This is a genomic window from Luteitalea sp. TBR-22, from assembly GCF_016865485.1.
Classification (GTDB): Bacteria; Acidobacteriota; Vicinamibacteria; order Vicinamibacterales; family Vicinamibacteraceae; genus Luteitalea.
The window spans coordinates 1,680,589-1,795,931 of sequence record NZ_AP024452.1 but is presented as its reverse complement, the minus strand read 5'-3'; the positions used below and the strand labels follow the sequence as shown (position 1 = coordinate 1,795,931).

Here is a 115,343-nt window from a genome sequence, read left to right as displayed (position 1 = left end):
CAGGCCGGGGTACTCCGACGAGGCATGTGGCTTGCCCAGGAAGGTGTCCCAGCCGGAGAGATCGCGGCCGTTGAACAGCGGGGTCCAGTCCTCCCCGGGCGCCTGGTTTCGGGCACCTGGGCCCGGGACCACTCCGCATACGGACGTGATCGCACGTCCTGCCGCCTCGCCGCCAATGACGGCTGACGCGAGCACGGTCAGGGCGGCGCGGCGTCGCATGAGGTCCATCACAGTACACGACACCTGGCGGGCGCGGGCCTTGCAGCGCCTGCTCGCATGGTCAATGCGCCGCGCGTCGTCCTCATCGTCACCCTGTTGCTCGTCGCCAACACGGCGCTCGCGAGCCTGGGCCTGTTGCCCGGCGCGGTACAGCTGGTCAGCGGGCTGGGTCTCGTGCTTGTGCCGTGGATGGTCGTCGTCGTGTTGCGCGACACGTCGGTGACCATCAGGGATCTCGAGCCCGGGCAGGAGTGGGGGTATCAGGATGCGGGGCACGGCGTGCCCCGCCCTGCATCCGAAGCCACTTCCGACCTCACGCGGCCGCCTGCCGCCGGCGCGGGTCCGGACGGCGACGGGTGACTCGACCGGCGGTCAGCGGCGCGACGCCGTGGCCAGTTCCACAAGCTGATCGAGCGCGGCGTTCCAGCCCTGGTGAAAGCCCATGGCGGCGTGGGCATCGCGCGCCGCCGTGTCGGCGTGCATGGCACGTGCGATGTAGCGGGTCTGGTCATCCGGCAGCGGCTCGAGCAGCACCAGGCCCGTGAACAGGGGGACGCCAGGGGGCGCCGGCAGCGGGCGGAAGTCGGGCCCCAGCAGGCCCGTGAAGACGAGGCGCCGTTCCGGCACGATCTCGAGGAACGACCCGAGCAGTTCGTGCCGCTCGTGCCGCTCGCCGGCTGGCCCTTCCATGACGTTGAAGAAGCGCCCGCCCGGGCGCAGGTCGATCTCCGAGTGGGTCACGCGCCAGGGCCGCGGGCAGAACCACTGCTTGAGCGTCTCGGGATCGGTCCAGCCGCGCCACAGGTGGGAAGCGGATACGGGCACGACGCGCTCGATCTCGAGGTCGAGCGCCGGGTCGAAGACGAACGGGCGAGCCGATGGGGTCCGGGTCATTGCTGAGTCCTCGTGCATGTGTCGGGTGATCCGACATCCTGCCAGAGAGACGGCCCATGACGGCCGGAGTCATCGCTCGGACGACCGCTACCTCGACGCGTAGGGGCCGTGCGTCGCGGTGATGCGCATCGACTCGTCCGTGTCGTCGAGCGAATGGACGCGGTACGTGGCGCCGCCGCGGTCGACGCGAATCACGATGTGTCCGCGGGAAACCAGCACCCGGTCGAGCAGCGTGCCGATCACCAGCCGGTTGGCCGGGTGCACGCTCGTGGCGAGCACATCGCGATCGCCGGGATAGAGCTCCCGCGACAGCATGCGGTCGAGCACGTCGTGCCCGGGGTGATCGGCCGACCACACCTGCAGGATCCAGAAGCGCGGCTGCAGCGTGGACACCCAGGTCACGTTGGTCGAGTCACGATTGCCGTGGTGGTTCGCCGCCGCGACGTCGACGGGGCCGACCGCCCGTGCGACCGCACTCTCGATGTCGTGCCACTCCGGGGCGCCGAGCCGCGCCCGGCCCGGGATGTCGCCGCCCGTGTAGAAGTCGAACGGGCCGTAGCTGACGCGGATGCCGAGGCTCGACTCGTTCTCGTTGGGCCGCTGCGCCGGCGGCAGCGACGCCCAGTCAGCCGGAAAGCGCGCCCGCGACGCCGTGCCCTCCCCCGTCCAGACCTGGCCGTTCACGACGATGTTGCGGATGGAGAAGGTCGGATACGCGGTGCGGTCGCGCAGCAGCGTGATCTGGTCGGCGCGACCGGCCTCGAAGCGCTCCATGCGCGACGGCTCGGCTTTCGCGAAGGCGATGTACTTCTCCGCGGTGCCCTTCGCCGGGGCGGGGCCCACGCCGTCGGCGTAGTCGGGCCAGCCGCGATCGAGGAGCTTGCGGATCGGGACGTGCTGCGCGAGGGTGGGGATGCCGCCGATGTGGTCGTCGTGCAGGTGCGACACGAGCGCGTAGTCGATGCGCGGCTCACGGAACGGCGACAGGACCCGCGTGACGTAGCGGGCGATCCACTCGCCCGGGGGGCGAGACGTGTCGGGCACGACGGGGACGCCGCGTGGCGAGCCCGGCGGGAAGCCGCCGTCGCCGGCGTCGAACTGCAGCGAGGTGCCGTCGGGCAACACGAGCAGCGCGGCGTCGCCGCGGCCCGTGTTGATCACGTGGATGTCCAGGTTGCCCGGCTGCCACGGCGGGAGCGTCGCGGTCTGGGGCGCCTGCGCCTGCGAGCCCACGGCACACAGGACCGCCAGCACGGTGGCGGACGCGATGATCGAGGACGACCGCCCGGGGGCAGCGCGATGCGGGGACATGGCCGTTCATTCTAGCGGTCGGCCCCGCGTCTTCGCCCATCGCCCCACCACCGCGGACGTCCCGGCCGGCGTGCCGCGCCGCGCCCGGGGCGGGCGCCACCCGTCAGAGTGAGCGCGCCGGCAATGCCGAGGCTGGCTGACGCGCCGGGGCCGACTGCCGACTCGGCACCCCGGTGCCCCCCTGACCGCGCTGTGCCTCGCGCATGCCCGAGACGAACAACCAGATGGCGAACGCGCCCAGCAACACCCCGATCAGGTTGACCGGCGACAGCCGGTCGTTGCGCAGGTCGGGCGGGAGTTCGCGCATCGCGGGCGCGGCGTTCACGCGGGCCTGCGCGGCCAGCAGCGGCAACGCGGTGAGCAGGGTCACGAGCGCCCAGGCGCCGGGGAGCCGCTGCGCGAAGGTGAAGACGACGAAGGCGGCCGAGAGCAGGAGCGCCGAGTCCTTGATCTCGACGCCGCGGTCGCGGGCCCACTCGGTCATCCGGTCGAACAAGGGGAAACAGAACAACACGCCGAAGACGGCACGCGCCCAGGGCCAGATGTCTTCCTCGTCCTGCGCGGCCGCATGCCTCCACTGTTCGTAGAACCAGTACACCTGGTACAGGCCGAGCGTGCCCACGCACATCACCGCCAGCTTGCGGACGCCCACGTGGAACCAGGGCGAGACGGGCGGGGCGAGCGGCACGTCGCCAATCATATCGGCTTACGGCTTGCGGCTCGGGGTTCGAGGCTCAGGGCTCAGGACTCGGGGAAAGGATGGAAAGGGAAAGCCGAGGGCCCCTGGAGCGACGGCCACAGTAGACTCAGGGCCATGCTCGTTTCACGACGCACGGTCCTGCTGTCGGGCCTGGCTGGCGCGACGGCGGTGGCGCGGCGCTCGTCGGCCGCGGAGTCCTGGCTCGGACCGGTCACCCTGCTGCCGGCGCCGATCGCGGCACCGAGCGGCCAGCCACACCTGCACGCCTCGGCGGCCGGCACCATCCTCAGCTGGGTCGAGCGACGAGGCGCGACGGCCACCCTGAAGTTCGCCGAATTGGCCGACGGTCGCTGGGGTGAGGCCCGCGTCGTCGCGTCGGGCGAGGACTGGTTCGTCAACTGGGCCGACGTGCCGTCGGTGATTCGCCTCGACGCCACGCGCATGGCCGCGCACTGGCTGCAGCGCAGTGGTCCCGAGAAGTACGCCTACGACGTTCGCCTCTCGCACTCCATCGATGGCGGCCGCACGTGGTCGCCCTCGATCTCCCCGCACGACGACGGGACGAAGACCGAGCACGGGTTCGCGACGCTGTTCGTCGCCCCCGGGCAGGGCCTCGGCGCCGTCTGGCTCGATGGGCGGGCGACGCGGCCGGCGGCCGGGCACGACGGTCACGGCGCCGGAGGCGCGATGACGGTGCGCCATGCCGCCTACGACGGTGCCTGGCGGCGCGTCGCGGATGCGGCCATCGACCTGCGCGCGTGCGACTGCTGTCCCACCGCCGTCGCCGTCACGAGCGATGGCCCGGTCGTCGCCTTCCGCGACCGCAGTGAGAGCGAGGTGCGCGACATCGCGGTCGCCCGGCTCGAGCAGGGACGCTGGACGACGCCGACCGTCGTCGCGCCCGACGGCTGGACGGTTGCGGCGTGCCCCGTGAACGGCCCGCGCCTCGCCGCGTCGGGGCGTCGCGTCGCGCTGGCGTGGTTCACCGCCGTGGGCGACGCCGGGCATGCCTACGTGGCGTTCTCGTCCGACGCCGGCCGTACGTTCGGTCGGCGCGTCCGACTGGACGCCGGCACGTCGATGGGCCGCGTCGATCTCGCGCTGCTCGACGACGGGACGGCGGTGGCGACCTGGATCGAGATCGGCAACGAGGGCGCCGCGCTCATGGTGCGCACGGTGTCCCACGATGGGACGATGTCGCCTGCCGTGCGCGTGACCGCACTCGAGGGCTCGCGCACGAGCGGCTACCCGCGCATGACGCGCCACGGCGACGCGCTGGTGTTCGCCTGGACCGACGCCGGCGCGGAGCCGCCGGTGGTGCGAACGGCAACGGCGCGGTTCTCGCGCTAACCAAGGTCAGCCATTGAAGCCGCCGCGCGAGGCGCCGATGTGAGGGCAGGGACTGCCCAGGCATCCCCGCTCCTCCGCGATGCCCTACATCCACGACGCCATCGCCGTGCACTTCTTCCCGTACGGAGACCTCTGGAACGGCGTGGCCGTCGACCTGCCGGTCGTGGTCTTCGGCCTCACGCTCGACGACGTCCGCGAGCAACTCGGCGAGGCGTTGCTCGAGTACTTCGGCGCCGCGTGAGCCTGCGCCCCGGGGCCGGGCCTACTTCGCCTCCGGCGGATTGATCACCGCCTGGATCGCCGGGTCGTCGACGTTCTCTGGCGTGACGAGCACGACCCCGGTGTCCACGACCTTCGGCACGGCCTTCCCCTGCAGGTGCTCGACCATCGTCTTCACGCAGAGGTAGCCCATGTTGACCGGGTGCTGCGCGATGAAGCCATGCAGTTCGCCCCTCTTCAGCGGCTCGAGGAAGCTGGAGCTGTAATCGAAGCCGACGAAGGTCACCTTGCCGGCCTTCGCGACGTCCTGCAGCGCCAGCAGCATCCCCGCCGTCGCCGACTCGTTGGACGTGAAGATGCCGTCGAGGCGATCGCCGTACTGGTTGAGGAGGTTCTCGGACGCGCGCTTGGCCGTGTCGCGCGTCGCGCCGGCGTACTGGTCCGACGAGATCACCGTGACGCCGGGGTACTTCTCCTTCAGCGCGTCGAGGAAGCCCTGCTCGCGCTCCTCGGTGGCCGCCGAGCCTTCCTGGTAGCGCAGCATGAGCACGGTGCCCTTGCCGCCGAGCAGCGCGCCCATCCGCTCGCCGGCCAGGCGGCCGCCCTTGCCGTTGTCGGTGCTGACGTAGCTGATCGTCGGGTTCGGTGCCGCGAGGGCCGAGTCGAAGATGACCGTCGGGATGCCGACGCGGAACGCCTCTTCGACGGGTCGACGCAGGGCGCTCGAGTCGAGCGGCGACAGCACGATGCCCGACAGCCCCTGGCTGGTGAAGCCCTCGACCACCTGCACCTGCTGCTCGCGGTCGTCCTCGCGCAGCGGCCCCTTCCAGATGATCTCCACCGGCACGCCCGCCGCGGTGTACTCGGCGGCCGCCTTCTCGGCGCCGATGCGCACGCGCTTCCAGTGCTCGTGGGTGGAGCCCTTCGGGATGACGCCGATGCGATAGGGCGCGCCGGGCCGACTGCCGGCAGCGCGGTTGCCCCCCACCGCAGGGGACTCGCCCGAGCCGCAGCCGGCCGCGAGCACGGCCACCACCGCCACCCCGATCCATCTCGTCGTGGACATCATGTCGGGCATATCCTGCCATGGACGCCATGGACGATCGCGACGTGCGGGGCTACTGGAACGGCAACGCGGAGACCTGGACGCGGCTGGCCCGGGCCGGCTACGACGTCTACCGCGACGGCTTCAACACGCCGGCCTTCCTGGCGATGCTGCCGGACGTGGCGGGCGCCAGGGGCCTCGACCTCGGGTGCGGCGAGGGACACAACACGCGGTTGCTGGCCGCGCGCGGCGCCGTGATGACCGCCGTGGACCTGTCGGAGGCCTTCCTGCGTGACGCGCGAGTCGCCAACGCCGGGATCCCCGCGCCCATCGCCTACGTGCACGCGAGCGCCGCATCGCTCCCCTTCAGGGATGCCTCGTTCGACTTCGCCACGGCCTTCATGAGCCTGATGGACATGCCCGACGTGGAGCGAGTGATCGCCGAGACGGCGCGCGTGCTGCGGCCCGGCGGCTTCCTGCAGGCCTCGATCGAGCACCCCTGCTTCCTGACGCCGCACCGGCGCAAGGTGAAGGACGCCGAGGGTCGCACGGTGGCCATCGAGGTGGCCGGGTACTTCCAGCGACGCGACGGCGAGGTGAGCGAGTGGACCTTCGGCCAGGCGCCGCCCGAGATCCGGGCGGCCGTCCGGCCGTTCCGCATCCCGCAGTTCACGCGAACGCTCTCGGAGTGGCTGATGCTGTTCCTCGGGGCGGGCTGGCGGCTGGAGCAGGTCCAGGAACCACGCCCCGACGCCGACACGGTGCGCCGCATCCCCCGGCTGCACGACGCCACGCTGGTCGCCACCTTCCTGCACCTGCGGCTGCGCCGTCCTGCCTGATAGACTCGGCGGCAACTTTCGGACACCGGCGTCACGCACGCCACCCACGCAGGAGCTCCATGGACGCGACGGCGCACGCCACCTCGACGCTCACCGGCCTCGACTGGATCATGATCGCCCTCTACTTCGGCGTGCTCGGCGCCGTCGCCTGGAAGGTGGTCTCGAGCAGCAAGAACACCGCCGACGACTACTTCCTGGCCGGGCGAAACCTGAGCTGGTGGATCGTCGGCGCGTCGATCTTCGCCTCCAACATCGGATCGGAACACGTGGTGGGCCTGGCCGGTTCCGGCGCGGCCGACGGCGTCGCGATGGCGCACTACGAGCTGCACGCGTGGTGCCTGCTCGTGCTCGGCTGGGTGTTCGTGCCCTTCTACATGCGCTCGCAGGTGTTCACGATGCCGGAGTTCCTCGAGCGCCGGTTCTCGCCGGCGTCGCGGTACGTGCTGTCGATCGTCTCGCTGATCACGTTCGTCATCTCGAAGATCGCCGTCGGCATCTTCGCCGGCGGCGTGGTGTTCTCGACGCTGCTGCCGGAACTGCACCTGACGCTCGGAGCCACCGAGATCAGCAGCTTCTGGATCGGCTCGATCCTGGTCATCGTGCTCACGGGCCTGTACACGGCGCTGGGCGGCATGCGCGCGGTGGCCTACAACGACGCGGTGCAGGTGCTGGTGCTGATCTCCGGGTCGGCAGCGCTGACCTTCTACGGGCTCTATCAACTCGGCGGCTGGGGCGAGCTGCGGCGGATCGTCGGCCCGGAGATGTTCAACCTGTGGAAGCCGCTGATTCCGGCCGGCGTCGAGGGTACCTGGGCGCCGGTCATCGAGCGCGACGCCGCAGGACAGGTGACGCGGATGGCGTGGTACTTCAACGACAACTTCCCGTGGGCCGGCATGCTGTTCTGCGCGCCGATCATCGGCCTCTGGTACTGGTGCACCGATCAGTACATCGTGCAGCGCGCGCTCGGCGCCCCGAACCAGACCGAGGCGCGGCGCGGCAGCATCTTCGCGGCCTTCCTGAAGCTGTTCCCGGTGTACCTGTTCCTCATCCCCGGGCTGGTGGCCTTCGCGCTGTCCAAGAGCGGCAAGGTGCCGGGCCTCGAGGCGATCGCCACCGACCGGAACGTGGCGCAGGCGGCGTTCCCCATGATGGTGCAGCACCTGCTGCCCGCCGGCCTGCGCGGCCTGGTGGTCGCCGGCCTGCTGTCGGCGCTCATGGGCTCGCTCGCCGGCGTGTTCAACGCCTGCTCGACGCTGTTCACGGTGGACCTGTACTCCAAGATCAACCCGCACGCCTCGCAGGAGAAGATCGTCAGCATCGGCCGCACCGCGACCATCGTGATGGTGGTGATCGCGCTGGCGTGGCTGCCGGTGATCCAGGGCGCGCACGGCCTCTACAACTACCTGCAGGCGGTGCAGAGCTACCTGGCGCCGCCGGTCTTCGTCGTGTTCTTCCTGGGCGTGTTCTGGAAGCGCATGAACTGGCAGGGCTGCCTGTGGGCGATGATCGTCGGCTTCGCCATGGGGTTGCTCCGCATGGCGGTCGACACACCGGTGTCGCTGGGCATGGCCGGCTTCGAGCACGGCTATCCGGAGGGCTCGCTCCTCTGGATCGTCAACCGCACCTACTTCCAGTACTTCGGCGTGCTCATCACGCTGGTGTCGGCAGTGGTCGCCGTGGTGGTGAGCCTGGCCACGCCTCCGCCCGACTACGCGAGGATCGGCGGCCTGACGTATGCGACGGCGACCGACGCGGACCACGCCGAGACGCGCGACAGCTGGGACTGGCGCGACGTGGCCGGCTCGGCCTTCGTGCTGTCGGCGATCCTGGGCGCGTACCTGTACTTCCGCGGATAGCGACGATGCCCGGCGCCGCACCGCGGCGTCGGGCCCGACGGCCGTGACTCAGGGCCGCGGGCACGGGTCGCCGCGGCCCCCCTGCTTCCTCACCAGAAGGCCGGGCGCTCGGGCAGCCCGGCGGCGCAGGCCGTGCACGTCCGATGATCGTCGTTGACGTCCTGCAACGATCCGCACTCGCGGCAGCGGACCCAGATGCGATTCATGCGGGTGGCCTGCCACACGCTCGTCCACACCGCTGCCACGAACCGCTCGCCGAACAGCTCCTCCATCGCCACCGCGTGGTGCTTGCCGAGCGCCCGCCGCATCGCCCCCTCGTCTTCCCATGCGGTCACGGTGAAGCCGCGCAGCCCGGTGAAGCCGGTGACGATGGCGATGAAGCCGGGCTCCTGCAGGAAGTCGTCGACGTTCTGGCGGGAATGCGCCCGAATCCTGTCCTTCTCGCCCTGGTCGGCGGCCTCGATCCACGTGAGGGCGATGACCCCGGGCGGCCGGGGATTGCCCGAGGCGACCCGCATCGAATACCCGTAGCGCGCGCGCCCGACCGACTCGGGCTGCACGAGCGTGACCCATCCCAGTTGCTCGGCCAGGGCCGTCGGGTCGAAGTAGCGGCGCACCCTACGGAGGCCGGCGGCGTCGCCCTCGAGCACGTCCACGCCCTCGAGCCGCACCGTCCGCCCCGTCGCGGGCCCACCCTGCCATGTCCCGAGGTGCGTCCCCTCCATGACCCACTCGATCACGCCACGCGCACCGGCGACGACGGGGACGCGCGCGAACCGGGCATCGGGAAAGGCCCGCGCCAGCGCCTCGACGCTGTCGGGCACCGACGCCCGCCCGACGGCACCGCCGCTCACCGGATCCTCGAACGTGCCGTCCGCCGCGAGCAACGCCGCGGCCGCCGCTCCGTCCCGGGCATCCCATGCCGCGCCCCAGGCCTGCACGACCGACTCGATGGTCATGGGCGGGAGTATCGACAGGGACGCCGTGGCCGACAAGCACCGCCCCGGACAACAGTCATGTGCACGGCGTGCAATGCCTGATGATCGCGTTTCACAGTATTGACAGCGGTCGTGCGGCGCGCCATCGTCGGCCATGGACGCACGCGACCTGTCCCTCCTGCTGACGCTCGATGCCCTGCTGCAGGAGTCCAACGTGACCCGCGCGGCGCGCCGCCTCGGCCTGAGCACGCCGGCCGTCAGCCACGCCCTCGCGCGCCTCCGCGAGCGCCTCGCCGACGACCTGCTGGTGCGGACGGGGCGGTCGATGCGCCTCACGCCGAGGGGCGAGGAACTGCGGCCGCTCGTCCGGAACCTGGTGGAAGACGCCAACCGCGTGCTGACCACCTCGCAGCCCTTCCAACCGCGCACGCTGGCGCGGACCTTCACCATCACGGCCACCGATCACGCGCTGCTGGTGTTCTCGCCGATCGTCGACGGCATCGTCCGCGCCGAGGCGCCCGGGGTGACGCTCCGCTACCTTCCCAGCATCGTCGACGACTGGGTGCTGCTGCGCGACGGCACGGTCGACCTCTCGGTATGCCTGCCTGGCGCATTTCCGCCGGAGTTCCGGCTGTCGCCGCTGCTCACCGAGCGCTTCGTGTGCGTCGGCCGCGCCGGACACCCGGCATTGGCTCGTCGGCTCACGCTCGAGGCCTGGCTGGCACTGGACCACGTGGTGGTCGCGCCACTCGGACGACAGAGCGTCGTCGACCAGGTGCTCGCCGAGCGTGGTCACGAGCGTCGCATCCGCCTCGTCGTGCCCTATTTCGCCGCGGCGCTGCACCTGGTGGCGGCGTCCGACGACGTGTTGACGGTGTCGGCATCGGCCGTCGAGGCGGTGCGGGCACGTCTCCCGCTCGATGTCGTGGAGGCCCCCGTCGCGTTGCCGACGTATCCCGTGAGCCTGCTCTGGCACCCACGCCTCGACAACGAGCCGGCCAACGCCTGGCTTCGCGACGTATTCACGCGCGCCGCCGCGGCGGTGCGCGAGGCCTCGCGGCGGCCCCGTCGCGGGCCTCGGGCGGCGCGCTGAGGATTTCATCTGGTGCAATCGTGAAGTGCGCCGAGATGTCTTGATGCAATGAATGGGGACTCCTACCGTGGAGGCATCAATCTCGCCTGCTTCCCTGGAGTCCACCGATGAGTGCCAACGCCAACGTCACCACCCCTCAGCGCCGGAAGAAGGTGCTGATGGTCGTCGCCAACCCTGCCACCTCGCCCACCACCGGGTGGCCCGTCGGCTTCTGGTGGGCCGAGCTCACGCACCCGTACTGGGAGTTCACCGAAGCGGGCTACGAGGTGGAGATCCGCAGCGCCGATGGTGGGCCGCTGCAGGCCGACGGCTTCAGCGACCCCGAGGACACCAGCGGCTACGCGGCTGCCGACATCCTGAGCCTCGGCTTCAAGAAGAGCCCGGCGCACGCCGCGCTCCTGCAGGACACCCGCAGCGTGGCCGACGTGGACGTCGCGGCCTACGACGCGGTGTTCTTCGTCGGCGGGCAGTCGCCGATGGTGACCTTCCGCGGCAACACGGCGCTGCAGTCGCTCGTCGCGCGTTTCTTCGAGGCCGGCAAGGTGACCGCCCTGGTGTGCCACGCCACCTGCCTGCTCCTCGAGACCCGACTGTCCAGTGGCGATCTCCTGGTGGCCGGACGCACGTGGACCGGCTTTGCCACCAGCGAGGAACAGTTCGCCGACGCCTTCGTCGGCCAGCGCATCCAGCCCTTCTGGATCGAGGACGAGGCGCGGGCCATTGCCGGCACCAACTTCGTCGTCGATCAACGCTTCCGCCCGTTCGCCGTGCGCGACGGGTTGCTGGTCACCGGCCAGCAGCAGTTCTCCGGTGCTGCCGCCGCACGGCTGGTCGTCGAGGCACTGGGGCGATGAGGATCGCCTGCATCGGGCACGGGCACGTCGGTGGCGCGCTGGCCGCCAGCCTCGCCGACCTCGGGCACGAGGTGACGATCGCGGCCGCGTCGAGCGACGACGACCGCCTGCGGGCGCTGGCCTCGCGCGCGGCCGTCAGGGTGGCACCGCCGGCCGACGCACTCCGTTCGGCCGACGTGGTGTTCCTGGCCACGCCGTTCGGCGCCCTCGACGACGTGGCGGCGACGATGGGCGACGCCCTGTCCGGCAAGGTGCTCGTCGACTGCACCAATCCCGTCGGCCCCGGGCTGCAGCACGGTCTGCGGAGCGAGCGCTCGGGATCGGAAGCCGTGCAAGCCGCCTTGCCACGCACGCGCGTCGTCAAGGCGTTCAGCGTGTACGGCTACGAGAACTTCGTCCGACGCGAGGCCACCCGCGGCGTCAGGCCGATGATGCCGATCTGTGGGGACGATGCCGCGAGCAAGGCCCTGGTGGCTGGCCTGGCCACCGAGTTGGGCTGGGAGGCGGTGGACGTAGGGGGCCTGGCGCAGGCGCTGCACCTCGAGCACATGACCCTGCTGTGGGTGCGGATGGTGCGCGTCGGCGGCGCCGACCCGCGCCTGGTGTGGGCGGCGCTGCGCGGCTGACCCGTCGGCCGGCGGCGCGCTGCCGATACCGGCCAGAACCCGGCCAGGGCGCCGGCCCGGAGGACGGGCCGGCGTCGATGCCTGATCGAGAGCCAGGGGCATAAATCCGACCAGCGCAGTCTCTTTTTTCTTGACGGACTGTTTCGGTCGGACTTAGAGTCGGTTTCGTAAATGAGACTTGTCTCACTTTCGTGAACCTCCTCAGACTCTGGCTCTAACGTGCTTATCAAGAAGCAGTTGCGAGCGATGCCCCGGCTCGCGGTCGCCCTCCTCGCCCTGTTGGTCCTGCCCGCTGCCATCTCAGCAGACCCTCTCCAGGCAGGCCAGGCTCCTGCTCCCGATGGGACCGTCCATGGCCGCGTCGTCGACACCAGCGGCGGCGCCATCGTCGGCGCGAAGGTGGAGATCGTGGCAGAACGCACCGGCGCCACGGTGAGCGGCGTCACCGACCAGGACGGCGCCTACACGCTGCCTGTCGCCGCCGGCGGGCGCATTGTCCGGGTCTCGGCCGAGGGCTTCGACGACGCCTCGCGGCGCATCGCAGTCGGGGCCGGCGTCACGCTGCAGGCCGACTTCACGCTGCGGGTGGCTGGCATCCAGGAGACGGTCAGCGTGGGTGGCGCGGCGCCCTCGTACGCGGTCCCCGAAGTGTCGTCGGCGACGCGCACGCCGACCCCGCTGCGCGACATCCCGCAGGCGGTGAGCGTCGTGTCGCGCACGCTCATCGCCGAGCAGCGCATGACGAGCATGGCCGACGTCGCACGCTACATGCCCGGCGTCGGGTTCGCGCAGGGCGAAGGCAACCGCGACACGCCCGTGTTGCGCGGCAACAGCACGACGGCCGACTTCTTCGTCGACGGCGTGCGCGACGACGTGCAGTACTTCCGCGACGTCTACAACGTCGACCGCGTGGAAGCCCTCAAGGGACCCAACGCGATGATCTTCGGGCGCGGCGGTGGCGGCGGCGTCATCAACCGCGTGACGCGCCAGGCCGAGTGGGGGCAGGAGCAGGAGGTCTCGGTGCAGCTCGGCTCGTGGGACAACCGCCGCCTGTCGGCCGACGTCGGGCGTGGGCTCTCGGACACCGTCGCCGTGCGCGCAACGGCGATGTACGAGGACAGCGAGTCCTACCGCGACGGCGTGAGCCTCGAGCGCTTCGGCATCAATCCAACGGTGGCGTTCCGCCTCAGCCCGGCGACCACGGTGCGCGCCGGCTACGAGTTCTTCAGCGACACGCGGACGGCCGACCGTGGGATCTCGTCGTGGCAGGGCCGTCCCGTCGACACGGCCCCGTCGACGTTCTTCGGCGACCCGAGCCGCAGCACGTCCGACGCGACGGTGCACCTGGCGTCGGCGGTCATAGAGCATCGCCTGCGTCCTGCCGTGCTGCTGCGCAGCCGCACCACCTTCGGCGCTTACGACAAGTTCTACGCCAACGTCTTCCCGGGCGCGGTGAACGCAGCCGGGACGACCGTCGCGCTGTCGGCGTACGACAACGCGACGACGCGCCAGAACGTGTTCAACCAGACCGACGCGGTGATCACGGCGCGCACCGGGCGCCTGCGACACACGATTCTCGCGGGGGCGGAGTTCGGACGGCAGGATACCGACAATCTCCGGCGCACCGGCTACTTCACGTCGATCGGCGCCAACGTGACCAGCGTCCAGGCGCCGCTCGCCTCCCCCACCACGTCGCTGCCCATCGAGTTCCGGCAGAGCGCCACCGACGCCGACAACACCGGCGTGACGACGATCGCCGCGGCCTTTGCGCAGGATCAGGTCGCGTTCTCGGACCAGCTCAGCGCGGTGGTCGGCCTGCGGGTGGACAGCTTCCGCGTGCGGGCCACCAATCTCCGCTCGAACCAGGAATTCCGCAGCGACGACGGGCTCGTCTCGCCTCGCCTCGGGCTCGTCTACAAGCCGATCCAGCCGCTGTCGGTCTACGGCAGCTACAGCCTCACCTACCTGCCGCGCGCCGGCGAGCAACTGGCGTCGCTGTCGATCAGCAACCAGGCGCTCGATCCGGAGGAGTTCCGCAACTACGAGGTCGGCGCGAAGTGGGACCTGACCCGCCGCCTGTCGTTCACCACGGCGGTGTACCGGCTCGATCGCGGCAACGTGGCCGTGCCGGACCCGCTCGATCCGACGCAGTCCATCCTCGTCGACGCGCAGCGGAGCCGCGGCGTCGAGGTCGAGGTGAACGGGTACCTGACGCGGGCCTGGAGCGTGGCCGGTGGGTACGCCTGGCAACAGGGCGAGATCACGCGCTCGATCTCGGCCACCGCGCAGGCCGGCGCCTCGCTCGCCCACCTGCCGCGACACTCGATCTCGCTGTGGAACAGGGTGACGCTCACCAGCCGGCTGTCGGCAGCCCTCGGCGTGCTGTACCGCGACGACATGTACGCCGGCACGGACAACACGGTGGTGCTCCCGTCATGGACACGCGTCGACGCGGCAGTGTTCTACGACCTGACGCGCGCGGTCCGGCTGCAGGCCAATCTCGAGAACCTCACCAACGAGCGCTACGCGATCAGTGCCCACAACAACACGAACATCACGCCGGGCAGTCCTCGCGCGCTGCGCGTCGCGCTGACCACGCGCTTCTAGCGCCGCCCGGGCACGAACGTCGGCCATGGACAAGGGCGGCCGGGACGAGAGGATGATGGAAGGAAGGACTCGTCCCGGCCGCACGTGCATGGCGCCATGCTGGAACGTTGGACGCGCGGATCGTGACGGGACTGTGACGCGACCGTGTCGATTCGGCGCAGCAGGGACGCGTCCGGGTCGGACGCGGCCCCGCGGACCGGCGAGGGTCAGGGTGCCGGACGAGGCGTCGCGGTGACGCTCGGCGGGAGGATGGGATAGACCACCCGCGGCTGCTCGCCCGTGAGGCTCTCGAGGAAGGCCACCACGGCGTCGGCCTCCCGATCCGAGAGCGTGGCGCCCAGCTGCGACGTGCCCATCACCCTCACGGCCTCGCGCAGGTCCCAGGCCCTCCCGGTGTGGAAGTAGGGCGCCGTCAGCGTGACGTTGCGCAGCGTCGGCGTCCGGAACACGAAGGCGTCGCTCTGCTGCCCGGTCACGGCGAGGCGACCCTTGTCGCCGGGCGGAAGCAGGTGGGCGGGTGGCTTCTGCACCTGCCCGAACGGCGCGTATCGACCACCGCCGACGTTCACGCCGTTGTGGCACATCACGCAGCCCTTGTTCACGAAGAGCCCGAGTCCTTCCTTCTGCACGGCCGACAGCGCGCTGGCGTTGCCCCGCAGGTACTTGTCGAACGGCGCATTCGGCGTGATCAGGGTGGCCTCGAACACGGCGATGGCCTTCTGCGCGTTGGCCAGCGACACGGGCTGCGCCTGGCCGGGGAACGCGTCGCGGAACGCCGCGACGTAGCCGGGGATGGAGGACAACTGCGCGAGCACGTCCTTGGGCGCCGAGGCCATCTCCACCGGGTTGCGCATCGGTCCGCCGGCCTGCTCCTCGAGGTCGGCCGCACGGCCGTCCCAGAATTGCGCCATGTTGAACACGGCGTTGAGCGTCGTCGGTGCGTTGCGCCCGCCGCGTTGCCACTTGTGCCCGATGGAGGTCTCGCCGCCGTCCACGCCGCCCATGCCGACCACGTGGCACGAGTTGCAGCTGATGGCGTGGCTGGCCGAGAGGCGTGGATCGAAGTAGAGCTTCTTGCCGAGTTCCACCTTGGCAGGCGTCGCGGCATTGCCGGGCAGGGCCGGCGGCGTCAACGGGATGGGCGAGAAGATCTTCTGCGCCTGTGCCATCTGCGGGTCCTGCGCGACGAGGGGCGTCACGAGGCAAGCGGAGAGGAGCAGGGTGAGTCCGGAGAGCGTTCGCAGGCCTCTCATGGGGACAGTCCTCTTCTGGCCGGCGGGGGTTCGCCAGCGCCCGCGAGAGGACCGGGGACGCGATGGCCTGCCGCGGGTGGAGAAAGGCCCCGGCTGCCGTCGCCATTGTAGCGCCGCTGAGCGGCGGCGGCGGCCCTTTCAGGGCTCCGGGGCGTAAATGCACCCGGCGTCGCAGGTCTCCTTGACGACGACCCGGGACAGCGACGGCAACTGCGGCCTCACGCGCTCCCAGATCCACCGTGCGACGTGTTCGCTCGTGGGGTTGTGGAGGCCCGCGACGTCGTTCAGGAAGCGGTGATCGAGCGCTTCGTGGCAGGGCGCCCACGCCGTGTCGATGTCGTAGTAGTCGATCAGCCAGCCCTTCGCCTCGTCCATCGGACCCGAGCAGTGCAGTTGCACCACGAACGAGTGGCCATGGAGGCGGGCGCACTTGTGGCCCTCGGGCAGGCCGGTGAGGCGGTGGGCGGCCTCGAAACGATATTCGCGGAAGACGTGGAACATGGGGCCTCTCGGAGGGGTCCGGGCACCGGCCACCGGGGAGCAGTCGAGAGCATGACGGCTTCCGAGCGGCCGAGTAAAGTCCGGGCTCGCCCGCACCGACACGCCCCGTCAGGAGGTGACTGATGCCACCACGCGGAGTGAAGAGCGCGAAGCGGACCCGTCAGTACGAGCACATCAAGGAGTCGGAGCAGGAGCGCGGCGTCAGCGAGGCCCGCGCCGAGGAAATCGCGGCGCGGACCGTCAACAAGCAACGGCGCGAGGCGGGCGAGACGAAGGCGCCGGCGAGGAAGACCGCAGGGCGCTCGGCGTCCACGCGCCCGGCCAAGCGGACCGCGAAGAAGGCGACCAGGCGCGCGTCGAAGAAGCGCTGACCGCACGCCCGGTGTCGGGTCAGATCTGCGAGTACGGCCGCGGCACGAGGAAACGCGCCGTGTTCTTCGACGTGTTGTCCTTGTACTGCGGCTTGTCCTTCATGGCGACCCAGCGCGGGTCCGGCCCGAACTTCTTCCAGGCGTCGAGGTGCGTCTTGAGGTCGGGCCCCGACGTGAAGTACCGCAGGTGCGGCAGGTTGGGCCCGGCGATCCCCTGACCGAAGAACACCGGTCCCATGCCCAGCGAGTGCATCACCTCGATCTCGCCGTCGTTGAACATCTCCATCTTCGACAGCGCGCGCTCCTCGCTGTGGCTCTCGTAGTCGCGCATCTCGAACACGCGCGTCGGCACCCGCGAGGTCGCATGCGCCGGCATCGTCATCGTCGGCTGCCCCGCGAACGCGAGGTAGAGCCACGTGTCGATGCGGTCGAAGGCGGGCGTGGCCTTGGGCACCTGCAGGTAGGTCGCGCCGGCCTTCACGACCGACGGATCGGTGTTGATGGCCGTGCTCACCCGCACGAACGAGTCGAGGGTGCGGTGCCGGATCAGCACCCACACGGGCGTGTCGGCCTTCGGCGTGCCGGTCTGCGCCTGCTTGTCGACGTCGATCTCGGTGAACACCCCGACCGGGCCGACCTTCTGCGACGCCAGGGCGGGCAGGAACGCCTTCTCGAGGTAGCCGTCGAGGAGGTCGGGCGAGGCGCCGGGCTTCAGGCGATAGGCACGAAGTTCGTAGTACTCGCGCGCGGCCTTCTTCGACGCGGGCGCCTTCTGGGCGTACAGGCCGGTGGAGGCGGCGGCTGCGGCGGAGGCCGCGAGGGTGGACGACAGGAACGAGCGACGCGTGGTGGACATGACGGTTCAGAGCCTACACCGGGGTCGGCGGCGGTCCTGCGGGATTTTCGCCGCTACGCCGGGAACGTCCGCGGTCGGCGCGGCCGGCATGCCCGACGCGCGCGGGCAGTCCGCCTGTTTTCCCGGCGTCCATGAGCCCGCGGCGCGTCGGCGGGCGTCCACGCGATGGCAGCGACCTTGCGTGTCCCATCGGCAGGGCGATGATGGACGAGGCGCCGTCGCAGTCCGAGCGGGAGCGCACGACGGGAGCCGGAACGGGCGCCCGCGCGTGGTGGGCCGTGCCCGCCGCCGAGGTCGCGGCGGGGATGCACAGCTCCACCGAGGGCCTGACGACGACCGACGCCGCCGCGCGATTGCGGGCCATCGGCCCCAACAGCCCGCGCCCGGCGCGCGCCGTCTCGCACCTGTCCATCTTCCTGCGGCAACTGCGCAGCCCGTTGATCCTGCTGCTCGTCTTCGCCGCCGCGGTCTCGCTGGCCCTGCGCGAATGGACCGACGCGGCGGTCGTGCTGATCATCGTCGGCGCGAGCGCCGTGATCGGCGACGTCCGGGAGTACCGGGCCGAGCGGGCTGCCGCCGCCCTGCGTTCACGCCTCCACGTGCGGGCCACGGTGATCCGCGACGGCAGTCCCACCTCCCTCGCGATGGAAGACGTGGTCCCCGGCGACGTCGTGCGCCTGGCCGCCGGCAGCCTCGTGCCAGCCGACGGACTGGTGCTCGACGCCACCGACTGCTGCGTGGACGAGGCGCCGCTGACCGGCGAGAGCTTCCCGGTCGCCAAGGCCGCCGGCGTGGTGCCGCCCGACGCGCCGCTGGCGCGCCGCACCAACAGCGTGTACCAGGGCACGAGCGTGGCCAGCGGCACGGCGCGCGTGCTCGTCGTCGCCACCGGGGCGCGCACCGAGATCGGCAGGCTGGCTGGCAGCCTTGCGCAGCCGGCGCCCGAGACCGGCTTCGACCGCGGCCTCCGCCACTTCGGCGGGCTGCTGACGATCGTGATGCTGGCGATGGTCCTGGTCGTGTTCGCCGCGCACATGCTCGGCGGGCGACCACCGGCCGAAACGCTCCTCTTCTCGATCGCCCTGGCCGTCGGGCTCAGTCCGGAGTTGTTGCCGGCCGTGCTCGGCGTCAGCCTGGCCCGCGGCGCGCAGGCCATGGCGACGCGCGGCGTGCTCGTGCGACGGCTGCACGCGATCGAGAACCTCGGCGGCATGTCCGTGCTGTGCACCGACAAGACCGGCACGCTCACCGAAGGACACGTGGAAGTGGAGGGCGCCTATGACGCCCACGGCGAGCCGTCCCGCGACGTCCTCGAGGCTGCCGCGATCAATGCCGCGCTGGAGACCGGGGTCGCCAGCCCGCTCGACGACGCCATCCTGCGGGCCTTCCCGACGCGACTGGCCGACCTCCGCAAGTGCGGGGAGGTGCCCTTCGACTTCGTGCGCCGGCGCGTGACCGTCGCGGTGACCGACCGCGACGGCGTGCGGCTGGTGACCAAGGGCGCGGTGGCTGCCGTGCTGGCCGCCTGCCGGGGCGAGGCCCGCGAGCGAGCGGCGTGGGAGGCCCGGTACGAGGCGTGGACCGGCGAGGGCCTCCGCGTGGTGGCCGTCGCAACGCGGCTGGTCGACGCCGAGGCTCCGTGCACGCGCGAGGACGAGCGCGACATGACGCTGCTCGGCTTCGTCACCTTCTTCGACAGGCCGAAGGCCGGCGCGGCGGAGGCGGTGCGGGCGCTGGCCGACCTCGGCATCGCCGTGAAGATGGTCACCGGCGACAGCGCCCTCGTCGCCCGGCACGTGGCCCGGGCGGTGGGCATCCCCGACACGCGCGTGATCACCGGCCGCGACCTCGACGACCTCGGCGACGAGGCCTTCGGCGCCCGCGTGTCCGACACGGACCTCTACGTGGAGGTGGACCCGCGGCAGAAGGCACGCATCATCTCGGCGTTGCGCGCGCGGGGACACGTGGTCGGCTTCCTCGGCGACGGCATCAACGACGCCCCGGCCATGCGGGCCGCCGACACCAGCCTGTCGGTCGACGAGGCGGTGGACGTGGCAAGGGAGGCGGCCGACTTCGTGCTGCTCGATCGCAGCCTGGACGTCATTCGACGCGGCGTCGAGGAGGGGCGCCGGACGTTCGCCACGACGATGACCTACATCCGGATCACGACGAGCGCCAACCTCGGGAACATGGCGAGCATGGCCGTCGCCTCGCTGGCCCTGCCCTTCCTGCCCCTGACGGCCGGCCAGATCCTGCTCAACAACCTGCTCTCCGACGTCCCCGCCATCGGCATCGCCGGCGACCACGTGGATCCCGAGCTGGTGGCGCGCCCGGAGGGCTGGGACCTCCGCGGGCTCATCCGCTTCATGGTGGCCTTCGGCGCCCTCAGCTCGGTGTTCGACCTGTGCACCTTCGCGGTGCTGCTGCGCATGGCGCCGGGCACGCCGGCGACCTTCCGCACCGGGTGGTTCGTGGAATCCCTGCTGACCGAACTGGTGGTGGCGCTGGTCGTCCGGACGCGCCGCCCGATGACGCAGAGCCGCCCCGGGACGTTCCTGCTGGTGAGCACGATCGCGCTGATCGCCTTCGCGCTGGCGCTGCCGTACCTGCCGGGGGCAGGACTGGTGGGTTTCGTGCCCCTGCCACTGCCGCTGCTGGCCACCGTGGTCGGCATCACCACCGCGTACGTCGGCGCGACCGAGCTGCAGAAGCGCTGGTTCTTCGGCGCCGACGCGCTCACGCCCGCTTGCGCGACGCCGCCGTCTCGTGGAGGCGCTTGAGCAACCCGCCCACCGTCAGCACGCCCACCAGCCGGCCGTTGTCGACGACCGGCACGCAGCCGGCCACGTCGTCGGCCAACAGTTCGACGGCGCGTCCCACGGGGTAATCGGCGCAAAGGACGAGCGGGTCGTGCCGCAGGAAGTCGACCAGCGTCCGGTGGTGGCGGTGTGCCAGGCCGTGGGGTCCGCCGAGCCGCGCCCGATCGACGACCCCCACGATGCGGTCGCCGTCGGCCGCCACGAGCAGCTGCAACTGGCGCCGCTTCATCAGATCCCACGCATCTTCCGCGGGCGTGCGGATGTCGAGCACGTCCACCTGCGTATCCATCACGTCGGCCACGCGCACGGTGCCCTCCGTTGCTGAGGTGCGTCCGGAACAGTGACTGCACGATGGGTGCCGCCCTGCCCGCGACGCGGCGCCGCGGGAAACTGCGGCGCGGGTTCGTCGTCTGCCGCCAGTTCGCGTGATTTCCCGCACCCGCTCCCGACCGCACCAGCTCGGCTGTCGTCGATTCCTGCCGCGGCCATGAGCACGCGTGAGACGATGACGGATGGTTCCCCCATCGTCGTCCCTGCCGGCGCGCGACGCGCGCCAGGCTTTCGCCGCGTCCGCCACCGACGAATCACTGCCCACGACCTGCCCCTCCTGTGCCTCCACGCGCATCGTGTCGGCGGCCAAGTCGCCGAGCGCGCACGGATACTGGCGATGCGAGCCCTGCGGCGAAATCTGGAGCCCCGACCGTCGCCAGTCGGCGGCCCCGCATCGCAGCTGGCGCGCCTAGGCGGCAACAGGCAGTCGCCCCCCGTCCGGCGCGCCGGCGCGGGGATGGCAGCGGGCTGCGGCTCCTGGGCGGTAGGGCCGCCCCCGGCCCGTGGGCTCAGGGGACCGGGTGTTCCCGAAAGAACGCCACCAGATCCATCGACGCCGGTGGCGTTGCGCCCAGTTGCCGGAGCATGGTGACCACCTGGCCCCGGTGGTAGGTGCCGTGGTTGACCAGGTGCTGCACCAGTTCGGCGATGGTGTTCTCGCCGGGCTGGCCGTTCAGGAGCCGGTAGGCGACGCGCGCCGAGCCGTCGGCTGGCAGGCCGTCGACCAGCGCACGGAGATCGGCCTCCGTCACGACCCAGGCCGCGCGTAGCTCGTCGAGGGTGGCGAACCGCTCGAGGGGCAGCGACTGCGTCGGCGACTCTCCCTTGAACCGGGAGATCCAGATCCATTCGGCGCCCTGCAGGTGCGCCAGCGTGTCGCGCACCGAGGCGAAACTGCTCCCGAGGTCGCGGGTGAAGGCCTCGGCATCGAGCCGGGCCACGGCCTGCAGCAGTCGATCACGCGCCCAGTAGTGATAGTCGACCAGGCGCCCGAGGTCATTGCGCGTCATGCCCGCATCCTGCCACGGGCCCGGGGCGTGTTGCACCAGTCCGCCCGATCTGGCTTACTGGATCCGTTGGTGTGGCGGGACCGTCCTTAACCAGGAGAGGAGTCGACGTGCAACGACAACGACGGTTGATCGCGGCCGCGGTCGTGGCGGCCACCATGCTGGGGAGCAGCCTCGCCGGCGCGGCGCAGGTGCTCACGGCGGAGCAGCAACTGGCGCGGCTGGCAGCCGTGGCCGAATCGGCCGAGCAGCACACGCAGGTCGCCGACGCCTACAGCGACCGCGCCGCCAGCCTCGAGCGCGAGGCGAGACGGCTGGAGAAGAAGGCGCGCCAGCTCGAGCAGGGCTGGTATCCCCACGAATACAAGGCCGCGCCGATGCATCGCGCCGGCTACACCGAGCGCCAGGACGCGGCTCGTGCCCGCAAGGACGCCCGGGCGATGCGTACCCTCGCCGACAAGCACGCGCGCGCGGCTGCCGACATCAGGAACGCGCCGGAGTGACGGCGCCCGTGCAGTAGGCTCTTCGGCGTGTCGGCCGGGAGCCCTCCGCATGCGTGGCGCGCCTTCGACGGCGTGCGCGGCATCCTGTGCCTCGTCGTCGCGGCCTTCCACCTGAAGCCGCGCCTCGCGCCGGGCGGGCCGCTCACCCTCGAAGTGTTCTGCGTGCTGAGCGGGTTCGTCATCGCGCACGCGCTGTGGAGCGACGCCGACAGGGTCGGTCGGATGCCGACGATCGCCTACGCGTCACGACGGGCCGCGCGCGTGCTGCCGGCCCTGCTGGTGACGCTGGTGGCCTTCACGCTCGCCGCGGCCGCCGGGTGGGCCACCCCCGCCTGGGGGCAGGTCGAGCGCGACGCCTGGGTGGCTGCGACCTTCCGCGCCAACCTGACGCGCGCCGCCGGACTGGACTACCCCCTCCTGTTCGGTCACACCTGGTCGGTGGCGCTCGAGGTGCAGTTCTACGCCTTGCTGCCCCTGGTGCTCGGCGCCTGCCGACTGGTGTCGACACGGCCTCTGGTGGCGGCAGCAACGACCGCCCTGCTCGGCCTGGCCTCGCTCGCGATGCGACACGCGCCGTGGGCCGTGGCCGACATCGCCTGGGCCTACAACGCGCCGGCGAGCCGCCTGGCGGCGCCGATGATCGGTGCTGCGCTGGCGCTGGTCCGGTTCGAGCCCGGGATGCGGGCGCGCCTGGACGGCTGGTGGGGACATCCGCGCGTGCTGACGCTGACGACGGTGCTGCTCGGGGCGAGCTTCTGCGTGCCGTGGCGGCGCCTGGGGCTGCTCATGCCGGCGTTGACCGTGGCGCTGCTGGCCTCGGTGCCGCTGCTGGTCGCGGCGATGCCGGAGCGGTCCCGCGACGCCGGGATGGCCGACCGCCTCTTGCGCCACCCCTGGTCCCTGTGGATGGGCGACGTGTCGTACCCGTTCTTCCTCTGGCACTACCCGCTGTTCGGCGCGCTGTTCTTCGCCGGCTGGACGTGGCCATGGGTGGCGTTCATCGGCCTGCCGACCTCACTGGCCCTGGCTGCGCTGGTGCATCACCTGGTGGAGTGGCCGGCACGCGAATGGGCGCGCCGCGTCACGCGCCGTCCCAGCCCAACTCCCTGAGCAGGGCCAGGACCCGCTGGCCGGCCGTCGTGTGCCACTCGGCCGGCGTGAAACCCGCGGCCAGCGCCTGCAGCGCCCGGCCGACCTCGAGTTCCGCGTCCGAGAGCACGCCGTCGAAGTGCCGGTCGAGCAGGTGCGACGCGCCGCTCGAGGCGCGCATCCCGATGTAGTCGAGCAGGACGAGCAGGCGCCGCACCGCGTCCTGCTCGCGGATCGGGTCGCCGTGCGCGCTCGCCCACTCCTCGGTGGAGGCAGGGATGATGCGCACGTCGCGTTCCCACAGGTCCTGCTTGAAGGGCTCGGCAAACAGGGCGAGCGCCGTGCCGAACGGCTGGTCGCCGACGCCCGCGGCGGTCATCGTGCTGCGCACGTCGTGCAGGATGCGATGGAAGTTGTCGTCGCGCAGCGAGAACCCCACGAACAGCATGTGCCGCGTGACCATCAGCGCCTGCACGATGCCGGCGAGCGCGGCGCGGCTCGAGGAGAACCGCAGGTAGTCGTCGCGCGTGAGCACGATGTGTTCGGGGTGCGTGACGCACCCGTGCAGCTTGAGCAACCAGCGCCGGCGCGCCGGGGCAGGCGCGTACGGCAGGATGGCGCAGTCGATGCCCACGTCGCCCGAGGCGCCCTCGAACAGCTGGTCGTAGTTGGTCGTCGCAGCCTGGGTCACCGGCAGCGACGCGAGCAGCGTCTGCGTGAGCGGCCGGAAGGGACTCGCGCTCATCATCGAGGCGATGTGCTCGCCGAGCCGCCGCTGGCTGCGCGCCTCGAGGCGCATCTGCACGATGCGCGCGCGATCGAGCTCGTCGAGATTGCGCAGCTTCGCGCGCTCGTCGAGCGAGAAGCCGGCGTCGCCGGCGAGCCGATCAAGCAGGTCGCCCCAGCCGGGGAGGCCGCCGCCGATGCTGGCGCCGGCGCCGATGAACAGCACGAGGTCGCCGCGCCGCGCGTACCCGGCCAGCGTGTCGCCCTCGGCGCGCAGAACCGGCGTGAGCAGCGTGTCGAAGGTCGTGCCGGTCATCGACGCGCGGGCAGCCTGCACCGCCGCGTAGGTGCGCTCGCGCATCAGCACGAGGGCCACGTCGACGCCCTTGGCGGTCGCCGTCGCGCCGAGGCGCGGGAGCAGCGCCTTCACGATGTCGCCGGAGCGGTGCCGGCCGCCGCCGAGTCCCGTGCCGACCAGTGGCAGGGCCACCAGCGGTCGGCGCCCTGCGGCCCCCGGCATCGTCTGGCCCCCGAGCGCATCGGCCGCGAGCTCCAGCGCCTCGCACGCGCCATCGACGAACCACTCGCTGCCGACGGGCGACTCGGCGCCGACGTTGGTCCACACGCGCACCCGCTGGTCCTCGTGGCCCGTCGGCCGGTGCACGAAGGCGCGCACGCGGCCCTGCGCGAGGCCGGCAGGTGGGCAGGCGCCGGCGTCGAGGAGGCTGCGCCAGCCTTCCTCGACGGTGAAGGCGCGATCGGTGGGCAGGATCAGCGCGTCGGCGGCAAAACGCGTCAGGTCGCCGAGCGTGACGAAGACGTGGCCGGTGCGGGACGGCATTACGGAATGCTGCGAAGCGGCGATGCTGGAATGCGGTGCGCGAAGGCCGAAGGCCGGGCGCGAGGGACCGAAGCCCTACCAGGTTCGGATGGGGCCGGTGTCGACGTGGACGAAGTTGGACGACGGGTAGTACCCCACCCCACCCAGGCCGAGGTCGAGCGCGGCATTGCGGAGCGCCCCGAGGGAGACGTCGCCGAGGCGGATGTCGATCGCCTGGCCCTTCATGTGGAAGCTGCCCGACGCGACGCCGGGGCTGCGGCGGTGCAGCATCGCGTTGGTCTGCGGCGACCGATACCCCGAGATCACCTGGAAGGGCGTGGCGGTGCCGGTGCGGGCGCGCAGCGCCGCGAGCAGGTCGAGCAGTGCCGGGTCGATGTCGTGCACGTCGCCGGTGCGGAAGTCGCGCAGCAGCTTGTTGACCGCCGCGAGCGCGTCCGGGAAGTAGCGGTCGGCGTCACCGTACTCGACCTTCAGCGTCTCGGCCGTGTGGAGGTGCGCCAACGCGAGCACGCGCGGCCTGCGCATGGCCGCGAGGGCCTTGCCTGGGAAAGCAGCGAGCGGGGCGGCGGTAGCCAGGGTCCTGAGGAAGCGACGCCGGTGGTGCATCCAGACACCTTAGCATCCGCGTCCCGGCACACCTTCGCCGTTTGATCGCAGCCGTGTCGCGTACTCCTACCGCTTGCTGGTCTCTCCGACCGCTTGCGGGAGCGCCGCCTGCGGTATCGCCGGGTACGGGTAGCCCCTGGCCAGCGCTGCAGCCAGGGTGCGGTCGTGTCCGTAGATGTCAGGCAGGAACGCGATGTCGCCCGTGTCGCTCACCTGGACCGTGTCGTAGAACAGGATCACCGGCACCGGCGCGTCGAGCATGACCCGCGAGGTCGTCTCGGCCTTCATCGCCGCATCGATGCGCCTTGCCGTCCAGGCGGCGTCGCCCCGCAGCAGCCAGGCGGCCAGCGCTTCGGGGTGCTCGACCCGGATGCACCCGTGGCTGGCGTCCCGCCGCGCCTTGCGGAAGGTGTGCCGCGTCGGGGTGCCGTGCATGTAGATCGCGTCGTCGTTGGGGAACACGAACTTCGCGAGGCCCAGCGAGTTGCCCGGCCCCGGGCGCTGCCGGATGTACAACCGCCCGTGCTCCACCTTGGCGAGGTTCTCGGGCGTGGCCTCGATCGCAGTCGCACTGGCGGCGCGGCTGGCGACGATCTCGTAGGCGTTTCGCGCGAGGAACGTCGCGTCGGCGCGCGCCTTCGGGAGGATCTCGTCCTTGACGATGCTCGGCGGCGGGTTCCAGAAGGGCCGGAACTCGACGTACTCGAGCTGTTCGATGAACAACGGGGTCTGGCGATCGGCGGCTCCCCCGACGACGACGTTCATGCGCAGCGGCGGGCCCGGCGTGCGGGGGTCGCTGGCGCGCAGCCGGAACGACGCGATGTTGACCAGGATGTGTGGCACGTCGGCGAGGTCGGGCAGCCACCGGAGACGCTCGAGGGAACGCTCGATCTGTCGCACCCGCTCGGCCAACGGCACGTTCAGCGCCGCGAGCGTGGCGGCGCCCACGCGCCCGTCGGCTTCGAGTCCGTGGCGTCCCTGGAAGCGCCGCACGGCGTCCACGAGCGTCCCGGCGTACCGCGGTGCCCTGTCCATCGCGGGTGCCGACGGCAGGTCGCCGGTCGCGACGAGTCGGGCGGCAAGGGCCGGCACGCCGGCCCAGGTCGCCCCAGCCATCAGGCGCGGCATCGTCGAGGGCAGCGGCGGCACCTGCACCGGTTCGCCCAGTGCCGCCAGCGCCCGATACGTCGCCAGTGCAGCGCGCGTCTGCGTGTAGCCGTCGGCGCGGGGCTCGAGATCGCGGAGCACCTCGGCAAGCCCCCTGGTGCGGGCGTTGAGCACCGCGGCGACGCCGTCATGGCGCTGGTGCGCACCGGCATACTTCCACCCGAGGAGTTCCGGCTCGATCCGCCCGACGTGCACCGCGCGAGCGAGCCGCGCCACGGCGACACTCAACGCAACGTCGAACTGCGCGCGGGTGGCCGCGGCGGCCGGCCCTCCCTGCAGGTCGGCCCACTGCGCCTGCAGCCGGGTGGCGTCGTAGTCTTCGGGGTCGAGGCCGAAACGGGCCGCATCGGCCACCGCCGCGACGGCTGCCGCCGTCGTCGGCAGGGGGGCGCCGCCGTCGAACCAGGCGAGTCGATCGGGCTCGCCCTCGTAGACCACCCAGAGGTCGCGGGACACGTCGTCGATGGACGCCCACCGCAGGCCCGGATGGCGCGCGCTGCCGAGGATCCGGGTGACGCTGGCGGCGACGTCGGGATCGGGCGCGACCGTCGCGGGCTGGAACGCCATGAGCGGCGCCAGGGACAGGAGGGCGAGGAGCGAGCGGAGCAACACGTGTCCTGCTCCTTGTAACGAAGACGGCCGCGCAACGGAACGACGCCTTGGTCAGAGGCGCGCTGCCACGATCGCTTTCTGCATGCAGCACCGCGGCATCGCGGCATCCCCCTACGGCTTCGGGATCCGCAAGGTGGCGCTGATCATGGCACTGCCGCTGGCGGCGTAGACGAGCACGAGCGGGTGCAGCCAGGCAGGGCCGAGCCGAACCGCGCCGAGCCACAGGTCCGGACCGGTGCGTCCGGCCCACGTCGCGGCCGCCAGCAGGGCAACGATCAGCACACTGGTCGGGATCGGCGTGCCCTCGAAGTACTTCACCTTGCCGGTCGCCTGGTCGGCCAGCGCCGAGGCGGTCACGTTGAAGCGCGCCAGTCGGCTCACCCCGCACGCGACGAAGTAGGTCAGCACCGCGATGTCCCAGCCGCCGCGCAGCCCGAGGGCGTACCCGATGACTGCCGGCGCGACGCCGAACGAGATGACGTCGGCCAGCGAGTCGAGGTCGGCGCCGAGGCGTGACTGGCGGCGTCGGTCGAGTCGCGCCACGTAGCCGTCAGCCACGTCGAGCGCCAGCGCCAGCGGTAGCAACCCCATCGCGTACCACAGGCAGGCCGGGTTCTGCTCGGCCAGCGACTCGAGGCACAGCAGGATCGCCAGCGTCCCGCAGGCGGCGTTGCCGATCGTCAGGAGATCGGCCCACGTGTACGACCGCAGCATCGAGAGGTGTGGCATGGGGCATTGGAGGCTGGAACGCCGACGTTGCGCAAGGCCAGCCGCCCGACTCCCGACTCCCGACTCCCGACTCCCCACTCCCGAGTCCCGGTTCCCGACTCCCGGTTTAGCATGCAAGCGTGCTGACCTCCACGCTCGTGCTGGCCGGACTGATCTTCGTGGCCGCGCTGCTCTACTCGTCGGTCGGGCATGCTGGCGCCTCCGGCTATCTCGCCGCCATGGCGCTGCTGAGCGTGGCGCCCGAGGTGATGCGCCCGACCGCCCTCGTCCTCAACATCCTGGTCGCCACGATCGCGACGTGGCGGTTCATGCGCGCCGGGCACTTCTCGCTGGCGCTGCTCTGGCCCTTCGCGCTGGGGTCCATACCCCTGGCGTTCGTGGGCGGCGCCCTTCAGCTGGGCGGTCATTGGCACAAGACGCTGGTGGGACTCGTGCTGCTCGTCGCCGCGTGGCGCTTGTTGCGCCCGGCGAGCGCCGTCGTCGCCGACCGCACGCGCGAGGTGACGCGCCGGTTGTCGGTCCCGGTCGCGGTGGTGCTCGGTGCGGGAATCGGGTTGCTGTCGGGCCTGACCGGCACCGGCGGGGGCATCTTCCTGAGCCCCCTGCTCATCTTCGCCAGTTGGGCCGAGACGCGCGACACCGGCGGCGTGTCGGCCGCCTTCATCCTCGTCAACTCGGTCGCCGGCCTGCTCGGCAACGCGCCGACGACCGCCACCTTCGCCCCGGGGTTGCCGCTCCTGGCGACGGCGGCCGTGGTCGGCGGCGTGATCGGCAGCGACCTCGGCGCGCGCCGTATCGCTCCCCACACCTTCCGCCAGCTCCTCGGCGTCGTGTTGATCATCGCCGGGGGGAAACTCATCCTCGTGTAACGCCCGGCCCCTCGCGGCAGTAATCAGGGCGACACCGTCATCACGGCCGGGACCAGGCATGACCGCATGCCGGCGCCGGATGCCGCCGCCCCGCCGAGGCGCGGGCGACAGGGAGACCCGATGGAACGCAAGACCGCAGCCGATTTCGACGAGGAACTGCTGATCCTGTTCGACGCGTACGTCCACGGCGACATCGACCGGCGTGGCTTCCTCGATCGCGCCAGCAGGTTCGCCGTGGGCGGGGTGACGGCCGCGATGCTGCTCGACGCGCTCAACCCGCGGTTCGCCGAGGCGCAGGTGATCGCCCGCGACGACGCCCGGCTGGTGACCGAGTCGGTGACGTACCCATCACCGCAGGGTTACCCGACGACGCGCGGATACCTCGTGAAGGCGAAGGCCGCCACGGGCAAGCAGCCGGGCGTGCTCGTCGTCCACGAGAACCGTGGCCTCAACCCACACATCGAGGACGTCGCCCGGCGGTTCGCGCTGGAGGGCTTCGTGGTGCTCGCGCCCGACGCGCTCGCGCCACTCGGCGGCTATCCCGGCGACGAGGACAAGGCCCGCGCGCTCTTCGCGACCCTCGAGCAGCCGAAGACGCGCGAGGACATGATGGCGGCGTTCCGCTTCCTGAAGGGACACGCGGACTGCACCGGCAAGGTCGGCGTGGTGGGCTTCTGCTACGGCGGCGGCATCGCGCACCTGCTCGCCACCAGGCTGCCGGATCTGGCGGCCGCGGTGCCGTTCTACGGCAACACGCCGCCCCCCGAGAACGCCGCGACCGTGAAGGCGCCGCTGCTCGTGCACCTGGCCGAGAAGGACGAGCGCATCAACGCGGCCTGGCCGGCCTACGAGGCGGCGCTGAAGGCTGCAGGCGTGACCTACACCGCGCACATGTACCCCGGCGCGCAGCACGGCTTCCACAACGATACGACGCCGCGCTACGACGAGGCCTCGGCGAAACTGGCGTGGACGCGCACGCTGGAGTTCTTCAAGGCGAAGCTCGCATAGCCCCTGGCGGTCCTCGAGGGGCGCGGCGAACCGGCCCCTCATCCTCGGCTACTCTTGTCGCCATGCGTGTGCTGCCCGCCGCCGTCGACGTCCCACCGCTCGTCTCGTCCTGCCTTGCGGCCCTCATTGCGGCCAGCGCCAGGTGACCGCGATGAAGCTGCTGCTGCCGTGGGTGCTGGTCGCCGGGGCGGTCCTCTCTGCCGCGCAGGCGCCTGCCGACCGAGAGGACTGGATCCAGTTGTTCGACGGCAAGAGCCTGGCGGGATGGACCCCGAAGATCACCGGCTACCCGGTCGGCGAGAACGCGCTGCACACGTTCCGCGTCGAGGACGGCCTGCTGAAGGTGCGCTACGACGAGTACGACACCTTCAAGGAACGGTTCGGGCACCTGTTCTACAAGGATGCCTTCTCGTACTACGTCGTGGCGGTCGAGTACCGCTTCGTCGGCGATCAGGTGTCCGGCGGCCCCGGTTGGGCGACGCGCAACAGCGGCATCATGGTCCACGGCCAACCCGCGCAGACCATGCAGCGCGAGCAGGACTTCCCGATCTCGATCGAGGTGCAGTTGCTCGGTGGCCTGGGCAAGGGCCCGCGCACCACGGCCAACCTGTGCACGCCCGGAACCAACGTCGAGATGAACGGCGTGCTGTTCACCCGACACTGCCAGAACTCGTCGTCGGCGACCTTCGACGGCGACCAATGGGTGCGCGCGGAGGCGCACGTGCACGGCGGCGAGTTCATCCGTCACGTGGTGAACGGGCAGGTCGTGCTCGAGTACCAGCGCCCGCAGGTGGGCGGCGGCAACGTCACCAACCATGACCCGCGCCAGAAGGTCGATGGGACGCTGCTGACGAGCGGGTCGATTTCCCTGCAGTCGGAGAGCCACCCGGTCGACTTCCGCAAGGTGGAGCTCCTGAACCTGTCGGGGTGCCGCGACCCCAAGGCGCGCAACTACAAGCGCTACATCGTCCACGACGAGCCGGGGAGTTGCCGGTACTAGCACCGGGCACCGGGCACCGGGCACCGGGCACCGGGCAGCGGACGTCGGGCACCGGGCACCGGGCACCGCGCACGGAGTGCCGGGTAACGAGGAAGAATCCACATGCCTCACCACTCACGGCCCACACGCAGCTTCGCCATCGTGGCGGTCGCCGCGATCGCGCTGTTGGCTGGCGCGCGCGTGGCCGCGCAGCCACCCGTCAAGTCGTTCGACGTCCCGCTGGAATGGACACCGCGGGAAGTCCCTGCCGTGCCCGTGGTGGATCTCACGGGCGGCCTCGAGCGGCTGCGCGTGGTGCCATTGGCGGACGCGCGCGAGGACCGCACGTCCATCGGCGACGTCACCGGTCGCAACACGCGTGTCGTGACGGGCACCGACGTGGCGGCGTTCGTCGACCAGCACCTGCGACGTGAGCTGGCAAGTGGCGGGCTCGATCTCGTCACGGAGGACGCAGACCTGACACTCACCGGCGAGCTCACCCAGTTCTGGATCGACGACGGCGAGACGTACACCGGCACCGTGCGAGTACGCCTGCGCCTGACAAACAGGGAGGGCGCGGAGGTCTGGGCGGCGCTCGCCACCGGCCGCGGGGAGAACTGGGGGCGGCGGATGCGGCGCCTCAACTACACGGAGACGATCACGTCAGCGATCCTCGACCTGGCCAGCAACGTGCTGACCAACGCGCAGTTCATGAACGCCATCCGGAAGGTGCCCACTGGCACGACCAGGCCGGGGGGCTGACGCGGGCGTGTCACGATCGCGCGGCAGCCGACGCCTCCGCGTTCGGCGTCCGGCGCTCGGCGCTCGACGTCAAACGTCAAACGTCAAACACTACCTGGCCCAGATCCATCCCTCGCGCCGCGACAGCCGTTCCTGTTCGGCGCCGCGTGGCGGCACGGCGCGGCCCTCGAGCATGTCCACGGCGGCGACGGCCGACAGGATCGCGTCGCGCGCGTGCATGGTCCGGGTCATCGCCGGGTGCGGGTTGGGCGTGACCCACGAGGGCAGCGTGCCGTCCTGGCCGTGCGCGCGAGCGGTGGCCGCCGGAAACACCTCGATGGCGACCAGCCCGTCGGGCGCGCCGGAGGCCCAGGCAAGGGGAATCGGGCGCCCCAGGTCCTCGCGCAGACGCGACAGCAGGTGCAGCGCGGCGAGGGACGTGCGCGCCACCTGGTTGCCGTCGATGTGCGGCGGGGTGCGGCCGTGACGTCGGGTGATGGCGCGATCGGTCTCGCGCGCGAAGAGGTCGTCGGCCACGAACGGCAGGCGTCCGCCGGCCTGGTGGTCGGCCAGCGCGCAAGTGAGCGGGTCGGGCCAGCCCAGGGGGGCATCGAGGGCCACGATGCCGCTGGGGGCGTCGGCGAGCCAGCCGCGCGCGGCATCCTCGGCCGTTCGGTCGGGACGACAGGTGCACGCCTCCGCGATCGTGAGGTGGCGTCCATCCCACGTGGCGAGACAGACGCCGGTGCTCGCCTCGCGCGTGGCGCAGTCGATGCCGACGATGTGGACGAGGGGCTGCCTGGCCATGCACGACCTCCGACGCCAGCACGGTATCGCAGATTCGCCCGCCCCGCTGGGTAGCCTCCGTCGTTCTCGTTCGCCGTTCGGCGTTCGGGAGTTCCTGCCCTACCGCCTCGGCCGCACCGTGCGCACGGCGGTCGTGTCGGCGGCCAACCGCTTGCGGGCCGGATCGATCGGTTTGTGAAGGTTCCACCAGGCGCGCGCCTGGGCGCGCTCCCAGGGAGGCAAGCCGGTGAGCCGTTGCAGGCGTTGCGCGAGGTCCTCGGCCGACGGCGGCCGATCCTCGGGCGCCTTGGCCAGGCACTCGAGGATCAGCGCGTCGAACTCGGGCGGGATCGGCAGTTCGGTCCGTGCCGACGGCGGCTCCGGCACGGCCTGCGTGTGCGCCACTGCCATGGCCATGGGCGTGTTGCGGGGGAACACCACGGCGCCGGTGACCAGCCAGTACCCCACGCAGCCGAGGGCGTAGAGGTCCGACCGCGCGTCGATGGGCCGATCGGCCAGCGCCTGTTCGGGCGACATGAACGCCGGCGTGCCGCCGACGCGATCGCGGCGCGCGATCGACTCGTCGCGCACGCTGGTCTCGTGCGGCTTGACGAGGCCGAAGTCGAGGACCTTCACGAAGTCGACGTCGCGACCGTACCGGCACACGAAGATGTTGGCCGGCGTGATGTCCCGGTGCACCAGCCCCACCGCGTGCGCCTCGGCCAACGAGTGGCACGCCTGCACCAGCAGGTGCACGGCGCGCTCGACCGGCAGCGGCCCGAAGCGGTCGACCAGCGTCCGCAGGTCGAAGCCGTCGAGCAGTTCCATCACGTAGTAGAACGCGCCCTCTTCGGTGACGCCGTAATCGAACAGATGGATCGTGTGCGGTGACTGCAGCAGCGCGGTGGTCTGCGCCTCGCGCTCGAACCGCAGCCGCAGTTCCGACTGCCGCGCGATGCCGGCTGCCTCGAAGACCTCCGGGCGAATGAGCTTGACGGCCGCCGGGCGCGCCAGCAGCCGGTGCCGCGCCCGCCACACCTCGCCCATGCCGCCGAAGCCCAGGCGCTCCTCGAGTTGATAGCTGCCGAGATCCTGCGCACGCTTCAGGTCGACGCCGAGGCTGTAGACCAGGCGGGCGCCGACCCCCGCGATGGCCACCACGACGAGGTACGGCAGCACGACGTGGAGGAAGAACTCGGGTCCCGAGACCGACGGCAGGTAGCCCCAGCGCGTGGCGAGTGCGGCGACCAGGGGCACCATCACGGCCGAGCTCATCGCGGCGGTGAAGGCCTGGCGCGGCGGGCTCGGCACCGTGATCGTGAACGACAGCATCCACACCGCCGCCCACGACAGGCCCTTCATCGGCGACATCGCGGTGGTGCCGTCGGCCGGCTGCAGGTACTCGGACCAGGCGATGCCGAGCGTGCCGACGACCTGGAACAGCAAGCCGAGCCGCACCACCGCCTCCGGTGTGAGGGCGGGGCGACCGGCGACGAAGGCGACCACCAGCGCCGTCCCGATCGAGAGCGCCGACGGCAGCCAGCGGGTCGGATGCGAGAAGAAGATGGTGCGCTCCTCGGGCAGGAGCAGCACCGGCAGGATGCCCGCAACGAAGAACACGCCAGCGTAGAGCAGCGCCATGACGCGCAACCGACGCGCCGCCTGCGCCATCAGGGCGGGCGGAAGCGACGTGGTCAGCGTGGGGGTGAGGCTGCTGCCGTGAGGTGCAGTCGACGTCATCATCGACAGGTACGGATGCGGTGTTGGTATGGATCGCTCGACATGACTGGTGCGCTCTGCCGTGGGTCCCCGGCGTGAAGAAGGTATCGCGGTGGCCGCCCGGACACCACCCAAGGTTGTGCCGGATGCCGCGCGGCAGCGACAGAGGTCGCGCTGGGGGGACTCCCCGGCGTTCCCTCTGGAACGTGCGCTGGCGCATCCGTACACTTGCGCCTTCCCCTGTACGCATGCCCGGGTTGTGGCGGGCGAGTCTCTCACCGGAGGGATCGGGCGCGGTCGCTGGCCCTGCGCACAGCCGACCGCGCCTCGCCCCGCCGGGTGGTGTCGAGGCGACGCCTCTACCGCGTGACCTGCGTGAGGCGAGCGGTGATCGCCGCGACGCCGGGCAGGGAGCCGGAGCCGACGTTGAAGTTGATCACGCCGGTCATGCTGTTGCCGTTGATCGGCGTGCTCCATCCCGTGACGGTGATCGTGAGGCCGCTCGACCGTGCAGTCCCCTGCAAGGTGAGTGTCCCGCCGGACGACACGACGCCGGTCACCGGGCCGGTCACCTGCCCGAAGTAGGCGGTTCCGGAGACGGTGCTCCCACTCTGGGTGAGCACCAGGTCGAGCGGCAGCGACGTGCCTGCCGGATACAGCCCACGGTTTGCGCTGCAGAACAGGTCCTGCACCGACCCCGTGCCGTCGCACCGCTCGACGACGTAGCGGCCCGACCACGTCCCGGCCGCGGTGACGCCGGCCCCCGTGCCGGACACCGCGATGGTGTTCACGCCGCCCGTGTGGTCGGCGTTCACCGTCAGCGTGCCCGAGAACGTCCCGGCCGACCTGGGCTCGAAGCGGACGTTCACCGACTGCGAGCCTCCGGCGGGAATGGTGCCCTGCGTCCACGACACGCTGCTGTGGTCAGGGAAGCCACCAGTGGCGCTCATCCCGGTGACGGTGAGCGGCGCGGTGCCCGTGTTGGTGATCGTGAGGGTGGCGTCGCGAGAACTCCCGACGTTCACGCTGCCGAACGCCAGGCTGCCCGACAGGTTGATGATGCGCGTCGGCGTGCTCGACGAGGGGCCGGTGGGCGTGGAGGGCCCGCTACCCTTGCTGCAGGCCGAGACGAGGACGAGGAGCGACGAGACGAGGGCAAGTGTCAGACGATGCACGGTTGATCTCCCTGCGCGATGGCACGGGAGGGCCGGTGCGATCGCGCTGGGCCCGAAACGCCCGTCGCCTGCCGCGTCTGACGTGGAGCCGGCCTCACCGCTCGGCGCCGTACACGGCGCGTCGTGCAGTCGACAGTGCCTCGCCTGCCGTGCCCTGACCGTCGGACAGGTCCGAACGGCGGCGTCAGGCGTCAGGTGTTTCTGCGTTCTAATACCCCTCCATGCGGCTCTCCCGTCTTGCCCTCGTCGGCCTCCTCCTCGCCCTGGCGGGCGCGCCTGCCCACGGACGCCTGCGTGCCGCCCAGGCCGGTCCGGTGGTCGTTCTCGCACCGCACCCCGACGACGAGACGCTGGGTTGCGGCGGCGTGATTGCCAGGCGCGCCGCGGAAGGCCGTCGCGTGGTCGTGGTCGTGGTGACCGACGGGCGGGCGCTGCTGCGCCGGTTCGGCGTGACCAGCAACCCCAGCGAGTTGGAAGTGTCCACGATGCGCAAGGACGAGACGCGCCGGTCCGTGGACATCCTCACCGGCGGCAAGGGCGAGATCCGGTTCCTCGACGTGCAGAACGAGCGCCTGGTCGCCGAGCAGGCCGAGACGACCCGCCGCGTCACGGCACTGCTGGCCGAGTTGCGTCCCTCCGAGCTCTACATCCCGAGTCCCTTCGAGGGGCACGCCGAGCACGTCGCCACCAATGCCATCGCGCGCGCCGCCTGCGAGGCGTCGGGGGCCTGCGGCGAGGTCTTCGAGTTCATCGTGACCCTGAAGCGGGACACCGACCTGTCGGCCGTCCCGCGCCGGCGCGTCGGCGTCGACGTGTCCGGGTTCAGGGCGCTCGAACAACAGGCGCTGCAGCAGTTCCGCAGCCACCTCGACGTGATCACCCCGACGCGCCCGACTCCCTTCGAGACCGACGGGTATCGTCGCTACCTCACCCACGAGGAGCCGTTCCTCGTGCTGCGCTGATCACGCGCCGCCGCGTCGTGCCCGCAACGGCTGCGGCAGGCGTGCGCCTGCGTCCCCGGCGCCCTGCCCCGAGGGACTCGCGGGCTCACCGGTGGCCCCGTGCCTTGACGATGTGATCGGCCACGTCGCCGACCGGGGCCAGCCAGATGCCGTTGGCGGGATCCCTGGCATGGGCGAGCAGCGCGTCGAGCATCGCGACGCGCGTGGTCTGCCGGCCGCCTGCCCCGATGTCGTGCCCGGCGAGCACGAGCCACGCCCCCGCGGTCCGCGCCCCCTCGACCACCGGCAGCAGGTCGGCGAACTCCCGCCCGTCCATCTCGATGCCGGTCGCCTGCGCGAGGTCGACGTAGGCCGGATCGTTGGGAGCCTCGTCCATCCACGTGCGCCCCGACACGAACGCCTCGGCCACCACCGGCACGTAGCTCCGCGTGTCCCGACCCCGGCCCACGAACGTCTGCCCGCACGGGTAGGCGAAGCTGCGGGGCGGTGGCACGCCGAGCAACTCGACGATGCGACGGTTGGCCTGCGCGAGTTCCTCGCGCATGCGGTCGATCGAGTGCTCCTCGAGCGCCTTCTGCCGCGAGAACGGGAAGTTGCCGCTGCAGGAGTGCGTCAGCGAGTGGTTGGCGATCTCGTGTCCGGCCGCGGCGGCCTGCTTCCACAGGTCGAGTGACCGTTCGACCGCCGACGGCACCACGTACAGCGTGACCCGCGCCCCGTGTCGGGCAAACACCGGCAGGCCCTGCGTCACCTGACTGGCCCGGCCATCGTCGAACGACAGGCTGAGCGCCATGCGCGCGCCGCCCGGCCAGCCCACCGTGGCGGCGACGACGGGCGCCGCCTGGACGCCGGGAGATGTCGACACAGGCACGGGTACGAGGGCGAGGGCCGCGGTGAGGACCAGCGCGGCGAGGGCGGCACGGACGGGCACGATGCGCATGCGGGGGGCTCCGCGCGGATGGTACCGCAGGCACGCGACCGACGGCTGCGAGGACGCTGTAGACTTGGTGTTCGTCTCACCTCCGGGAGGCAAGGTCCGCGGTGCTCATTCGAAACACCCTCCTGGGCGGCGTCGTCGCGACGGCCGTCCTCGCTGGCGGTAGCTCACTCCTCGGCCAGGGCGGGTCCGCGCCTGCCGCGGCGCCCCCGTACGCCCCCGAGGTCTCGATCACGAAGATCCGCACCGAGCCCGGCTTCCGCGTGGAACTGGTGGCCAGCGAGCCGGACGTGCAGAGCCCGGTGGCGATGGACATCGACGAGGACGGGCGCATCTGGGTCGTCGAGATGCCGGGCTATCCGCTCGACGTGTCGCCCACCGGCCGGGTCAAGCTGCTCGAGGACACCAACGGCGACGGGCGCGTCGACAAGGCGACGCTCTTTGCCGACAACCTGCGGCTCCCGAGCGGCGTGATGCGCTACAAGAAGGGCATCCTCGTGACGAGCCCGCCCGACCTCCTCTACTTCGAGGACGTCAACGGCGACGGCAAGGCCGACGTCCGCGAGGTGGTGCTCACCGGCTTTGCCAAGACCAACCCGCAGCACGCCGTGAACCACCCGGTGTTCGGCCTCGACAACTGGATCTACCTGGCGCACTCCGGCGGCTCCGAGCCCGTCATCTACCGAGAACTGTTCGGCGACAAGGGCACCGACCTGCGCTTCGCGGCGATGCCCGACGGCAAGGCGCTCGACGCCAAGGGCCGGGGAGTGCGCCTCAAGCCCGACGAGTTCAAGGTGGAAGGACTCTCGAGCCGCACGCAATACGGCAACGCCTTCGATGCGCACGGGCACTTCTTCGCGCACAACAACTCGATCCACCAGCGGCACGAGGTGATTGCCGCGCGGTACCTCGAGCGCAACCCGCACCTGCTGCTCACGACGGCGATGGCCGAGATCTCCGATCACGGCAACAACAACATCATGCCGATCACCCATGGCGCGCGGTTCGACCTGCTCACCGAGGCGGGCCAGTTCACCTCGGCGTGCGCGCTCACCGTGTACGGCGGCGGGGCGTTCCCGGCGGGCTACGAAGGCACGACCCTCATCGCCGAGCCGGTACACAACCTGATCCACCGCGACGTGCTGCGGCCGCAGGGCTCGACGTTCGTGGCCAGCCGGGCCCGCGCCGACATGGAGTTCCTCGCATCGCAGGACGCCTGGTTCCGGCCCGTCAACATGTACGTGGGGCCTGACGGCGCGCTGTACGTGATCGACTACTACCGCCCCTACATCGAACACCCGGAGTGGGCCTCGAGCGACCTGCAGCGCAACCCGGAGATCCTCTCGACCGGGCAGGATCGCGGCCGCATCTACCGGGTCGTCGCGACCGATGGCGCAGCGGCGACGCGCGCGCACATGCGGCCGGCACTGGGGCGCGCGACCGACGCACAGCTGGTCGAGGCGCTGGCGCACGGCAACGTGTGGTGGCGACGCACGGCCCAGCGGCTGCTCGTGCACGGCCGGCGGCGGGACGCCGCGCCGGCGCTTGCGGCGATGGTCGCGGCGCGGCCGTCGGCGCTCGGTCGCCTGCATGCGCTGTGGACGCTGGAGGGCCTCGGACGCCTCGAACCGGCGCACGTGCTGCTCGCGCTGAAGGACGAGGATCCCGGCGTGCGCGAGAACGCCATCGTCCTGGCCGAGCGCTTCCTCGATCAGGACGCGGTCGCCACGGCCCTGCTCGGCACGACGGGCGACCGCCATGCGCGCGTGCGCTTCCAGTTGCTCGCCACGCTGGGGTCGCTCGACACCCCCGAATCGCGCACCGCGCAGGAGCGGCTGCTGGTCGCCGACCTGGAGGACGAATGGGTGCAGGTGGCGGCGCTGAGCGCCTCGTCGGACCGTGCCGCCGCCTACTTCGACCGCGCGCTGCAGCCGGACTCGCCGTTCACGGCCAGCGAGACGCCGGGGCGAGCCAGGTTCTTCGATCGCCTCGGCGGCGTCCTCGCCGCGCGGCAGAAGGGTGACGAACTGGGACGCGCCATCACGGCCGTGAGCAGCACGACCGGTCCGGCGGGCGACTGGTGGCGCGCCTCGCTGCTCGAGGGCATGGCGCGCGGCCTGGTCGGATCGGGCGACCGTCGTCGCCTCGCGGCCAGTCAGGACACGCTGCTCACGCTCGCCACGGGCACGCAGCCGCGCGTGCGTCGCGCCGCCGTGCAGTTGCTCGGGGTGAGCGGCATCGACGCCGGTCCGGCGGCGACGGCGGCCATGGCCACCGCGCGGCGCGTCGTGGGCGACGCTGCGGCCCCCGCCGAGGCCCGCGTCGATGCGATCACGCTGCTCGCCCTCGCCGACGCGCCGGCCGCGCGCGCCCTCTTCGAGTCGGTCATCACGCCGACCGAGCCCGACGCCGTGCAGATCGCCGGCGTGGTGGCCCTCGGGCGCATCCCGGGCGCTGGCACGCCGACCTTCCTGCTCTCCAAGTGGCCGACGCTCTCCACGCCGGTGCGCACGTCGGCGGCCACGGTGATCCTGGCGCGGCGGGAAGGCTCGATCGCCATGCTCGACGCGCTGCAGAACGGCGACGTGAAGCGCTGGATGCTGAACTTCGGCCACACGCGCAGCCTCATCATGCATCGCGACGAGGCCATACGCGCGCGCGCCCGCACCGTGCTCGAGGAAGCGCCCGAGGCCCGCGCCGAGCGGCTCGCCCGCTACTCGGCCGCCCTCGGCGGCCGCGGCGACGCGGCGCGCGGCGAGGGCGTGTACGCGACGCACTGCTCCATGTGCCACCAGGTGGACGGCCGCCGCGGCAACGAGATCGGCCCCGACCTCTCGACGGTGCGGCACCAGCCGATGCCCGTGCTCCTGCAGAACATCCTCGAGCCGAATCGCTCCATCGCGCAGCACTACGAGACGTACTCGGTGGAGCGGCAGGGCGGCGACCCGCTGGTGGGCGTGATCGGCGAGCAGTCGCCCACCAGCATCACGTTCCGCCAGGGCCCGGGCGTCACCACCACCGTGCGTCGCGGTGACATCAGGACGATGACCGTGGTGCCGCAGTCGATCATGCCCGCCTCGTTCTCGGAAGTGATCTCGCCCGACGACATGGCGCACCTGCTCGCCTTCCTCACCTCGGCCCCGCGGAGCGCTGCGCGATGAACGGGCGTGGCGATCGGCAGTCGGCGGTCGGTGGTCTGGGCGTGTGCACCGGCCTGCTCGTGCTCGCGGCCACGGTGGTCCTTGCGGCCAGCGTCCTTGCGCAGGCACCGCTGCCGGACGGAAAGGTGGCGCCGCCGGAGGCGGTGGCGGCGGCGCTACTCGACGACACGCGGGACCAGAAGGCGCGCGAGGGACTGGCGCGGGACGCGGCGCCGAGGGCCGCCGACGTCGTGACGGCGCTGGTCGCCGGCCTGCCCGACCGTGACGAGGCGGAGGAGTACCGGAGGATTCCGTGGATCTGGCGGGTCGCCGTGGCGGCCGGGCGCGCGCGGGACGAGGCGGCGCTGCAGGCCCTCATGGACGTGTCGCTGCCGGCCGAGGCGGCGCCGCTGCGCGACTGGCAGGCGGTGGTGCTCGGCGGCGGCGTCGTGATGGGCCTGTCGCAGGCAGGCGCGGCGCCGCGCGACGTGATCGCGCCCTGGCTGGCGCAGGCGCCGACGCGCCGCGCCCGGTGGACGCGGGCGCTCGACCTGGCCGAGCGCATGGCCGACGACCCGGCGGTGCGCAACGGCACCCGCTACGACGCGCTGCGCATGCTGGCGGTCCTGCCGTTCGACCGCGTCGGCGCGCAGATCGAGCGCTACCTGTCGCGCGAGGTCGATCCCGAGTTGCAGATGGGCGCCATCGGCGCGCTCGGCGACCTGCTCGACCCGCGCGCCGCCGCTGCGCTGGTGCGGCGCTTCCCGGAGTACACCGAACGCAATCGCGGCCTCGCCATCAACGCGCTGCTCAGGAGCGACGCCGGACGTACCAGGCTGAAGGCCGCGATCGCGAGCGGCGCCGTGCAGGACGCCTGGCTGACACCCGAACAGCGCCAGAAGCTGTAGGGCGCGGCCTCGAGGGCGGGCCTCGGCTTTCCGTTGCGACCCGCACGTCACCTGGCTTGACCGCTGGTGCCGTGCGGAGACTGTCGGCGGGCACCGCGGCGGGGACGCGGGTAGGATGAGACGCCATGCGCACGCGACGCCACGCCACGGTGCAGCTGCTGGGCCTCGCGGCAGTCGCGACCCTCACCGTGGTCTACACGTCGGTTCTCCACATCCAGAACGCCGCCATCGTCTCCACGACGTTCCTGCTGGTGGTGCTGCTGGTGGCGGCCTCGTCCACGCTGGTGGCAGCGATCGTGACGTCGCTGGTCGCGATGCTCAGCTTCAACTTCTTCTTCCTTCCTCCCGTTCGCACGCTGACGGTTGCCGATCCCCAGAATTGGGTGGCGCTCGGGGCCTTCCTCGTCGTCAGCGTGGTGGCCAGCAACCTGTCGGCGCGTGCCCGCACACGAGCCGACGAGGCGCAGGCCAGGCGCGCCGAACTCGCACGGCTCTACGACCTGAGCCGCGACGTGCTGCTGACCGAGGACTCGCGGGAAGGGATCGTCGCCGTAGCCCGCGCCATCGCGAGACGCTTCGATCTCGCCTTCGCGGCGCTGGCGTTGCCCGGTGGCGGAGGGGCGTGGGACATTGTCAATGCGGGCACGCGAGCCCTGGCACTGCCGGAGGCGGCCCTCGCCGAAGCGCTCGACACGGCACGTCAGCGCCTCGAGTTCGATGCCGAGGCGCGCACCTATGCCGGGCACCGGCCCCTGCGGATCGACGATCAGCAGATACACCTCGTGCCCCTCCGTGTCGGCACGCGCCCCATCGGCCTGCTGGCGACCGAGCGCGGGCACGTGGATGCCGGAACGCTCGATGCGATTGCCGGGCTCGCGGCCCTCGCAGTCGAGCGAGTCCAGATGCTGGAGGAGCGACGCAAGGCGGCACACACGCGGCAGAGCGAAGCGCTCAAGACGACGCTGCTGGCCTCGATCGGGCACGACCTGCGCACCCCCCTGACTGCCATCCGGGTCGGCGCCGAGAACCTCCGATCGGGCGACCTGCCACCTGACGAGCGCGAGGCACAGGCCAGCATCGTCCTGTCCGAGGTCGCACGCCTCGACCGGCTCTTCCAGAACCTGCTCGACATGGCCCGCCTCGACGCAGGCGCCGTCGCCGCCGAGCGGCGTCGCACGCATCCGTCGGAGATCGTCGAGGCCGCTCGAGCGCAGGCCGCCCCTGCCCTCCTGGGGCATCGCGTGGAGGTGGAGGAGGGCGGCGAGGTCGCCGTCCGTGTCGACCCGAGGCTGACGGCCGCCGCGCTCGCACACGTGCTGGAGAATGCGGCGCAGTACGCGCCCGTCGGCACGGCCATCCACGTGACCACCCGGATCGACGCAGACACCCTCGAACTGTCCGTACACGACGAGGGCCCCGGCGTGCCTCCCGAGGACCTCCCGCGCATCTTCGAGCGCTTCTATCGCGGAGCCGGCGGCGACCGTCGGCCCTCGGGCACCGGCATGGGCCTCTGGATCGCCCGAGGCCTGCTGGCGGCGCAGGGCGGGCACATCTGGGCCGACAATCGCGCCGGAGGCGGCGCCCGCTTCACGATGCGCGTGCCCGTGGGCGAGGCCCTGGCGCCCGAGGGCGAGGAGCGCCATGACCGCACGTGAACGCATCCTGCTCGTGGACGACGAGGTCGCGCTGCAGCGATCGGTGGCGACGCTGCTGCGAAGCCGCGGGTACGACGTGGTCGTCTCGGCGACCGGGCACGACGCGCTGCACCAGGCCGAGCATGCCCCGCCGGATCTCGTCGTGCTCGACCTCGGCCTTCCTGACCTCGACGGCATCGAGGTCTGTCGTCGCATGCGCGCACTCGGCCCGGCGCCGATCATCGTGCTTTCGGCACGTACGGCCGAGGCCGACAAGGTCGCTGCGCTCGACCTCGGTGCCGATGACTACGTCACCAAGCCGTTCGGTCCGGAAGAGTTGCTCGCGCGCATCCGGGTCGCCCTGCGACGACGCGCCGATGCGGTGAACGACGCGAGCGGCGTGCTCGAAGCGGGCGGCCTGGTGATCGACCACGACCGGCGCCGCGTGGTGCGTGACGGCGACGAGATCCGTCTCACGCCGAAGGAGTTCGAGTTGCTGACGCTGCTGGCCCGCAACCACGACCGCGTGCTCACGCACCGCGCCATCCTCAAGGCCATCTGGGGCGGCAACGCGGTGGAGCAGCCCGAGCATCTGTGGACGCTGATGTCGCAGCTGCGCAAGAAGATCGAGATCGATCCCACCCAGCCGCGTTACCTGCTCAGCGAGCCCTGGGTGGGCTACCGCTTCAGCACCCGCGAGCCGTCGTCGTAGGGCAGCCTTCCCCGTTCGGACACCGGCTGGCGCACCGCACACCGCACGCCCCTGCCCCCCAGCCGGCCCTGGCGCCGGCAGCGTCAGCGGTTGGCCTCGACAACGCCTGCGTGCGGCGTTCGGCGTGCGGCGTTCTTCAGTGGTTCTTGAGGCACTCCTGATCCCGACTTCAGGGCGACCTCCCTACTCTCATGGCGAGGAGGCGGGATGTCGTCGGAGGGAGTGCTCGGAACCTGGCGCCTGGCCCGGATCATCATCGGCCTCACGTGCGCGATCGCGGGAACACAGACGCGACTCGCCGCACAGGAGGCCGCTCCCCCCGCGGCGCCGCCCGCCGTGCCGCGGCCCGATCCGGACCCGTTCCGCCACATCCGGTTCGGCGTCACGCTCGAGGGGTACTACCAGTGGAACGCCAACCAGCCGTATGACCGCATCTCGCTGCTGCGCGCCTACGACACGCGCGCCAACACGTTCGGCCTGCAGCAAACGGCACTGATCATCGAGAGCGCCACGGATGTCGCCGCCGGCCGCCGCTTCGGCGCCCGCGTGGACCTGCAGTTCGGCCAGGCCACGGCGGTGCTGCAGGGGAGCCCGGCCAACGAGCCCCGTCCCGAGCTGTACCGGAACCTGTGGCAGGCCTACGGCACCTACGTGTTCCCCGTCGGACGCGGCCTGCAGACCGACTTCGGCAAGTTCGCGTCGAGCCTCGGGTACGAGACCAACTACGCCAGGGACGACCATCACTTCTCGCGCGCGTACCTGTTCAACTTCCTGCCGTACTACCACGCCGGCCTGCGCGTGAGCCTGCCGGTGCACGACCGCCTGACGCTGATGTACATGCTCACGAACGGCATCCAGCAGACCGAGGAGTTCAACGACTTCAAGAGCAGCCATGTCGCCGCGGTCGTCACGCCTGCGAAGGGCGTGAGCTGGACGGTCAACTACTACGCCGGGCAGGAACAGCCCGACAACGGTGCACCCGGCGGACCCGACGGGTTCTTCCGTGTGCTGGACACGTACGTCACCTGGATGGCCACACCAGCGCTGACGCTCGCGCTCGACGTCAACCACACCACCAGCGAGGTCAGGCAAGCCGACGAGGCGTTGGCGACCACCGGCCTCGGCGCGTACGTCCGCTACCAGCTCGCGCGGCCCTTCGCACTGGCGGTGCGCTACGAGTACCTCGATGACGAGGGCCTCTTCGGCGGCATCGACCAGCAGTTGCAGGAGCTCACGGCGACCTGCGAATACCGGCTCGCCGACGGCTTCCTCGTGCGTGGCGAGTACCGCCGCGACTGGTCGAACCAGCCGTACTTCACCAGTGCGGTCCCGGGCGAACTCCGACGCGCCCAGGACACCCTCACCGCCGGCCTCGTGTGGTGGTTCGGCAACAAGTCGGGTCCCTGGTAGGACGTCACCATGCTGACCGCCGGAATGCTGCTGCTGGGACTGGTCGGATTCGCGGCCATGCTCGCGTTCGTGAATGCCTGCTCGCGCCTGTGAGGCTTCCATGACCCTGCTCGCCCTCTGCCTCGCGATCGTCGCGTTCGTCTATCTGGTCTACGCCATGCTGCGCCCGGAGCGCTTCTGATCGCCATGTCCGCCGACATCGTCATCAACCTCGCGACGATCGCCGCGTTCGTGCTCACGAGCGTGCCGATCGGGCGCTACATCTGGAGGGTCTTCACCGACCAGCCGACCTGGCTCGACCCTGTCCTCGCGCCTGTCGAGGGCATGGTGCTGCGGGTGACCGGAGCTTCGAGCGCGCAACAGGACTGGCGTGCATACTGCATGAGCCTGCTGGCCTCCAACCTCGTCATGTGGGGCGCCGCGTACCTGCTCCTGGTCATGCAGGCCGCCCTGCCGCTCAATCCCGACGGCATCGCCAGCATGGAGCCGACGCTGGCCTTCAACACGGCCGTGAGCTTCGCGACCAACACCAACCTGCAGCACTACAGCGGAGAAACGGGCCTGTCCACGTTCTCGCAGTTGTTCGTGGTCGTCTGGCTGCAGTTCGTGACGGCCGCCACCGGCATCGCCGCGGGCATCGCCGTGTTCCGTGGGCTCGCGGGCAGTCGACTCGACACGCTGGGCAACTTCTACCGCGACTGCACGCGCGCTTCGGTGCGGGTCCTGCTGCCGCTCGCGCTGCCGGTGGCGCTGGTGCTCGCGTGGCAGGGTGCGCCCGTCACGTACCGCGGCGCCGTCACCGCCCGGACGGTGGAGGGCGGCACGCAGACGATCGCGCGCGGCATGGTGGCACCCGAAGTCGCCATCAAGCAGCTCGGCACCAATGGCGGCGGCTACTTCGGGTCGAACTCGGCGCACCCCTTCGAGAACCCGACGCCGCTGTCCAATCTCGTCGAGGCCTGGTCGATCGTGGCCATCCCCATGGCCATGGTGTGGACATTCGGTCACTTCGTGCGGCGCCGCCGTCTGGCCGTGGTGCTCTTCGCGACCATGCTGGCCATCTACGTGCCGATGGTCGTCGCCGCGACGCTGGCCGAAGGGGCCGGCAGCGCACCGCTGACCGCGCTCGGGGTGGACGCCTCGCGCGGGTCGTTCGAGGGCAAGGAGGTGCGGTTCGGAGCAGGACTTTCAGCGCTCTGGGCGGTCACGACGACGGTGACCTCCAACGGGTCCGTGAATGCGATGCACGACTCGATGACGCCCCTCGGCGGGCTCATGCCACTGGTCGGCATGTGGCTCAACAACGTGTTCGGCGGCGTCGGCGTGGGCTTCATCAACATGGTGCTCTACGTGGTCGTGACCGTGTTCGTCGCCGGCATGATGGTCGGCCGCACGCCGGAGTTCCTCGGCAAGAAGGTCGAGGCGCGGGAGATGAAGCTGGCCAGCCTGGCGCTGCTCTGGCATCCGCTCGCCATCCTCGTCACGACGGCGATCGCCTGCCTCGTGTGGGTGCAGACCCCAGGCCCGGGTGCCGCGCTCGCCTGGCTGAAGAACCCCGGACCTCACGGCTTCTCCGAGATGCTGTACGAGTTCACGTCGGCGGCGGCCAACAACGGCTCCGGATTCGAGGGCCTGGGCGACAACACGCCGTTCTGGAACGTGGCGACAGGCCTCGTGATGCTGTGCTCGCGCTACATCCCGATCATCGCGCCCGTCGCGCTGGTGGCGTCGCTGGCCGCCAAGCCGCGCGCCGACGAGAGCGCGGGCTCGTTGCGGGCCGACTCGGCCACCTTCGGCGTGATGTTGTGGGGTGTGACGATCATCGTCGGACTGCTGATGTTCCTCCCGGTCGCCGTGCTCGGGCCGATCGCGGAGCACCTCTCACAAGGAGTCACGCGATGACCGCGGACCTGATGCGCGGCGTCCGCTTCGCGATCGTCACGATGCTGCTGTTCGGCGGCGCCTACCCGCTGGTCGTCTGGGGCTTCGCGCAGACGGCTTTCCGCCACCAGGCGCAGGGGTCGCTGGTCACCCTCGCCGATGGCAGGCTCGTCGGCTCGGCCCTGATTGCGCAGGCGTTCACCGGTGACGGCTACTTCCGGCCCCGGCCGTCCGCCGTGGACTACGACGCCGCCGCGTCCGGCGGCAGCAACCTCGGGCCGGTCAATCCCGACCACCTCGCCGCGGTGCGCGCGCGCGTCGCCGCCGTCCGTACGCGGGAGGCGCTGCAACGCGGTGCCGTCCCGGCCGATCTCGTGACGGCGAGTGGCGCGGGGCTGGATCCGCACCTGTCCCCCACGGCCATCGACGTGCAGGTCGCCCGGGTCGCGGCAGCCCGCCACGCCGACGTCGCCGACGTCCGCCGCCTCGTCGAGGCGTCCACCGAGCCGCCGACCTTCGGCGTCCTCGGCCAGTGGCGCGTCAACGTGCTGCGACTCAACCTCGCGCTCGACGCGGAGTACCCGACACCCCGCAAGGACCCAGGACTCGTCCCATGACCGACCATGCTCGCCAGGTGTCCATGTGGGATGGCGCCATCGTGCGCCAGGCCACGGTCGATGCCTTCAGGAAGCTCGATCCGCGGGTCCAGCTGCGCAATCCCGTGATGTGCCTCGTCACGGCCGGCAGTCTGCTCACCACGCTCGCCCTCGGGCAGGAGATCGCGACCGGCACGGGCAACGTGCTGTTCACCGGGCAGGTGGCCGTCTGGCTCTGGTTCACGGTGCTCTTCGCCAACTTCGCCGAGGCGATGGCCGAGGGACGAGGGAAGGCCCAGGCCAGCACGCTGCGCCGGACGCGCACCGAGACCGTGGCCCACCGGATCGATGCCGACGGAAATACCGAGGAGGTGTCGGCCTCGAGCCTCCGGAAGGGCGACCTCGTCCGCGTGTCGGCCGGCGAGTTCATCCCGGCCGATGGCGAGATCGTGGAGGGCGTGGCCTCGGTGGACGAGTCGGCGATCACCGGAGAATCCGCCCCGGTGATTCGCGAGTCGGGCGGCGACCGCTCCGCGGTGACGGGCGGCACCCGCGTGCTGTCGGATGTCATCGTGGTGCGCGTCACGGCGGACCCGGGGCATACGTTCCTCGACCGGATGATCGCGCTCGTGGAAGGGGCACAACGGCAGAAGACACCGAACGAGCTGGCGCTCGGCATCCTGCTGGCCGCGCTCTCCCTCGTGTTCCTGCTGGTCGTGGCGACCCTCGAGCCGTTCGCGCGCTACGCCGGCACGTCCATCTCCGTCCCCGTGCTCGTCGCGTTGCTGGTGTGCCTCATTCCGACGACGATCGGGGCCCTGATCTCGGCCATCGGCATCGCCGGCATGGATCGGCTCGTGCAGCACAACGTGCTCGCGATGTCGGGACGCGCCGTCGAGGCCGCCGGCGACGTGGACACGCTCCTGTTGGACAAGACGGGCACGATCACGCTGGGTGACCGCCAGGCCGCGGAGTTCCTGCCCGTGTCCGGCGTGGAGGAGCGTGAGCTGGCCGAGGCTGCGCAACTCGCGTCGCTGGCCGACGAGACACCGGAGGGACGCTCGATCGTCGTGCTCGCCAAGGAACGCTTCGGCCTGCGTGCCAGGACGCTCGAGCCGCACGAGGCCACCTTCGTGGCCTTCACGGCCCAGACCCGCATGTCGGGTGTGGACCTGCCAGCCAGGCGGCTGCGCAAGGGGGCCGCGGAGGCGATCGCCACCCACGTGCGTGAACTCGGCGGCCGCGTGCCCACGGAACTCACCGCGCTCGTCGATCGCGTGTCGCGCTCCGGCGGCACTCCGCTCGTCGTCGCCGATGACACGCGCGCCCTCGGGGTCATCCACCTCAAGGACATCGTCAAGGGCGGCATGCGCCAGCGGTTCGACGCGCTGCGAGCGATGGGCATCCGGACGGTGATGATCACGGGCGACAACCCCGTGACCGCCGAGGCAATCGCGAGGGAAGCCGGCGTCGACGACTTCCTCGCGGAGGCGAGGCCGGAAGACAAGATGGCGCTGATCAAGCGCGAACAGGCCGCGGGCAAGCTCGTGGCGATGACCGGCGACGGCACCAACGACGCACCGGCACTCGCACAGGCCGACGTCGGGGTGGCGATGAACAGCGGCACGACGGCCGCCAAGGAAGCCGGCAACATGGTGGACCTGGACTCGAACCCCACCAAGCTGATCGAGATCGTCGAGATCGGCAAGCAACTGCTGATGACGCGGGGCGCGCTGACCACGTTCTCGATCGCCAACGACGTGGCCAAGTACTTCGCGATCATCCCCGCGATGTTCCTGCTGGCGTTCCCCCGGCTGCAGGCACTGAACGTCATGCGCCTGGCGACTCCCGAGTCGGCCATCCTGTCGGCCGTCATCTTCAACGCCCTGATCATCATCGTGCTGATCCCGCTGGCGCTGCGCGGCGTGCGCTACACGCCCCTGGGCGCTGCCGCGGTGCTGCGCCGCAACCTCCTGGTCTACGGCCTCGGGGGCGTGATCGTCCCGTTCGTGGGCATCAAGGCCATCGACATGGTGCTCGTCGTCCTGGGCCTGGCGTGACGGAGTGATGCCCGTGACACCGGCCGCCCCTCGACGTTCGCCGGACGCGATCCTCGCCGAGCTCCAGCAGGCCGCGCGGGCGCGGCTGCGCGTGTACATCGGCGCGGCGCCGGGCGTCGGCAAGACCTACTCGATGCTGCAGGACGCGCACGGGCTCAGGGCCAAGGGCGTCGACGTGGTGATCGGGTTCGTCGAGACGTACGGCCGCGCCGACACCGAGGCGCAGGTCGGCGACCTCGAGGTGGTGCCCCGCCGGACGGTGGCCTACCGTGGGGTCACGCTGGAGGAACTCGACGTGGATGCCGTGATCGCGCGCCACCCGGCGGTGTGCGTCGTGGATGAACTCGCGCACACCAACGCGCCGGGGAGCGCCAGGGCCAAGCGCTACGAGGACGTGCTGGCGCTGCTCGACGCGGGCATCGGCGTGATGACGGCCGTCAACATCCAGCACCTCGAGACGCTCAACGACGCCGTGGCGCGTGCGACCGGCGTCCGCGTGCGCGAGACGGTGCCCGACACGTTCCTCGAACGCGCCGACGAGGTCGTCAACGTGGACGTCACCGTCGGGGAACTGCGGACGCGGCTGCGCGAGGGACGGATCTACCGGCCCGAGAAGATCGAGCATGCGCTCTCGAACTTCTTCCGCAAGGGCAACCTCTCGACGTTGCGCGAACTGGCGTTGCGCGTCGTGGCCGACGACGTGGGCGGGAAGGCGGCAGACTACCGGGCGCGCGAAGGCCTGGCCCCGGCAGTGATTCCCGAACGCGTCATGGTGTGCATGAGCTCGAATCCGGAGGCGCCACGGGTAGTCCGGACCGGCGCGCGCATCGCCGGGCGCCTCGGGTCGCGCTGGTACGCGGTGTATGTGGAGACCCCGTCCGAGACGCCAGACACCATCAAGGCGCGCGACGCGGAGGCGCTGCAGCAGAACATCCGGCTGGCAGAGTCACTCGGCGCGACCGTTGTCCGCGTACACGCCGCCAAGCCCGCAGAGGGCCTTATCGCATTCGCACAGCGCGAGGGCGTGACGCACGTCGTCTTCGGCCAGACCGCGCGGTCGCGCTGGGAGCTGTTGTGGCGTGGGTCCACCCTCGACCGCTTCCTCGAGGCCGTGCCCGATGCGACGGTGCAGGTCGTGCCGCTCAACGGCCACGGCCAGCATTGAGCCGCGGGCCACGCCGGGCCCTGGTGAGGATGACGCGCCACTGCCTGCCCCGAGAAGCGGGGAAAATGCCCCACGGCCGTTGGCCCACTCGTGCTCCGCTTACCAGAGTGTCGGCTGGCAGCGAGCGTCGCGTCCCTCGCCCCGATGGCACGTGTTTCGCCTCTACGGATGCTGATGACCTGCAGACCGGGACACTGCCTCGCGACGTGCCGGCTTCTGATTGCCGCGGCGGCGATGGTCCTTTCCGCCTTGCTGGCCGTGCCGGCGGCAGCGTCGCCGCAGTCGCGGACGCGCACCGCAGAGGCATTTGCACTCGCCTACGACCTGCAGTTCGAGGCCAGCCACGAGACGCTCGCCCAGGCCGTGGAGGCCGACCCGGACGATCCCGCACCACAGCGCGCCATCGCCGCGGTGACGTGGATGGAGATCCTGTTCGCGCAGGGAGTCGCGACCTTCGAGGCGTTCACGGGCGACATTCCCAGGAACGACGTCGTGCGGCCGGCGCCGCCGCCGGCGCTGGTGGCGCGCTTCCATCGGTCGCTCAAGGCAGCCGCCATGCTGGCCGACCGCCAGTTGGACCGGCACGACGACGCCGACGGACACTACCAGGTGGGCGCCACGGCGGCGCTGGCCTCGCTGTATCGGGCGACGGTGGAGGGCCGCACGATGGGTGCCCTCAGCCAGGGCAGGCGCGCGGTCTCCGCCATGGAGGACGCCCGTGCGCACGACCCGCGGATGCGGGAGCCGGCGCTCCTGCTGGGGATGTCCGAGTACACGGTCTCGACGCTGGCGTGGCCCCTGCGCACGCTGGCCCATATGACCGGCCTGTCGGGCGACCGCACGCGCGCGCTGACGTTGCTCCGTGAGGCGGCGACACCGGGCAGCGCCACCGAGACCGACGCACTCCTCCTGCTGATGCTCCTGGAGGCGCGCGAGGGGCGCCACGCGAATGCGGTGCAGCGCCTGCGCCATCTCGAACAGCGGTATCCGCGCAATCGCCTGCTCTGGCTCAACCATGGCGCCGCGGCTCTGGCGGCCGATCGGCCGGAGGAGGCCGACGACGTGTTGTCGCGGGGCATTTCGGATCGGGTCTGGCTTGCCCCGCCGGTGGTCCTGGGCGAGGCGGCGCTCTGGTTGGCACACCGAGGCACGGCCCGGGCGCACCTCCACCGGCACGCGGACGCCATTGCCGATCTCCAGGGGGGACTCGCAGCGGCGCCGCGCGACTGGGTGACGGGGCGGATTCACGGCGAACTCGGCGACATCGCCGCAGCGGCAGGCGAGTCCGAGCGAGCGCGCCGCGAGTTCCAGATCGCCCTGACCTTCTCCGAGCGGAGTGGCGACCAGATCATGACCAGGCGAGCGCGACGGGCGCTCGATACCCTCGGGCGCTGACAGGGGCCGGGCAGGTGAGGTCCTGGCGAGGGCGTGACGCACCTCGTCTTCGGCCAGACCGTGCGTTCGCGTCGTCGGCAGAAATCCGCAGTCGCCGGGCAGGATTTCCCGGCGGCCGCTCGCGCGCCGCGCGCTTGCCCGCCCCTCGGGGGTTCGGCGTTGGCACTCGCCATGCCTTCAACGGTGTCGGAGGTGCGGATGACCAGCGCGACGCGATGGATCGGCGCGGGACTCGGACTGGCGATGGCGGGCTATGGGGCCACCGTGTGCGCCGCGTATCTCAGGTTCGGTCGGCGGAGGCGGCAGACGCGTGACAGCGACCCCTGGCTCGACCGATTCATGCCCCTGTACGACATCGCGGAACGGCATCGGGTGCGCGTGTCGGCACCCGCGTCGGTCACCCTGGCGGCAGCGCTCGACACCGATCTGGAGGAGTCGGCGATCATCGGCGGCATCATCCGCGCCAGGGAACTGGTGCTCGGCGCCAGGCCGGACCGCAGGCTGGGTCCCGATGGCCTGCTGGCCCGGATGACGTCGATCGGTTGGGGGGTGCTCGCGGAAGACCCGGGACGGGAAGTCGTTGTCGGTGCGGTCACGCAGCCCTGGCTGCCGGAGGTCGTGTTCCGCCCCCTGCCCGCGGACGCCTTCGCGGCCTTCGCCGAGCCCGGCTTCGTCAAGATCGCCTGGACGGTGGGCGTCGACCCGGTCAGCGCATCGACATCAGAGTTCCGGACCGAGACGCGCGCCGTGGCCACCGACCCGACGGCGCGGCGCAAGTTCCGGTGGTACTGGGCGCGATTCTCGCCGGGCGTCGTCATCATCCGACAAGTGGTCCTGCGGATGGTGAAGGCCGAGGCCGAGCGTCGCATCGCGCGTCCCGACCCGGCCCTTGGCCGACGGCCTGCGACCGACTGAGCGACGGCACCGCCGGCAGGCCGCCGCACTCACTGCGGAGCGCAGGACAGGGCAGGGCAAGGTCTCGCGCCCTCCCCTGCCGGCAAGTCGCGCGTCAGCGCCGACGACCGCCGCCGCGCGCGCCGCCCATCGAGCGCGCCCCGCCATAGGAACCGCCGTACGAGCGCGTCCCCGCGCCATAGGAGCCGCTGCGGGCGCGCGCCGCATCGGCTTGTGCCGTGCGGTTGGCGCCCTGCGCACGGGCGCGGGCGTCGGAGTTCAACTGGCTCACCTGGCTGGATCCCGAGCCGGAGGCGGCGCGGTTCTGCGCGTTGGTCTTCGCCTGCTCGCGCTGCGCGGTCGTCGGACCCTCCACGCCGCTCCAGTTGCCGCTGCCGTCGTACTTCTGCCAGCCGCCGTCGTCGCGCCGGTAGACGTTGCCGTCACGCCCGGCGTAGACGTCGCCCGAGCCGGTGCGGGCGATGGCCCCGCCGCCGGGTCCCGGCGTGTTGCGGCTGACGAACTCGCCGCCGCCGCTCCCCTGCCCGACCCGCGTCGTCGTGCCCGTCATGTTGTTGGTGTAGCGCGAGGTGGTCGCCCACTGATCGCCGCGCTGTACGCCGGTGCGGCCCCAGCTGCCGTACACGTTGGAGCCCTGGCGGGTTGCGCCGTAGGTACCGGTGCGCGGGTTGTAGGCCGAGGCCACGCCACGCGCGCCGTACGGGCCGTAGGCCGCCGCGCCGCGCGCATAGGTGCCCGTCCGCGGGTTGTAGCGGGCGCCCACGCCAGCCCCACCGTAGGGGCCGTACACGGCCGCGCCGCGACCGTACGTGCCGCTGTACGGGTTGTACCAGGCGCTGTAGCCGTAGGTCGGGTAGTAGGGGCGGTAGTACGGGTAACCGCCGCCGTACCAGACGTAGGGCGGGTAGTAGTAGCCGGTGCCCCACACGGCGCAGCCCCAGGCCACCATCAGCCCGGTGTAGGCGGCCGCCGTCGCGAACACCACGGCGTCGTTGTCGTCCTCCACCACCGTCACGTGCGTGACGTTGTAGGACGGCGAGCTGGCCGGGATCTCGTAGATGGCCTTGGGCACCTCGCCGGTCACGGCCCACGGGCCGGTCGGCGCGTCGGCGCCGAACCACACGCCCTCGTAGCACATGTAGTAGCGGTCGCCGACCTTGATGATGTCCTTGTCGGTGTTCACCGCGCGCGCCACGGTCGTCTTCTCGACGGCCTCGAACTTCGGCTCCCCCTGGTACTGGACCTCGGGCGCCTTGATCTCGGTCTTGCTGACACGCGCCGTCTGCGGCACCTGCGCGAGCAGGACGGCCTCGGCGGCCTGCGCCGTGCCGGGCACCGAGGCGAGGACGCGCGATCGGTCGTGCGACTCGGGGATCTTGCCGAAGTCGGGCGGCAGGGTCGGGGTGGCGAACGTCCACGGGCCGTCGAGCGACGGCGCGGAGAACCACCGGCCGGCGACCAGGTAGTAGAACGCGCCGGCCTTGCCGAGGCGGAAGACGTCGCTCTCGGTGTTGGAGACCCACAGCAGGCCCGTGCCCGGCACGGCCAGGTAGCGCGGCTCGCCCTGCAGCACGATCAGTTCGGCAGGCGTGGTGCTCACGAACACGGTCGGCGCCCGGCCCGACGCCGGCGGGCGCGGCGGCATGGCCTCGCGCACGTCCTTCCAGTTGTCGTCGGCCGGCAGCGCGCTGAAGCTCGTGGGGAGCTTGCTCACGACCTTCCAGGGGCCCTTGAGGTCACTGGCCACGTACCACGAGAGGTCGTGCCGCAGGTAGAACTGCGAGGCCGCCTTGACGCGGAACAGGTCCCAGTTCGTGTTGACCGCGAACTCGAGATCGGTGCCCTTGACGGGCGTCCACACCGGGTCGCCATCGAGGTTGACCAGCACCGCGACGCTCGTGCTGTGGAACACGACCGGCGGATCGGCCTTGACGCCCTCGATGTTCCTGGGGATGACCTGGCTCTTGTCGACGTAGGCCAGCACGCGGTCGAGCGCGATCACCCGATCCTCGTGCGGGACCGCCGCCGCCACCTCGGCCACCACGGCCTGCACCTTCTCGGGGGCCAGGTCGGGGAAGTTCGAGCGCGTGATCTTCCAGTCCGAGAAGTTCACGAGCCGCTCGTCGATGCTCACCGAGGTCTCGGCCTCCACCCGGAGCGTGCCAAGGGCGCGCGTGGCGCCATCCTTGGTGGCATACCCGACTGCGAAGTGCATGACCGCGTGCTTCTGGTTCTCCCAACTGGCCACCTGCGGCTCGTACAGCGTGACGGTGGCCTGCGAGGCGGTCGCGTACGTGCGCGGCCAGCCGCCATCACTCGGCGCGGCGGCCTTGGCCTTCGGCGCGGCCTTGGCCGCTGCCGCCGGCTTGGGGGCCGTCGGCGACGTGGCGGCCGCCTGGGCCGTTGGCGCCGGCGGGGCCTTCGGCGCGGCCGGGGCTGGCGCCTGCGCGTGCAGGAGCGGAGTCAGGGGCGACACCCCTGTGAGGACGGCCGCAAGGACGGCAGCGGGCGCGTGCAGCGACGTTTGGCGAAGCATGGTTCGGTCTCGTTCTGGTGTCGGGGGCCGGGAACATCACTACTCTACTGCCCGGCGAGGCCGGCCAGGGCACGTGGTCCAGTCGGCCAACCGATTCTGACGCATCAACGGCAGAGATGGCCGGGATTCATTGTCAGCTCCTTGGCGATTCCGATGCAATCGGCGCGCGGGTGTCGCACCGGCGTGGCAGGTCCGTGAAGTTCCCGCGCGTGTGTCATGAACCGGAACGCCACGGCCGACGGCGGCGTATGCCTGATAGAACGCCACCGCCGCGCCGGCGTCTTCCCTCATCCAGGCGCGGCAGGAGTCACTTACAGATGCGCACCATTCTCGCTTCCGCCCTCGGCCTCCTCACCCTCGCCGGCGTCGCTGCCGCGCAGCCCCTGCCCTCGGCCCTGTGGGCCGGCGGCGTCATCGTCAAGGTGGACACGGCCGCGCGCACCATCGCGGTCCGTCAGGGCAGCGCCGACACGACGTACGTCATCGCCGAGAACGCCGAGGTCAAGGACGGCAAGAAGACCGTGGCGGCCACCGACCTGGGCGCCAGCGTCGGCCAGCAGGTGAAGGTTTATTACTCGACCGCGGGCGACACCCGCACGGCCAGTAAGGTGACGCTGCTCGGTGTCCCCACCAAGGGCACGGCAGCGGCGGTCTCGGCCTCGGTGCTGAAGGGCGAGAAGGCCACGACTCCCGAGTAGTCGCCGCGACCACGGCGATGACCATGGCGGGCAAGTCCATTGTGGCTTGCCCGCCATTTCCGTCTCGGGCGTATCATGCCGCAGCGCCCCCCGCTCCCCGGGAGAACCGGCGCTTCCGGAGGCCCGCGTGCAGGAACGACGACGCCTGAAACGGCGCACCCTCATCTACTACCTGCGGGTGACCGACGATGAGACGGGTGAGGACATCGGCCACCTCGTCGACATCACCACCGAGGGCATCCTGGTGATGAGCACGACGCCGATCGAGATCGGCAAGGCGTTCCGCCTGCGGATGCAACTGCCCAACCCCGATGGCACCCCGGGGAACGAACGCGTCGAATTCGAGGCCAGGAGCCTGCGCAGTTCACGCGACGTGAACCACGACTTCATCGACACGGCCTTCCAGGTGACGAGCCTCAGCCCGCGTCACCGCAGCCACATCGAGATTCTCATCGACGACTACGGCTTTCGCGACTGAGGTTGGCAGGGCCCGGCGCCGCCTCGCGCGGCGCCCGGGAGCCGTGTCTCTGGCGCCTGTGGCGCCTCAGAAGGTCGTGCGGGTGGTGTGCAGGGTGGAAGCGTCGACGCTGGCCGAGGCGGCCGCCGGGGCCTGGAGCCGGCGCGGCAGCACGCCGGCGAGGTCGCGCTCGATGGTCGCGGCGAGTTCGGCGTCCAGCGCGAGCACGTCACGCGCCCCGCGTTCGTAGGTCTGCGCCCAGAGGTGGGCGTCGGAGGCGGCGTCGATCAGCTGCGCCGTCACGCGCACGCGGTCGCCCTGACGGACGATCGAGCCCTCGAGCACCAGGTCGACCCCGAGTTCGGCGGCGATGACCGGGACGGGCCGGGCCGCCTGCTTGTACTGCATCGCGGAGGTCCGGGACGTCACGTGGACGCGCCCGCTGCGTGCCAGCGCCGTGGTGACCGCATCGGTCAGGCCATCAGCGATCGGCGCCGAGGCGGCCGCCGGCGAGTAGTCGGCAAACGGGAGCACCACGAGGACGGGGCCGGGGGCGCGCCTGGCCTTGACGTACGCGACGGGCGTGAGCGCGGTCGCCTGCGCGACCGCCGGAGCCGCCGGGGCGGCGTTCCTGCCCGCATGGCTGCTCACCACCGCCAGCCCCAGGAAGACGGTCGCTGCCGCGCCGACGATCTGCGCGGTGACGCGTCCGGCGAAGGAGATCCAGGCGGATCGGACCTTGTCCTTGCGCTTCTTGGAGGTCGTGGGGGCAGGCGTGGAAGGCGAAGTGGTGTCCGTCATGGCTCGAAGGCGACCGAGGCGGCTGCGTCAAGTGAGCGGCTCGTTCACGGTCTTCGTGGTTAGACGGATGTTTCGTGGCAGATTCGTGACGCGTTGGTGGATCGTCTGGGACAGGTCGCCACACTTCCTCGACAGGACCAGCCACGGGCGGCGCGACGCGGGCATGGGGCGCAATGCCCCACGCCCGCACCCGGTCACGGCTGGAAGGCGACCTCGACCCGGTACCACGACCCGTCGGTGAACCGAAGGGTCAGTTGCCGGCAGGTGCCGGCCCACGCCCTGGCAGTCTTCCAGACGAACGTGTAGCGGTCGGTCAGCGGGTCGTACTGCAGCGTGCTGCGCCCCGCCGTCACGAGCGCCTGGCCATCGTCGGCCGCTCCCCCTGTCTCGTCGCAGGCGATGGGCGCCGACGCCGGGTACCCGGCCGCGAAGATGTCGAGGCCGCGGTCGCCACCGAGCCCGAAGACGAGTGGCAGGCTGCTGCCGGCCTTGACCACCTTCCGCCCCACCGGACGCTGCAGCCCCGTGAATGCGTAGCCCTTGAGGGCGAGGCCGATCACCACGGGGTCGTGGTCCGAGGACCGGAACGGATCGGGCGCGTAGAAGCTGGCCACCTGCCCGGCCGACTTGAACTCCACGTTGTAGTCGAGGGCGAGGGGCTCGTCGGCGTTGATGTGCCACTCGGTCACGCCGGTCACCTGCGCGGCCAGCGACGGGCTCGCCAGCGCATGATCGAGGTACCCGGACTCGCCGTCGAACACGTAGGAGTAGGCCGCCGCCGCCTGCAGGTCCTGGTAACCGCCGGCGCGGAACGCGGTGATCGGGTCCTCGAGGCGATAGCTGTTCATGTCGCCGATCAACAGCACGTCGGTGTCCTGCGCGCCGGTGGGATCGGTGGCGAGCCAGCGGACGAGGGCCTCCGCGGCCCGCGTGCGCGTCAGGTTGCAGTTGCCCTGCAGGTCGCCCGTGTCGGGGTCACCCACCTGAGCGCAGTCGCTGCCCTTCGACTTCAGGTGGTTGACCACCACGGTGAACGTGCCCCCGGAGGCCGCCTCGCGGAACGTCTGGGCCAGTGAGGGGCGGTTGAGCGTGTCGATGAACGCCGGGTCGACGCTCGAGGTCATCACCGCGTAGTTGCCCACCGGCGACACCGCCGCCGGCTTGTAGACCAGCCCCACCCGGATCTCGTCGCCGCCGATGACGCCGGTGTCGATGAAGGCGTAGGTGCCCGGCGCGGTCGCGTCGTTGAGGCCGGCCACGAGATCCTCGATGGCCTGCCCCGGTCCGAAGTCGTTCTCGAGTTCCATCAGGCCGATCACGTCGGCGCCGGTGCCGACGATGGCGGCGACCGTCTTGGCGCGCTGCCGCGCGAACTCCGCGGCGGTGGTGGCGCCGCGCGAGGTGGGGAATCCGCCGCCGGCGCCGTCACCGTTGAAGTAGTTCAGGACGTTGAAGCTGGCCACCGTCAACGAGCCGCCCACCTCGGCCGGCTGCGCGGGTCGAGGGTTGGTGGCCGTGAAGGGCACGGGCCCCACCGGCTGGACGCGGTAGGCGCCGAAGCGGTGGTCGAGCACGCCGGTGAGCCCGCTCACCGTGCTGCCGACCCGCAGCGTGTTGACGGCACTGAGCCCGCCCACGGGGTGGATCGTCGGGTCGATGTTCTGCTGGTTGTTGCCGTCGTCGAGCACGATGCGGCGCAACAGGTTGCCGTCCCGCACGGCCTGGGCCGCCGCCCCGGGAGCGGCCGCGTGGGTGGGAATCGGGAGCCGGGCCCCGAGCGAGAGTTCGACCTCGCCGAAGCGCGCCAGCGTGAAGACGTCGGTAGCCACGAGCGGCTGCGTGAAGGACACGCGCATGCCCTCGAATCGCTCCCAGGCGTCGACCGAGTCGACCGGGAGGGTGACGGTGACCGGTGTCACCGATGCGCCCGTGCCGCAGACGCCGGCGCTCGAGACGTTGGTGAGTTCGGTGAGCGGCTGCCCACCGGACATGAACTCGGTGACCACGCCCGTCACGCGCACGCGCTGGCCGGCGTCGACGGGCCGCGACGTGTCGAACACGAACAGCCCCTCCGAGGTCGCCGGGTCGCCGTCCTCGTCGGCCACGTCTTCCTGCACGAAGTAGCCGCCGAACTGCCCGGTGCCCTGGGAATCGGCGGTGACGATGCCCTCGATGGTGACCACCTGCCCGACCAACGGGCTGGTGAGCCCACTGCCCTGGATGGCGCTGATCGGCGTCGCCGGGCCGCCGCAATCGACATCGTCGTTGGTGATGGTGCCGGTGCCCTGGCCGTCGGACACGGTGGCGCCCGTCACGTTGGTCACGTTGACGAAGAAGGTCTCGGTGGGTTCGAAGCCGGTGTCGCCATTCACGAGCACGTCGAAGGTGTAGGTGCGGCTTCCCTCAGGAATGGTCTGGAGGGTGAGCGCCGTGGCGACGTAGTCGGTGGGCGCCTGCGCGGTGTTGTCGGCCGTGGCGATGTCGAAGGTCACGCCGCCGGGGCCGGCCGGCGTCGAGAGGGTCACGGTGAAGGCGTACGTCTGGGTGCCGGTGTCGCCCTCGTTGCGCACCTGATCGGTGATCGACAGGGTCGGCGTGGGAACGCCCAGGGTCGGCGTCAGCGTGAAGTCGTCGATGGCGAGCCCGTCATCGGCGCCGGGGATCAGGTCGGTGTCGGCCCAGCGGATCCAGAAGGTCGCGCCGTTGGGGATCGAGAGGTTGGTGATGGTGGAGGAGACGGAGAGCCTGTTGGCCGAGGCGTTGCCGTCGAGCGCGCCGACGGTGCCCGCCACGACCGGGCTGCTGACGTCGAGCCCGTTGTAGTCGACCCACGTGCCGGTCGTGATGCTGGTGGCGTTGGTGCTCAACTGGAAGTCGAGCCGATCGGCGGCGCGCCCCGTGCCGTTCTGGCCGAGTCGCCACTGCTCGCCCGTGTAGCTGATGGTCAGCGAGGTGATGGTCGCGCCGGTGCCGTTGGTGAACTGGGCGCCGACCAGAGGCACGAGGCTCCCGCTGCGCAGGCCGCCGAAGGCGCGTTCGGGGTTGGCGGTGGCCCCGAAGCTGTACGTGTCGCCCGTGTTGTCACTGCCCGTGCCGGCGCGGTAGGTCGTGTTGGCGTTGCTGCCGCTCTCGGAGAACTCCCAGCCCGTCGGCACCGTGGTGTTGGCCGTGCCGGTCGAGGCGAGCGTGTCGAAATTCTGCGTGTAGGGGGCGGCACCGGTGAGGCTGATCGTGCCTGCGGCGCGCGAGGGCTGCAGGGCGTACCAGCCGATGCCGGCGGCCACCGCGGCCGCCGTCACCAACCTGGCGGCCGCGAGCGGCGCCGGACGACGGCGCGGATGACGAACGATGGGCATGCGAACTCCGGGAAAGAAGGGTCCAGCGGCCCAGTCGACCACGCCGCGATGACGTCAGGATGACGTCCCGCCGTGACGACCGGCTCCGAGTGGCGCTGCCTTGAGATAGCACGACCGTTCCGCCCCGTCGAGCTTTGTCTCATGCGCCCCGCCGGCACACCCGCACGCCCTTCCCAGGTCCTTCACACCCCTCCCGATAGTCGCCACCCGGCCGGATTTCACATCGCTCGCGACGAAGGCGGCGGGTCCGATCAGGCCTTGTAGCCGGAGACCACTGCCGAGAGGTCCTGCGCCATGCGCGCCAGGTCGGACGAGGCAGCTCGTGCTTCCTCGGCCGCCAGGGTCGTGCTCCGCGCGGCGCTGGCCACCCCGGTGATGTTGCGGGCGATCTCTTCGCTGCCGCGCGCCGCCTCGGCGACGTTACGGGCGATCTCGTTGGTGGTCGCCGTCTGCTCCTCCACCGCGCTGGCGATGGTGGCGGAGATGTCGTTGACCCGGGCGATCACCGCGCCGATCTCCGCGATCGCCGTCGTGGCGCCGCGGGTGTCCTCCTGGATCGCCTGGATCTTGCGGCCGATGTCCTCGGTGGCCGAGGCGGTGGCCTTGGCCAGTTCCTTCACCTCGGTGGCCACGACCGCGAAGCCCTTGCCGGCCTCGCCGGCCCGCGCCGCCTCGATCGTCGCGTTGAGCGCCAGCAGGTTGGTCTGCTGCGCGATGGAGGTGATGACCTTGATCACCTTGCCGATCTCGTCGCTGCTGGTCCCGAGCTTGGCCACCGACGCACTGGTCGCCTCGGTGGCGCGCACGGCCTGCGCCGCCACGCGCGCCGCGTCGTTGGCGTTGCGCGCGATCTCCCGGATGCTCGACCCCATCTCCTCGGTGCCCGTGGCCACCGTCTGCACGTTGCGGCTCACCTGCTCGGCCGCGGCGGCCACCACCCCGGCCTGCGCCGCCGTCTCCTCGGCGTTGGCGCCCATCGTCTCGCTACCGGCCTGCAGCTGCCCCGACGCCGCCGACAGCACCGTCGCATTGCGCTCGACCTCGGCCAGCAGGCGCGCCAGGCGATGCCCCTGCTCGATGCGCGCGGTGACGTCGGTGGCGTACTTGACCACCTTGAAGGGCCGACCGCTCATGTCGAGGATCGGGTTGTACGACGCCTGAATCCACACTTCGCGGCCGTCGCGGCCCAGCCGCCGGAACTCGCCGGCCTGGTAGGTGCCCGCCGCCAGCGCCGCCCAGAACGCCGCGTACGCGGGACTGGCGGCCTCGGCCGGATCGACGAACATCCGGTGGTGCCGCCCCCGTACCTCCTCGAGCGTGTAGCCCAGGGTCGCGAGGAAGTTGTCGTTGGCGTCGGTGATCGTCCCGTCGAGGTCGAAGGCGATCACGGCCTGGCTCTTGGAGATCGCGGCGAGTTGACCCTCGAAGTCCGCAGCGCGCAGCTTGTCGGCGGTGACGTCGGTGGCGTACTTGACCACGCGGTACACGCGCCCGGTGGCGTCGAGCAGCGGGTTGTACGAGGCCCGGATCCACACGTCCCGCCCGCCCTTGGCGACACGGCGGAACTCCGTCGACCGGTACTCGCCGGCCGCGAGGTCGGCCCACAAGCGGCGGTAGGCGTCGGAGGCGGCCTCGACCGGGTCCACGAACATGCGGTGGTGCTGCCCGCGGACTTCCTCGAGCCGGTACCCCATCGCCGCGAGGAAGTTGTCGTTGGCCGTCACGATGGTGCCGTCGGGCTCGAACTCGATCACCGCCTGACTGCGGTCGAGCGCGGCCAGCCTCGCTTCGACGTCGGCCAATCGCTGCGCCAACGCCCCTCGTGCGAGGTCGTCCATCATGCCGGTGCCGTCCAGTTCCTTGTGCGCAATCGCGTTCATCGCATGCCCCTCCACACACGACCGCCGGGGAGGCTGGCCGTGATTGCGGTCGTCTTCTGATGTGGTCGGGCAATCGGCACCGCCGCGCGGAACGTGAACCCGGCGCCACGGCGCCGGTGCGATAGAGTGGGCGCCGCTGTGGCGTAGAGAACGTGCCGGGCACCGGGCACCGGGCACACGGGCGCCGGGCCCACGGGCCCACGCCACCAACCGGGCAGACACCAGGAGACGCGCGTGCACTCACGGAACGACGAGCAGGGGTTCGGACGACGGGACTTCTTCAGGACGGCGACGGCGGGGGTGGCCGCGGCGGGCGCCGTGCTGTCGCCCCAGGACGCCGCCAGGGCACAGGAGGCAGCGCGCAAGGCCGCCCTCGAGCGCATCGCCAGCAACTCGTGGCCAATCCGACCGCTCTTCAAGCAGCGACCGATGCCGCCGCGTCCTGCCGGGGCGCCGAACCCGGCGATGCAGTCGCGTGAGCAGGCCGCAGCCGCCGCCCAGGCCGAGATCGAGGCCAACCCGAATGCGGCGCGGGCGCTCGCGGTGGCCAACGCCGCACGGGCGGCGCGCGCCAACCTGCCCGACGCCGCGGCCATGAAGAAGACGTACGGCGAGATCACGATGCTGGACTTCCCCCAGTTCACCCGGGACACGTTCCCTGGCGTGACCCGCATGGACCTGTTCTCGGGGTTGTTCGGCGACGTGACCGACGAGACGATGTTCTTCCCGGGCGCCAACGGCCGCCCTGGCGGGTTCGACCCGATGAGCCCGTCGGGACGCAAGTGGCTCGATCAGCTCGCCAACACGTGCGTGAAGACCGGCACGTACGTGCAGCACATCTCCAACAACGCGCCCAACAACCTCGCCGACTACGGCTCGCCCGAGGCCGACGCGCGGCGCAAGGCCGGCGTCGAACTGGCCAAGCGGTGGCTCGAGGGGTGCAAGGTGCTCGGCGTGAAGTCGATGCGGATGAACTCGCCGCAGGCGCTCGGGCCGAGCATCCGTCCCAACGCGATTGCGCGCGGGCCCGGCGACGGCTACCCGCGCAACATCGACCTGATCCCGCTGCTCGAGGCGGCGATCGAGTCACACCGGGAGATGGCCGACTTCGGCGGCAGGATGGGCATCAAGGTGACCATCGAGAACCACTGGGGCCTGGCCGCCGATCCGATGAACATCCGCACCATCATCGACGAGGTGAACCACCCGTACTGCGAGGCGTCGCCGGACTTCGGCAACTGGGAACACGAGTACAACCTGGTGAACGGCCTCAAGGCGCTGGCGCCGTACGCGAGCAGCAACGTGCACGCGAAGTACTGGGATCGGTGGGGCGACCGGAACAACGTCCAGCGGTCGGTGCGGATCATGCTCGCGGCGGGCTTCCGCGGCACGTTCGCGCTCGAGTACGAACAGGGACCGCACGACGGCGTGGCCGGCGCGAAGTACCTCTACGACGAGGTGCTCGCGGCGCTGACCACGCCGACGCCGGTGGTGGGCTAGGCCTACTTCTGTGCGCGCACCTTGAGGTTGTTGCGCACCGACGTGACGCCGTCGATCGCCTTGGCGACGGCGGCGGCACGGTCAGAACCGGCCCTGGTCGGCACGGTGCCGGTCAGGGTCACCACGCCCTTCTCCACGTCGACATCGATGTCGCTGCCCTCGAGCGCATCCTCGTCGATGAAGTCGGCGTAGATCTTCGACGTCACCCAGCCGTCGCTCATGCCACGGCCGGCCTGGCGTGTCGTCGCCTTCGTGTCGCGGGCGCCTTCGCGCGCCGCCGCGCCCGCCGCACCGACGGCCTTGCCGTCGTCGTCATCGCTGCCCGGCACCACGCGCAGGCGATCGGCGACGTTCTTCACGCCGTCGGTGGCCCTGGCGATCGCCACGGCGCGCGACTTGCCGGCGGCCGTCGGCACCGTGCCCATCAGGGTGACCACGCCCTTGCGGGTCTCCACGTCGATGTCGCTGTCCTCGAGGACGTCCTCGGGCACGAACTGCGCGTGCACCTTCATGGTGATCCACGAGTCCGAGATGGCGTTCCCCGTCCCCTTGGCGGCCTGCTTGGTGTCCTGGCCCACCTCGCGGGCCTCCTGCTTGGTCTCGCGTCCCGCCTCGCGCGCCTTGTCTGCCGTGGTCTGCGCCTGGGCGCCGGGCGCCAGGACGGCGGCCACCACGAGGGCGCCGGCCGCGAACAGGCCGCGGCTGCCGTCGATCATTCGATTCATGGTCGTTGCTCCTTGCGCGGCAGGCCCGTGCTTGGGCACGGCGGCCGCGATCACCTCCCTGCAGTGCGAAAGCCGTGCCCGTGGACTTACGGATGGCCGGCCCATTCCTGGCGCGACAGCCGCACGTTCACGCACCTCGTGGGTGTGGAATCAGGACCGGTTGTCGCGTAACGCGACAGCGGCGTGAGCCGCCATCTCGGCGTTGGGGAAGCGGAGCCGCAAGGCCGCACGGTGCCGGTGTGGATGCCGAGCGGCGCACCGACGTCGTTCCGCCACCTCGGCTGATGACATGACGGCAGCGACGCGGGAAGCGGACGGAGTCGAGGGGCACCACCTGCGCGACCGGGTCGAGGTTCGCGGCACGGTCGACCTATCGAACTGCAGAGACGCGACGGCCCTGCCGATTGCCTCGCCGTGGGAACCGCCTGGTTGCCGTACCGCCGTCGTCCGCCTTGCCCGGCCGACTCCTCGACCCGAGGGGAGCCCAGGGCGTGACGGCACGGGAGCGGGAACTCGAGCTCGAGGTCGCGCGCCTTCGCACGATGGTGGACGTGCTGACGCGCCGCATCGAGCAGGCGACCGACTGGAGCGGGGACGGCTACACGCTGTTCGAGCGCGCGCTCTCGCTCCAGGACGAAGTCGAGCGTCGCACCCGCGAGCTCACCACCAAGCACGCCGAACTCGAGGAGGCGATCACCAGCCTCCGCAAGAGCGAGGACCTGCTCGACCGCACCGGACAGGTGGCCGGCGTCGGCGGCTGGGAACTCGAGCTCGAGCCCCTGGCGCTGCGCTGGACGGCGCAGACCTGCCGCATCCACGAAGTGCCGCTCGACTACCAGCCCGACGTCGAGCAGGCGATCGAGTTCTATGCGCCCGAGGCCCGCCCGGTCATCGAGGCGGCCGTGAAGACGGCGATGGAAGACGGCACGCCGTGGGACCTGCAACTGCCGTTGGTCACCGCCACCGGGCGTCGCATCTGGGTGCGCGCCACCGGCCTGCCCGAGTGGCGCGGCGGCCGGGTGGTGCGCCTCACCGGCGCCTTCCAGGACATCACGCAGCAGAAGGCTGCCGAGCAGGCCATCCTCGCGGGCACGAGGCGCCTCGAGAACATCATCGCCGCCGAACGGGCCGCCACCTGGGAGTGGGAGATCACCACCGGCGCCTGCCGCTTCAACGAACGCTGGGCGGAGATGGTGGGCTACACCCTCGAGGAACTCGAGCCCATCGACATCGAGACCTGGACGCGGCTGGCCCACCCCGACGACCTGGTGATCTCGGGCAAGTCGCTCGATGCGCATTTCTCGGGCGCCGAGCCGGTCTACGAGGCCGAGGTGCGGATGCGGCACAAGGACGGGCACTGGATCTGGGTGCACGATCGCGGCACCGTGCTCGAGTGGACCGACGACGGCCGGCCGAAGCTGATGGCCGGCACGCACCACGACATCACCGACCGGCGCGAGGCGCACGACCGCTTGTGCGAGGCCAACCTGCAGCTCATGGCCGCCGAGGCGCGGGCGCTCGAACTGGCGGCACGCGCCGAAGCCGCCAGCGTCGCCAAGAGCGAGTTCCTCGCCAACATGAGCCACGAGATCCGCACGCCCATCAACGGCGTGCTCGGCATGACGAGCCTGCTGCTCGACACCAACCTCGATCCCGAGCAGCGTCGGCACACCGAGACCATCGCCGCCAGTGGCGAGTCGCTCCTCTCGGTGATCAACGACATCCTGGACGTCTCGAAGATCGAGGCTGGCAAGCTGGACATCGAAGCCATCGACTTCGACCTGGCCGACACGATCGAGGAACTGGCCGCCTCGCTTGCCTTCCGGGCCCACCAGAAGGGCCTCGAGCTGGTGGCCCGCATCGCCGACGATGTCCCCGTCGCGCTGCGGGGTGACCCGGGCCGCCTCAAGCAGATCGTCACCAACCTGGTGGGCAACGCCGTCAAGTTCACCCACGCCGGCGAGATCGCGCTGCATGTCGATGTCGCGGAACGTTCCACCGACCTCGCCCTGCTGCAGTTCACGGTGCGCGACACGGGCATCGGCATCCCGGCCGAGAAGCTCCACGCGGTCTTCGACAAGTTCACGCAGGCCGACGGCTCCACGACGCGGCGGTACGGCGGCACGGGCCTCGGGTTGGCCATCGCGCGGCAACTCGCCGAGTTGATGGGCGGCCGCATCGGCGTCCGCAGCGAGCCGGGGCACGGCTCGGAGTTCTGGTTCACGTTGCGCGTGCAGGTGCGCCCGCAGGCCGAGGCGTCGCCGCGGCCGCGAACGCCGCTGCGTGAGGTGCCGGTGCTGGTGGTGGACGACAATCGCGCGAGTGCCGAGGGGCTCGCGGCGATCCTGCGCGCCTGGGGCGCGCGGCCCGTCCTTGCCGGTTCGGCCGAGGAGGCGCTGGCCATCCTCGATCGGCACTGCCGGTCGGCGGCCGCGATCCGCATCGCCCTGGTCGACCTGCGGATGCCCGGCATGGACGGTTTCGCCTTCGCGGCCGCCGTGCGCGAGGCACCCCACCTGGGCGAGGTGCGCCTCGTCTCGATGCACCCGGTGAGCCGCAGCGGCCTCGACGCTCAGAGCCAGGCCGCCGGCTTTGCCGCCGATCTGACCAAGCCGCCGCGCCGGGCCGAACTGGCCGGGGCGATCGATCGCGCCAGCGCGCCGGTGGGTGCAGCGACGGCCGCGCCGGTCGCGGTCACCGCTCCCGCCCCCGAGCCGCCCGTGTCCATACCGGCCGGCCGACGGCTCCGGGTGCTGGTGGCCGAGGACAACCCCGTGAACCAGCGCGTCGCGGTGGGCATTCTCCGCAAGCTCGGGATCGATCCCGTGGTGGTCGACAACGGCGCCCAGGCCCTCGACGCGCTCGGGCGCGAGCCCTTCGACCTCGTGTTCATGGACGTGCAGATGCCCGAGCTCGATGGCTTTGCGGCGACCAGGGAGCTACGCCGGCAGGAACTCCCCGGCCTGAACCGCGCGGTGCCCGTCATTGCCATGACGGCCCATGCGATGCAGGGCGATCGCGAGCGATGCCTGCAGGCCGGCATGAGCGACTACGTGTCCAAGCCCGTGTCCCCGCGGGCCATCGCCGCCGTGGTCGAGCACTGGTGCCCTTCCGCGGTCGCCGCGGGCGCGTGAGCCCGGTCGCCGACGTTTCGGGTTACGCGCCCGCCGCCCTTCCCCATACCATGCCAACGCAGGCCCCGGCCTGCCCGCATGCCCTCGCGCTTCCCGACGTCGTCGTCACGTGGCGTACCCGGCCGCCGGCCGTTCCGGTACGCCAGCCTGCTCTGCGCAGCGCTGCTCGCGGCGGCGCCAGCCGCCGCACGCGCCGACGGCCACGCGCTGCGTGACGTCCGCGTCGCGCGCTGGACGACGACCGAGGGCCTGCCGCAGAACACGATCAACGACATCGTGGCGTTGCCCGGCGGCGAGCTGTGGCTGGCGACGTTCGGCGGGCTGGTCCGGTTCGACGGCGTCGGGTTCCAGGTGATCGACATCGCGCGCGAACCCGGCCTGGCCTCCAACCGCATCACCGCGATGGTGCCGGCCGGTCCCGAGGCGCTGTGGTTCACCACGCAGGAAGGGCACCTCGGCCACCTCGAGCGCGGTCACGTGCGCACCGTCCTGCAACCGGCGCCCGCGATGGGCACGGTCGTCGGCCTCGTGCGCGCTGGCGGCGTGTTCCATGCGCAAGGCGCCAACGGCGACGTGTGGACGAGCGATGCCGTCGGCCCGTGGCGACTGTCGATGAAGGCGACGGCCGGCGGCGTGGGTGGGCTGAACTACCTCGCGAGCACGCCCACCGGCGCGGTGTGGGCGTCCTTCGAGAACACCATGCGCGAGGTCACCTCGCCACTCGGGGCTGCCATCCCGCTGCCGATGAAGGGGCGCGCGATCGCCGCCGGGGTCGACGGCGACGTCTGGATCGGGTCGTACCACGGCCTGTTGCGCCTGCACGGCGGGCGCGTCACCCCGGTGCAGGTGCAGCCGGCCCTCACCGCCGGCGTGAGCGTGGCGCTGCCGATCAATGGCACGACGATATGGGTCGGCAGCGACGGCGCCGTGGCGCAGCTCACGGCACAGGGGAACGGCCGCTGGGTCCGCGAGGACCTGCCCCTCGACCTGCCTCCAGGGCTGGTCATCCGTGCGCTCGCCGTCGATCCCGAGGGCAGCCTGTGGATCGGCACCAACGGGCGCGGCCTGTACCGCGTGGACCGTCACTCCACCAGGCGCTTCGGCGAACACTACGGGATTGCCGCCGTGGTCGCCGTGGCGCGCGACGGGACCGGCGGCGTGTGGGTGTCGAGCAGCTGCAACGGCATCTTCCACGTCGACGAGACGGACATCGTCACCCACGTGTACCGGTCGGGCGTCGAGCAGGACATCGACCCCGGTGGCTGCGAGCACGCCTTCGCGTCGGCGCCCGACGGCACGGTGTGGCTCCGCTGGGAAGGTCACTTGTACCGGCTGGCGCGCAACCCGAAGCGACTGGCGCGCACGTCCGTGGAGCTCCCTCGCGACTCCGGCCCCGTCCTGGCGCGCGGCGACGGGACGCTGTGGGTCGTCTCCAGCGGCGGCGACGTGCGCCGTGTCTCGGCCGATCGCGTCCTCGAGCGGTACACGCTGCCTCCTCCCCTGGTGAGCGCGACCCTCGCGCCTGACGACACGCTCTGGATCGGGGGCTCGGCCGCCATCCACCAGGTGCGTGGGGCGACCGTGCGGACCTACGGTGAGGCCGCGGGCATGCCGCGCGGCGCCGTCCGCGACGTGCTGGTCGCGGCGACCGGCGAGGTGTGGGTGGCCACCTACGGCGGCGGCCTCGGCGTGCTCCGCGACGGCAAGGTGACCCGGATCACGACGGCCGAAGGGCTCCCCGACAACGCCATCAGCCGGCTGCTCGACGATGGGCGCGGGCGGGTCTGGATGGCGACCAACCGCGGGGTGGCCGTCCTGCCCCGCCGCGACGTCGAGGACCTGGTGGCGGGCAGGCGCCGCACGCTCGCCCCGGCCGTGTTCGGCCCCGAACGCGGCGTGCCCGAGGCCAACTTCGGGCTCCCCGCCGGCGACGTCGACCGTCGCGGCCGGGTGTGGTTCGGCACGCTCGACGGGGTCGTGCGGATCGATGCGGACCGTTTCCCGTTCAACCCCATCGCCCCGACGATCCGCATCGACAGCGTGCTGGCCGACGAGCGCGAGCTGCCGCTCGGACCGGTCGTCGAGATCCCGCCCGGCACGGCGCGGGTCCGCCTGAACTTCAGCGCTGCGGCGCTCCTCTACCCCGAGCGCATGCGCTACCGGTTCCGGATCGAGGGCATCGACCGCGACTGGGTGGACGTCGGTCCACAGCGGTTCGCCACCTTCACCCCTGGCGGCCCTGGCCGGCACCGCTTCCTGCTGCAGGCGCGCAACGAGGACGGGGTGTGGAACCTGGCGCCGGCCGCGCTCGACCTGGCCATCCTGCCGGCGTGGTGGCAGACGCGCCTGGCGCGACTGGCCGGGCTGCTGACCGTGGGCCTGCTGGCCTTCGGACTCTACCGGCAGCGCGTCGGGGTGCTCGAACGCCGCCACGCCGAGCGCCTCGCGGCGCTGGAACGGCAACGCCGCGCCGACGAGCGCGCCGCCGCCCTGCGCACGCAGCTCGAACACGTCTCCCGCGTCGCGCTGGCCGGCGAACTGGCCGCCAGCCTCGCCCACGAGGTCAAGCAACCCCTCACCGCGATCGTCGCCAACGCCGAAGCGGCACAGCACATCCTCGACGCGGGCCCGACGCCTCCGGCCGACCTCGGCGAGATCCTGCAGGACATCGTGTCGCAGGGCCTGCGCGCCTCGGAAGTGATCACCGGCCTGCGGGAGTTCCTCCGATCGGGCACTCCCGACGACCGGCCGATCGACATGTCGGCGCTGGTCCGCGAGATGCTGCCCCTGGTCCGGCGCGAGCTCGAGGACCATCGGGTGCGCGTGATCCTGGAGTTGGCCGACGACCTGAGGCGCGTCAGCGGCCGCCGCGTGCAACTCGGCCAGGTGCTCGTGAACCTGCTCATGAACGCCTGCGAGGCGATGGCGACGCAGGACGGACCGCGTCAGGTGACGATCACGACGCGCAACCGCGAGGACCGCGTCGAGATGGCCGTCTCGGACACCGGCCCCGGCGTGTCGCCCGAGGTCGCCGAACGCCTGTTCGAGCCGTTCGTGACGACCAAGCCCGCAGGCATGGGCATGGGCCTGGCCATCTGCCGATCGATCGCCGAGGCCCATCGTGGCCGCCTGACGGCCGAGGCCGCGGCGGACGGCGGCCTGCGCGTCACGCTGTCGCTGCCAATCCGGCCAGCGGACGCGTAGCGCCGGTTGCGAAGACTCAGCGCAGGTACTCGATCGCCTCGAATTCGAGCTCGATGTAGGCCCAGCTGTCGACGCCCTCGTGCCAGCGCGCCTCGCCACGAGACGCCAGGGTGGCCGTCCCGAAGCGCCGATAGGCCAGCAGCGGCGTGCTCCACCGGCGGGGCACCATCGTCGTGCCGTCGGGCGAGGTGGCCGACCGGTCGTCGGAGACGAAGTCGACGAGCCGGCCGTCCTGGTCGAACACGAGGGCGGCCTCGATGGCTCGCCCATCGGGCGCGTAACGGGCGCGCACGACGTCGCGGCCCGCTGCGTCGCGCGTCCCGGCGTCGAGCCACGTCACCGGGGCGTCGAGCAACGCCGCCGGCGCCAGCATGCAGATGTCGTTGAACAGGGTCACGGTCTCCGCCTGCGTGGCGACCGGCCCCGATTGCTCCATCACGGGCACCAGCCCGATGGCCTCGATTCGCATCGACGCGGCCCCGTCGACGAACCGGTGGAAGCCCTGGATCGGCACCAGCGCGCGCGACGCGGTGAGATAGAACAGGCGCGCGGGGCGGGCGCCGAACACGTCGTACTGCTCGGCCGACAACGGCATCCACACCGTGTCCCTGGCGCTGCGGATCCGTCCGCGCATCCGCGCCCGCACCGCCCCGACGCGGGGTCGGCCGACCGCACCCGCGAGTCGCAGGTAGCGCTGCACCGGCGGTGGGAGGCTGGCGAGGTCGGCCTCGCTGACGTGACGCGCGTCGGGCACGCGAGCCGCGAGGGCGGCGCGCACGTCGTGCTCGTAGCGGGCGCGCAGGCTGCCGGGCCCGGCCGTCAGCACGCCGAAGGCGATGCCCACGGCCACGACGACGTTGGCCAGCGCGCCGAACCGCGCGTCGTGCCACGCCGCCGCCACCACGCACAGCGACACGAGCACCGCGGCGCCGGCGACCATCCACCAGGTGCGTGGCGACACGACCACGAGCACGGCGGCGACGAGGAAGAGGGCGGCAGCCGCCAGCCAGGCCAGCCCCATCGCCCGCGAGATCGGGGTCGTGAGGTCGGGCAGCGCCGCGTACCCGAAGGCCTTGGCGAACCCCATCAGGTGGATGAGTCCGTGGACGACGAGGAAGCCGGCAAACACCCAGGCCATCGCGTCGAGCTCATGCACGACGGACGCCAACGGCACATGCCCGGGATCGCGCCGAGGACGCCCGCCGGCAGGGCGCGTCGCGGGAGATTTTCCGCACCTGCCGCGACTAGCGCTTCGTGTAGATGACGAAGTAGCGGTCGGTGTAGAGCGAGAACGCCTCGGTGCGCGTCAGGCCGGCCGCGGCGGCCCAGTCGTCGACCTGCGCCTCCGAGACCACGAGGTCCGGCGTGCCGGCGTGCGGGCTCGACGCCGGGATGAAGTCGATGATGGCGAGCCGGCCGCCCTTCTTGAGGTGTCGCGCCACGGCCTTGAGGTAGGCGGCGCGGTCGGCCACGTGATGGAGCACGTCGTTCATCAACGCGAGGTCGACGGCCTGCGGCAGCATCGGGTCGGTGAAGGTACCCAGCACCGTCCTGACCTGCGGCAGTCGCGCCGACTCGGCGCGCCGCGCGATGTGCGCGAGCAGGTCGGGGTCGATGTCCGAGGCGTAGACCACGCCGCCGGGCCCGGTGGCCAGGGCCAGCGGGCCGGTGAGCACGCCGGATCCCGCCCCCACGTCGGCCACCACCATCTCCTTCTTCACGGCGAGCCGGGCGATGAGCTCCGGCACACGCATCGCCTCGACGCGCTCCGGCGCGTCGAGCATCGCGATGTACTCGCGGGCGGGCCGCACGCCGACCTGCGCGAGTGCAACGGCGGGAAGCAGGACGAGGGCGGAGGCGAGGGCGAGGCGGCGCACGCGTGACACGGTCGGATCGTACAGGAACGCCGCCGACGCGCCTCGCCATTGACCCGAACGGCTGACGCGTGGTACTTCGGTGCCACCCATTCGTCTCACTTCGGTGCAAATGTTGCCCCGCGCGCGGCATCGACCTCGCGTGCGCCGGTAACGGGTCTCGGGAGGCCAGATGTCCTTGTCCACGGTCCACCGGCAGCGCGGGCGTACGCGTGCCCTCCTCTCAACCCTCCTGATCGGCGCGCTGGCCCTGTGTTGCGCGCCCCTGGCGCGCGGCCAGGCCGTCACCGGCACCATCCTCGGGACGGTCACCGACAACAGCGGGGGCGTGATGCCCGGCGTCACGGTCACCGTCACGCAGGTCGAGACCGGGCGGACGCGCACCTACGTGACCGACGCCAACGGCGAGTACACGGCGCCGTCGGTGCCGACCGGCACGTACAAGGTCAACGTCGAACTCCAGGGCTTCAAGACGGTGCTGCTCGAGGGCATCACGGTGAGCGTCGACCAGCGCGTGCGCGTCGATGCGCGGCTCGAGGTCGGCAACATGGCCGAGACCGTCGAGATCGTGGCGCAGACGCCGCTGGTGCAGCCCAACAGCTCCGACCTGTCGACGACGGTGGAAGAGGAGCAGATCAAGGCACTGCCGCTCAACGGCCGCAACTTCGTCAGCCTCACGCGCACCGTCCCCGGCGTGATGCGCGGCATCCCCGGGTCGAACATCGACGGCGCGGGCTCGCTGGCGTGGCGCGCCTCGGCGGCCTTCTCGGCCAACGGCCAGCGCCCGCGCGACAACAACTACATGCTCGATGGCGTGGACAACAACGAGACGTGGCTGCAGACGGTGGTCATCTTCCCGAGTCCTGACGCCATCGACGAGTTCAAGCTGCAGACCAGCACGTACTCGGCGGAATTCGGCCGGTCGCTCGGCGGCGTCGTCAACCTGCAGATCAAGTCGGGCGCCAACACCTACCGCGGCAGCGCCTTCGAGTTCCACCGCAACGACGCCTTCGACGCCAACAACTTCTTCAACAATCGGGCCGGTCGGCCCAAGCCGGACTTCATGCAGAACCAGTTCGGCGGCACGCTCGGCGGCCGGATCGTCAGGGACCGCACGTTCTTCTTCGCCGACTACCAGGGCCTGCGCATCAAGGCCGGCCAGACGTACCTCTCGACGGTGCCCTCCGAGCGGATGCGCGCCGGCGACTTCTCCGAGATCAACCGCGTCATCTATGACCCGCTCACGGGCCAGCCGTTTCCGGGCAACGTCATCCCGTCCAACCGGTGGGATCCCGCCTCCGCCCAGATCATGCAGAGGTACTTCCCTGCCCCGAACACGGCGGGCAGCCGCGCCGCCAGCGGGCAGCCGATCAACAACTACCTGATCAACCCGGAACTCACGCGCAACGACGACCAGTTCGACGTCAAGGTCGACCACGTGCTGACGCAGGCCAACCGCTTCTTCGGCCGCTACAGCTACCAGAAGACGGTGCGCGACCTGCCGGCCACCATCCCCACCGTGGGCGACGCGGGCGCGACCTTCGGCGCCGGCAACGGCGACATCAAGGCCCAGAGCTTCGCGTTCAACGACACGCACACGTTCGGCAGCAACTGGCTGAACGAGGCGCGCTTCGGCTGGAACTCGATCAAGTTCTTCATGACGCCGATTGCCTACGGGACCAACCCGGCCGCGGCGGTGGGCATCCCGGGCATCAACCTCAACGAGGTGACCTCGGCGATGACGCAGCTGGCATTCCAGACGGTGCGCAACCTCGGCGCCAACGGCAACCAGCCGCTGATCACCAACCAGAACGACTTCCAGTTCTTCGACAACGTCACGTGGCTGAAGGGCAAGCACACCGTGAAGGTGGGCGGCAGCCTGACGCTGCGCTCCCGCGAGATCCTCAATGCCGACTCCATCGTCGGCAACTTCGCCTTCACCAACAACCAGACGTCCAACTGCGCGGGCCTGGCCTCCGGTTGCACGATCAACGCGGCCACCGGCTACGACGTGGCCAGCTTCCTGCTCGGCTACGCGACGACCAAGACGCGCAACCTGTTCGACGCCAACACCTACACCGAGCAGCGTCCCGAGTGGGCCGCCTACGTCCACGACGACTGGCGCGCGAGCAACCGCCTCACGCTGAACCTCGGCCTGCGCTACGACCTGTTCGTCCCGTGGGTGGAGATCGACGACCGCCAGTCGAACTTCGACCCGGCCACCGGCCGCTTCGTGGTCGCCTCGCCCAACGCGGTCATCAACGGCATCGAGGTGGGCCGTTACCTCCAGACCTACTCGAAGACCAACTTCGCGCCGCGCCTCGGGTTCGCCTATGACCTGTCGGGCAACGCCCGCACCGTCATCCGCGGCGGCTTCGGCGTGTTCTGGAACTTCACGCCCGGCGGCACGTCGTCGTCCAAGGCGCAGAATCCGCCCTTCCTGCAGTCCACCGCGCTGAACACCTCGGCCGGCGCCACGACGCTGCGCGTGTCCGATGGCCTGCCGCCGCCTCCCGGCGTCGACCCGAACCGTCCCGCCTCGGGCACGACGCGCTCGATCTTCGACGTCAACTTCCGCGACGGCTACGCGCGCAACTGGAACGTGAACCTCCAGCAGCAGCTCGGCACCAACTACATGATCGAGGTGGCCTACGTCGGATCCCAGGGCCGCAACATGCTGCTCAAGGGCGATCCCAACCAGGCCCCGCCGGTGGTCGGCGTGAGCGACCCGAACATCAACCGGCCCTACTACGCGGTGTCACCGGCGCTGCGCAGCATCGGCCAGGTGCAGAGCATCGGCACCCTCGACTACCACGGCTTCTTCATCAAGGTCCAGCGCCGCTTCGCCGACAACTTCTCGATGCTGAACTCGTACACCTGGAACAAGGCGATCGACCTGAACTCGGACAACGACGGCGGCGTGACGCTGACCAACGTGTACGACCCGCAGTACAACCGCGGCCCGTCCGACTACGACGTCACCCACACGCTGAGCTCGAGCTGGGTGTACGAGCTGCCCTGGGCCCGCGACACGTGGTACGGCGGCTGGCAGACCAGCGGCATCCTCTACCTGCGCTCCGGCCTGCCCTTCACCGTGACGCAGACGCAGGGCGTGCTGTCGACCGGCACGGGCAACCGCCCGAACCGCCTCGCCGACGGCGCGATCGACAACCCGACCATCGAGAAGTGGTTCGACACGTCGGCCTTCGCGGCGCCGGCCGACACCACCGGCACCTACGGGGATTCGGGCCGCAACATCCTGCGCGGCCCCGGCCAGTTCAACATCGACTTCTCGCTGATCAAGAACACCCGCTTCGGCCGGTTCAACACCGAGTTCCGCTTCGAGGCGTTCAACCTGCTGAACCATCCGCAGTTCGCGCAGCCCAACGGCACGCTCGGCAACCCGCTGTTCGGCCAGATCACGGCGATGCTGCCCAACCCGTCGTGCGCGCTGTGCGGCACGACCGAGCGCAACATCCAGCTCGCGTTCAAGGTGATGTTCTGATCACCTTCCGGTCGCGCAGCCACTCCTCGAAGCGATCGATCCACGCGCCCACCGGGCGCGTGGTCGTCGCGCGCACGCCGAAGCCGTGCCCGCCGCTGCCGTACATGTGCAGTTCCGCGGGCACGCCGGCGCGCTTGAACCGCAGGTAGACCTCGGCGAGTCCCTCGGCGATGTCCTGGCGGTCGTCGTAGGCCGCCGCCAGGAACGCCGGCGCCGTGCGCGCGTCGGGGACGATGTCGCCGGACCGCCCCGGGTAGATCAGGGCCTGGAAGTCCGGGCGCGCGCTGACGCGGTCGATCGGATCGGCCGCGGCCGGGTCGCCGGCCATGTCGCGGATCGACGCCATGGCCACCAGCTCGCCGCCGGCCGAGAAGCCCATCGCGCCGATGCGCGCCGGATCGATGCCCCACTCGGTCGCCCGGGCCCGGATCGTGCGCATCGCGCGCGCCGCGTCGGCGAGCGCCTCGACGTCGATGCGGTAGGTCGAGCCGGGCTCGCGCGCCAGGCGGTGCTTCAGCACGAACGCGGCGATGCCGCGCTGCCGCAACCAGGCCGCAGGGTTGTCGCCTTCGTGCGTCATCACCAGCTGGCGGTGCCCGCCGCCGGGAATCACCAGCACGGCCACGCCCGTGGCCGTCCCCGGCGCCGGCAGGTACGGCGTGATGCTCGGGCGATGCACGTTGGTGACACGCCGTTCACCGCTGGCCGACGTCTCGACCACCTCGTCGCCCGACTTCCCCTCCGAGCCGGGAGCGACACCGCTCCACAGCGGGATCTCGGCCGCCCGCGGTTCCTGCGCGCGCGCCGGCGCGGACAGCGCCAGCGCGAGGACCAGCATCAGGGTTCTGGTGAGCATGGGCATAGGCTACCGCCAGCAGGCGACGAGTGCCTTGCGACAACCGCGTCAGGCGGCAGCCGGCGGAGCGACTTCACCACAGCCACGCGAGAATCGCGTCGCGGTCCCAGGTCGCGATCAACGCCTTGTTGGCCTCGCAGCCGGCGACCCGCCTGACCGTCTGGTTCCGGTCCCATTTCTCCCGCTCCGCCTTGCGCTCGAAGCAGCGCGTGGCATCCCAGAGGATGGCGATCTGCGGCGCCGACCGCGGCAGCGACGGGTCGAAGAACCCGGTGTTGGGGCGTACGAGGGCCTGGCAGCGGGCGTTGGCCGGGCCGGGCCGCAACCGCCCCTCGACCCGCGTCGCGTCGGTGACGAAGCAGGCCTCGGCGGCGCGCTGCTCGGGGGCGAGGGCCGCCAGCGCCGCCTCCGCGGCCGCGAGTTCCTTCTCGGTCGTGCGCAGGCGCACCACGCTGCTGCTGCCCGGCGCCAGTTCACTGCGGAGGCTCTTCTCGGTGACGGCCTCCACCTCGCTCATCTGTCGCAAGTAGGCTGCCGGATCGGGCATGTCCCTGGAATTGCGCTGGTACTCGGCCTGCCGACTGGCGCGCTCTGCCGGGTCGAGGTGCTTGTCGAGATTCTGCTGGAACCTGCCGACGACCTCGGCCGCCTCGGCGACCTCCTTCTTCGACACCTTCACCTGCATCGTCCACGCCTCCTCGAGGTTGACCGGCAGGTAGAGCGGCGCCGTCCGCTTCGTCATGACGACGATCTCCTCGTGGAACGGGAAGCCGCCCCGCTCGCCCTTCTGGACGAAGGGAAAGATGATGTCGTGCTCGACACCGCGCCAGGGTTCCGGCCCGGGGCGCCCGATCACCGCACCGGAGATGTCGTTGACCATGAAGGTGAGGAGTTCGGTCTCGCCCGTGTCGGCGCGCACCCGCGTGCCGTCGCGCTCGTACTCGAAGATCGGGAACGCGGCGAAGGTCACGCCGCCGGCGATGGGCGGCCTCGCGGCCCGCGGCGCACCGGCCGGCACCGCCGCAGCGCCGGACAGATGGCCCCAGACCTCCACGCTGAAGCCTCTCGGTTCCGCGACGCCGGGCGCCCGCTTCCAGATCTCCGAGAACTTCAGCAACTCACCCTCGAACGCCTTGAGCTCGGCGGGCGTCGCCTTCGCTGCGGCCCGCGCCCCCGAGGAGAGCTGCATCTTCCAGGGCTTCCAGGTGCCCACTGCGTCGTACATGTACCAGGGCTGGGCAGCGAGCGGGACGGCAAGCGCGGCGAGCGCGGCGAGGGCGAGTGCGCGCGCCGCCCAGGCGGCCGGGCGGTCAATTGCAGGCGGGATCCAGCGCATGCGTTCATGATGGCCCAGGGACGGACCCCGACGCGCCGGGCACCGGCTCGACGTCCCCGTCAAGCCAGGCGCCATCAGGCGGCACCGTCGCGAACGGGACGCGTGGCCTTCAGACGTACGCGATCCAGGCCCGCAGCGCGTCGAGGAACGGCGCCTGTGCGGCGAGGATGCGGCGACGCGCCTCGTCGAGCGCGAACCAGGCCGCACGATCGGCTTCGGGGAACTGCTGCTGGCGCCCCGAGCGAGGCGGCCATTCGAGGGTGAACACGTTGGAGCGCATCCTGGTCACGTCGAGGTCCCCCTCGGCGGCCCAGGCATGCACCACCTTGCCGCTGCGCATCCGGACGCTGCCGAGGGAGGTGAACGGCCCCTCCACCGTCGAACCGGTTTCCTCGGCAAACTCCCGGCGAGCCGCCGCGAGGGGGTCCTCGCCCGGCTCGATCTCGCCCTTGGGGATGGTCCACGCGCCGACGTCCCTGCGGACCCAGAACGGCCCCCCGGGGTGCACGAGGCACACCTCGATCACCGCGTCGCGTCGTCGGAACAGCAGCACACCCGCGCTGGCCTTGGCCGGCATCAGGGCATTCCTATCACGGGCCGGCGCGAGCGGGCTACCGGCGCTGGTTCAGGACCGACGCCGCCCCGTCCACGCCCGCGCCACGGCCTCGCCGAGACCGGCCATGGTCATCGGCTTGGACACGTAGTCGTCGAACCCCGCGTCGAGGTACTTCTCACGATCGCCCGCCATCGCGTTGGCGGTCACGGCGATCACCGGCAGGTCGCGCACCGGCGCGTCCAGGGTGCGCAACTGCGCGAGGCAGGCCGGACCGTCCATGACCGGCATCTGCACGTCGAGCAGGACCATGTCGAACGGCTCGGCCTGCAGCCTGGCCAGGGCCTCGGCGCCTCCCTCGACGACGGTCACGGAATGCCCGTGGGGCACCAGGAACGCCTGCGCGATGCGGCGGTTCACGGCGTTGTCGTCCACGGCCAGAATCCGGAGCGGCGGCACGCCCGGGCGCGCCGGGCGCGCCGACACGACAGGCGCGACCGGGCGGCGCGGCCCGGACGGCACCGTCGCGATCGCGGGCACCTCGAACCAGAACGTGCTGCCGGCACCCGGCCGGCTGCTGACGCCGATGCGGCCCCCCATCAGTTCGATCAGCTGCTTGCTGATCGCCAGCCCGAGACCGGTGCCGCCGAAACGACGCGACGTGGACGAATCGGCCTGCACGAACTGCTGGAACAGCCGCCCCTGCGCGTCCGACGAGATGCCCTCGCCGGTGTCGACGATCTCCATCCGCAGCCGCGGCCGCGCGGCGTCGCCGCGATCGAGGGATGCGCGCACCGTGACACTGCCCTGGCTGGTGAACTTGATGGCATTGCCGGTGAGGTTCAGCAGGACCTGCCGAAGGCGCATGGGGTCGCCGGCAATCCACGGTGGCACGAGGCCGTCGAGGTGCAGTTCGAAGGCCAGCCCCTTCTCGGTGGCGCGCGGCCGCAACAGCGCCATCACCTCGCTGAGCACCTGCGCGGGCTGGTAGGGGATCGACTCGATGGCGACCTGATGCTGTTCGAGCTTGGACAGGTCGAGGATGTCGTTGAGGATGCGCAGCAGCGACTCGGCCGACGTGTGCGCCGTGGTGGCGCGCTCGAGTTGCTCGGGCGTGAGGCCACTGCGGAGCAGCAGCTCCAGCATCCCGAGCACGCCGTTCATCGGCGTCCGGATCTCGTGGCTCATCGTCGCCAGGAACTGCGACTTGGCACGCGTCGCCGCCTCGGCCTGCGCCCGCTCGGCGGCCAGTTCCTGCTGCACCAGGATGTCGGCGGTGATGTCGATGTTGACGCCGACCACCAGCGGTTCGCCGTCGGGCTCGAGCACGCGCGCGTTGCAGCGGATGTAGCGCACCTCCCCGGTCGGCGTCACCACGCGGTACTGGGTCTGCAGTGGCGCCCGCTGCTCGACGGCCGCCATCAGGTCGTCGATGGCGGCGTGCGCGTCGTCGGGATGCACCACGCCGGCCCAGTCGCCCAGGGTCCACTGGGCGCGCGGTTCGAGGCCGTGCATCGCCCAGAGGCGCTCGTCCCACTCGAGCACGCCGGACCGCGCGTGGAACTCGAAGACCCCGACGTCGGACGCCGCGAGTGCCAGGTGGAGGCGGTGACGCTCGCGCTCGAGGGCGCGCTCGGCCGACCGACGGGCCTGCACTTCGCGCGAGAGCGCGTCGAGTTGGCCGGTGAGCCGGAGCAGCGGGTCGAGGGCCGCCGCGCACGCATCGGCGTCGGCTGGCGCCTCCCGCACGACCAGCAGGGTCGAAGGCGGCGCACTCGCCGCGCCCGGCACGGGCAGGACGAGCAGCGTGTCGTCGCGCACCCGCCGTGGCCCCTCGGCCGCCGGTCGCCGGAGGCGCAACGCCCGGGGCTGCCGGTGGCGGCAGGCGTCGGGCAGTTCGGTGGCGCAGGCGGCCAGCAGCGTCGCGGCCTCCCACTCGGCGGCGCGCCGGTGGCCCGCGTGCTCGAGCAGCACCACGGGCGACGCGTCGCCGGGGCTGCACACCAGCGCCGACCACGTGCCGTCGGTCAGGTCGAGGCAGGCATGCAGCGCGAGGTGCCGACACTCGTCGATGTCCAGGCCCCACAGAAGGGCCTGCTGCACGCCCGCGACCGCTTCGTGGACGGAGGCCGGCGCAGCGGCGGCCGGTTCGACGCCCGCCCTCGCATCGTTCGGGACATTGCGAGGGTGCAGGGCAGGCGACGACATCCAGGTCTCGGGGAGGAGAGGGACCGCGGCGAGGCGCATGCCTGCCGAACTCGTCCCACCAATCGACAGGGATCCGGGAGGCTTTAGCCCGGCCCTGGGGGCGGCGATGCCGGCGGAGCCGCGACGACCACCCCGGGCTCGGCGATCTCGATCCGCACCAGGGCGCGCCCGAACTGGATCTCGTCGCCGTGGCGGAGGCGGAGGCCGCGGGGGTCGCGGCGCGGCACCGCCAGTACCTCGCCATCCCGGAGCACGGATGTCCCGTTGTGGCTGCCCTCGTCGTAGACGCGGTACGCCCGGCTGGCGGCGTCGAACCTGATGCGCGCGTGGGAACGACCGACCGTCTCGGTGACGCCGTCGCGCGCATCGGCGAAGGCGAGGTGGTGACGGCGCAGCGGCGCGGTCTCGAGCGCCGCCTCGCTGGTCCGCCCGACCAGGACGGTGCCCTCCGTGAACCGCCACGTCGCGGCCAGCGCCTTGCCCCGCAGCACGGTGACGGCGAGGACGGGCGGCGGGGCCGCCAGGGCGCCACTCGTCAGGCGCTCGTAGTCGACGAGGAACCCGCGTCCGCCCTCGCCCACCGGCTCACAGGTGACGCGCACCTCCAGCCCGCGGGGCGTCTCGCATCGCACCTCGGCCAGCCTGGCCCGGACGCGCGCGTCCATGCCGTCGAGCACGGCCTCGAAGGCGGCCCATTCCTCCTGCGGGGCGCGCACGCGGATCGTCACCCGGGTGAAGGGGAACACCCGTCGCCCTTCCGAGGCCGGCTGTGCCTGCCGCTCGACGTCGTCGAGGGCGGCCTGCGCGATCTCGAGTGGCGAGGCATCCGGCGCCAGTGGCGCATCGAGGAAGGTACGAAGGCGCGCGTGCAGGGTGCGGCCCAGGGCGGTGAGAGTGGTGACGTCCATGGCAGGTCAGCGGAAGTAGCCGAGGGCGCGCGCCGCGTCGACGATGTCGCCGGCGACGGGCGCGGCGGTGCGGCCGCCATAGCCGGCGTGCTCGACGAGGACGGCAAAGGCAATCCGACGCGCGCCGCCATGGGGGGCGAACCCGACGAACCACGAGTGCGCCGGCCGGCCGTCGACCTCGGCCGTGCCGGTCTTGCCGGCGATCGGCGTGGGGTTGCCCGCCAGGCTGCGGCCGGTGCCGGCGGTGACCACGTCGCGCATGTCGCGCGCCAGCCTCTCGGCATCGGCGGGCGCGAGCCACTGCGTCGCCGTGTCCCCCGCGCCTGCCTCACCATCGGTCCACGCGATCGGCGTGACGATGCCGCCTCCCGCGATGGCCGCAGCGACGCGCGCCATCTTCATCGGCGAGGCCAGCACCTGGGCCTGGCCGTAGGCGGCATGCGGCAGCGTGCCGCGCAGCGCCCGCTCGGTCGACGGGCGCGCCACCTCGATCTGGAACGGCGACACCGCGTCGATGAGGGCGCGCGGCCCGAGGTCCATGGCGAGCTGGGCGAAGTAGGCGTTGCAGGAGACCACCAGGCCGCGGTGCAGGTCCACCGCGCCGTGCGGCACCGTGTCCATCACGTCGTCTCGCACGGGCCGCGACCAGCCGTCGATGTGGGCGCCGACCCGCCCACCCGGCAGTCGCTGGCACACGTGCGGCACGGCCTGCAGTTCCGGGTGGCTGCGCAGGGTGGCCGCCGCGACCAGCAACTTGAAGGTCGACCCGGGCGGGTAGAGGCCGTAGCGCGCGCGATCGAGCAAGGCGTCGCGGGCGCGGTCCTCGTCGGGCCGAACGCCGTCGACGTCGGCGGGCCAGGGGTAGCTCACCGAGGCGAGGACCGCGCCGGTGTCCACGTCGATCACCACGGCCGCGCCGCGCGCGTGCGCGCCGCGCTCGATGCGGGCGCGCAGGGCCTGGCCCACCCGCTGCTGCAGGCGCGCGTCGAGCGACACCTGCAGGTCGCGCGGCCGCGACAGCAGCAGCGCGACGTCCGGGCGGGAGCGGTCGAGGCCGTGACGGACGATCGGCAACAGCGCCGAGTAGTCGCGGAGCACGACCCGGTGGACCTCGCCGGTGCGCGGATGGGGCACGTCGACGAGCCGCTGGTGATCGTCGAAGCCTTTCAGCGTCGTGTCTCGTTCGCGCTCGATGAACGAGGCATTGCGCGCGCCCCAGTTGGCCTGCGTCGCCCAGTCGCCCAGCACGCCGAAGGCGACGCCGCCGAGCGGATAGCAGCGCGATGCGTCCTCGTCGCACGGCCGCGCCGGAGTCAGGCCGGCGCGTTCCCAGGCCGCCGGGATCGCCGCCATCTCGGCGCGCCGGCTCGTCGCGATCACCAGCCCCTGGCGATCGGTGATGGTCCCGCGCTCGAGGGCCCGCGCCGCAGCCACCAGCCGTGGGTTGTACTCGAAGCGGAAGCCGCCGTCGGCCTGCTCGCTGAGACTGGGCGTGGTCGCGATCGCGTCGGCATGCACCACCTGCACCCAGCCGGCTCGCCCCACGATGACCAGCGCCGCGCCCGCCAGCGTCGAGGCGAGCACCCGCACCGGCTGTCGCAGGTGCTCGCGCACCGCGCCCTGCCGACGGGCGATGGCCAGCAGCACGCCGAGCGCCGCGCAGTTGGCCAGCATCGACGACCGGCCGTGGCTGAGGAACGGCGTGACCACGCCGGTGAGCGGCAGCAGGCCGAGAACGCCGGCGGCAATCACGCCCGCCTGCACCATCAACGCCAGCGTCAGCCCGATCCCGAGCAGGGCGCTGTAGTCGCCGGGCGCACGCACGGCCACCCGGAGCCCGCGCCAGGCCAGCAGGCCGTACAGCGCGAACACCACGCACACGCCCACCCAACCGAGCTGCTCACCGACGGCCGCGATCACGAAGTCGGTGTGGCCTTCGGGGATGAACTGCGGCGAGGCAATCGCCGGCCCCGAGCCCCATCCGGCCCCGGATGCCATCGCCCATAGACCGTGCGCGATCTGGTTGCCTCCCACCACGCCGTTGTTCCACGGCTGGCTCCAGATGCGGACACGCTGCCCCACCGTGGCCGGCACGCCGATGGCCTCGGCGGCCGCGAACGCCGCGACGAGCATCACCAGGCCGAGGACGACCGCGACGGCCCGCCCACGGGCCACCGCATACAGCGCCAGCACCACCCCGGACAGCACCAGGGCCGGGCCGAGATCCTTCTGCAGGAAGAAGAACGCCAGCACCAGCGCCATGCTGCCGACCACCGGGCGCACGTCCCGCCATCGCGGCGCACGCAGCAGGCCGAGCCATGGCCGGTCGGGCGTCGCGGGCTCGGAGAGCGCGCGCAGCAGGTCGAGACGGCGCGCCAGGGCGCCGGCCATCGCGAACACGACGAGCAGGCGGATGATCTCGACCGGCTGGACGCCCAGCAGGTTCACCTTGACGCCACTCGTGCCCGGTCCCGAGCCGAACACGAGGAGCAGGGCGGCGAGCCCGAGCGCGGCCCCGAGCGGCGCCACCACCGCCCGCCGCAGCACCCAGGATTCGTAATCGATCTCGGACGCGACGAGCAGCACGGCCACGCCGGCGACGATGCCCAGGGCGAACGGCGGCGCGAGCATGGTGTCGCGCAGCGGATCGCGCACGCCGACCAGCGCCATCAGGCCGACGCCGGCCAGCACCAGCAGGATCGGCAGCAGCACCGGGTCGTCGGGTCGTCCCCGCCACCGGCGCACCGCGTGCGCCCCCCAGAAGGCGGCCAGCATCCAGGCCAGCGCGATCGCGACGCTGCGGATGTAGGTCGAGGCGGTGCGGACGATGACGCGCGCCTTGAGCGCTGCCAGGTCCGAGGGGGCGAGGAGCCGCACCGGGACCGCGCCGTTGCGGTCGCCGACTCGGGCGCGGACGGCATCGAAGCGACGATCGGCGCGGACGTCGGCGGCCGGGATCGTGACCGCGGCGAGCGCGCCGACATGGCTCGGCACCTCGTGCGTCGCCAGGTGCCGCACCAGCCGCTCGGCCACCGCCAGGCGCTCGCCCGGCCCGTCGAAGGAGACCAGCAGGGGTGCCAGCGTCTCGGGCGAACGGACGTCGGCCAGCAGCAGCGGAGATGCCGCAGGCGCACCCGCCCTCGGCACCAGTCGCCCCATGACGGCAAGCGCCACGCCCAGCGTCACCACCGCGGAGGCCAGCACCAGCGCGAGCAGTTCCGTGGCCGCGGCACGATGGGCCCGCGGGTGCCGACGTCGGGCAGACGGCCGCGTCGCGGCCGTGTCGATGATGCGCATCACTCTGGCTCCGCACTTCCGGCCGCCGCGAGGAGCGCCTCCTCGACGTCGTCCAGTTGCGCCTTGCAGGTCTCGATGTTCCGGGCGGCGTTGGCGAACCCGAGGATGGGCTCGAAGGCCTCGACGCACGCCGTGAAGCTGTCGCGCGCGCCCTCCAGGGCCCTCGCACGCTCCGCACCCGAGAGGCTGCGCGCCTCCCGTCGCAGCGTGTCGCCACGCCGCATGTGTCCGTCGCCGAGCAGCGCGCGCTCGCGTCGGCCCTGCACGTAGCCGCGCTGCTCGGCCGCGGCCATCGCCTCGCTCGCCAGTTCGACGTCGGCGGGCACGAGTCCGTAGACGGCGATGCGGGAGATGCCGAGATACGCGTCGAACGACTCCGGGTCGAGGCGCGCCGCAGCCCGGAATCGATCGATCGCCCTCCGGTAGGTGGCCTGCGTCGCCGCCGATCGGCCCGGACGGGGCGCGATGCGCAGGATGTGCGCCTCGCACAGTGCCAGCCGCGCCTCGAGGCGACGGTCGCCCGGCGACAGGCGGAGGGCCCATTGCAGCGCCTGCTGCGCCTGCTTCCAGTCGGAGAGCGACAGCGACGGCTGCTCGCTCCGGTAGTCCTCGACGACGCGGCCGGCCAGGCCGAGCAGGTGCTCGCGCAGTAGCCCGTTCACCCGGAGCCGCAGGCCGAGGTCGAGCGTGCCGTTCTGCGCCACGCGTGCGTAGCTGGCCTCGGCCGCCGTCAGCGACGGGCCGTCGATCGTCGGCACGACGTCGCGCAAGCGCTCGGCCTGCAGCCACGCCACGGCCTCGAGCATGGCCAGGTAGAGCACCACCAGCACGACGAGCGCCGACACCAGGCGGCGAAAGCGGCGTGGTCGCGGCGCCGGCCCGTCGGCCCGCCCCGCTGCCGCGGGCGCGGCCCCGGGCCGTTCGTCGCCAGCAGCTTCGGTGCGCACCGGGATGGGCGGCGGCACCCACCCGCGCCCGTCGGCCTCGCCCAGACCCCGCGGCTCGGTCGGCGGCACGGCTCCCGCCGCTCCGGGGAGCGCGGGCAGCGGTGGCGGGACCATCGGCGTCACGCGCCGCTCGGTCGCCTCGTCGACGCGCATCGTCGCCGGCGTGTCCCAGTCGGCCAGCGCCGACGGCCGGCGCCCCTCGAGACACGCCTGCAGGTCGGCGCGGAGGAGGGCCGCGCTGGGATACCGCCGCTCCGGCTGGTACGCCAGCAGGCGGTTGACGACGGCGACCAGGCCGGCGGGCACCGACTGCGGCAGCGGCTCGCGCGGCTCGTTGCCCCGGATGGCGCGCTCGAGTTGCGCCTTGAGCGACGGCGCCTGCAGGGCGCGATAGGGCCGGTGCCCCGCCAGCATCTCGAACAGGATCACGCCGAGCGACCAGTAGTCGACCTGCTCGTCGACGCGTCCGTCGATCAACCGCTCCGGCGACATGTACGCCGAGGTCCCCCAGTTGTTGGTGGTGAGCGGCGTCGCCTTGTGGAGCGCCTTGGCGATGCCGAAGTCGAGCACCACCAGGTCGCCGGCCACGCTGTCCACGCCGTGGCGCGCGACGATGTGACCGGGCTTGAGGTCGGCGTGCACGAGCCGGTCGTACCGATCGCCTTCGATCGTGGTCGCGAAGCCGTGCGCCTTCTCGAGGAACCCGCAGATCGCCAGCGCGTGGCCGATCGCGACCTCGGGCGGCAGCGGACCGGCCGCGATCGCCTCGGCCAGCGATCCGCCCTCGATCAGCTCCATGGCGATGTACAGGTCGCCGTCGGCGTCATGGCCCACGTCGAACACCGCCGGCACCATGCCGTGCGCCTCGTGGAAGGCCTTCTGTAGCATGGCGCCGCGGCGCTCGGCATCGATCCGCTCGGCCGCGTCGGCGCCATGCGCGCGCCGCACCAGCTTGAGCGCCACCCGCAACCCGTCACGCACGCGCCGGGCGTGCCACACGGTGCCGAAGCTGCCCTGATCGAAGGGCTTGTCGGCGTCGGTCTCGTATCCAGCGACCTGCCAGGGCATGGGAAGGGAACTCGCGGCTAGCGGGAGGAGGACTCGGAGACAACGACGTTGGCGGCGCGCAGCGGTTCCCGCTCGACGTCGGGCAGGCCGGCCACCGGTGACGCGCCAAAGCCTGCAAACACGTTGCGGCGCAGGGCGACGCGCGCCGCTTCGCCGACGACGACGCCAGGCCCGGCCGCACGACCGGCGGCCTGTACCAGGTTGCCGGTGGCGTCGAGCTCGGCGCGCGGCCCCAGGCGCACGGCGCCCGACGGCACCGCAAACGTGCTGCCCGACAGGGCCGCCGAGGCGCCGGCGTCCAGTTCGACGCCGCTGGTGACCGGCCCTTCGACCTGCAGCAGTTCGAGGGCACGCCCCTGCCCGATCACCCGCACGCCGACCTGCACGGGCGCCTCGGTGGTCGACGTGATGCGAATACCCGCGACCGTCCCCCCCTGGACGCCGGTCGCCGTGACCGCCGTCCAGTCGCCGACCGCGCCGGCGGGGCGGACGAACACCGACGCGCCGGTGACGCGGGCCCTGAGCGACACGCCCTCGGGCACGGTGACGGCCTCGGCATACGTGCCGGGCTCGAGCCGGATGACGTCGCCGGGACGCGCCGCCTGCACGGCCTGCGCGAGCGTGCCGACGCTGGCCGACGCCTGCGGCGCGGCGACGATGGTGCGACCGCCGATCGGGGTGAGCGTCGCGGCCCGCCAGGCGAGCAGCAGCGCGCCGAGCACGCCGATGAGTGCTCCCAGGGCGAACCACGTCGTGCGGCTGGCCAGCAGACGGCGCACCGGCCCCGGTCGTGCCCTGCCGACCTCGCTGCTGCCGCGGGTCGGCGCCGCGACGAGCGCGCCACGCAGCGCCGCGGCGAACCGCGGACCTTCGGCGTACACCACCGTCACGTTGTCGCGCCCCCCCGCCTCGTTGGCGGCAGCCACCAGCGCCCCGGCCACGGCGGCAGGATCGCCGGCGTGCTCGCGCACCAGCCGCTCGATCGTCGACGACGGCACCATGTCGGTGAGGCCGTCACTGCAGGCCAGCAGCGCCTCGTCCTCGCCGATCGCCGCCTCCACGACGTCGACGTAATGCGCCTCGTCCTTGTCGCGCAACGCACTGCCGACGTCGCGGAACACCTCGTGGCGGCGCGGGTGTCGCATCGCCTCGATCTCGCCGATCTCGTTGGCGTCCTCGCGCTCGCCGACCGGCGAGTGGTCGTGCGTGCGCTTGCGGAGCCCCTCGACGCCCATCGTGTAGAGGCGACTGTCGCCGACGTGGCCGATGGTGAGGCGGCCGTCGGCCACCAGCGCCAGCGTCACCACGCAGGTCATGCCGGCGAGCTCCTGCGAGGTGCTCGCCCGGCGGTAGATCTCGTTGTTGGCCAGCGCGATCGCCTCGCGCACGCGCTCGGCCGGCGTGCCGAGCGGGCGCGCCAGCCGCTGCAGGATGACGTCGCGGGCGATCGCGGCGGCCAGCTCGCCGGCCGCGTGGCCGCCGACGCCGTCGATCACGCCGAACAACCCGCGCTCTGCGTCCAGCAGCGGCAGGTCCTCGTTGTTGGTGCGCACGCGGCCCGCGTCGGACCGCGCCGCGGCCTGCCAGGCCCGGACGGCCGTGGCCTCAGTCACGGTCGTGGCTCCACGCCAGCCAGCCGATCCAGCCGACCGCCGAGACGAGCGAGAGGAGGAAGAGGACGTGCAGCCAGGCCATCACGCCCCCAGCGCCTCGAAGGCGATGACGATCGCGCCGGCCAGGCCGATGCGGGCGCGGGCCGGCAAGGGGTGCTCCGCGCCCGGCTGCAGGACGCCCTCGGCGCCCTGCACGGCCGGCGGGATGGCGACGTCGTCGACGGTGGTGCCCCACACGCTGACGTCCTGGACGAAGAACCGCCCGCCGCCGTCGCACCGGATGCGCAGGTGCTCGCGCGAGACCCGCGCGCTGGTGGCGATCTGCACGTCGACCCACACGGCGCTGCCGCCCCGGCCGACGGCGATGGCGTCCTTGCGCATCACGAAGGTGTGCGGGCCCTGATCGTCCTGGTACACCAGGCGGGCGCGATCGCGCCCGCCGCTCACGTCGGCGCCTCGAGCCGCCGCCGCCCCGCCCACCGCCGCACCGGACGCGCCCACCGACGACACCGGCACCTCCGACACCGCGGCGCTCCGCGCGCCGCCGCCGACGACGCTGCGCACGATGCGCGTGGTGGGCGTGCCCCCCTGCTCGACCGGCGCGGGCATGGCCAGCGTCGACACGATGCCGATCTGGCCGCGCGCCAGTTCCTCGTCCGGATCGCGAAGGATGTGGACGTCCCATCCCGACGGGGGCATCTCGATCGCTCCCAGACGGTCGCGCTCGAGCAGGCGCGCCATGATCGTCTTCACGCGGCTGCCCATCTCCCGGTTGAGCCGCTCGACCTCCGCGGTGAGCGCCTGCCCCACCTGCGCGACGATCGCCGGGACGATGCCCTCGATGGCGGCGAAGTCCTCGGCGTGGAGGTAGACGTGGTAGACGGTCGGGGCCAGCGTGCTGAACGGCAGCGGGTACAGGTTGAGCCGCAGTTCGTCTCGCACCGCCTGCCAGATGTCGCGCCCGCTGGGCGCCTTCGCCGTCGTCATCGCCCCTCCGGGTGCCCCCTGGTGTCGGGTACTATGCACCGGACGCCGCGCGCGAGTCCCAAGGGAACTCCAAGGATTCGGCAACCCCTCGCATGAAGGTCGCCTTCGGCCGCTTCACGTTCGATTCCGCCACGCGCGAGTTGCTCGACGGCGAGGCGCGCGCGCACCTGTCGCCCAAGGCGTTCGACCTGCTGCGGCTGCTGCTCGAGCGCCGCCCGGCCGTGGTCACCAAGCGCGAGATCCAGGAGCACCTCTGGCCCGACACGTTCGTGAGCGAGGCCAACCTCAGCGTCGTCGTCGCGGAAGTACGCCAGGTGATCGGCGACGACTCGCGTCAGGCCAGCTTCATCCGCACCGTGCATCGCGTCGGGTACGCCTTCAGCGGTCCCGCGCAGGACCTCGCGAAACGCCAGCCGGGTCGGGCCGCCGAGCCGCTGTGCTGGCTGGTGCGCGACGACCGCCCCTTTCCACTCGCCGACGGCACGTACGTGATCGGGCGCGACCCGCGCAGCGACGTGTGGGTGGATGCCTCCGGCGTGTCACGGCGACACGCCCGGCTCCTGGTGCGCGACGGGGAGGCCACGGTGGAGGATCTCGACTCGAGCAACGGCACGTTCGTGCGCGGCGAGCGCGTGACGCAGCCCCGCGTCCTGCAGGACGGCGACCTCATCGAGCTCGGCGCGGCCTCGATCACCTATCGCGCGTGGGCCGACGCGACGGCGGCGCGGACGGAGCGGGTCCGCCGCGAGCCGTAGCCGGCTCAGAACCAGAGACCTCCGACCACCAGCGACAACAACCCCGCCGAGAGCTGCAGCCACGCCGATGCGCCGGGTCTCTCGCTGAGTCTGCTCAGGTGCCAGCCGGCGAGACCCGAGAGTGCGGCCATCGCCGCGACCGACCCGAGCCCGAAGAGCGCGACGAACAGCAAGCGGGCAGGCAAGCCGGGAAACTCGCTCATCGCCAGAACGGCCAGTGCGCCGCTGCCCGCCAGCCCGTGCACGACGCCCACCAGGAACGCGCGCGGCGACAGCGACCAGCGACCGACGTGCAGGTGACGGCCGGCGGCCGGATGATGGTGCGCGGCCGCACCGTGCCGATGCCAGGCGTCGCTGCCCCGTCGCATCTCCTGCACACCCAGCCAGATGGCCCGCGCCCCGAGCAGCATCAGCATCACCGCGACACCGGTCTCGAGCGCATGCTCCACGCTGGCCGGCAGTGAGGTGCGCAGCGCGCCGAGCGCCACCCCGACGACGAGCAGCGCGGCCGTGTGGCCCAGGCCCCACCAGGCGCCGAGCCACGCCGTGCGGCGACTGCCGTGCCCCTCGGCAACCAGCGTCGACAGGGCCGCGACGTGATCGGGTTCGAGGGCATGGCGCATGCCGGTCACCAGCCCGAAGGCCCACGTAAGGATGGCGGCGCTCAACGGCATCAGATCGACCAGGGGCAGAGTCTCGGGGCGTGCGACAGTTGGCGCGGCGGCAGTCGCGTCAGGTGTCGCGTCAGCAGATCCGGGGCAACAGTTCCCCGAGCGGCATGGGCACCACGCGGGTCGCCCCGAGGGAAGTGCGCGTGGCGACCAGGCCCGGACGTCCCGCCTCGACCTCGCCGATGATCGCCGCGTCGCGACCGAGCGGGTGCGCGCGCCACGCGGCGAGCACCTCGGCGGCCGCGTCGGCGGCGACGACGGCGACGCACTTGCCCTCGTTGGCCACGTGCCAGGGGTCGAGGCCGAGCAGGTCGCAGGCGCCGCGCACCTCGGGCTTCACCGGCACGCGGCGCTCGTCGATCACGATGCCCACCGCCGAGGCGGTGGCGATCTCGTTCAGGGTGGCCGCGAGCCCGCCCCGCGTCGGATCGCGCAGCACGCGGATGCGCCCATCGTCGTGGAGGATGCAGCCGACCAGGCCGTGCAGGGCCGCGCAGTCGCTGACGATCGCGGTCTCGAAGGCGAGCGACTCGCGCACGCTCATCACGGCGATGCCGTGATCGCCGATCGATCCGCTCAACAACACCTTGTCGCCAGGCCGGGCCTGCGCCGGGCCGATGGGCGGCAGGCCCGACGGCACCACGCCGACGCCCGTCGTCGTCACGTAGAGGCTGTCGCCGTGGCCGCGCTCGACCACCTTGGTGTCGCCCGCGACGATCTGCACGCCGGCCGCCGCTGCCGCCGCCGCCATGCGCGCCACCACGGTGCCGAGCACCGACATCGCCAGCCCTTCCTCGATCACGAAGCCCGCGGTGAGGTAGAGCGGCGTGGCGCCGCGCATCGCGAGATCGTTGACCGTGCCGTTGACCGCGAGCTCGCCGATGCTGCCTCCCGGGAAGACCAGCGGTCGCACGACGAAGCCGTCGGTCGAGAGTGCGAGCCGCCCGGCGGGAACGTCGACGAGGCTGGCATCGCCGAGCGCGTCGAGCGCCGGGTTGCCGAAGGCGGGCACGAAAAGGTGCCGGACCAGTTCCTCCGACAGCGCGCCGCCGCCGCCGTGCCCGAGCACCACGCGCGGGTAGTCGCGCAAGGGCAGCGGACACGCCCAGGACTCGAAGTCCGGGCCGCCGCCGGGTCCGGGCAATGCGGTCTCGGCCATGTCAGGCGGTCGGCGCCGCGGCGCGGAAGCGCCCGTAGTGGTAGTAGGCCGCGCACGCGCCCTCGCCCGACACCATCGTCGCGCCAAGCGGCGTGCGTGGCGTGCAGGTGGTGCCGAACGCCGGGCACTCGTTGGGCTTGAGCGCGCCCTGCAGCACCTCGCCGCTGCGGCAGAGGGGCGACTCGGCAGTGCGGATGCCGCCGACGTCGAAGCGGATCGCGGCATCGAACTCCCGGTACGCGTCCGCGAGGCGCCACCCGCTGCCCGGGATGGTCCCGATGCCGCGCCACGCGCGATCGGACACCTCGAACACCTCCGCCAACATGCGCTGCGCGGCCGTGTTCCCCTCGTCGGTGACGACGCGGGCGTAGGCGTTCTCGACGCGCGCCTCGCCGGCCTCGAGCTGCCGCACGGCGCGGCGGATGCCCTCCAGCACGTCGAGCGGCTCGAAGCCGGTCACCACGATCGGCACGTGGAAGCGCTCAGCCAGCGCCGGGTACCCGCGCAATCCCATCACGGCGCAGACGTGCCCGGCCGCCAGGAAGGCCTGCACCCGGTTGCGCGGCGCGGTCATGATGGCGGCGATGGCCGGCGGCACGAGCACGTGCGACACGAGCATCGAGAAGTTGCGCACGCCGTGCTGGCGGGCGACGTGCACGGCCATGGCGTTGGCGGGTGCGGTGGTCTCGAAGCCGATGGCGAAGAAGACGACCTCCCGCTCCGGGTGGGCCTGCGCGAGGCGGACCGCGTCGAGGGGGGAATAGACGACGCGCACGTCGCCGCCCTCGCTCTTGACCTGGAACAGGTCGCGGCTGCTGCCCGGCACGCGCAGCATGTCGCCGAACGAGCAGAAGATGACGCCCGGGCGCGCCGCGATGGCGATCGCCTGGTCGATGACCTCGAGCGGCGTCACGCACACCGGGCAGCCGGGCCCGTGGATCAGCTCGATCTCGGGCGGCAGGATCTGGTCGATGCCGTTGCGGATGATGGCGTGCGTCTGCCCGCCACAGACCTCCATGATCGCCCACGGCCGCGTGACGATGCGCGTGATGTCGTCGGCGAGGCGGCGTGCGAGATCGCCGTCCCGGAACTCGTCGAGGTACCTCATCGCGGCGCCGCGCCCTGCAGGGACGCGCCTCGCTCGGACTGCCGGGCGGTGATCCAGTCGAGGAGCGCGTCGAGGCCGGTCCCGGTCCGCGCCGAGGTCTCGAACACGGTGATGCCGGGACGTATCGCCTGCAGGTTGGCGTGCAGGGCCCCGAGGTCGGCCTCGCACGCCTCAGCCAGGTCCACCTTGGTGATCACCGCCACGTCCGCGGAGTTGAAGATCGCGGGGTACTTGAGCGGCTTGTCCTCGCCTTCGGTGACCGACAGCAAGGCGATGCGGGCATCCTCCCCGAGGTCGTAGCTCGACGGGCACACGAGGTTGCCGACGTTCTCGATCACCAGCAGGTCGCAGGCTTCGAGGTCCCAACCCTCGAGGTGCTGCGCGATCATCTCGGCCTCGAGATGACATCGGCCCTGCGTGAGGATCTGCCGCACCGGCGCGCCGCTGCGCGCGAGCCGCTGCGCGTCGTTGTCGGTCGCCAGGTCGCCGACCAGTGCATGGACGCGGATGCCCCGCTCCACGAGCCGGCGGAGCAGGACCTCGAGCAGGCGCGTCTTGCCGGTGCCGGGGCTCGAGACGAGGTTGAGGGTGAACACCCCGTGCCCGCGAAGGCGGGCACGCAGCGCGCGGGCGAGCTCGTCGTTGCGCGACAGGACCTTCTGCCGGATCTCGAGCACGCGCGGGGTGAGGCTCATGGTGGGGCGTCCTCGTCGGTATCGTACTCGATGGAGGCGAGGTCCAGTTCGCGGCCCTGCCGCACGTCGCCGCACGGCACGTCGCACACCGGGCAGCGGAACACCGGCGGCATCGCCAGTTGGTGATCCTGCCCGCAGCCATCGCAGTGGATGACCAGCGGCACGTCCTCGATGCGCAGCGACGAGCCCGCCAGCGGCGTGCCTTCGGTGGCCAGGTCGTAACAGAAGTGCAGGGCCTCGCCGACCACGCCTGCCAGTGCGCCCACCCGCACGGTCACCGCGTGCACCCGCGACACGTCGGCCGGCAGGTGCTGCTGCGCGAGCGCGACCAGGCTCTGCGCGATGGAGAGTTCGTGCACGTCCCAGTGTAGTGTCATGGACGGCCACGGCCTCGCGCGCCGGGCACGGGAGCACGATGCAGCGCAGGCGACTGGTGGTCCGTGGCGTGGTGCAGGGAGTCGGCTTCCGGCCGTTCGTCGCCGGCCTGGCTCGCCGCCTCGGCCTCGGCGGCTGGGTGCGCAACGAGAGCGGCGCCGTGATCATCGAGGCCGAAGGTCCCGCGGCGGCTCTCGACACGCTGGCGGTCGCCCTGCGCCGCGACGCCCCGCCGCTGGCCGCCGTGGGCGACATCGAGGTGGTCGACTGCGCGCCGACGGGCGAGGCGACCTTCCATATCGATCGCAGTCGCCAGTCGGGCGACGGGCATGCGTCGATCCCGCCCGACGTGGCCACCTGCGACGCCTGCCTGCGCGAGCTCGCCGACCCTGCCGACCGACGCCACGGCTACCCGTTCCTCAACTGCACGCAGTGCGGCCCGCGCTTCACCGTCATCACGGCCCTGCCGTACGACCGCGCGTCGACGACGATGGCGCGGTTCACGATGTGCGACGCCTGCGCGCGCGAGTACGAGGATCCGGCCGACCGCCGCTATCACGCCGAACCGACCGCCTGCCCCGTGTGCGGACCGCACGCCTGGGTCGAAGGTCCGGACGTCGCCGACGCGCCTGCCGCCACACGCCACGACTCCGCATCGGCGATGGCCCAGGTGCGCGCCTGGCTCGCCGCCGGCCGCATCGTCGCGATCAAGGGGATCGGCGGCTTCCATCTCGCGTGCGACGCGACCGACGACGACGCCGTGCGCCAGTTGCGGGCGCGGAAGGGGCGCGGCGCCAAGCCCTTCGCCCTGATGGTCGACTCGCTCGACGCGGCACGACGACTGTGCGTGGTGTCGGATGCCGAGGCGCTCGCCCTGCAGTCGCGCGCCAGGCCGATCGTGCTGCTGCGGCGGCGCGCCGACGGCGCCGGCCTGGTGTCGGACGCCGTCGCGCCGGCCCAGGACACGCTCGGCCTGATGCTGCCCTACTCGCCCCTCCACCGGCTGATCGTCGGCGACACGCCGCTCGTGCTGACGTCGGGCAATCGCGCCGACGAGCCGATTGCCCGGACCAACGAGGAAGCACGCGAGCGGCTGACCACCATGGCCGACGGCCTGCTGCTGCACGATCGCGACATCCACGCGGTGTGCGACGACTCGGTCGTGCGCGTCGTGCTGGGCGCGCCCGTCCCCGTGCGCCGCTCACGCGGCTACGCGCCTTATCCCATCGCCTTGCCGTTCGCCGTGCCCGCCGTGCTCGCCGTCGGCGCCGAACTCAAGGCGACGTGCGCGGTCGCGCAGGATCGCGAGGCGTGGCTCAGCCAGCACGTCGGCGACATGGAGACCGTCGAGACGCTGCACGCCTTCGAGCGGGCCGCGGCGCACCTCCTCGACCTCTTCGCGATCACCCCGGCACGCGTCGCCTTCGACCCGCACCCCGGGTACCTGTCGTCGCGCTGGGCCCGCCAGTGGGCCGCCTCACGCGGCATCCCGACCGAGGCGGTGCACCATCACCACGCCCACCATGCCGCGCTGATGGCCGAGCACGGCCTGCCGCGCGCCTCCGGCATGATCGGCGTGGTGTTCGACGGCACCGGGTACGGCCCGGACGGCACGGTGTGGGGAGGCGAGGTCTTCGTTGGCGGCTACACATCGGTCGAGCGCGCCGCGCACCTCGCGACCACGCCGCTGCCGGCCGGCGACGCGGACGTGCGGCACGTGCCCCGCCTCGCCCTCGCCCATCTCACCGCGGCGGGCATCCCGTGGGGCGACACACTGCCCTGCGTGCGCGCCTGCCCCGACGCGGAGCGGCAGGTGCTGGCGCAGCGCCTGGCTCGCGGCCTCGGGATCGTCGCCTCGAGCAGCATGGGGCGGCTGTTCGACGCGTGTGCTGCCCTCCTCGGCCTGGCGCAGGTCGCCACCTTCGAGGCACAGGCGGCCATCGCGCTCGAGACGGCGGCCGGCCACGCCGCCACGGCATCGCCCCTCGCGGCGTTCGCCGCGCCGGTCGAGGGGGACGTCATGCGGTGCGATCCCGCGCCGATGCTGCGCGACCTGGTGGCCAGGCTGCAGCGGGGCGAGGACGTGGCGAGCCTGGCAGCCGGGTTGCACGTCGCTGTCGCCGATGCGGTGGTGGCGGCCGCCCGCCATGCCCGGGCGCGCACCGGCCTGGACGTCGTCGGCCTGTCGGGTGGGGTGTTCCAGAACGTCCGCCTCACCACCCTGGCGGCCTCGGGCCTCGACGCCGCCGGCTTCCGCGTGCTGCTGCACCGTCAGGTGCCGCCCAACGACGGCGGGCTGGCGCTCGGCCAGGCGGTGGTCGCCGGCACGCGCTGACCGCGCCGCTCACCCGCCACGGCCCGCGGCGCCCACTGGCGTACCATGGGCCCCACTGCCATGTCGCATGTCGAGGGCCGACGCGTGCTCGTCGTCGAGGACGACGCCGCCATCCGGGAGTTGCTGCACCTGCACCTGGGGCTGGCCGGCTTCAGCGTCGAGGACATCGGCGATGGCCGCGACGCGCTCGACGTCGCCCGCGCGCAGAAGTTCGACCTGCTGGTCTTCGACGTGATGCTGCCGGGGCTGGATGGCATCTCGCTGTGCCGCGCCGTGCGGACCGCCGGCGTGAACACCGGCACGCCCATCCTGATCCTCACGGCACGCGATTCCGAGGCCGACATCGTCATCGGCCTCGACAGCGGCGCCGACGACTACCTCACCAAGCCGTTCGGCGTCAGGGAACTGCAGGCCCGCGTGGCCGCGCTGATGCGGCGCACGCAGCCCGACGGCGCCGACCCGACGACGCCGCCCTCCACCGTGCTGCGGCTCGCCCCGCACGTGACGATGGACATCGACCGTCGGCAGGTGCTCGTCGACGGCGCACCCGTCGACCTGACGCGCCAGGAGTTCGACCTCCTGCACCAGCTCGTGGCGCGTCGGGGCATCGTGTTCAGCCGCGCCCGCCTCCTCCAGACGGTGTGGAAGGACGATGCATACGTCACCGAGCGCACCGTGGACACCGTGGTGAGCCGCCTGCGGAAGAAGCTCGAGGGCGATCCCCGCCAGCCCGCCCTGATCCTCACCGCCTGGGGCGTGGGCTACAAGTTCGCCGACGCCGAGTAGCCGCGCCGACGCCGCGCGCCGGCAGCGCCGACCGCCGTGTCGGCGGCGCCATCAACGTGTCACCGATTCCCAACACGCCCACCGTCGAAACTGCCGAGTGCCTGCCGAGCGCGACGAGGTGGCCGATGACAGTGGGACGCATGATGACCGCGGCGGAACGGCTCGAGGTGGCGCAGTGCCTGCTGGTGCGGGTCCTGCCCTGCGGCTGCCGCGTCGGCCTGTACCGCACCTGGACGTCGCGTGCGCTGTTGATCGTCGATGACCCGCACGACGACTGCCGCGACCGCGGACATCAGGCCGACTTCGTCATCGAGGACCGGGACGGAGCGCCGGCGGCAGCGGCGGGCCTGGCGCCGGCAGCCCGTCGACGGGCATGACGGTCCGCTGCGGCGTGAACGCCCGGGCACCTCTTTCTCACCCGGCCGCCAACCGCGCGCCGCCCGGGCCTGGTCGGCCCCTGGACCGGCCCGTGCTTGCTACGATGCAGGGGTGACGTCCTTCCCGGTGCCCTCGCCCCGACTCGGTGACCTGTCGCGCCGCGCGGCAACCGCCCTCCTGACCGCCCTGGTGTGCCTCGCGGCCGCGGCGACCGCCGCCGACGCGCAGATGCGCCGCCCGAAGGCCGAGGTGACGCCTCACGTCGAGGCTGCCCGCGTCCCGCCGGGCGGCACCACCCGTCTCGCCCTGGCCGTCTCGCTGCCCGAAGGCCTGCACGTGCAGTCGGACGCGCCCCGCGACCCGTCGCTCATCGCCACGGTGCTCTCCGTCGATGCCCCGGCAGGTGTGGAGGTGCGGCAACTGATTTACCCGACGCCCGTGGACTTCGTGCAGGAAGGGCAGCCACAGCCCCTGGCGGTCTTCGATCACGCCTTCGTGGTCGGCGCGGAGGTCGCCGTCGCGGCCGGCGCCGCCGCGGGACCGATCGTCGTGCCGGGGCGCCTGCGGTACCAGGCCTGCGACGACAAGATCTGCTTCGCGCCGCAGACGGCGACCGTGTCCTGGACGATCGAGGTCGCGCCGGGCGCGCCGGCCGCCGGAACGACGCCGGCGCCCGTGCTCGCCGCCCTCGACGCGGGTCGTCGCGTCGCGCCCGGCGCCGCGCCGGGGCCGCGGTCGATCGGGCGGTCGGCCCCGTCGGTCACGAGCGACGCCGACGTGCTGAAGACGCTCGACCGCTTCACGGTCCAGGGCACCACCGGCGGCTACCTGTCGGCAGCAGACTTCACCCGCTTCATCGAGGACGCCGGGCGCGGCGTGCGGCAGCAGGGGCTGCTCGAGGGCAAGGGCCCGATCGCGATCCTCGTCATCGTGCTGCTCGGCGGCCTCGCGCTGAACCTGACGCCGTGCGTCCTGCCGATGGTGCCCATCAACCTCGCCATCATCGGCGCGGGCGCGCAGGCCGGATCGCGGCGACGCGGGTTCCTGCTGGGGTCGGCCTACGGCGCCGCGATGGCCCTGGTGTACGGCGTCCTCGGCCTGGTGGTCATCCTCACCGCCGGGACGTTCGGCACGCTGAACGCGTCGCCGTGGTTCAACCTCGGGATCGCGATCCTGTTCGTCGTGCTCGCGCTGGCGATGTTCGACGTGATCCTGATCGACTTCTCCAATCTCGCGCAGGGGCCGTCGACGCAGGGCCGCCGAGGGTCGATGCTGCTGGCCTTCACGATGGGGGCGGTCGCCGCGCTGCTCGCCGGGGCGTGCGTGGCGCCGGTCGTCATCCAGGTGATCCTGTTTGCCAGCAGCCTCTACGCCGGAGGCACGACCCTCGCCCTCGCGCTGCCGTTCGTGCTCGGACTCGGGATGGCGCTGCCGTGGCCGCTCGCTGGCGCCGGCATGGCCGCGCTGCCGAGGCCCGGCGCGTGGATGGTGCGCGTCAAGCAGGCGATGGGCGTGCTGATCCTGGTGACGGCGGCCTACTATGCCCACCTGGCGTGGACGCTGTTCGACAACCGCCGCGTCGAGGCGGGGGCCGTGGCGCGCAGCGTCGAGGAGAAGCTGAAGGGCGGCTGGACGGCGTCGCTGGCCGAGGGCCTGGCGCAGGCCGAGCGCGAGAACAAGCCGGTCCTCATCGACTTCTGGGCGACGTGGTGCAAGAACTGCCTGACGATGGACGCGACCACGTTCGAGGATGCCGGCGTGAAGGCGGCGCTGGCCTCGTACGTGAAGATCAAGGTGCAGGCCGAGGATCCCGACGCCGAGCCGGCGCGCAGCCTGCTCTCCCGCTTCGACTCGATCGGGCTGCCCACCTACGTCGTCCTGAGGCCGGCTCCCGCCAGGGGTGACCGGTAGGGAGTCGGCCGCACACCGGCGCCGCCCATGATCGCCCCCGACTCCCCCGCTGCGCACCAGGCGCCGGCCGACGTGCCCCCGGCGCTGCTCGAGGCGCTCGCCCGGCGGTTCGGCGCTCGCTGCTCCACGGTCGCCTCGGTGCGTGAGCAGCACGGCCGCGACGAGTCCGCCTTCACGCATACGCCGCTGCCGGCCGCCGTGGTGTTTGCCGAGTCCACCGCCGACGTCGTCGATGCGGTGCGCCTCGCGGCCGCGCATCGCACGCCCGTCATCCCGTTCGGGGCGGGCACGTCGCTCGAGGGCCACCTGCTGCCCGTGCGTGGCGGCATCAGCCTCGATCTCGGGCGCATGACCCGCATCCTGGCGGTGCACGCCGAGGACATGACGATCACCGTGCAGCCGGGCGTGGTGCGTACGGCGGTCAACCGCGCGCTCGAAGGCCGCGGGTTGTTCTTCCCGGTCGATCCCGGCGCCGACGCGACCATCGGCGGCATGTGCGCGACGCGCGCCAGCGGCACCAACGCGGTGCGCTACGGCACGATGCGCGAGAACGTCCTCGCACTGGAGGTCGTGACCGCGCGCGGCGAGGTGATCCGGACCGGGACGCGGGCCCGCAAGAGCAGCGCCGGCTACGACCTGACACGCCTGATGGTCGGCAGCGAGGGCACGCTCGGCGTCATCACCGAGGTGACGCTGCGCCTGCATCCGCTGCCCGAGGCCGTAAGTGCCGCGACCTGCTCGTTCCCGGCCATCGAGCCCGCCATCCGGACGGCGATGGCCATCGTGCAGCTCGGCATCCCGATTGCGCGCTGCGAGTTCCTCGACGCGCAGGGCGTGCGCATGGTCAACGTCCACTCGCGCCTGTCGCTGCCGGAACAGCCGCTGTTGCTGATGGAGTTCCACGGCTCGGCCCACGAGGTCGAGGAGCAGGCGCGCACCGTGCAGGCGCTGGCCGCCGAGCACGGCGGCGAGGCCTTCGCGTGGGCGACCTCGCCCGAGGAGCGCGCCCGACTGTGGACGGCGCGTCACAACGCCTACTTCGCCGCCCTGCACACCAATCCCGGGCGCCGCGTCATCTCCACCGACACGTGCCTGCCGATCTCCCGGCTCGCCGACTGCCTGGTCGCGTCGGCCGCCGAGGCCGAGGCATCGGGGCTCCCCCACTACCTGCTCGGGCACGTCGGCGACGGCAACTTCCACTTCGGGTACCTGGTGCGGCCGGGCAACGAGGACGACTGGCGCACGGCCGAGGGCCTCAATCACGCCCTGGTGCGCCGCGCTCTCGCCCTCGGCGGCACCTGTTCCGGCGAGCACGGCATCGGCCTGCACAAGATCGGCTTCCTGCGCGAGGAAGCCGGCGACGGCGCCATCGCGATGATGCGCGCGATCAAGCAGGCGCTGGACCCCGACGGGATCCTCAACCCGGGCAAGATCTTCGAGTAGGCCGGCGGCACGCCGTCGGCCATCGGGCCACTAGGGCGCCTCGGGAAGATCGATGGAGAGCGTCGCGTCGGGGGATTGCGCCAGCGCGGTCAGCTCTCCCAGGCAGCGCGGGCAGATCCCGTGCGACAGGGCAGGGAGGTGGTAGGCGTCGGCCCCGAGGCGTGCCAGCGCCTCCTCGACCTCGAGCCACGCCCCGTCGGCATCGACGCGCTTGCACCACGAACACATCGTCACGATCGAGCCGCCCGAGGCGCCGGTGCCCTCGAGGACCTCGACGTGCGCGCGCGGCTGGACGCCGACGAGCGAGGACTCGAAGGCCACCGCGCCCCGGGGCTGCGGCGTGATGCGCATCCGCATCAGGCGCCGGAAGTCGGGCGTGTCGCAGCGGAAGGGGAAGCACACCTCCCGCTGGTCGGCGCGGGCGCGCCGCACCAGGGGCCCGTACCATTCGCCCACGCCGGGCAGGACCTGCCAGAGGACCTGCCCCACCAGGGCCTGTCGCACGGCGTCGGGGTCGCCGCCCCAGGTGCTCGCGTCGGCCAGGTAGGCCTCGTTGAGGGTCTGTATCCGATCCTCGCCGTCGATCACGTAGACCAGTGGCGGTGCGAGGGGTGTCAGTTCGTGCAGGGCACAGGTCATGGATACACGGGCAGGCGAGCCCCCGGGCGGGGCTCGCATCAGCCGTCTCTCGTCGAACATCGGCCGCGAGCGGCCGAATGTCAATCCTGCGCGAGCTGTTCCACCGGATCGTACACGTGCGTGATCGGCGGGCGATCGCCGCCCTCCCGCCCGCCCTTCATCGTCGTCTCGACGACCAGTTGCCTGGCGGTGGGCTCGATGCGGTAGCGACGAACCATGGTTGGGCCCCGACCGGTCTCCCACTCGACGACCAGGGCGCCATCCTTCCAGCGCGATTTGGTCGACAGCGTCCCGCTCGTCAACTGGTGCTTCTCCGCCTTGCCGTTGGCCACGAACTTCCGCACGTGGCCTTCGTCGTCGGTGAAGCTGACCGTGTCGTCGCGCTGCACGATGGTGAGGCGAACCGGGGCGGTCATCAACTCGCGCATGAGGTCGCGCATCCGCTGCATCTCCTGCTGGTCGGGCGGCCCGCCGCCGGGGCCGCCGCGGCCACCGCCCATGCCGCCACCGCCGGGCCCGCCCATGGGCCCGCCAGGCCCACCCATGCCGCCACCAGGTCCACCCATGCCCCCGCCCGGGCCACCCATGCCGCCCCCGGGGCCGCCGCGCCCACCGCGCCCGCCGCCAGGCCCGAGCTCGCCGCCGGGACCACCGCCCTGGGGACTCGAGAGCTCGCGATTGAGCTGCCACGCGCCGCCGAGCGCCGGGCGCGACGCGGCGCCGTCGGCCGCCAGGGCCGGAGATGCGGGTGCGACCAACACCCATGTGCCGAGGGCGCCGGTGAGCGCGAGACGACGGAGGACGATCACGATGAGGGCTCCTGCAAGGGGGACACGAGCGCCGGCCCGTGCCTTCGCAGTATGGACGGAGGCAGCGCGTCGGCGGGCGTGACAGAACTGTGAAAACTGGGGCGCGTCAGTGGTCAGGGCCTCACCGGACCGCGCGATCGCGCACCCGCCACCCGAGCACCCGATCGGCGTTGGACTGGTAGATCTTCCGCAGCGCCGCGTCCGGAAGGTGGAGCCCGTACACCCGCCACTCCCCGGTCGGCGGGAACGGGTGGTCGTAGTACCTGAAGTACTCGTCGTCGGTCTCGAGCAGCCGGTAGTACAGCCGGTGACGGGGCTGGTCGGCGCGTCCGGGGTAGCGGTCGGTGCCGAACAGCACGCGGTCCTGCCATTTGACGAGGAAGCGCCGCGCGGTGTACGGCTGGCGGCCCAGCTCCGCCTCGCGCGCCGACAGATCGACGACGAAGTTCGGGTAGCGGGCCAGGCGCGCCTCGAGGGCCGCGAGGTCCTCGGCGTTGTCGCCGAGGTGCGCGCCGATGAACGTCGTGCCGCGGTGCTTCGCGATGACGCGATCGCGCTGCGCCAGGACGTCGTCACGTGAGGGAAACGCCGGCCCGAAGAAGCTCCAGTCCGGGTGACGCTTCAACTGGAGCCAGCGCTCGTTGCGCTCGTCGATGGGCGCGAAGAAGGCGACCGGATCGGCCGAGTGGATCAGCACCGGCAGGCCGAGGCGCCCGCACGCGGCCCAGATCGGGTCGATGCGCGGGTCGTCGATCGGCACCACGCGCCCGCTGCGGTCCTTGATGGTCAGCCCGAGGTTCTTGAAGATCTTGAGGCCCGCCATGCCCTGCGCCTTGCCGCGCTCGAGCATGGCGACGGCGTCGGCGGCGAAGGTGGGCTCGTCGATGCGCGAGAAGTCGACGTTGCCGAAGATCACCAGGCGCCCAGGCGCAGCCGTGTGATAGCGCGCCAACATGCGTTCGAGCTGCGGGCCGAAGCCCCCGCTCAGGTTGACCGCGCGCTCGACGCCGAGGTCGTCCATCGCCTTCAGCAGCGCCGCGGGCTCGACCGATGCCGGCCAGTGCGCGTGGATGTCGGTGGCCGGGAACTTCGCGCGACGGACATCGGTGGCCGTGGTGACCAGCGACGGCACCGGGTCGTAGGGCTTGAGCACCGTGTCGCCCACGAAGATGGCCTGCCCCATCGGCGGATCCTGATCACGGTCCTGCCCAAGGCTCCAGGCCGCCCCGCCTCCGAGGCACGCGCCGATGGCGAGGATGATCATCGTCCTGCCGTGCCGACGGTGCCGTGGTCCGGCCCCTACCGCCTCGTCCCGATTGGTGCGAGACTCTCGCATGCCTCGTGCCCTCCTCGCGATGGCGGCCCTGCCCCTGGCAGTGGTCGCCCTGTCGGCTGCGCCGCGCCCGGCGCGTTCGGTGCAACACGTCGATGTGTACAAGGTCGCCGGCCGGTACGGCGGCTGGCCCGCCAATCATGGCATCTGGAGCTGGGGAAACGAGATCCTCGTCGGTTTCGAGGCCGGGTACTTCAAGGACAACAAGGGCGGACACTCGATCGACTACACGCGCCCCGCCGAGCACCTGTTGGCGCGCAGCCTGGACGGCGGCCAGACCTGGGCCATCGAGCATCCCGAGGACCTCAAGCCGCCACCAGGCGTGCAGCAGGCCGGCGTGCCCGTCGAGGCGGGCCGGCCGGTGACCGAGAGTCCGGGCGACATCCCGTTCACGCACCCGGACTTCGTGTTCACGGCGCGGATGGCCAGCATCCACGTCGGTCCGTCGCGGTTCTACTACTCCACCGACCGCGGTCACCATTGGAAGGGCCCGTACGCGCTGCCCGACTTCGGAACCCCCGGCATCGCCGCCCGCACCGACTACCTCGTCGACGGCCCGCGCTCGATGACGCTGTTCCTCACGGCGGCCAAGGCAAACCAGAAGGAAGGACGCGTGATTGCGGCACGCACGACCGACGGCGGTCGCACGTGGACACGCCTGGCCTACGTGCACGACGAGCCCGCCGACAACGAGTTCGGCATCATGCCCTCCAGCGTCAGGCTGTCGCCGACCACGTTGCTCACGTCGGTGCGGTACCGGCGCTTCATCGAGTTATACCGTTCCGACGACAACGGCAGTTCGTGGCAGCACGTCGTGCGCGCCGTCCCCGACACGGGCCGCGGCAACCCGCCGAGCCTGCTGCGCCTGAAGGACGGACGCCTCGTGATCACCTACGGCTATCGCGCCGAGCCCTACGGCATCCGCGCCCGCGTGAGCAAGGACGAGGGCCGCACGTGGGACGACGAGGTCGTGCTGCGCGAGGACGGCGGCACGTGGGACCTCGGGTACACGCGCACCGTGCAGCGGCCCGACGGCAAGCTCGTGACCGTGTACTACTACAACGTCGGCGACACCGAGCGCTTCATCGGCGCCACGGTGTGGGAGCCGTAGTCGCGGCGTACGGCTTACGGCTCAGGGCCCAGGGCTCAGGGAACCAGGAGCAAGGGTGAAGGATGAAGGGGAAAGGCAAGGGATGACGGGCGGGGCAAGGTTCAAGGGCGTGCTGGCAGTGGCGCTCATGGCACTGTCGCTCGTCGGCACGCGGCCGGTGGTGCGGGCGCAGGGTGACGCATATTTCCCGCCGGCTGGCGCGTGGGCGAGCAAGGCGCCGGCCGAGACGGGCATGGATGCCGAGCGCCTCGCCGATGCCCTGCGATACGCGGAGGCGTCGCCGACGACGCGGGCCATCGACTTCTCCGACCAGGAAGCGACGTTCGGGAGCCTGCTGGGCTCGGTGCCGACGCGACGTGCCGGGACCAACGGCGCCGTGATCCACAAGGGCTACGTCGTGGGCACCTTCGGCGATCCGTCGGCCGTCGATCCGACCTACTCGGTGGCCAAGAGCATGCTCTCCACCGTGACGGGCATCGCGGTCCGCGAGGGATTGCTGCGGGTCGACGACCCGGTCGGCGCCATCGTCAAGGACGGCGGCTACGACTCGCCGCGCAATGCCCGGGTGACCTGGGCGATGCACCTGCAGCAGGAGAGCGAGTGGGAAGGCGCGATGTGGGGAAAGGCGCACGACTTCGTGGGGCGCGAGGCGTTCGGCGCGGGCGAGCGGAAGCCCCGCACGCTGGGCGCGCCGGGCAGCTTCTACGAGTACAACGACGTGCGCGTGAACCGACTCGCGCTGTCGTTGTTGCGGGTGTTCCACCGCCCCGTGCCCGAGGTGTTCCGGACCGAGGTGATGGAGCCGATCGGCGCGTCGAGCACGTGGAAGTGGGTGCCGTATCACAACAGCTACGTCACCGAGGGCGGGGTGCGCATGGCCTCGGTGAGCGGCGGCACGCGCTGGGGCGGCGGCCTGTGGGTGAGCGCCTACGACCTGGCGCGCGTCGGCTACCTCTGGCTTCGCGGTGGCCGGTGGGGCGAGCGCCAGATCGTGCCGTCGGCGTACGTGCGCGCTGCCCTCACTCCGAGCGCGCATGGCCCGGATTACGGCTATCTCTGGTGGCTGAACACCCGCGGCGAGCACTTCCCCGGCGCGCCGCGGACGGCCTTCGAAGCGCTCGGCGCCGGCGGCAATCACGTCATCGTCTCGCCCGGGCACGACCTGGTCATCGTCGTCCGCTGGCACCGGGACGACGCGGCGGAACTGCTGCGCCGGGTCATCGGGGCAATTCGGTAACGTCTGACGTTTGACGTTTGACGTTTGACGTTTGACGTTTGACGTTTGGATGCTTGAATGCTCGACGAGTGGCGTCGGGCCTGGCGGGTGGACGCACGCATGCACGCACACAGCGGGATGGGAACGCTGGCTCGCCGAGCCGGCCGGGTGGCAGTGGCCGCGGCGCTCGGGATCGCCACCTGCGCGGGCATCGGCGCGCAGGAGCGCTCCGCGGGGGACGAGGCCCGGGCGCGCGCCGCCGACTACGCCACCGCGATGGCCGCCTGCCAGCGCACGTTGCAGGCCTGGCTGCGCGACGCCGACCCCGTCACCACGTTGATGCCCGATCGCGTGACGGGCCAGGCGCGCGTCGCGACGCCGCACAACTTCTCCGCCGACCTGTATCCGTACCTGATCCTCACGGCGCGGTTCACCGATCCGGCCGTGTACGAGGGCCGGATGATGGAGATACTGCGCAACGAGGTCCGCTACATGACGGCGGACGGTTCGGTGCCCGGCAACTACGACATCGCGACGCGGACGCTGGGACCAGCCAGCCTGTTCGGCGCCGGCGAGTACGCCAAGGACGGCCTCATCACCGTGACCGAGCTGCTCGGCCGGACGGCGTGGTTCCACCGCATGGCCGACATGATCGCCGACGCCATGGAGCGCGCGCCCCACGAGACGCGCTGGGGGCGGATCCCGGCCGTCGACAGCGAACTGAACGGCGACTTCCTGCAGGTGCTCGTGCGCCTCTCCACGATGACCGGCGACCCGCGCTACCTGGCGTGGGCGCGGCGCATCGGTGATGCCTACGTCGAGGAAGTGCTGCCTGGAAACTTCGGCGTGCCGTCCACCAAGTGGGACTTCGTCGCCCATGGCGGAGAGACGCAGCTCCGCCTCCGCGACCACGGCAACGAGCTGGTCGTCGGCCTGACGCTGCTCTACGCCCTCGAGGCCGACCTGCAGTCCGACCGGGCGGCGCGGTACGGCGCCGCCGTGAAGACGATGCTCGATCGGATCCTGCAGTCGGCCAACCCGGACGGCATGCTGTACAACCAGGTCGATGCCCGCACGCTGGCGCCGATCGACCGCACGCTCTCGGACAACTGGGGCTACGTGTATGGGGCGATGTACACGTACTACCAGGTCACCGGCGACACGACCTACCGCGACGCCGTGCGCCGCGTGCTCGGCAACCTGCCGAAGTATCGCCGCCAGGTGTGGGAGCCACGCCCGCCCGACGCCAACCTGCCGCTCGGGTCCTTCGACGGCTATGCCGACGCGATCGAGAGCGCGCTGTACCTGGTCAACCGGGAGCCGGTGCCGGCGGCGCTGGACTGGATCGAGTCCGAGACCCGCCTCATGCTCGACATGCAGCGCGCCGACGGCCATCTCGAGGACTGGTACGGCGAAGGCAATTTCAACCGGACGCTGCTGCTGTGGGCGCTGATGAAGAGCCAGGGGGTGATGCCGGCCGACAAGGCCACGGGACTGCAGCTCGGGGCCGTGCGCGAAGGCGACGCGCTGCGCCTGCATGTGGGCGGCGTCGGCGAGGCGCGCCTGCAGTTCGACATCGCGCGCCATCGGCGCGTCATCAACCTCTCGAAGAACTACGTGCGCCTGAACGAGTTCCCCGAGTGGTTCGTCGTCGAACCGCACTGGCTGTACCGGATCACCGGGAGCGGCGCGGCGCCGCGCCTGCGCCTCGGCGCGGAGCTGATGCAGGGCGAGCGCTTCGCGGCCGGTGACTGGACGGTCACACCGCTCGGCCCGCCCCCGTACGGCACGCGCGCCCAAGAGCCGTAGTGTTGGTAGGGACGCCTCTCCGAGGTGTCCGCCATGGACCGGCGCGCCAGAGGCAGCCTGTAGCCTGCAGCCGGTAGCCGGCCCGTCCGTTCACTTCGTGCCCGTCCGGCGTTAGTGCCTCTGGAGGCATTCCATGCATCGACGTACGTTCCTGCAGTCGGCTGCGGCCGTCTCGGGACTCCTGCCGCTTGCGGCACGGCCCTCGTTTGCCGGCCTGTACCAGGCGGCTGCCGTCGCCACAGGCGATCTGGACGCCGTGCGCGGCGACGGACGCCCCGTCACGCTGCCGGCCTCGGCCATCAAGGACCTCGCCGCGAGCCTGCGCGGCCCGGTGCTGCTCGCCTCCTCCCCCGGGTACGAGACGGCGCGGCGCGTGCTCAACCCGTCGATCGACAGGCGCCCCGCGCTCATCGTCCAGCCGACCGGCACCGCCGACGTCAGGCGCGCCGTGAGCTTCGCCTCGGCCCACGGCCTGCTGCTCGCGGTCAAGTGCGGCGGCCACAGCTTCTCCGGCATGTCGACCTGCGACAAGGGCATGCAGATCGACCTCTCGAACATGCGCGGCGTGCGCGTCGACCCGAAGGCGAGGCGTGCGTACGTCGAGGGCGGCACGCTGCTCGGCCTGGTCGACCACGAAGCCGCGGCACACGGCATGGTGACGCCGCTCGGCACCGTGTCGCACACCGGCGTCGGCGGCCTGACCACCGGCGGCGGCTTCGGCCGGCTCGCGCGCAAGTTCGGCCTCGCCGTCGACAACGTCGTCGGCGTCGACGTCGTGACGGCCGACGGGTCGGTGCGGCGCGGCGACCCGACCGAGAACCCCGACCTGTACTGGGGCGTCCGCGGCGGCGGCGGCAACTTCGGCATCGTCACCAACTTCGAGTTCCAGCTCCATCCCTTCTCCGGCACGGTGACGGGAGGCGAAGTGGTGTTCCCGATCGACCGTGCCCGCGACCTGCTGCGCGTGTATGCCGAGTGGTCGCAGAAGGCCCCGGACGAGGTCTACGTGGACTTCGTGATGTCGCAGCCCCCGGGCGGCAAGGGCGGCATCGCGCTGCTGCACGTGTGCTACTGCGGCGACAACGCCGACCGCGACCTCGCGGTGCTCCGCACGCTCGGCACGCCCATGGCCAACACGATCAAGGTGCAGCGCTACGTGGACTTCCAGAAGTCGGGCGACTACACCGACGCGCGGACCATGGGCGAGTACATGAAGAGTGGCTTCACCACCGGCATCAGCGAGAAGTTGATCTCCGGGATCATCGACGGCTTCGAGCCGCACCCGGCCCGCTCGACCGGCGTGTTCACGCAGCACTCGGGCGGTGCGATCGGGCGGCCGCCGGTCGGCACGTGCGCGTTCCCGCATCGGCACGCGCAGCACGCGCTGATGGCCGCCGTCTCGTGGAAGGTGGGCGATGACGGGGCGCCGCACATGGCGTGGGCGAAGAAGTACTGGGCGACGATCGAGCCACTCACCAGCGGCTTCTACATCAACGAGGTGAACGACGAGTCGCGCGCCGTGCTCAACGCCAACTATCGCGAGAACTTCCCGCGCATGGTCGCGGTGAAGAAGCAGTACGACCCGACGAACCTCTTCCGCCTGAACGCCAACGTCCAGCCGGCATGAGGGGGGAACGGGAGTCGGGAGTCGGGAGTCGGGAGTCGGGAGTCGGGAGTCGGGAGTGCGGGAGTGCGGGCATGAGATCCGAGGCATGACATGGTGATCGGCTGCCTCGGTCACCTCGCCGCAATCGCCGGCCTGTCGTTCGCCCTGGAGCGCGCGTTCGGCGACGACATCGCCGAGCCACTCCGGCCGTGGGCGTCGGTGCTGGCGTCGTCGCTGATCACCCTGGGCGCCTCGAATTTCCTGCACCTGATCCGCGGGTACGGCCAGGGCGACCAGTCGCGCGATGCCATCCTCGCGCGCGCGGCGACCGGAACGCCACCGGTCGAGGGCGGCCCGATGATGGTCACCGGCGTCGCGCGCCCCGAGAGTGGCACCCCGTTCGTGTCGCCGCTGACGGGCACGCCCTGCGTGGCCTACGAGTACCGCCTCTACCGGCGACACAAGCTGTCGTTCGGGCAGCGACGAGGCATCACGGTGATGTGGCTCGGCCTCGCTACGCAGCCCTTCGTCGTGGAATCCGGTGGCCGGTCGGTGCGCGTGCTGGCACTGCCCGACCTCGTCGACGTGCGCAAGGACATGCCGCGACCACCGGAGGTCCGTGCCAATGCCCAGGCGTGGGTCGGGGCGACCAGGTTCCAGCCGTTCTCGGTCAGCACCCTGCCGTCCATCTTCTCGGCGATGACCGCGGCGCATGTCGAGCCGCAGCCGCGCGGTGTGCGACTCGACTGGGGCCGCGAGGGCGCCACCGCCCCGGCCTCGTTGCAGATGGACGAAGGCCTGGTGCCGGTCGGCCAGGAGGTGTCGGTCGTGGGCCATTGGTCGCCGGAACTGCAGGCCATCGTGCCCGGACCCGGCGGCCTGGCGGCGACGCGCGTGACGGTGGCCCTCGGCCCGCCGTCCGAGTTGTCGTGGCGCGCCACCGCCCTGCCGAGTTCCGTGGCTGCAGTCGCCATCTTCGGTGTGCTGCTGCTCGGCGCCGGCGGGGCGATCATCTGGGCCATGGACGCCGGCCTGCTGGCCGCGATACCGGCCGCTTTCCGCTGACCTACCGCACCACCTGCCCGCCGACGATCGTCACGTCGGCCTTGATGTGCCGAATCCGGTCTGCCGGGCAGGTGAGCAGGTCGTCGGAGAGGATGGCGAGGTCGCCCAGCTTCCCCACCTCGATCGATCCACGGTTGGCCTCGTCGAAGCTCAGGGCGGCCGCGTCGATGGTCATCATGCGCAGGGCCTCGAGGCGGCTGACCGCCTCCGCCGCGCCGATCCGTCGTCCCGACTCGGTGCGACGCGTGACCGCCGTGGCGATCGTCAGGAACGGGTTGAAGGGGTTCATCGCCGTGTCGCGGTCGGCGCCGAACATGTGGTCGGTGTTGAGCGCGACGCGCACGCCCGCATCCCGCCACGTCTTCACGCCGATGAAGTGCTGCAGGCGCGGCGAGCCGAGCGCGCCGAGCAGCGCGTCGGCGTCCTTGTAGAACCAGGCCGGCTGCGTGTCCACCTGCACGCCGAGTGCCGCCACGCGCCTGGCCACCTCGGGCGTCGGAAAGTAGGCGTGGATCAACGTGTGCCTCGGGTCGGGGCGCGGGTGCGCGCGCTGCGCCGCCTCGAACGCATCGAGCACCACGTCCACGCCGGCATCACCGGTCACGTGGGCGCTCATCTGCCACCCACGCGCGTGGCCGACCTTCATCACCTCGTGGATGACCGCGGGCGAGGCAGACAGGAAGCCGCGGTAGTCATCGCCCTGCACGCCGTAGAGGGCGCGCGACCGTGGCCCGTATGGCTCACGCATGTACGAGGTGCCGAGCAGGATCCCGCCATCGACGGTGAGCTTCAGCGGCCCGACCTTCAGCCGATCGTCACCCTGGCCCGGCTGCAGCGGCAGCGCGTCGATCACCCGCGCCACGTCGGAGACCTGCAGGCCGGCCGGGAGCATCAGCGTGACGGTGGCGCGCACGTGGAGACGTCCGCTCGCCTTCAGCGCCTCGTACGCGCGATAGCCGGCCACGGTGGCGCCGCGCTCGATCACACTGGTGATGCCCGACTCGAGGTACACGCGATGCAACGCCTCGATCTCCGCGAGCGGCAGCGCCGCCGTGGGCGCCGGCAGGTAGCGGGACAGGGCGCTGCGGGCGTTGCGCAGCAGCCCGGTCGGCTCGCCGCCGGGGCCACGCACGATCTGCGCGCCTGCCGGGTCCGGCGCCTCGGCGGTGATGCCTGCCGCGCGCAGTGCCGCCGTGTTCAGCACGAAGGCATAGGCGCCATCGGCGACGACCGGACGGTCCGCGACGGCCGCGTCGAGTTCCTCACGGGTCGGAAAGCGCCCTTCCTTCAGCCGCGTCGGATACACGCGCGGGCTCCAGATCCAGCCCGTCCCCGGCGAACGCGTCGCTTCGTCGCGGATCCACGCCTGCAGTTCCTGCACCGACGACAGCGTCCGGAACGGTCGCACGGCCTCCACTGGCGCCGCGCCGAGCGCATGCACGTGGCTGTCGATCAGCCCAGGAATGACGGTGCGACCGCGCGCGTCGATCACCTGGGTCGACGGCCCGGCCCACGCGCGCACCGCCGCGTCGCTGCCCACCGCCACGATGCGGCCGTGGTGAATGGCGATCGCCTGCGCCCGACTGTCGGCGCGATCGAGGGTGACGACCGTGCCGTTGACGACCACGAGATCGGCAGGGTCTCCCGTGCGCTGCGCCGCGAGTGGCGCGAGCAGGGCCCAGGCGAGGCCAGCGACGATCGTCAGCCCCAGCAGCGCGCGCCGCCTCATCGCAACCAGTCGTCCAGGTGCGCGGCCACGAACTCGTCGTCGGCCAGGTGCGGGTAGGCGCGGTACACGCGATCGATCTCGTCGGCCTGCCCGGGGCTCAGCACCTCGTGCGCGTCGAGGCACCGGGTCGTCGCCAGCAGGCCCTGCCGGCGCAGGACCTCGTGGATGCCGGCGATGCAGCCGGCAAAGCCGTTGGCGGCGTCGAAGAAGGCCGCGTTGGCATCGGTCACCTCGACGCCGGTGGCCAGCAGCGACGCCGGCACGGCAGGCGCGGCCGCGGCCGCCTGGCACTCGGCCAGCAACCGCACGGCCCCGGACGTCCACACGGCCCAGTGCCCGAGCAGGCCGCCGGCGATGCGGCGGGTCTGGCCGCCCGGCCCCGGAAACGCCGTGACGAGGTCGGCGACGATGTTGTCGTCGTTGCCGGTGTAGAGGGTGATGTCGTCGCGCCCGGCGTCCATCACGGCGCGCACGACGTCGAGCGTCTGGTACCGGTTGAACGGCGCGATCTTGATGGCCACGACGCCGGGGATCTCGGCGAAGCGACGCCAGAACGAGTACGGCAGGCGCCGGCCACCGACCGAGGGCTGGAGATAGAAGCCGACGACGGGGATGCGCGCCGCGACCGCCTCGCAGTGCGCGACCAGCGCGTCATCGTCGGCGGTCGACAGCGCCGCGAGGCTGAGCAACCCGGCGTGATAGCCGAGCGACGACAGCAATTCCGCCTCGGCACATGCCTGTCGCGTGTCGCCGCACACGCCGCCGATGCGGACGAGCGGGACCTCGCGGGTGGCGTCGGCGCGGTCCATCTCCTCGCGCGCCAGCGACAGCACGGGCTCGAAGAGGCCGACGTCGGCCCGCCGGATCGCGAACTGCGTCGTGTGCACGCCGACCGCGAGGCCGCCGGCGCCGGCCGTGGCGTAGTACCGCGTCAGGGCGCGCTGTCGCCGCTCGTCGAAACGGCCCTCCGGAGACAGGGCCAGGGGATGCGCCGGGATGGCCACGCCCGACGCGAGTACCGTGCGAATCCGCGTCTCCATCAGAACCGCCCGTCCCGCGACTCGAAGTGCGTCGGCTTGCCGAGGCTGGCGCCGCCGCGCGCCACCCAGTCGGCCGTCCAGTCGATCAGTTGCGCGAGCGGCACCCGCGGCGCGCCCAGGTCTCGCCAGCCCTTCGCCCCGTTGCTGAGGAGCGCGTCCGGGGCCTCGGCGCCCACCAGGACCGGCGGGCGTGAGAACCGCTCGCCGAAGGCTGCGCACACCGCCCGCACCGTGAGTTCCTCGGGCCCGGCGAGGTTGACCACGTACGGCGGCGACGACGCGTGGAGCAGCGAGGCGATGGCCATGCCATTGGCGTCGCCCTGCCAGATCACGTTGAAGTAGCCCATCGCGAGATCGATCGGCGTGCCCGCCATCACCTTGCGCGCCAGGTCGACGAGCAGCCCGTAGCGCATCTCCGTGGCGTAGTTCAGGCGCAGGATGCTGACCGGCGTGCCGTGCGTGCGGCTGAAATGCTCGAACATCCGCTCGCGCCCGAGGCAACTCATGGCGTACTCGCCGACCGGCGCGGGCGTGTCGTCCTCCCGTGAGCCGCCGCGTCCCGCGGCCGTGAGTCCGTAGACGTTGCCGGTGGAGAACGCCGCGATGCGACTGGCCGCGTAACGCTTGCAGACGACGGCCGGCAGCCACGTGTTCATCGCCCACGTGAGCGACTCGACACCCGTGGATCCGAACTTCCGGCCGGCCATGTAGATCACGTTCGGCGCGTCGGGCAGCGCGGCGACCGCCGCCTCATCGAGCAGGTCGCAGCGGATGGTCTCGACGCCCACCGCCTGCAACGCCGCCTGGTGGGCAGGCTCGGAGAAACGCGATACGCCGATGACCCGTCGCGGCGTCCCGGCCTCGTCAGCGGCGCGGCGGACCATCCGCGCCAGCGTCGGCCCCATCTTGCCCGCCACCCCGAGCACGATGACGTCGCCCGGCAGGCGGCGCAGGGCTTCGACAGCCGCCGGCGT

At 71.7% G+C, this 115,343-nt stretch carries 94 protein-coding genes (2 of these 94 only partly in view); 48 read left to right on the top strand and 46 right to left on the bottom strand.

All coding sequences use genetic code 11. The annotated features are described in order from the left end of the window. Nucleotides 1-219, bottom strand: partial view of a DUF1080 domain-containing protein gene (locus TBR22_RS07300; protein ID WP_239492308.1) — the beginning only. It extends 705 nt beyond the left edge of the window; the window shows 219 of its 924 coding nt (coding positions 1-219); it begins with the start codon at nucleotides 217-219; its stop codon lies beyond the left edge, outside the window. Nucleotides 220-276: 57 nt separating this feature from the next. Between TBR22_RS07300 and TBR22_RS07295 the strand changes: the two genes are divergently transcribed. After that, nucleotides 277-579: a hypothetical protein gene (locus tag TBR22_RS07295; RefSeq protein WP_239492307.1), complete on the top strand. Its 303-nt coding sequence runs from the start codon at nucleotides 277-279 to the stop codon at nucleotides 577-579. Between the two features lie 12 nt (nucleotides 580-591). Here TBR22_RS07295 and TBR22_RS07290 read toward each other — a convergent pair whose 3' ends face one another. The 3 genes from TBR22_RS07290 to TBR22_RS07280 form a co-directional block, all read right to left on the bottom strand. Beyond that, on the bottom strand, nucleotides 592-1,113 hold the full coding sequence (locus TBR22_RS07290; RefSeq protein WP_239492306.1) for an SRPBCC family protein: 522 nt from the start codon (nucleotides 1,111-1,113) through the stop codon (nucleotides 592-594). An 87-nt stretch (nucleotides 1,114-1,200) separates the two neighbouring features. Next, nucleotides 1,201-2,424 carry a ComEC/Rec2 family competence protein gene (locus TBR22_RS07285; RefSeq protein WP_239492305.1) on the bottom strand — a complete coding sequence of 408 codons (1,224 nt, stop codon included), beginning with the start codon at nucleotides 2,422-2,424 and terminating at the stop codon, nucleotides 1,201-1,203. A gap of 103 nt (nucleotides 2,425-2,527) precedes the next feature. Continuing rightward, entirely contained in the window at nucleotides 2,528-3,112 is a 585-nt protein-coding gene (locus tag TBR22_RS07280) for a hypothetical protein (RefSeq protein ID WP_239492304.1), read from the bottom strand. A gap of 126 nt (nucleotides 3,113-3,238) precedes the next feature. Here TBR22_RS07280 and TBR22_RS07275 point away from each other — a divergent pair, with 126 nt between their 5' ends. Next, entirely contained in the window at nucleotides 3,239-4,474 is a 1,236-nt protein-coding gene (locus tag TBR22_RS07275) for a sialidase family protein (protein WP_239492303.1), read from the top strand. A gap of 79 nt (nucleotides 4,475-4,553) precedes the next feature. After that, nucleotides 4,554-4,715, top strand: a complete 162-nt coding sequence (locus TBR22_RS07270; protein WP_239492302.1) for a hypothetical protein — start codon at nucleotides 4,554-4,556, stop codon at nucleotides 4,713-4,715. 21 nt (nucleotides 4,716-4,736) lie between these two features. On the opposite strand, the gene TBR22_RS07265 is transcribed toward TBR22_RS07270, so the two are convergent. Continuing rightward, entirely contained in the window at nucleotides 4,737-5,759 is a 1,023-nt protein-coding gene (locus TBR22_RS07265) for a substrate-binding domain-containing protein (protein ID WP_239492301.1), read from the bottom strand. Nucleotides 5,760-5,779: 20 nt separating this feature from the next. Between TBR22_RS07265 and TBR22_RS07260 the strand changes: the two genes are divergently transcribed. Together TBR22_RS07260 and TBR22_RS07255 are read left to right on the top strand one after the other, a co-directional pair. Further along, the gene (locus tag TBR22_RS07260) at nucleotides 5,780-6,577 is read left to right on the top strand and encodes a class I SAM-dependent methyltransferase (RefSeq protein WP_239492300.1); all 798 of its coding nucleotides are present in this window, start codon (nucleotides 5,780-5,782) and stop codon (nucleotides 6,575-6,577) included. A gap of 59 nt (nucleotides 6,578-6,636) precedes the next feature. After that, nucleotides 6,637-8,433 carry a sodium:solute symporter gene (locus TBR22_RS07255; protein WP_239492299.1) on the top strand — a complete coding sequence of 599 codons (1,797 nt, stop codon included), beginning with the start codon at nucleotides 6,637-6,639 and terminating at the stop codon, nucleotides 8,431-8,433. Nucleotides 8,434-8,522: 89 nt separating this feature from the next. On the opposite strand, the gene TBR22_RS07250 is transcribed toward TBR22_RS07255, so the two are convergent. Beyond that, complete coding sequence (locus TBR22_RS07250; protein WP_239492298.1) at nucleotides 8,523-9,392, bottom strand: ester cyclase; 870 nt, start codon at nucleotides 9,390-9,392, stop codon at nucleotides 8,523-8,525. Between the two features lie 133 nt (nucleotides 9,393-9,525). Between TBR22_RS07250 and TBR22_RS07245 the strand changes: the two genes are divergently transcribed. The 4 genes from TBR22_RS07245 to TBR22_RS07230 all read left to right on the top strand — a co-directional run bounded on the left by TBR22_RS07245 (nucleotide 9,526) and on the right by TBR22_RS07230 (nucleotide 14,551). Beyond that, the gene (locus TBR22_RS07245) at nucleotides 9,526-10,464 is read left to right on the top strand and encodes a LysR family transcriptional regulator (RefSeq protein WP_239492297.1); all 939 of its coding nucleotides are present in this window, start codon (nucleotides 9,526-9,528) and stop codon (nucleotides 10,462-10,464) included. Between the two features lie 107 nt (nucleotides 10,465-10,571). Continuing rightward, entirely contained in the window at nucleotides 10,572-11,318 is a 747-nt protein-coding gene (locus TBR22_RS07240; RefSeq protein ID WP_239492296.1) for a type 1 glutamine amidotransferase domain-containing protein, read from the top strand. Next, on the top strand, nucleotides 11,315-11,944 hold the full coding sequence (locus TBR22_RS07235) for an NADPH-dependent F420 reductase (RefSeq protein WP_239492295.1): 630 nt from the start codon (nucleotides 11,315-11,317) through the stop codon (nucleotides 11,942-11,944). The genes TBR22_RS07240 and TBR22_RS07235 overlap by 4 nt, the downstream gene beginning before the upstream one ends. A 246-nt stretch (nucleotides 11,945-12,190) precedes the next feature. Further along, nucleotides 12,191-14,551, top strand: a complete 2,361-nt coding sequence (locus TBR22_RS07230; protein WP_239492294.1) for a TonB-dependent siderophore receptor — start codon at nucleotides 12,191-12,193, stop codon at nucleotides 14,549-14,551. A gap of 206 nt (nucleotides 14,552-14,757) precedes the next feature. Here the strand turns inward: TBR22_RS07230 and TBR22_RS07225 are convergent, their stop codons facing one another. Beyond that, a complete protein-coding gene (locus tag TBR22_RS07225; protein ID WP_370651497.1) occupies nucleotides 14,758-15,795 on the bottom strand; it encodes a cytochrome-c peroxidase in 1,038 nt (345 codons plus the stop codon). A gap of 147 nt (nucleotides 15,796-15,942) precedes the next feature. Further along, complete coding sequence (gene queD, locus TBR22_RS07220; protein ID WP_239492292.1) at nucleotides 15,943-16,305, bottom strand: 6-carboxytetrahydropterin synthase QueD; 363 nt, start codon at nucleotides 16,303-16,305, stop codon at nucleotides 15,943-15,945. Between the two features lie 122 nt (nucleotides 16,306-16,427). Between queD and TBR22_RS07215 the strand changes: the two genes are divergently transcribed. Further along, nucleotides 16,428-16,676, top strand: a complete 249-nt coding sequence (locus TBR22_RS07215) for a hypothetical protein (RefSeq protein ID WP_239492291.1) — start codon at nucleotides 16,428-16,430, stop codon at nucleotides 16,674-16,676. Between the two features lie 19 nt (nucleotides 16,677-16,695). Here TBR22_RS07215 and TBR22_RS07210 read toward each other — a convergent pair whose 3' ends face one another. Beyond that, nucleotides 16,696-17,532: an NIPSNAP family protein gene (locus tag TBR22_RS07210; protein WP_239492290.1), complete on the bottom strand. Its 837-nt coding sequence runs from the start codon at nucleotides 17,530-17,532 to the stop codon at nucleotides 16,696-16,698. A gap of 131 nt (nucleotides 17,533-17,663) precedes the next feature. Here TBR22_RS07210 and mgtA point away from each other — a divergent pair, with 131 nt between their 5' ends. Beyond that, the gene (gene mgtA / locus TBR22_RS07205) at nucleotides 17,664-20,312 is read left to right on the top strand and encodes a magnesium-translocating P-type ATPase (RefSeq protein WP_239492289.1); all 2,649 of its coding nucleotides are present in this window, start codon (nucleotides 17,664-17,666) and stop codon (nucleotides 20,310-20,312) included. Here mgtA and TBR22_RS07200 read toward each other — a convergent pair. Beyond that, nucleotides 20,269-20,658, bottom strand: a complete 390-nt coding sequence (locus TBR22_RS07200; protein WP_239492288.1) for an HPP family protein — start codon at nucleotides 20,656-20,658, stop codon at nucleotides 20,269-20,271. The genes mgtA and TBR22_RS07200 overlap by 44 nt on opposite strands. A 205-nt stretch (nucleotides 20,659-20,863) precedes the next feature. Between TBR22_RS07200 and TBR22_RS26910 the strand changes: the two genes are divergently transcribed. Further along, nucleotides 20,864-21,094: an MJ0042-type zinc finger domain-containing protein gene (locus TBR22_RS26910; RefSeq protein ID WP_370651412.1), complete on the top strand. Its 231-nt coding sequence runs from the start codon at nucleotides 20,864-20,866 to the stop codon at nucleotides 21,092-21,094. Between the two features lie 96 nt (nucleotides 21,095-21,190). On the opposite strand, the gene TBR22_RS07195 is transcribed toward TBR22_RS26910, so the two are convergent. Beyond that, a complete protein-coding gene (locus TBR22_RS07195; RefSeq protein ID WP_239492287.1) occupies nucleotides 21,191-21,691 on the bottom strand; it encodes a DinB family protein in 501 nt (166 codons plus the stop codon). Nucleotides 21,692-21,798: 107 nt separating this feature from the next. Between TBR22_RS07195 and TBR22_RS07190 the strand changes: the two genes are divergently transcribed. Next, a complete protein-coding gene (locus tag TBR22_RS07190) occupies nucleotides 21,799-22,191 on the top strand; it encodes a hypothetical protein (RefSeq protein ID WP_239492286.1) in 393 nt (130 codons plus the stop codon). Nucleotides 22,192-22,218: 27 nt separating this feature from the next. After that, nucleotides 22,219-23,301 carry an acyltransferase gene (locus TBR22_RS07185; RefSeq protein ID WP_239492285.1) on the top strand — a complete coding sequence of 361 codons (1,083 nt, stop codon included), beginning with the start codon at nucleotides 22,219-22,221 and terminating at the stop codon, nucleotides 23,299-23,301. Here TBR22_RS07185 and TBR22_RS07180 read toward each other — a convergent pair. The 4 genes from TBR22_RS07180 to TBR22_RS07165 form a co-directional block, all read right to left on the bottom strand. Beyond that, entirely contained in the window at nucleotides 23,273-24,847 is a 1,575-nt protein-coding gene (locus tag TBR22_RS07180; protein WP_239492284.1) for an SIR2 family protein, read from the bottom strand. The two genes, TBR22_RS07185 and TBR22_RS07180, sit on opposite strands and share 29 nt — an antisense overlap. 75 nt (nucleotides 24,848-24,922) lie before the next feature. Then, nucleotides 24,923-25,372: a YcbK family protein gene (locus tag TBR22_RS07175; RefSeq protein WP_239492283.1), complete on the bottom strand. Its 450-nt coding sequence runs from the start codon at nucleotides 25,370-25,372 to the stop codon at nucleotides 24,923-24,925. A gap of 147 nt (nucleotides 25,373-25,519) precedes the next feature. Beyond that, entirely contained in the window at nucleotides 25,520-27,232 is a 1,713-nt protein-coding gene (locus TBR22_RS07170; RefSeq protein ID WP_239492282.1) for a murein L,D-transpeptidase, read from the bottom strand. A gap of 111 nt (nucleotides 27,233-27,343) precedes the next feature. Next, a complete protein-coding gene (locus tag TBR22_RS07165) occupies nucleotides 27,344-27,961 on the bottom strand; it encodes a phosphatidylcholine/phosphatidylserine synthase (RefSeq protein ID WP_239492281.1) in 618 nt (205 codons plus the stop codon). 119 nt (nucleotides 27,962-28,080) lie between these two features. Between TBR22_RS07165 and TBR22_RS07160 the strand changes: the two genes are divergently transcribed. From TBR22_RS07160 to lptE, 4 genes are all read left to right on the top strand, one after another. Continuing rightward, nucleotides 28,081-28,830 (top strand): sulfite exporter TauE/SafE family protein, encoded by a 750-nt coding sequence (locus TBR22_RS07160; RefSeq protein ID WP_239492280.1) that lies wholly within the window; start codon nucleotides 28,081-28,083, stop codon nucleotides 28,828-28,830. Nucleotides 28,831-28,950: 120 nt separating this feature from the next. Next, the gene (locus TBR22_RS07155; protein WP_239492279.1) at nucleotides 28,951-29,838 is read left to right on the top strand and encodes a dienelactone hydrolase family protein; all 888 of its coding nucleotides are present in this window, start codon (nucleotides 28,951-28,953) and stop codon (nucleotides 29,836-29,838) included. Between the two features lie 151 nt (nucleotides 29,839-29,989). Continuing rightward, nucleotides 29,990-30,838 (top strand): DUF1080 domain-containing protein, encoded by an 849-nt coding sequence (locus TBR22_RS07150; protein ID WP_239492278.1) that lies wholly within the window; start codon nucleotides 29,990-29,992, stop codon nucleotides 30,836-30,838. 102 nt (nucleotides 30,839-30,940) lie between these two features. Next, entirely contained in the window at nucleotides 30,941-31,579 is a 639-nt protein-coding gene (gene lptE, locus TBR22_RS07145; RefSeq protein WP_239492277.1) for an LPS assembly lipoprotein LptE, read from the top strand. 90 nt (nucleotides 31,580-31,669) lie between these two features. On the opposite strand, the gene TBR22_RS07140 is transcribed toward lptE, so the two are convergent. The 3 genes from TBR22_RS07140 to TBR22_RS07130 all read right to left on the bottom strand — a co-directional run bounded on the left by TBR22_RS07140 (nucleotide 31,670) and on the right by TBR22_RS07130 (nucleotide 35,238). Further along, nucleotides 31,670-32,365 carry a DUF429 domain-containing protein gene (locus tag TBR22_RS07140; RefSeq protein WP_239492276.1) on the bottom strand — a complete coding sequence of 232 codons (696 nt, stop codon included), beginning with the start codon at nucleotides 32,363-32,365 and terminating at the stop codon, nucleotides 31,670-31,672. A gap of 99 nt (nucleotides 32,366-32,464) precedes the next feature. Continuing rightward, entirely contained in the window at nucleotides 32,465-34,084 is a 1,620-nt protein-coding gene (locus TBR22_RS07135; protein WP_239492275.1) for a serine/threonine-protein kinase, read from the bottom strand. A gap of 338 nt (nucleotides 34,085-34,422) precedes the next feature. After that, nucleotides 34,423-35,238: a choice-of-anchor D domain-containing protein gene (locus tag TBR22_RS07130; protein WP_239492274.1), complete on the bottom strand. Its 816-nt coding sequence runs from the start codon at nucleotides 35,236-35,238 to the stop codon at nucleotides 34,423-34,425. Nucleotides 35,239-35,459: 221 nt separating this feature from the next. Here TBR22_RS07130 and TBR22_RS07125 point away from each other — a divergent pair, with 221 nt between their 5' ends. After that, complete coding sequence (locus tag TBR22_RS07125; RefSeq protein WP_239492273.1) at nucleotides 35,460-36,200, top strand: PIG-L deacetylase family protein; 741 nt, start codon at nucleotides 35,460-35,462, stop codon at nucleotides 36,198-36,200. An 85-nt stretch (nucleotides 36,201-36,285) separates the two neighbouring features. Here TBR22_RS07125 and TBR22_RS07120 read toward each other — a convergent pair whose 3' ends face one another. Continuing rightward, a complete protein-coding gene (locus TBR22_RS07120; protein WP_239492272.1) occupies nucleotides 36,286-37,140 on the bottom strand; it encodes a polysaccharide deacetylase family protein in 855 nt (284 codons plus the stop codon). A 101-nt stretch (nucleotides 37,141-37,241) separates the two neighbouring features. Here TBR22_RS07120 and TBR22_RS07115 point away from each other — a divergent pair, with 101 nt between their 5' ends. The 12 genes from TBR22_RS07115 to TBR22_RS07060 all read left to right on the top strand — a co-directional run bounded on the left by TBR22_RS07115 (nucleotide 37,242) and on the right by TBR22_RS07060 (nucleotide 52,953). Then, entirely contained in the window at nucleotides 37,242-40,298 is a 3,057-nt protein-coding gene (locus TBR22_RS07115) for a PVC-type heme-binding CxxCH protein (protein ID WP_239492271.1), read from the top strand. Then, nucleotides 40,295-41,185 carry a hypothetical protein gene (locus TBR22_RS07110; RefSeq protein ID WP_239492270.1) on the top strand — a complete coding sequence of 297 codons (891 nt, stop codon included), beginning with the start codon at nucleotides 40,295-40,297 and terminating at the stop codon, nucleotides 41,183-41,185. Before TBR22_RS07115 ends, TBR22_RS07110 begins: the two co-directional genes overlap by 4 nt. Nucleotides 41,186-41,310: 125 nt before the next feature. Next, the gene (locus TBR22_RS07105; protein ID WP_239492269.1) at nucleotides 41,311-42,840 is read left to right on the top strand and encodes an ATP-binding protein; all 1,530 of its coding nucleotides are present in this window, start codon (nucleotides 41,311-41,313) and stop codon (nucleotides 42,838-42,840) included. Then, a complete protein-coding gene (locus TBR22_RS07100) occupies nucleotides 42,827-43,531 on the top strand; it encodes a response regulator transcription factor (protein WP_239492268.1) in 705 nt (234 codons plus the stop codon). Before TBR22_RS07105 ends, TBR22_RS07100 begins: the two co-directional genes overlap by 14 nt. A gap of 207 nt (nucleotides 43,532-43,738) precedes the next feature. After that, nucleotides 43,739-44,941: an outer membrane beta-barrel protein gene (locus TBR22_RS07095; protein WP_239492267.1), complete on the top strand. Its 1,203-nt coding sequence runs from the start codon at nucleotides 43,739-43,741 to the stop codon at nucleotides 44,939-44,941. A gap of 73 nt (nucleotides 44,942-45,014) precedes the next feature. Beyond that, nucleotides 45,015-45,122, top strand: a complete 108-nt coding sequence (locus tag TBR22_RS07090; RefSeq protein WP_239492266.1) for a potassium-transporting ATPase subunit F — start codon at nucleotides 45,015-45,017, stop codon at nucleotides 45,120-45,122. Nucleotides 45,123-45,127: 5 nt separating this feature from the next. Next, on the top strand, nucleotides 45,128-46,843 hold the full coding sequence (gene kdpA / locus TBR22_RS07085; protein ID WP_239492265.1) for a potassium-transporting ATPase subunit KdpA: 1,716 nt from the start codon (nucleotides 45,128-45,130) through the stop codon (nucleotides 46,841-46,843). Continuing rightward, the gene (kdpC, locus tag TBR22_RS07080; RefSeq protein ID WP_239492264.1) at nucleotides 46,840-47,439 is read left to right on the top strand and encodes a potassium-transporting ATPase subunit KdpC; all 600 of its coding nucleotides are present in this window, start codon (nucleotides 46,840-46,842) and stop codon (nucleotides 47,437-47,439) included. The genes kdpA and kdpC overlap by 4 nt, the downstream gene beginning before the upstream one ends. Continuing rightward, nucleotides 47,436-49,478: a potassium-transporting ATPase subunit KdpB gene (gene kdpB / locus TBR22_RS07075; protein WP_239492263.1), complete on the top strand. Its 2,043-nt coding sequence runs from the start codon at nucleotides 47,436-47,438 to the stop codon at nucleotides 49,476-49,478. The genes kdpC and kdpB overlap by 4 nt, the downstream gene beginning before the upstream one ends. 13 nt (nucleotides 49,479-49,491) lie before the next feature. Then, the gene (locus TBR22_RS07070; protein WP_239492262.1) at nucleotides 49,492-50,643 is read left to right on the top strand and encodes a universal stress protein; all 1,152 of its coding nucleotides are present in this window, start codon (nucleotides 49,492-49,494) and stop codon (nucleotides 50,641-50,643) included. Between the two features lie 234 nt (nucleotides 50,644-50,877). Beyond that, complete coding sequence (locus TBR22_RS07065) at nucleotides 50,878-52,038, top strand: hypothetical protein (protein ID WP_239492261.1); 1,161 nt, start codon at nucleotides 50,878-50,880, stop codon at nucleotides 52,036-52,038. 171 nt (nucleotides 52,039-52,209) lie between these two features. Further along, on the top strand, nucleotides 52,210-52,953 hold the full coding sequence (locus TBR22_RS07060) for a hypothetical protein (protein WP_239492260.1): 744 nt from the start codon (nucleotides 52,210-52,212) through the stop codon (nucleotides 52,951-52,953). Nucleotides 52,954-53,047: 94 nt separating this feature from the next. Here TBR22_RS07060 and TBR22_RS07055 read toward each other — a convergent pair whose 3' ends face one another. Next, complete coding sequence (locus TBR22_RS07055) at nucleotides 53,048-55,489, bottom strand: hypothetical protein (protein WP_239492259.1); 2,442 nt, start codon at nucleotides 55,487-55,489, stop codon at nucleotides 53,048-53,050. A 317-nt stretch (nucleotides 55,490-55,806) separates the two neighbouring features. On the opposite strand from TBR22_RS07055, the gene TBR22_RS07050 reads away from it, so the two are divergent. Beyond that, nucleotides 55,807-56,187 (top strand): hypothetical protein, encoded by a 381-nt coding sequence (locus TBR22_RS07050; protein ID WP_239492258.1) that lies wholly within the window; start codon nucleotides 55,807-55,809, stop codon nucleotides 56,185-56,187. A 127-nt stretch (nucleotides 56,188-56,314) separates the two neighbouring features. Beyond that, the gene (locus tag TBR22_RS07045) at nucleotides 56,315-56,665 is read left to right on the top strand and encodes a hypothetical protein (RefSeq protein ID WP_239492257.1); all 351 of its coding nucleotides are present in this window, start codon (nucleotides 56,315-56,317) and stop codon (nucleotides 56,663-56,665) included. A 66-nt stretch (nucleotides 56,666-56,731) separates the two neighbouring features. Here the strand turns inward: TBR22_RS07045 and TBR22_RS07040 are convergent, their stop codons facing one another. The 3 genes from TBR22_RS07040 to TBR22_RS07030 all read right to left on the bottom strand — a co-directional run bounded on the left by TBR22_RS07040 (nucleotide 56,732) and on the right by TBR22_RS07030 (nucleotide 62,681). Beyond that, a complete protein-coding gene (locus TBR22_RS07040) occupies nucleotides 56,732-57,445 on the bottom strand; it encodes a hypothetical protein (protein ID WP_239492256.1) in 714 nt (237 codons plus the stop codon). A gap of 194 nt (nucleotides 57,446-57,639) precedes the next feature. Then, nucleotides 57,640-60,801, bottom strand: coding sequence for an ExeM/NucH family extracellular endonuclease (locus TBR22_RS07035; RefSeq protein WP_239492255.1), 3,162 nt, complete (start codon nucleotides 60,799-60,801; stop codon nucleotides 57,640-57,642). A 251-nt stretch (nucleotides 60,802-61,052) separates the two neighbouring features. Further along, a complete protein-coding gene (locus tag TBR22_RS07030; protein WP_239492254.1) occupies nucleotides 61,053-62,681 on the bottom strand; it encodes a PAS domain-containing methyl-accepting chemotaxis protein in 1,629 nt (542 codons plus the stop codon). 234 nt (nucleotides 62,682-62,915) lie between these two features. Between TBR22_RS07030 and TBR22_RS07025 the strand changes: the two genes are divergently transcribed. Further along, nucleotides 62,916-64,181, top strand: a complete 1,266-nt coding sequence (locus TBR22_RS07025; protein WP_239492253.1) for a sugar phosphate isomerase/epimerase — start codon at nucleotides 62,916-62,918, stop codon at nucleotides 64,179-64,181. Nucleotides 64,182-64,183: 2 nt separating this feature from the next. On the opposite strand, the gene TBR22_RS07020 is transcribed toward TBR22_RS07025, so the two are convergent. Continuing rightward, nucleotides 64,184-64,906 carry a BON domain-containing protein gene (locus TBR22_RS07020; protein ID WP_239492252.1) on the bottom strand — a complete coding sequence of 241 codons (723 nt, stop codon included), beginning with the start codon at nucleotides 64,904-64,906 and terminating at the stop codon, nucleotides 64,184-64,186. A 491-nt stretch (nucleotides 64,907-65,397) separates the two neighbouring features. Here TBR22_RS07020 and TBR22_RS07015 point away from each other — a divergent pair, with 491 nt between their 5' ends. Beyond that, entirely contained in the window at nucleotides 65,398-68,040 is a 2,643-nt protein-coding gene (locus tag TBR22_RS07015) for a response regulator (protein WP_239492251.1), read from the top strand. Between the two features lie 78 nt (nucleotides 68,041-68,118). Next, nucleotides 68,119-71,244 (top strand): ATP-binding protein, encoded by a 3,126-nt coding sequence (locus tag TBR22_RS07010; RefSeq protein ID WP_239492250.1) that lies wholly within the window; start codon nucleotides 68,119-68,121, stop codon nucleotides 71,242-71,244. A gap of 16 nt (nucleotides 71,245-71,260) precedes the next feature. Here the strand turns inward: TBR22_RS07010 and TBR22_RS07005 are convergent, their stop codons facing one another. Together TBR22_RS07005 and TBR22_RS07000 are read right to left on the bottom strand one after the other, a co-directional pair. After that, a complete protein-coding gene (locus TBR22_RS07005; protein WP_239492249.1) occupies nucleotides 71,261-72,400 on the bottom strand; it encodes a DUF6544 family protein in 1,140 nt (379 codons plus the stop codon). Between the two features lie 88 nt (nucleotides 72,401-72,488). Next, nucleotides 72,489-73,130: a class I SAM-dependent methyltransferase gene (locus TBR22_RS07000; RefSeq protein WP_239492248.1), complete on the bottom strand. Its 642-nt coding sequence runs from the start codon at nucleotides 73,128-73,130 to the stop codon at nucleotides 72,489-72,491. A gap of 160 nt (nucleotides 73,131-73,290) precedes the next feature. On the opposite strand from TBR22_RS07000, the gene TBR22_RS06995 reads away from it, so the two are divergent. Next, the gene (locus tag TBR22_RS06995; RefSeq protein WP_239492247.1) at nucleotides 73,291-76,623 is read left to right on the top strand and encodes a carboxypeptidase-like regulatory domain-containing protein; all 3,333 of its coding nucleotides are present in this window, start codon (nucleotides 73,291-73,293) and stop codon (nucleotides 76,621-76,623) included. On the opposite strand, the gene TBR22_RS06990 is transcribed toward TBR22_RS06995, so the two are convergent. From TBR22_RS06990 to TBR22_RS06950, 9 genes are all read right to left on the bottom strand, one after another. Next, nucleotides 76,607-77,479: an alpha/beta hydrolase gene (locus tag TBR22_RS06990; protein WP_239492246.1), complete on the bottom strand. Its 873-nt coding sequence runs from the start codon at nucleotides 77,477-77,479 to the stop codon at nucleotides 76,607-76,609. The two genes, TBR22_RS06995 and TBR22_RS06990, sit on opposite strands and share 17 nt — an antisense overlap. A 73-nt stretch (nucleotides 77,480-77,552) precedes the next feature. Beyond that, nucleotides 77,553-78,815: a hypothetical protein gene (locus tag TBR22_RS06985; protein WP_239492245.1), complete on the bottom strand. Its 1,263-nt coding sequence runs from the start codon at nucleotides 78,813-78,815 to the stop codon at nucleotides 77,553-77,555. 109 nt (nucleotides 78,816-78,924) lie between these two features. Beyond that, nucleotides 78,925-79,392 carry an NUDIX domain-containing protein gene (locus tag TBR22_RS06980; protein WP_239492244.1) on the bottom strand — a complete coding sequence of 156 codons (468 nt, stop codon included), beginning with the start codon at nucleotides 79,390-79,392 and terminating at the stop codon, nucleotides 78,925-78,927. Nucleotides 79,393-79,440: 48 nt separating this feature from the next. After that, nucleotides 79,441-81,471, bottom strand: a complete 2,031-nt coding sequence (locus TBR22_RS06975) for an ATP-binding protein (protein WP_239492243.1) — start codon at nucleotides 81,469-81,471, stop codon at nucleotides 79,441-79,443. A gap of 188 nt (nucleotides 81,472-81,659) precedes the next feature. After that, on the bottom strand, nucleotides 81,660-82,484 hold the full coding sequence (locus tag TBR22_RS06970; RefSeq protein WP_239492242.1) for an FHA domain-containing protein: 825 nt from the start codon (nucleotides 82,482-82,484) through the stop codon (nucleotides 81,660-81,662). A 6-nt stretch (nucleotides 82,485-82,490) separates the two neighbouring features. Beyond that, the gene (locus tag TBR22_RS06965; RefSeq protein WP_239492241.1) at nucleotides 82,491-85,781 is read right to left on the bottom strand and encodes an FtsW/RodA/SpoVE family cell cycle protein; all 3,291 of its coding nucleotides are present in this window, start codon (nucleotides 85,779-85,781) and stop codon (nucleotides 82,491-82,493) included. Continuing rightward, nucleotides 85,781-87,796, bottom strand: coding sequence for a serine/threonine-protein kinase (locus TBR22_RS06960; protein WP_239492240.1), 2,016 nt, complete (start codon nucleotides 87,794-87,796; stop codon nucleotides 85,781-85,783). Before TBR22_RS06960 ends, TBR22_RS06965 begins: the two co-directional genes overlap by 1 nt. A 17-nt stretch (nucleotides 87,797-87,813) precedes the next feature. Next, a complete protein-coding gene (locus tag TBR22_RS06955) occupies nucleotides 87,814-89,409 on the bottom strand; it encodes a protein phosphatase 2C domain-containing protein (protein ID WP_239492239.1) in 1,596 nt (531 codons plus the stop codon). A gap of 81 nt (nucleotides 89,410-89,490) precedes the next feature. Further along, a complete protein-coding gene (locus tag TBR22_RS06950; protein ID WP_239492238.1) occupies nucleotides 89,491-90,396 on the bottom strand; it encodes an FHA domain-containing protein in 906 nt (301 codons plus the stop codon). 92 nt (nucleotides 90,397-90,488) lie between these two features. Here TBR22_RS06950 and TBR22_RS06945 point away from each other — a divergent pair, with 92 nt between their 5' ends. Further along, nucleotides 90,489-91,151, top strand: coding sequence for an FHA domain-containing protein (locus tag TBR22_RS06945; protein WP_239492237.1), 663 nt, complete (start codon nucleotides 90,489-90,491; stop codon nucleotides 91,149-91,151). Nucleotides 91,152-91,156: 5 nt separating this feature from the next. Here TBR22_RS06945 and TBR22_RS06940 read toward each other — a convergent pair whose 3' ends face one another. The 5 genes from TBR22_RS06940 to hypA form a co-directional block, all read right to left on the bottom strand. Continuing rightward, entirely contained in the window at nucleotides 91,157-91,825 is a 669-nt protein-coding gene (locus TBR22_RS06940) for a hypothetical protein (RefSeq protein ID WP_239492236.1), read from the bottom strand. Between the two features lie 70 nt (nucleotides 91,826-91,895). Continuing rightward, entirely contained in the window at nucleotides 91,896-92,981 is a 1,086-nt protein-coding gene (gene hypE, locus TBR22_RS06935) for a hydrogenase expression/formation protein HypE (RefSeq protein ID WP_239492235.1), read from the bottom strand. 1 nt (nucleotide 92,982) lies between these two features. Beyond that, on the bottom strand, nucleotides 92,983-94,089 hold the full coding sequence (gene hypD / locus TBR22_RS06930) for a hydrogenase formation protein HypD (protein WP_239492234.1): 1,107 nt from the start codon (nucleotides 94,087-94,089) through the stop codon (nucleotides 92,983-92,985). Further along, nucleotides 94,086-94,784, bottom strand: coding sequence for a hydrogenase nickel incorporation protein HypB (gene hypB / locus TBR22_RS06925; RefSeq protein ID WP_239492233.1), 699 nt, complete (start codon nucleotides 94,782-94,784; stop codon nucleotides 94,086-94,088). Before hypB ends, hypD begins: the two co-directional genes overlap by 4 nt. Then, nucleotides 94,781-95,143 carry a hydrogenase maturation nickel metallochaperone HypA gene (gene hypA, locus TBR22_RS06920; protein ID WP_239492232.1) on the bottom strand — a complete coding sequence of 121 codons (363 nt, stop codon included), beginning with the start codon at nucleotides 95,141-95,143 and terminating at the stop codon, nucleotides 94,781-94,783. The genes hypB and hypA overlap by 4 nt, the downstream gene beginning before the upstream one ends. A gap of 56 nt (nucleotides 95,144-95,199) precedes the next feature. On the opposite strand from hypA, the gene hypF reads away from it, so the two are divergent. The 5 genes from hypF to TBR22_RS06895 all read left to right on the top strand — a co-directional run bounded on the left by hypF (nucleotide 95,200) and on the right by TBR22_RS06895 (nucleotide 102,012). Further along, nucleotides 95,200-97,494: a carbamoyltransferase HypF gene (gene hypF, locus TBR22_RS06915; RefSeq protein WP_239492231.1), complete on the top strand. Its 2,295-nt coding sequence runs from the start codon at nucleotides 95,200-95,202 to the stop codon at nucleotides 97,492-97,494. 60 nt (nucleotides 97,495-97,554) lie between these two features. After that, entirely contained in the window at nucleotides 97,555-98,280 is a 726-nt protein-coding gene (locus TBR22_RS06910) for a response regulator transcription factor (RefSeq protein WP_239492230.1), read from the top strand. A gap of 125 nt (nucleotides 98,281-98,405) precedes the next feature. Continuing rightward, on the top strand, nucleotides 98,406-98,657 hold the full coding sequence (locus TBR22_RS06905) for a hypothetical protein (RefSeq protein ID WP_239492229.1): 252 nt from the start codon (nucleotides 98,406-98,408) through the stop codon (nucleotides 98,655-98,657). A gap of 112 nt (nucleotides 98,658-98,769) precedes the next feature. Then, on the top strand, nucleotides 98,770-100,569 hold the full coding sequence (locus TBR22_RS06900; protein ID WP_239492228.1) for a protein-disulfide reductase DsbD: 1,800 nt from the start codon (nucleotides 98,770-98,772) through the stop codon (nucleotides 100,567-100,569). 27 nt (nucleotides 100,570-100,596) lie between these two features. Further along, nucleotides 100,597-102,012, top strand: coding sequence for an FAD-binding oxidoreductase (locus TBR22_RS06895; protein WP_239492227.1), 1,416 nt, complete (start codon nucleotides 100,597-100,599; stop codon nucleotides 102,010-102,012). 30 nt (nucleotides 102,013-102,042) lie between these two features. On the opposite strand, the gene TBR22_RS06890 is transcribed toward TBR22_RS06895, so the two are convergent. The 3 genes from TBR22_RS06890 to TBR22_RS06880 form a co-directional block, all read right to left on the bottom strand. After that, nucleotides 102,043-102,651 carry a hypothetical protein gene (locus tag TBR22_RS06890; protein ID WP_239492226.1) on the bottom strand — a complete coding sequence of 203 codons (609 nt, stop codon included), beginning with the start codon at nucleotides 102,649-102,651 and terminating at the stop codon, nucleotides 102,043-102,045. 80 nt (nucleotides 102,652-102,731) lie between these two features. Beyond that, nucleotides 102,732-103,460, bottom strand: coding sequence for a hypothetical protein (locus TBR22_RS06885; protein ID WP_239492225.1), 729 nt, complete (start codon nucleotides 103,458-103,460; stop codon nucleotides 102,732-102,734). Between the two features lie 121 nt (nucleotides 103,461-103,581). Then, nucleotides 103,582-104,724, bottom strand: coding sequence for an amidohydrolase family protein (locus TBR22_RS06880; RefSeq protein WP_239492224.1), 1,143 nt, complete (start codon nucleotides 104,722-104,724; stop codon nucleotides 103,582-103,584). Between the two features lie 70 nt (nucleotides 104,725-104,794). Between TBR22_RS06880 and TBR22_RS06875 the strand changes: the two genes are divergently transcribed. From TBR22_RS06875 to TBR22_RS06855, 5 genes are all read left to right on the top strand, one after another. After that, nucleotides 104,795-105,904 (top strand): sialidase family protein, encoded by a 1,110-nt coding sequence (locus tag TBR22_RS06875; RefSeq protein WP_239492223.1) that lies wholly within the window; start codon nucleotides 104,795-104,797, stop codon nucleotides 105,902-105,904. A 127-nt stretch (nucleotides 105,905-106,031) separates the two neighbouring features. Further along, entirely contained in the window at nucleotides 106,032-107,141 is a 1,110-nt protein-coding gene (locus TBR22_RS06870; RefSeq protein ID WP_239492222.1) for a serine hydrolase, read from the top strand. 57 nt (nucleotides 107,142-107,198) lie between these two features. After that, nucleotides 107,199-108,929, top strand: coding sequence for a hypothetical protein (locus tag TBR22_RS06865; RefSeq protein ID WP_239492221.1), 1,731 nt, complete (start codon nucleotides 107,199-107,201; stop codon nucleotides 108,927-108,929). Nucleotides 108,930-109,062: 133 nt separating this feature from the next. Then, nucleotides 109,063-110,556: an FAD-binding oxidoreductase gene (locus tag TBR22_RS06860; RefSeq protein WP_239492220.1), complete on the top strand. Its 1,494-nt coding sequence runs from the start codon at nucleotides 109,063-109,065 to the stop codon at nucleotides 110,554-110,556. Nucleotides 110,557-110,646: 90 nt separating this feature from the next. Further along, nucleotides 110,647-111,600: a hypothetical protein gene (locus TBR22_RS06855; RefSeq protein WP_239492219.1), complete on the top strand. Its 954-nt coding sequence runs from the start codon at nucleotides 110,647-110,649 to the stop codon at nucleotides 111,598-111,600. 1 nt (nucleotide 111,601) lies between these two features. On the opposite strand, the gene TBR22_RS06850 is transcribed toward TBR22_RS06855, so the two are convergent. The 3 genes in view from TBR22_RS06850 to TBR22_RS06840 are tightly spaced (each overlapping or abutting the next) and all read right to left on the bottom strand, a layout consistent with a single transcriptional unit that may run on beyond the window. Then, nucleotides 111,602-113,329 (bottom strand): amidohydrolase, encoded by a 1,728-nt coding sequence (locus TBR22_RS06850; RefSeq protein ID WP_239492218.1) that lies wholly within the window; start codon nucleotides 113,327-113,329, stop codon nucleotides 111,602-111,604. Continuing rightward, the gene (locus tag TBR22_RS06845; RefSeq protein ID WP_239492217.1) at nucleotides 113,326-114,369 is read right to left on the bottom strand and encodes a dihydrodipicolinate synthase family protein; all 1,044 of its coding nucleotides are present in this window, start codon (nucleotides 114,367-114,369) and stop codon (nucleotides 113,326-113,328) included. The genes TBR22_RS06850 and TBR22_RS06845 overlap by 4 nt, the downstream gene beginning before the upstream one ends. Then, nucleotides 114,369-115,343, bottom strand: partial view of an NAD(P)-dependent oxidoreductase gene (locus TBR22_RS06840; RefSeq protein ID WP_239492216.1) — the 3' portion only. It continues 84 nt past the right edge of the window; 975 of the gene's 1,059 nt are visible here — the last part of the coding sequence; its start codon lies off the right edge, out of view — the gene reads right to left on this strand; it ends in the stop codon at nucleotides 114,369-114,371. The genes TBR22_RS06845 and TBR22_RS06840 overlap by 1 nt, the downstream gene beginning before the upstream one ends.

What these genes read in the sequence shown, in the direction of transcription:
- TBR22_RS07295 (WP_239492307.1), top strand. Translation starts at nt 277, where the DNA reads ATGGTCAATGCGCCGCGCGTCGTCCTCATCGTCACCCTGTTGCTCGTC.
- TBR22_RS07290 (WP_239492306.1), bottom strand. Translation starts at nt 1,113, where the DNA reads ATGACCCGGACCCCATCGGCTCGCCCGTTCGTCTTCGACCCGGCGCTC.
- TBR22_RS07285 (WP_239492305.1), bottom strand. Translation starts at nt 2,424, where the DNA reads ATGTCCCCGCATCGCGCTGCCCCCGGGCGGTCGTCCTCGATCATCGCG.
- TBR22_RS07275 (WP_239492303.1), top strand. Translation starts at nt 3,239, where the DNA reads ATGCTCGTTTCACGACGCACGGTCCTGCTGTCGGGCCTGGCTGGCGCG.
- TBR22_RS07270 (WP_239492302.1), top strand. Translation starts at nt 4,554, where the DNA reads ATGCCCTACATCCACGACGCCATCGCCGTGCACTTCTTCCCGTACGGA.
- TBR22_RS07265 (WP_239492301.1), bottom strand. Translation starts at nt 5,759, where the DNA reads ATGTCCACGACGAGATGGATCGGGGTGGCGGTGGTGGCCGTGCTCGCG.
- TBR22_RS07260 (WP_239492300.1), top strand. Translation starts at nt 5,780, where the DNA reads ATGGACGCCATGGACGATCGCGACGTGCGGGGCTACTGGAACGGCAAC.
- TBR22_RS07255 (WP_239492299.1), top strand. Translation starts at nt 6,637, where the DNA reads ATGGACGCGACGGCGCACGCCACCTCGACGCTCACCGGCCTCGACTGG.
- TBR22_RS07250 (WP_239492298.1), bottom strand. Translation starts at nt 9,392, where the DNA reads ATGACCATCGAGTCGGTCGTGCAGGCCTGGGGCGCGGCATGGGATGCC.
- TBR22_RS07245 (WP_239492297.1), top strand. Translation starts at nt 9,526, where the DNA reads ATGGACGCACGCGACCTGTCCCTCCTGCTGACGCTCGATGCCCTGCTG.
- TBR22_RS07240 (WP_239492296.1), top strand. Translation starts at nt 10,572, where the DNA reads ATGAGTGCCAACGCCAACGTCACCACCCCTCAGCGCCGGAAGAAGGTG.
- TBR22_RS07235 (WP_239492295.1), top strand. Translation starts at nt 11,315, where the DNA reads ATGAGGATCGCCTGCATCGGGCACGGGCACGTCGGTGGCGCGCTGGCC.
- TBR22_RS07230 (WP_239492294.1), top strand. Translation starts at nt 12,191, where the DNA reads ATGCCCCGGCTCGCGGTCGCCCTCCTCGCCCTGTTGGTCCTGCCCGCT.
- queD (WP_239492292.1), bottom strand. Translation starts at nt 16,305, where the DNA reads ATGTTCCACGTCTTCCGCGAATATCGTTTCGAGGCCGCCCACCGCCTC.
- TBR22_RS07215 (WP_239492291.1), top strand. Translation starts at nt 16,428, where the DNA reads ATGCCACCACGCGGAGTGAAGAGCGCGAAGCGGACCCGTCAGTACGAG.
- TBR22_RS07210 (WP_239492290.1), bottom strand. Translation starts at nt 17,532, where the DNA reads ATGTCCACCACGCGTCGCTCGTTCCTGTCGTCCACCCTCGCGGCCTCC.
- mgtA (WP_239492289.1), top strand. Translation starts at nt 17,664, where the DNA reads ATGAGCCCGCGGCGCGTCGGCGGGCGTCCACGCGATGGCAGCGACCTT.
- TBR22_RS26910 (WP_370651412.1), top strand. Translation starts at nt 20,864, where the DNA reads ATGGTTCCCCCATCGTCGTCCCTGCCGGCGCGCGACGCGCGCCAGGCT.
- TBR22_RS07195 (WP_239492287.1), bottom strand. Translation starts at nt 21,691, where the DNA reads ATGACGCGCAATGACCTCGGGCGCCTGGTCGACTATCACTACTGGGCG.
- TBR22_RS07180 (WP_239492284.1), bottom strand. Translation starts at nt 24,847, where the DNA reads ATGCCGTCCCGCACCGGCCACGTCTTCGTCACGCTCGGCGACCTGACG.
- TBR22_RS07175 (WP_239492283.1), bottom strand. Translation starts at nt 25,372, where the DNA reads ATGCGCAGGCCGCGCGTGCTCGCGTTGGCGCACCTCCACACGGCCGAG.
- TBR22_RS07165 (WP_239492281.1), bottom strand. Translation starts at nt 27,961, where the DNA reads ATGCCACACCTCTCGATGCTGCGGTCGTACACGTGGGCCGATCTCCTG.
- TBR22_RS07155 (WP_239492279.1), top strand. Translation starts at nt 28,951, where the DNA reads ATGGAACGCAAGACCGCAGCCGATTTCGACGAGGAACTGCTGATCCTG.
- TBR22_RS07150 (WP_239492278.1), top strand. Translation starts at nt 29,990, where the DNA reads ATGAAGCTGCTGCTGCCGTGGGTGCTGGTCGCCGGGGCGGTCCTCTCT.
- lptE (WP_239492277.1), top strand. Translation starts at nt 30,941, where the DNA reads ATGCCTCACCACTCACGGCCCACACGCAGCTTCGCCATCGTGGCGGTC.
- TBR22_RS07140 (WP_239492276.1), bottom strand. Translation starts at nt 32,365, where the DNA reads ATGGCCAGGCAGCCCCTCGTCCACATCGTCGGCATCGACTGCGCCACG.
- TBR22_RS07135 (WP_239492275.1), bottom strand. Translation starts at nt 34,084, where the DNA reads ATGACGTCGACTGCACCTCACGGCAGCAGCCTCACCCCCACGCTGACC.
- TBR22_RS07125 (WP_239492273.1), top strand. Translation starts at nt 35,460, where the DNA reads ATGCGGCTCTCCCGTCTTGCCCTCGTCGGCCTCCTCCTCGCCCTGGCG.
- TBR22_RS07120 (WP_239492272.1), bottom strand. Translation starts at nt 37,140, where the DNA reads ATGCGCATCGTGCCCGTCCGTGCCGCCCTCGCCGCGCTGGTCCTCACC.
- TBR22_RS07110 (WP_239492270.1), top strand. Translation starts at nt 40,295, where the DNA reads ATGAACGGGCGTGGCGATCGGCAGTCGGCGGTCGGTGGTCTGGGCGTG.
- TBR22_RS07105 (WP_239492269.1), top strand. Translation starts at nt 41,311, where the DNA reads ATGCGCACGCGACGCCACGCCACGGTGCAGCTGCTGGGCCTCGCGGCA.
- TBR22_RS07100 (WP_239492268.1), top strand. Translation starts at nt 42,827, where the DNA reads ATGACCGCACGTGAACGCATCCTGCTCGTGGACGACGAGGTCGCGCTG.
- TBR22_RS07095 (WP_239492267.1), top strand. Translation starts at nt 43,739, where the DNA reads ATGTCGTCGGAGGGAGTGCTCGGAACCTGGCGCCTGGCCCGGATCATC.
- TBR22_RS07090 (WP_239492266.1), top strand. Translation starts at nt 45,015, where the DNA reads ATGCCTGCTCGCGCCTGTGAGGCTTCCATGACCCTGCTCGCCCTCTGC.
- kdpA (WP_239492265.1), top strand. Translation starts at nt 45,128, where the DNA reads ATGTCCGCCGACATCGTCATCAACCTCGCGACGATCGCCGCGTTCGTG.
- kdpC (WP_239492264.1), top strand. Translation starts at nt 46,840, where the DNA reads ATGACCGCGGACCTGATGCGCGGCGTCCGCTTCGCGATCGTCACGATG.
- kdpB (WP_239492263.1), top strand. Translation starts at nt 47,436, where the DNA reads ATGACCGACCATGCTCGCCAGGTGTCCATGTGGGATGGCGCCATCGTG.
- TBR22_RS07065 (WP_239492261.1), top strand. Translation starts at nt 50,878, where the DNA reads ATGGTCCTTTCCGCCTTGCTGGCCGTGCCGGCGGCAGCGTCGCCGCAG.
- TBR22_RS07060 (WP_239492260.1), top strand. Translation starts at nt 52,210, where the DNA reads ATGCCTTCAACGGTGTCGGAGGTGCGGATGACCAGCGCGACGCGATGG.
- TBR22_RS07055 (WP_239492259.1), bottom strand. Translation starts at nt 55,489, where the DNA reads ATGCTTCGCCAAACGTCGCTGCACGCGCCCGCTGCCGTCCTTGCGGCC.
- TBR22_RS07050 (WP_239492258.1), top strand. Translation starts at nt 55,807, where the DNA reads ATGCGCACCATTCTCGCTTCCGCCCTCGGCCTCCTCACCCTCGCCGGC.
- TBR22_RS07040 (WP_239492256.1), bottom strand. Translation starts at nt 57,445, where the DNA reads ATGACGGACACCACTTCGCCTTCCACGCCTGCCCCCACGACCTCCAAG.
- TBR22_RS07035 (WP_239492255.1), bottom strand. Translation starts at nt 60,801, where the DNA reads ATGCCCATCGTTCGTCATCCGCGCCGTCGTCCGGCGCCGCTCGCGGCC.
- TBR22_RS07030 (WP_239492254.1), bottom strand. Translation starts at nt 62,681, where the DNA reads ATGAACGCGATTGCGCACAAGGAACTGGACGGCACCGGCATGATGGAC.
- TBR22_RS07020 (WP_239492252.1), bottom strand. Translation starts at nt 64,906, where the DNA reads ATGAATCGAATGATCGACGGCAGCCGCGGCCTGTTCGCGGCCGGCGCC.
- TBR22_RS07010 (WP_239492250.1), top strand. Translation starts at nt 68,119, where the DNA reads ATGCCCTCGCGCTTCCCGACGTCGTCGTCACGTGGCGTACCCGGCCGC.
- TBR22_RS06995 (WP_239492247.1), top strand. Translation starts at nt 73,291, where the DNA reads ATGTCCTTGTCCACGGTCCACCGGCAGCGCGGGCGTACGCGTGCCCTC.
- TBR22_RS06990 (WP_239492246.1), bottom strand. Translation starts at nt 77,479, where the DNA reads ATGCTCACCAGAACCCTGATGCTGGTCCTCGCGCTGGCGCTGTCCGCG.
- TBR22_RS06985 (WP_239492245.1), bottom strand. Translation starts at nt 78,815, where the DNA reads ATGCGCTGGATCCCGCCTGCAATTGACCGCCCGGCCGCCTGGGCGGCG.
- TBR22_RS06980 (WP_239492244.1), bottom strand. Translation starts at nt 79,392, where the DNA reads ATGCCGGCCAAGGCCAGCGCGGGTGTGCTGCTGTTCCGACGACGCGAC.
- TBR22_RS06970 (WP_239492242.1), bottom strand. Translation starts at nt 82,484, where the DNA reads ATGGACGTCACCACTCTCACCGCCCTGGGCCGCACCCTGCACGCGCGC.
- TBR22_RS06965 (WP_239492241.1), bottom strand. Translation starts at nt 85,781, where the DNA reads ATGCGCATCATCGACACGGCCGCGACGCGGCCGTCTGCCCGACGTCGG.
- TBR22_RS06960 (WP_239492240.1), bottom strand. Translation starts at nt 87,796, where the DNA reads ATGCCCTGGCAGGTCGCTGGATACGAGACCGACGCCGACAAGCCCTTC.
- TBR22_RS06950 (WP_239492238.1), bottom strand. Translation starts at nt 90,396, where the DNA reads ATGACGACGGCGAAGGCGCCCAGCGGGCGCGACATCTGGCAGGCGGTG.
- TBR22_RS06945 (WP_239492237.1), top strand. Translation starts at nt 90,489, where the DNA reads ATGAAGGTCGCCTTCGGCCGCTTCACGTTCGATTCCGCCACGCGCGAG.
- TBR22_RS06940 (WP_239492236.1), bottom strand. Translation starts at nt 91,825, where the DNA reads ATGCCGTTGAGCGCCGCCATCCTTACGTGGGCCTTCGGGCTGGTGACC.
- hypE (WP_239492235.1), bottom strand. Translation starts at nt 92,981, where the DNA reads ATGGCCGAGACCGCATTGCCCGGACCCGGCGGCGGCCCGGACTTCGAG.
- hypD (WP_239492234.1), bottom strand. Translation starts at nt 94,089, where the DNA reads ATGAGGTACCTCGACGAGTTCCGGGACGGCGATCTCGCACGCCGCCTC.
- hypB (WP_239492233.1), bottom strand. Translation starts at nt 94,784, where the DNA reads ATGAGCCTCACCCCGCGCGTGCTCGAGATCCGGCAGAAGGTCCTGTCG.
- hypF (WP_239492231.1), top strand. Translation starts at nt 95,200, where the DNA reads ATGCAGCGCAGGCGACTGGTGGTCCGTGGCGTGGTGCAGGGAGTCGGC.
- TBR22_RS06910 (WP_239492230.1), top strand. Translation starts at nt 97,555, where the DNA reads ATGTCGCATGTCGAGGGCCGACGCGTGCTCGTCGTCGAGGACGACGCC.
- TBR22_RS06905 (WP_239492229.1), top strand. Translation starts at nt 98,406, where the DNA reads ATGACAGTGGGACGCATGATGACCGCGGCGGAACGGCTCGAGGTGGCG.
- TBR22_RS06895 (WP_239492227.1), top strand. Translation starts at nt 100,597, where the DNA reads ATGATCGCCCCCGACTCCCCCGCTGCGCACCAGGCGCCGGCCGACGTG.
- TBR22_RS06890 (WP_239492226.1), bottom strand. Translation starts at nt 102,651, where the DNA reads ATGACCTGTGCCCTGCACGAACTGACACCCCTCGCACCGCCACTGGTC.
- TBR22_RS06880 (WP_239492224.1), bottom strand. Translation starts at nt 104,724, where the DNA reads ATGATCATCCTCGCCATCGGCGCGTGCCTCGGAGGCGGGGCGGCCTGG.
- TBR22_RS06875 (WP_239492223.1), top strand. Translation starts at nt 104,795, where the DNA reads ATGCCTCGTGCCCTCCTCGCGATGGCGGCCCTGCCCCTGGCAGTGGTC.
- TBR22_RS06870 (WP_239492222.1), top strand. Translation starts at nt 106,032, where the DNA reads ATGGCACTGTCGCTCGTCGGCACGCGGCCGGTGGTGCGGGCGCAGGGT.
- TBR22_RS06865 (WP_239492221.1), top strand. Translation starts at nt 107,199, where the DNA reads ATGCTCGACGAGTGGCGTCGGGCCTGGCGGGTGGACGCACGCATGCAC.
- TBR22_RS06860 (WP_239492220.1), top strand. Translation starts at nt 109,063, where the DNA reads ATGCATCGACGTACGTTCCTGCAGTCGGCTGCGGCCGTCTCGGGACTC.
- TBR22_RS06855 (WP_239492219.1), top strand. Translation starts at nt 110,647, where the DNA reads ATGGTGATCGGCTGCCTCGGTCACCTCGCCGCAATCGCCGGCCTGTCG.
- TBR22_RS06850 (WP_239492218.1), bottom strand. Translation starts at nt 113,329, where the DNA reads ATGAGGCGGCGCGCGCTGCTGGGGCTGACGATCGTCGCTGGCCTCGCC.
- TBR22_RS06845 (WP_239492217.1), bottom strand. Translation starts at nt 114,369, where the DNA reads ATGGAGACGCGGATTCGCACGGTACTCGCGTCGGGCGTGGCCATCCCG.